The organism is Chitinophaga eiseniae (genome assembly GCF_900167135.1).
GTDB classification, from domain to species: Bacteria; Bacteroidota; Bacteroidia; order Chitinophagales; family Chitinophagaceae; genus Chitinophaga; species Chitinophaga eiseniae.
Genome location: NZ_FUWZ01000007.1, coordinates 115,344 through 230,686, shown reverse-complemented (window position 1 = coordinate 230,686; position 115,343 = coordinate 115,344). Strand labels below are relative to the sequence as shown.

Sequence of the window (115,343 nt, the reverse complement as noted above, 5' to 3'; positions counted from 1 at the left end):
TCTTGAAACCAAATTCACCGATATCTTTAAAGTGGAAAACGGCAGGCCGGCCATAGCATTTATTATTGCGCAACTGTTCAATGTATTCTTTACGCTGATTGTAGCATACCTCGTTTTCAGATAAATAACAAAGCAGGAATAACCAACCCGTTATTCCTGCTTTATTTTAATCCCGGCAGCTTTATCATTATGAAAATCTGTTTTCATCGTTTTCACGCCGACATATTTCTTTTCATAGAAATAACTGTCATGGAATCTTGAGCCTCCCTCTATTCCCCTTCCTATCGTATCGTCTTTCTTTAACTTGTTTTTGATGGCATTAAAAATCCGGGCGGTATTCTTATCAGGTGTCTTCGAAAGCACCCTTAATGCAATCCGTTCAATGCTATCCGCTGTTTCACGCCCTCCTTGTCCAACAATCACAAAAGGCGCTGTTTCATCATCGTACGGCCGGTGTTGGGTTAAGTTGTAAGCCGGGTCTGACAAAATGAAAAAGTCGAGGTTTTTGCCCCGGTTATCTTCCATGTCGATGCTCCCTGCCTGCACGGCCACTTTTTCTACGAGGATGGTCCCGCTGCCGTTCCGTTTTTCTATAAAGAAGTCACCCTCGTTTTTCTGCAGAATATCCGCCACATAGGGCAGGAATTCTTTGAGGGACATTACTACATTGATATAAGACATACAATTATTTTATTTAACGTATTGCGATGATAGCATACAAATAAAAGCCCGTTTGGCACAACTACCAAACGGGCGCTTATTTATTCATTTATCCAGGTCATCACTGTTTGTCCCACCAGACTTTATCCGTCAGCGTTACAGACGGCACGTTAGCGCCGTTGCGGCTTTTCTCCGAATCGGGATAAGCGACGCGGCGGATGAAGGTTGGCAGTTGCGCATTCACCGGCATATTAAAATCCTTGTATTGATAGTCATAGCGACGGGCGTCGTTCCAGGTGTCGGGGTGCAGGAACTGTGCCACGTATTTTTCTTTCAGGATAAGCGCCAGTGTGAGGCCGGCCTCTCCCACAGCCACGGCAGGATTGGTAAGGTAGGCGTCCCGCTTTGCGCCGTCTACGCCCAGTTTGTTCATGTTCACGGTGATGCCCTGAATATAGGCCTGATAAGCCAGGGGCTTGTTGCCACTGCGGAAAGCAGCTTCCGCCTGTATGAAGCGGGCTTCCGCATGGGTGGCCAGCAGCAGCGGAGCGCCGGGTTTGGAATAAAATCCTTTCTGCGACAGGTAACACTCTTCACGGTTGGTACCTGAGCCTACCCTGCCGGCGCCGTTAACGGTGCCGCGGTAGTCGCCGAAGCGGGTGGTATCAGTAATAAGTGGTAGCCGCGGATCGAAAACGCCGAAAGTTTTACCGTTGAGGGCCTCTACAAAATGAGCGCTCAGCCAGCCGTCGAGCAGGTTGTTGACGTTGTTCACTGCGGCCTGGTTCCACGGACTGAGGGACTGGAACCGTACCAGCTGCGCATCGTCCGCATTGTCCGTATAGCCGTTGGCGAGAGCAGCCAGCACGGCGGCCGCATCATAGTTGCCCTTGCGGGTGATATGGTTCAGCAACCGGGCTTTAACCGTATAGGCAGTCTTAATCCATGCAGCCGGTTTACCGCTGTGGACCAGGTCCTTGGTAGCATCCAGCTCATATTTGGAGCTGGTGCTTTTCAGGCGGGTGATGCCGTCGTCCAGCAGGGCGATGCATTGCAGGTATACGCTGTCGTCCGGTGTATAGGCAGGTTGCAGGAAGCTGGTATTAAACGCCTGTGTGTAGGGAACGGCGCCCCACATATCGTTCAGCATTTCCAGGTTGATGGCCATCATCACTTCGGCTGCCCCTACGTGGTAGTCGGCGCCGGCGGTGCGGGCCTGGGCGATCAGGTCGTGCAGGTCGGTCATATTATCGTACAGCGCTTTCCAGGTGGTGGTGTAATCCGTCACCTCGTAGGTGTCGCTGGCGCCGTTGGCGTTGGGCGACGCCAGGTACTGCACAAAGTAGGAGGTGATGTTACTCACACGGTATACATTATACGAAGTAAAATAAGTGGTGGACGCCAGCAACCCGTTCATAGGCGGTACTACCGCCTGGTTGGGGTTATCGTTGATATCCAGCTGCTTTTTACAACCGGCGATGAGTATGGCGAACAAGACAATATATAATATGGTGTGTATCCTTTTCATGATGGAAGCAATTTAGAAGGTGACGTTCAGGGAGGCCATGTAACTACGTGTAGTCGGGTACGTGAAGCCGGCAAAGGCGTCTATGTTGCTGCCCGCGTTCAGGGAGCTGGACTCCGGATCGAAGCCGGTGTATTTGGTGTGCAACCAGATGTTATTGCCGGTAAGCGTCAGGTTGGCCGCTGAGATCAGGTGGGTACGGGACAGGAATTTGGATGGCAACTGCCAGGAGAGGCTAACGTTGCGCAGCCGTATCCAGGACGCATTTTCCACGAAGTTCTCTGTCACCCCGCGGTATACATTACGATAGAAGCCGCCGCCATAGTTACGGCCGTCCGGCCCTTTGGCCTGTTGCAGGTATACGACCTGGCTGTTGGGCGTACCGTCCGGCAACACGCCTTCGAACACTTTGCTGGAAAAACGGTCTGCCGTGATCGCTGACTCACCGAAGGCCGACATGAAGTTGGCCAGCTGGTTGTATTTTTTGGCGCCCTGACGGGTGTCTATCAATACAGAGAGACTGAGTGGTCCGTAAGTGACGGTGTTGGTAATGGCTCCGATCCATTTGGGCTGTGAGTTGCCCAGGTATTTCTGACTGGCGTTGATCATCGGGAAACCGGCCTGGCTGCCACTGGCGGCTATCTGTACCGGACGGCTGTAGTCGATCAGGATGCTGTTGTCCGGCTGCCCGCCGGTATACCGCAGGTAACTGGTACCGAAGATGGCGCCTACCGGGTAACCGGGGAGGTACTTCATGGTAGCGGTGGAACCGGCATAGCCGAACTGGTTGCCCACCACTACTTCGGAGAGTCCTTTGCCGAGGCTCAGCACCTCGTTGCGGTTGGCGGAGAAGTTAATGCGCATGTCCCACCGGAACTTTGTTTTTTTGATGGGGGTGGCGTTAAATGCTATTTCTATGCCACGGTTGCGGATGGAGCCGGCGTTGGTATAGAAGTCTTCATAACCGGTAGCGCTGGACAGTTTTACCGGTATCAGCAGGTCAGTGCTTTTGGAGGTGTACCAGGCAAAGTCGATGCCTATACGGTCCTGCAGGAAACGCAGTTCGGCGCCCACCTCGAAGGTGTTGGTGAACTCCGGTTTCAGCTGTGCGTCTCCGTAGCGGTCGGCGCGGGTCCATCCGATGACGTTATTATCGATGGGTCCGTTGACGAGCGGGATATAACCGGAGCCGGTGTTATAAGGCAGCGCATCTTTACCTACCCTGGCCCAGGAGGTCCGCACTTTACCATAAGAGAGTACGCTCTCGGGGATTTTCAGGTGGTCGGTAAAGAGATAAGACAGGCTCACGGAGGGATAGAAGAACGCACGTTTGCCGACAGGCAGGGAGGAGCTGATATCCGTCCGGCCGGAGAGCGTGAGGTACAGCCAGCGGTCCCATGACAGGGTCCAGTCGCCGAATACGCCGATGAGATAGTAGTTCTCCATGTATTGGGAGGAGACGATTTTTTTGGCATTCTGCATGATCAGCAGGTCCGGGATGTCGAGGGTATCGCCTTCAGTAGAGAGGCGTTTGAGGCGCCGGTCAAACAGGTCATGTCCCAGTTTCAGGTCGGACGTCAGTTTGGAGGTGATATTGTTTTTGAAGTTCAGAATGAGGGTAGAGCTGAGGGAACGTTGATTCAGCGTGTATTCGTTCACGAAGCCGAAGCCGTTGTCGGTGCTGACCACCTCTCCGGCGATGCCTTTGGGACCGGGGCCGGTGTGGCGGCGGTTGTCCGTATAAAAGTCGGTACCCGCGCGATAGAGGACGTCCAGCCATTTGAACGGTGAATAGGTGAAATTGATGTTGCCGATCAGGCGGTTGACATTATCCCCGAAGCGGTTGCTGTACAGGGTGTACACCGGGTTGTCTGTTGTGCCGTAGGTCTGTTGGGTACCGTCCGGTTTCAGGTAGTCGCGCATGTTCCAGCGGGGCGACCAGTAGATGATCTGTTCGCCGTAGCGGTCTGCGTTGGCGCGGTTACCGCCGGAGTTGATATAGTTGAGGGCTACGCCCATTTTTACTTTTTCGCTGAAGCGGATATCGCCGTTGACGCGGGCGGAGTAGTTCTGGTAGTTGCTGAAAGGGATGATGCCGTTCTGGTTGAACTGGGATAACGATGCCGCATACACGACTTTTTCCGTGCCACCGCTGATCGCCAGTGTGTTGCGGTATTGGGAGCCGGTGTTATAGGCTTGTTTGTAGTTGTTGTACAGGGAAGCCGGGTGGTCGGGGTCCAGTTTACGGGCATCTTCCACAGAGGGGCCCCATGCCGGCCAGAAGCTCTGGTTGTCATATTGGCCATTATTACCCTGGGTGTATTGCATTTGCACATCGGGGGTTTTACCTACCTTATCGAATCCGGCGGTAGTGGTAAAGCTAACGCGGGTGCGGCCTGCCCTGCCGGACTTGGTGGTGATGATCACGGCGCCGCTGGCGGCACGAAGGCCGTACAATGCGGTAGCCGCGCCTCCTTTCAGGACGGAGATGCTTTCAATGTCATCGGGGTTGATGTCTGCCGCACGGTTACTCATGCCGCGGGTGTCTGCATTACCCGTCGTGTAGGTATTGTTGTCCATGGTGATGCCATCGATGACAAAAAGGGGCTGATTATCGCGGGTGGGGTCCAGTGAATTAATACCGCGGATAAGGATGCGGGAGCCCTGGCCGGGGGCGCCGCCGCCGCTGGAGATCTGTACGCCGGCCACTTTACCCTGCAGGGCATTGACCACATTGGACTGTTTGGACTGCATGAGGTCAGCGCCGGACACGTCCTGGATAGCGTAACCGATAGCCCGCTTTTCCTTTTTGATGCCCATGGCGGTAACCACTACCTGTTCCAGGCTGCGGGTGTCCGGCTGTAGCGTTACGTTCAGGGTGGACTGGCTGCCGATGGGAACTTCCTGAGTGAGGTACCCCACAAAGCTGAAAACGAGGATGCCCGCACCACCGGGCGCCTCAATACGAAAACTTCCGTCGGGATCGGTAGTAGTACCACGACTGGTACCTTTAACCTGGACCGTTACCCCTGGCAAGGGGGTGTTGGTACCGGCAGCGGCCACATGGCCTTTTATCATACGGGGTTGGGCGTGCAAATAAGAGATGGGAATAAACAGGAAAGCGCCCACCACCAGCATCAATGTACAGATTGATTTCATGGTGTTGTGATTTAGACTTTGGTTTTAAGAATATAAATAAAAGATACATCAAGGAAAGACGAAAGTCAAATGCGCTCTGCCCGCATTTGGGTATTTTCAAAACATAAAATTTAATGTTAATTGTAGTTTGTTGATAGTTAATATTCTAATAATTACACGGGTTGTTTGTAATTAAAAGAAAAGCATCGTTAAAGGCTATACGAAAATATAGCTACATTTATGGAACTTTTGAAGTTGGTATCATTTACTCAAAAAATACACAATAGAAAGACACCTCGCAGACAGCCTCATCGATCCCCAAAGAGTCGAATCCATGACCATTGAGAAAGAACCCAAGGCGTCTGCAATTTATGGATCCAGGGCAGCAAATGGTGTTGTAATTATCGTAATTAAAGATGTAATCGCCCGGAAGGAATATAAAAAGTTAAAACCATACTTATCTGGGTTATAAAAAGCTGGATGACCTGCCTGTAAGATCAATTAGTAACGATTACAGTTAACCTTGTTTCGACTGTTCTTCCCACAGCCCTCTCATTTCAGGCGTGATGCTGAAACTATCTTCGATTCTTTCACTATCGAAATCGCACCAGTAATACACGGTGTAAGCATGTAACAGAAAATTCTCCTTCAACAGGGAATAGACTTTGGGCCAAACCTGTCCCTTCCAATCGAAATAACGGTCTTCATTACTCGTTTCAATGATCATTTCCATGAGGGTAAAACGGATCTCATCGTCATCGGAGGTTTCATATGCAGTAAGGTACTTTTCGAGATCAGCGAACCTGGCGGCCTCATATTCCCAATCCTGCATGTGCTGATCATAAGGGTAATTGAATGCCCGGGCCAACGCCTGAATAGCATTATAGGTGGGGTATCTGGCTGCGGGTGCTTTTATCATGGCGGCCGGGATCGGTTATGTTTGGAAAATGGAAACAGCATAAATCTTATGGCCGGAAGCAATGCTCCCGGCCATAAGCTGTTTATTTGGCGTTGGCGGTATTGATAATACCGTTCATGGTCTTAACAAAATCTTCCGCGGCAGACGGGCTGATCACCCATTTCCGGGAGCGCGACTCTATCAGGACAAGACTTTCACGGTTAGTGCACCAACGCTGGTACTTGCCTATTTCGGCAGACCGGTACGTGCCCAGGTATCCGAAAATACCGCCGATGCCCAGCATACGGCTGCTGGTGCCCAGCTCTTCTTCGGTGATGCTGCGCAGCCGCACAATGTCGTCAAAGAGGATGGTGATGGGAAACAACGGTCTTTTGATCACTACGCCTTCTGCCGTTATCTTATAGTACCGGGGACTCAGACAGGCCGCCACCAGGATGGCAGGTATCAGCAGGAATAACAATACGCTCGTTTTCACCGCCTCCTGGTTAACATCGGTGATCTGCCGGCATAAGATGACCAACGTAATAATGATGGTCAGATTAGTAATGATTTTGGAGCTGCCATCCAATGTTGCGGCATACCTCATAAGTCCTGTCCTTTGGTTTGTCAAGAAAGATAATGAAATTTAATATATCAGGAATCGTACTTCCCTGTTTTTTCTTCGATGGTCACATCCTGATCTTTTTTTATCTGCATTTTTATATACACGAGCAGCTGAGACGCACCTGCTTTAAAACATACTTCCTGCGTCTTACGTACCACCTCCATCAACTCATCATAGGTTCCTTCCATCACTGTTTCAAAAGGACACACCCTGTACTTTACACCGGAATCACGGATTACCGCAATGGCTTCATCAACAACGGCGTATACCTGCTCGGAAGGCACGGAAGGCAGGATCTGGAGGGCTAAGTTAATCTTGTTATTCATCTTTTAGTCTTTCGTTTATATATTGATTATCAACTTTTTTAAATAAATTAACTAAGATATAGCTTGAAGAAAAACCGATACTAAACTAATCAATTATTTCCTGTAGTGCAGAAAAATATCCCTCGAACACTTAAACCATTACATCAAATCATAACGCTAAAATACTATATATTAATTAGTTATAAAAATCGATATAAAGTATTACTATAATTAAAATCCCTGTAAAGCAACTCCCTGCTCCCCTATTTCTTTACTACCTTATACAGATCATGTCGTATATCCCTCATCGTTTGTACGCTTCCGAAAGCATGCAGTTCCTTCAACAACACCAGGTCAACATCTGCCACCACCACCATCTCTGTATTGGGGGTTGACTCCGCCTTGATCCCCGTCACCGGGAAGTTAAAATCGGATGGCGTAAATACACAGGATTGTGCATACTGCAGGTCCATATTATTAACTTTCGGCAGATTACCCACGCACCCTGCAATGGCCACATAACATTCATTTTCGATAGCCCGCGCCTGCGCACAGAACCGCACGCGGTTATAGGCGTGTTGCGTATCGGTCATAAAAGGCACAAACAAAATCTGCATCCCCTGCTCCGCCAGTATCCGGGACGGTTCAGGAAACTCCACATCGTAACAGATCTGGATACCGATCTTTCCGCAATCGGTATCAAACACCTTGATCTCTGAACCACCCTTCATACCCCAGGCATATACTTCGCCCGGCGTAGGATGGATTTTGATGTACTGCTCCCAGGTACCATCCCGGCGGCACAGATAGGAAATGTTGTGCAGCACCTCGTCCATCACGATCGGCATACTGCCCGAAATAATATTGACATTATAAGATACAGCAAGTTCGAGGAACCGGTCGCGGATCGTTTCGGTATACTTGGCCATCCCGCGGATGGCGCCCGCGGGGTCCAGCTGGTTGAACTCCGCCATCAGCGGCGCATTAAACAGCTCCGGAAACACCACGAAGTCAGACCCGTAGTCACTCACCGCATCAATGAAAAATTCCACCTGCTGCATGAACGATTCCAGCCCGCCATAATCCCGCATCTGCCACTGTACCAGCCCAATTCTTACGGTGGACTTATTATACCGAATGGTATCACTGTCCTTTTCGTAATAAATATTGAACCACTGCAGTAACGTGGCAAAACCCTTGGACGCCTCGTCATTCGGCAGGTAGTTTTTTAATATCTTCTTGACGGTAAAATCATTGGAAAACTGGAAGGTCAACGTAGGATCATAAATCTCCTTGTCCTGCACCTTCTCAATATATTCCCTCGGCGACATCCTTTCTGCATATTTTTCATAATTGGGAATACGGCCCCCGGCCACGATCCCTTCCAGGTTCAGCTGCTCGCAAAGCGTCTTGCGGGCATCGTATAACCGGCGCGCCAGCCGCCGTCCCCGGAAATCGGGATGCACAAACACCTCTATGCCATAGAGGATGTCCCCCTTCGGATTATGCGTGTTAAAAGTGTAATAACCGGTAATCTGCTCATAGGTATGGTTGTCGCCGAACTTGTCGTAATCCACGATGATCGACAAAGCGATACCAACCACCTTTCCATTAACGGTAACGGCTATCTGTCCTTCGGGGAACAACCTGATCAACCGCTGGATGGTGGCTTCTCCCCAGTAGCTTCCCGCCATATCGGGATAAGCAGACACCATGGATTCCCGCAGGTCCAGGTAATCTGCGGCTGTAATATTCCTGATTTCAACTGTTTCTGACATATATATAAATGATTCTTGTCTTAATTTAACCTTTTAAGGCCGGATAAAGTTTATTTGTATGAACCGGCAGATTTCATTTACTTTGCATTCCATCTGATTTTACCCATCCCTCCTCTGGACAACCTCACTTTTTCATTACCCTACTGTTATTGTTATGATGTCTGTTTATAACCGGGATATTGTTATTGTGGGCCTCCAACCCTGGTACACCAAAATTGGCAGTAACTGCAAAAGCCTTGCGGCCGAGTTTTCCAAACATAACAGGGTGTTGTATGTCAACGCCCCCATTGACCGCCGTACCTCCTTCAATCGCCATGCCGGCGAGGAAATCGATCACCATAAGGCGGTCATCAGCGGGAAAGCGCCTTCGCTGGTGCAGATCAGTGACAATATGTGGAACCTTTATCCCACTTCGGTTATTGAGTCGATCAACTGGCTACCGTCTACCCCGTTGTTTTCTGTTTTCAACCGTATCAACAACCGCCGCTTTGCCCGTAACATCCGCAAGGCGCTCCGGCAGCTGGGTTTTAAAGATGTGATCCTCTTTAATGACAACGATATTTTCAGAAGCTTCTACCTGAAAGAACTGCTGCAACCATCTGTATATATTTACTATAGCCGGGACAATATCCTGGCGGTAGACTACTGGCGCAAACACGGGGAAAAGCTGGAGCCGGCGCATATCGCCAAGGCCGATATCGGCGTGGCCAACTCGCTGTACCTTGCCGAACGGCTGAAAAAATATAACCCGGAAAGCCACTATATCGGCCAGGGTTGTAACCTGGAACTGTTCAATCCCGATCGTCCTATGGACGTACCGGCAGATACCGCCCACCTGAAAGGGCCGGTGATCGGCTACGTAGGCGCGCTCACCAGCTTAAGGCTGGACATCCCTCTGCTGGTGAACCTCGCATCGGAACAAAAAGACTGGAATTTTGTGCTGGTGGGGCATGAAGATGAAGATTTCAAAAAGTCGCCCTTACACGAACTGCCCAACGTGCATTTTACCGGCGGCAAGCCGATGGCAGACCTTCCCGCCTATGTGAAATCATTCGATGTGTGTATTAATCCGCAGGTAGTCAACGACCTCACGATCGGTAACTACCCGCTCAAGGTAGATGAATACCTGGCAATGGGCAAACCGGTGGTGGCCACCCGTACCCCCACCATGAAGATGTTTGAGGATTATGTATACCTGGCCGACGACCTGACTTCCTATCTCTTACAGCTGAAAGCCGCCCTGGAAGGAAATCAGCCGGAACAGGCAGCAGCCCGCAGGGCTTTTGCCCTCACCCATACCTGGGAGAATTCCGCCGCTGCGTTATATGAGGCCATTCATGCTTATGAATCCCGCTTATAGTTTCATAAACCGCCCCACCCATTTATAGTCCGTACCTATTCCCCTGATTTCGATAAAATAGATACCGGCGCCCAGCGCACTGAAGTCAATACCGGTAGTGAATACAGTGTTCATCTGGAAGGTGAACTGTTTTACGGCCATGCCATTGCTCTTATAAATGGTGATCCTGCCGGACTGGAGTTCGTTATGTTTGATTTTCAGCACGGCGCTGCCACTTCCCACGATCCTGTTGGGATAAAGGCTTACGGTGCCGGAGTCATTATCGGGGATATCGGGATCTACCACCGTCACTGTTTTGATAGCGGCGGAAGTCAGTCCTTCGTTATCGGTTACCGTTAACCGGAACGTATATACGCCTTTGATCAGTCCTGTAGCGGTAGCTTTCGCGGCGCTGGCGCCGGCGATATTTGCCTCTGCAGGCCCGGTTACCTGCTCCCAGCTGTATTTTACGATAGTGCCGTCCGGATCATAGGACGCGGTGCCGTCGAGGATCACCAGCGATACTACTTTTTCATTCTGACCGGCATTGGCTACCGGCGGACGATTAACACCCGGCGGCGGCAGCACGGTCACGGTTACACGCGCGGTGGCGGTGGCGCCTTCGTTATCGGTTACCGTCAGCTGGAACACATAGGTGCCGGCCGCCAGGCTGGTAATGGTAGTAGCGGTGGTATTGGGGCTACCAATAGCACCAGCGTCGGGACCGCTCACCTTCTCCCATTTCCAGGAGGCGATGGACCCGTCAGGATCTTTGGAAGCGCTGCCGTTGAGCGTGACACTATTGACCGGCAGCGTGATCGTCTGGTTGGTGCCTGCGTTGGCAACTGGCGGCTGGTTGTTGTCCGGCGCCGGTAAAACGGTCACGGTTACCCGTGCGGTGGCGGTAGCGCCGGCATTATCGGTTACCGTCAGCTGGAACACGTAGGTTCCGGCCGCCAGGCTGCTCACCTTGGTAGAAGCAGTATTGGCGCTACCGATAGTGCCGCCGGCAGGGCCGCTCACCTTCTCCCATTTCCAGGAGGCGATGGACCCATCAGGATCTTTGGAAGCGCTGCCGTCGAGCGTGACACTGCTGACCGGCAGCGTGATCGTCTGGTCAGTACCGGCATTGGCGGCAGGCGGCTGATTGGTGCCGGGCGTGCCGTTCACCGTTACTGTTACATTCGTGGTGACTTTAGTCCCGGCGTTGTTCGTAATGGTTAACTGGAACGTATATACGCCCTGCTTCAGCGAACCGGCGGATGTGTTGCTCGATGTGTTATCGGCCAGCACGCTGGCAGACGGACCGCTGATTTGTTTCCAGTCATACCCTGTAATGATACCATCCGGGTCATAGGAACTACTGGCGTCCAGCTGTACGGAATTCACCGGCAGGGTGATTGTCATGCTGGTAGTGGTGATGATCACGGGCGGTCTGGCCGCTGCGGACCGCACCGTTACCGTTACCAGGTCGGAAGCACTAAGCCCCCTGTTGTCCGTTACCGTCAGCTGAAAAATATAGGTACCGGCAGCCAGTCCTGTTACATTTGTCATTACCTGGGCCGGGCTGGCGATCGTTCCCGCATTGGGGCCGCTGATTTTTTTCCAGCTATAGCCGGTGATGGTGCCATCTGCATCGGCGGATGCGGAACCGTCGAGCTGGACGGTGTTTACAGGCAGGGAAATAAACAGGTCTTTTCCCGCATTTGCTGCGGGAACAATATTATTGGTACCGGTCCTGAATTCGTAGGCGCCCACGTCGTACTTGCCATCCTGCGGCCGGGGGGTATTTTCCAGGTCAGTGGTCAATGCGAGGTCCGTCATATCGCGGCCCGCATTGATGGCTTTAGAGCCGGTCAACAGCCGGAAATTACCATTGGGCGCATCGCCAATACCTGCGTCAGCAGGCGTTTTGAAGTTCAGGTTATTGGAGAAATCAAATTTTATGGGATTGGCGCCTTTAATGTAAAAGCCCGTCTGCGGGTAGTCCCACTGCGTACCATTGGCAATGACGAGGTTATTGTACACCTTATGCCCGATGGTGGTTTTGTCGGCGTAGATCTTAATCCCATTTACGCCGGTGTTATAGACAGTATTGTTATAGATATAGGCCGTTGCCGGTTCAAATACGATTTTATCGATAGCGTTGATCCCCTCGAAAGCAATATTGGAAATCACGTTGTTGTAAACAGTATTGATCCCGGAGCCGAAAATCTGGATAGCGGGATTATAGCCTTTATCGATACGGTTATTGTAGATGTTCAGGGTGCTGCCGCCGCCGCTCATGATACCGTATCCGTGAGCGCTGTTGCGGGCTACCGCATAATTGACCACCCGGTTGTTATGTATTTTATTATTCCCCAGGTCGGCCATGGAAATCTGGATACCATCGCTGCCCATGTTCTCCAGGTCATTATTATATACTTCCAGGTTCCGGATGTGATGGGATTTCATATTCTGGCAGTTGCCGCTGGAGTACAGGTAATGGGTATTGCCAATATAGAAGCCCTCCCAGGTGGAGTTACGGCAAAGCAGGTCATGGATTTTGACGTCTTTCATCAGGAAGGACCCTTCCAGCCATTCGGGGTGATCGCAGCTTTGCAGCGATTTCGCCTGTACGAACATGCTGGCGTCATGTATATATAAATGATGTACGTCAAAGTCCGTGGAGCCGTCGCCGAGATAAAGGCCGAACATTTTTTCGCCGCGCTGGTTGGTGCCGTTGATATCGAAACCATATGACAGCGCGGGATCGCCGTTACCTTCCAGTTTAAAGTAACTGCAGGTAGAGAACACGAAAGAGGCTGCCGTTGCGGTGCTGTTGACCCCTACCCTTACCAGGCCGCCGCAATTGGTGATGACAATTGGTTTACTGGCAGTGCCGGTCAGTTTACTGAACTGTATATAGTCATAATCGCCGGCCGGAATACAAAGCGTGTCACCCGGAACGATATTCAGCTGGTTCATGGCATCCGTATAGTAAATGCCGCTGCCCCGGTTGGGCTTTACCACGATACGTTTGTTGGCCGGCGCCGGGGGCGTGATGTTGAGTGAATAAGACAACATCCATTCATATACGTTGAGCCCCGTGACCGGGTCTTTATAATTGGGGTTGTAGGCTTCGGTCCAGGCGTCGTGGCCGTTGGCGTCGAAGATGGTCATTTTAGCCGGTGGCACAGGTGCAGGCACGGAGCTGTTAATTTTATTAACCCAGTCGATGGTGAACTGCGGGTTGACCGTCGGATCTATTTTGTTGTGAAAAGCCCACACCGGCGTATGATTGGCAGCGATCACCGAAGGCAGCTCCGGACGGTCGTTGACGTTATAGGAGCCGCATACTACGGCTGCCGCTGCATATTGTTTGGCTTTGGTACTGTTTTCCGAGATCACGCCCCAGGTCACGCCGCCGCCCATGCTTAAGCCGGTCACGTATATTCTGTTGGGATCAATGCGGTATTTTGTCTGCAGGTAAGCCAGCAGTTTATGCACGTCATCTGAACCGGGCCATCTGATAAAAAAAGGAGAAATCACGATGAAGGAAAAACGCTGACCATTCACGCCAAAAGAAGCGGGAAATTTACCGTCTCTTATCAACCGGGGAATACCGTTAGCCGCCACTCCTGAAATAGAGCGGGGGGTATTGGGATTGTTGGCATCATATTGCAACTCTCCCACTCCATGACAAAAGATGATCAGCGGGTACTTATCGGTGTTAGTGTTATATCCTTGCGGCAGCGCCTCCAGATAGCCGGCAACGTTATTGACAGTTTGAGCAGGCAGCATTACCTCCGCCTGTTGAGCGGTGGCCGGTAACACAAGGGATAATAAGAGCAGGCACACAACAGCCTTGCTGATTAATGCGTAGCGTTTTTTCACCAGATCATGGCTTTTCGTAAAAAATGGTTAGCTATTGCTCAACGGGGCGACGATTCCATAGTTATCTCAAGCGGAGACATTGCAATAGTATGGGCGCAAGATAACAGAATTTGCACAACAAATATAAAAAATAATGTATATCTATTAATTTTAAAATTAAATTATTAATAAACAACGCTTGTACAAAATTGATTTTCAAAGAAAAAATTGTTTTTTAGGGAGATGGCTACCATTTTATTTAACAAAAAATGTATCTTGCAGACGAATTACACCATACCCTCGTCGGGCGTTCGCTCCTGACATCTTCACTTTATCTGTATCCTGTTAAGAACCAACATAAAATGATTTAATTGTTGATTCATGGGATTTAGTCTATTGTCCACTTTACGCAACCGGCATTTTCACTCTTTGCTTGGCAACCTCGTTACCGCATTCTTTAACGTATTGTCCTTTGCTATCCTGGTAAGGGTACTTTCCCTGAACGCCTTCGGCGAATGGGTACTGTTTATAGCTACTTACAACATCATGGACCAGGTACGTACGGGCTTACTGCAATCCGGTATCATCAAGTTCTACGCCGGCGTGGAGGAAAACACGGCGCGGGGCGTGGCGGGGGCAGCATGGTATATCTCGCTGGCGCTGACGCTGGGTTATGTATTGTTATCAGCGATCGTTTACGTAGTGGCCTATGACCGGTTTAATGATACCTGGCACCTGTTTATCGGCTGGATCGGCATCCTCACCTTACTTTCGCTCCCATGGAATTTTGCCTCCTGGATACTGCAGGCGGAGCACCGGTTTGACAAGATCGTGCAGATACGGCTCATACAGAACGGCTCTTTCCTTGTACTGTTGGGCATCCTCTTTGGCCTCCACCGCATTTCCCTTCCCAATGTATTGTACGCTTACGGCCTCAGCATGGCGCTGGCCAGCGCCTATTGTTTTGTCTTCAGATGGACTCGCGTCCGGACCATGGTATTCCGTACCCGTGAACACAAAGTAGCGTTGTTCCGCTTCGGCCGCATGGTGGTGGGCAGCATGGTATCCTCTTCCCTGATCAGCTATTCCGACAACCTCGTGATCCGCACCATGCTCAATCCGGCTGCGGTGGCCATTTACAGCATCCCGCAGAAGTTCATGGAGGTGATAGAGATCATCCTGCGCAGTTTTGTGGCTACCTCTCAACCTACGCTGTCAGCTGCCGCCAACCGGAAAGATTATGCCGGCGTAGCCCGCGCCTTCTGCCGGTATACCGGTACGGTCAGCATCCTGATCATTCCTTTTATCATTGTGCTGATCGTACTCACCCAACCACTCATTATCATTTTAGCCGATAAAGCCTATCTCGGGGCAACAGACATCGTGCGCATCTTCCTGTTGTCCGCCATCCTCTGGCCAATAGACCGTTTCATCGGGGTTACCCTTGACATGATCAATCTGCCGGACATCAATTTCTATAAGAACTTTCTGAAACTGCTGCTCAACATTATCTGTGACGTGGCGTTTGTATACTTCTTTGCCGACGTAAGGTCCGTAGCCCTCTCTTCGCTGCTCAACGTCGTATTTGCAGCTGCCTTCGGGTATTACTTCGTTAAAAAACACCTGGATGTCAGCCTCCGTGATATATGGACCTATGGCTGGCAGGAATGCATGGCCCTGCTGAATAAACTGCGGAACAAAAGCGCCGTCACCAAATAACTACTCATGAAAATTGCATTTATCATACAGGTACATAAACAACCGGCACAGCTGGAACGGCTGCTCAAAAGCCTGGCCCATCCGCAGGTGGACTGCTACGTGCACATCGACGCCAAATGCGCGCTGACCGAATGGGAACCCGTACTCGCACTGCCGCAGGTATACCTGGTAAAAGAACGCGCCAATGTGACCTGGGCCGGATGGGGCATCATACAGGCATCGCTCAACGGTATGAATGCCGTGCTGCGTTCCGGTACCAACTATGCCTGGGTGACACTGCTCAGCGGACAGGATTACCCGCTGCAGCCCATTGATGGCATCCTTCGCTTTTTAGCAAAACAAACGGGCAAACAGTTTATGAACGTCATCAGTGAAGAAGCCCTTCGGCCGATGATGACTAAAATGGAACACTATCATTTCGTGGAATACAACTTCCCCGGAAAATACAAACTGGCACAACTGCTCACCGCCCTGCTGCCCCGCCGCAAAGCGCCGCTGGGATTGAAGCTGTACTGCGGCTCCGCCTGGTGGACGCTGACGATGGACTGTGTACGGTTCTGTGTGGAGTATGAACAGCAGCACCCTGCGCTGCGCCGCTATTTCAGGCTCACCTGGGGCGCCGACGAATTTATTTTCCAGACCATCCTGATGAACAACGAGGTATACCGTTCACAGTTGACGGACTATCTGCATTATATCGATTGGTCTGCCGGAAAGGAACATCCGAAAGTGCTGGGGCTGGAAGATATGGAGGCGCTGATGCTGTCCGGGAAGTGTTTCGCCCGTAAATTTGATTATGGGGCGCCGGTATTGGACAGGATAGATGAGATCATAAAAAAACCTGTTGGCAGTCATGACTGACCAGCCAACAGGCAAATTCATTTTGAAATTTTGAAATTGGGGGATTTACCTACCGGTATTTTTCTTCCACAGCGTATTAAAGCCGCCGGTAAAGCCCACCGGCAATAACTCCGCGATACTACAATCCAGCGACTGCAATGCTTTCACCCGTTTAGTTACAATAGAGAACGGGAATACATCTTCCACAAAGTTGGTTTTGGCGAACCGGATGATATGAAAGTCATTGGCGGAAGCCAGTGCTGTCAGGTCTTTCCGGGTGAAGAACTGTACGTGGTCCAGGTTATCGGCCTGCGATTGCACGGTAGTTCCCTTAAAGCCCAGGCTGCTTTTCACTTTATTGATGAACGACCACAGGCCCGGGTTGTTGCGCGCTTTCAGCATCGGCTTGGTAACGCATACTTCACGGGGGCCCATACCATTGGGGACCGTCACCACCAGGATACCGTTGTCTTTCAGGGAAGCATAGATGGTTCGCAGCAACACTTCCGGGTGATGCAGATGTTCCAGTACTTCACTGCAGATCACCGCGTCGTACTGTTGCCCTTTGGCCGTCAGTTCTTCTGCGCTGATCGCTTCAAAAGCTACGTTTGGTAACTTGTTTTTACTGCGGGCCACGTCGATGGTTTTCTGGCTGATGTCGATACCCAGCACGTTGTAGCCAAACTGTCCGAGGTGCCGGCTGATAACGCCGTTACCGCAACCAACGTCGAGTACATGTGCGTTGGCGGGGATTTCCTTCTGCAGGCTCTCCGTAATAAAATTCAGACGTTTGATATCTGCAATCCGTTCGTATTCGTAGGTGATCACTGGCTGTGTCATGATGATTTTATGATTTAAAAAGCTGGTGATAAACCGCTTCAATTTTTTTGGTAACAGCCGCCACGTTGTACCGGGTACGTACAGCCGTAACAGCACTGAATTGTAAACGCTTCCGCAGCGTCGGGTCTTTCACCAGCCTGACAATGGCTGCTGCCAGGGCATCGGGATTGGACGCCGGTATCAGCAGGCCGTTTTCCTCATGGGTTAAAGCTTCGCGGGTACCGTCCACATCGGAGGCGATCACCGCTTTGCCCATCGCCATGGCTTCCAGTACGCCAATCGGGAACCCTTCCCACAGCGAAGGCAAACAATAAATGTCTGCTGCGTTCAGCACGGCGGGAACGTCCTGACGGAACCGGTCAAAGATTACATGCTCTGTAATGCCCAGTTCCCTGGCCGTGTCTTCGGCCGCCTGCTTCAGCTCTCCTTCTCCTACCATCAGCAGTGTGACCTTCGGCACCTGTGTCAGCACCTGCGCAAAGGCCTGCAGCATATTTACCGGATCTTTCTGTAAGGTCATGCGGGCGATGTAAACAATCACCACATGGTCCACCGGGATACCGTATGCCGTTTTCACATCCGGGTATATGCCGTCGGCATTGAATTTGTCCAGGTTTACACCGTTGCGTATCACCGTGGCCCTGAAAGCGCCAAAGGCTTTCTGGCCGGTGTTGCGGTTGGAGTCAGACACGCAGATATTATGCTGCACCATGCGGGTGATGAACTTCTCCGCAGCTACTCTGGCCCTTTTGGCCAGCGGATGCAGCCCTTCATGAAAAGACCATCCGTGGATGGTATATACTACCGGTATACCCAGGCTCCGGGCCGCCCACAAGATGTTTGTGTTGGCCCTTGTGCCATGGGCATGTACGATGTCGATTTGATGTGACCGGATGAATTTTTTCACCTTCTTCCAGACAGACAGGTCAAAGGCTTTGTGGCTGTTGATCACCGTCACCGGGATATCCATGGCCTGCAGCGCAGCTACCATCGGTCCGTCGGTGAAAGAAAGCACCACTACTTCAAACTGCGTTTTATCCAGCGATGCTACCAGGTCCAGCACATGGCTCTCCCCTCCTCCAATCTTACCCTGGCGGATCGTTTCCAATACCCTTATCTTTCTTTGTTGCGCCATTGATGCTTCGTTTGTTCCTTACAGTTTTGCTATCCACCGGTTGTACCAAAGCTGGAAAACCAGGATGTTCCATAATTTCTGATGGCTCACTTTACCACCCGACAGATACTGCTGCAGCAGCCGCTGTATCTGTGCTGCGTCGAACAGCCCGGTCCTGTTCAGTCTTTCCGGTGACAGATAATACTGCATCTGCTCTTTCAGATCATCGCGGAACCATTCCTGCAATGGCGCGATGAAAGGACGTTTGGGCCTGTCCATCAATGCCGGCGGAATGTATTTGTGCACGATCTGTTTGAGGATGTATTTATTGGTATTGTTTTTTACTTTCAGCGATGCCGGCACCCGGGCAAGGAATTCCACCAGGCGGTGGTCCAGCATGGGCTCACGGCCTTCGATACTCACGGACATGGTAGCGCGGTCTACCTTTACCAGGTTGTTGTCTGCCAGGAATGTTTTGTAATCCACAGCCAGCAGGCGGTTCAGCGGATCATTGACGGCTGACAGTTCTCCATTAAGGTCGAAGTTGGTTTTGTAGTTATCCAGCTGTTTACCGGTATAACGGGCCACTTCACTTTCGGTGAGGTACTGTGCGATGTATTTCATGGCCTCCTGCGGTTTGCCGGAAGCCCATATCAGCTTCATTTTCTCATACCGGGAGGCGAAGTTGTACTTTTTATTAAAATAAGGGATCACCTCCGGGTTTACCCATCCCATCATGGTGCTCAGCGCTGTCTGTACGCCCCTTGGAAGTTGGCTGGTATAGGAAAGAGACTGCCCAAATTTGTGATAGCCGGCGAAAATTTCGTCGCCCCCATCGGCAGACAGGGCCACTTTTACATGCTGGCTGGCCAGTTTGCTGACCAGCGTAGTAGGCACGGTGGAGTTATCTGCAAATGGCTCATCATAAATCTCCGGCAGGTGTTCCAGCACGCCCCTTGCATCTTCAGGGCCGATGATCCATTCGTGATGGTCCGTTCCCAGGTGTTCGGCGATCTTACGGGCCTCTGCTGACTCATCCCATTGTTTTTCTTTGTAGCCGATGGTAAAAGTCTTGATACGGCTGGAAGTACCGGATTGCAACATGGCCGCCACACTGGCGCTGTCATAACCGCCGCTGAGGAACACGCCCACCGGCACATCGGCCACCATGCGGTACTGATAGGCGCTGAGCATCAGCTCCTCCGTTTGTTGCAATACTTCTTGTTCGCTCAGTCCGGTCAACGGCTGACGGTAGGCGTTCAGCACGTTCCAGTATTCCCGTTCTTCCGGTACCGCCCTGTTGAGGGAAAGTTCCAGCAGATGACCGGGCCGCAGCTTGCGGGTATCGGTGTAGATGGTATAAGGTCCGGGGATATAACTGTACTGCAGGAAAAGCGACATGCTTTTCACATCGATCTGTTTCGGGAAAAACGGACATTCACAGAGACTTTTCAGTTCAGAGCCGAACAGCAGCGTACTGCCGTCCCAGTAGTAATACAAGGGTTTCACGCCGGCGCGGTCCCGGCAGAGGACCACTTTTTCTTCCTGACGGTCAAACAGCACAAAGGCAAACATCCCGATACAATGGTCCAGCACACGCTCTTTCCAGGCATGGTAACCTTTAATGAGCACTTCGGTGTCCGATGAAGACTGAAAAGTGTAACCGAGCTTTTCGAGGTCGGCCCTGATTTCTTTGAAGTTATATATCTCCCCGTTAAAGATCAGGGAAAGGTGGGCAAAGTGCATGGGCTGATGGCCCAGCGCGCTCAGGTCCTGGATGGATAAACGGCGCTGTCCCAGGCCAATGCTGGCTTGGGGATGCTCCAGCACCTCATATCCTTTATCGTTCGGTCCGCGATGTGCCAGTACGTCCGTCATCCGGCCCAGCATGTCCGCGTCCGCTCTTTTTTTGAAGTCTATAAATCCTGCTATGCCGCACATGGGTCAGTATTACGTTTTAGGTGTGTAAGGTTCCACATGATTCCTTTCCAGAAAGCTTTGAGATGGGCCGATTCCCTTTTCAGTACAAACTGCAGGGTATTTTTAGGTACCGTCATCAAAGTGAAATAAGCCATAAATACCAGTCTGGCCGGCAATTTCACGTTCCTTCTCATAAACAGCAACCGGTTACGGGTGATGTAATATGTTTTCAACGGACTGTTTTTGCCCGTTGTCATGGACTCTTTATGGTAGATCAGTGATTTGTACTGGTAATAGATTTTGTAGCCGTGGCGTTTGAACTGTTCGCACCAGTCGAACTCCTCGTAGTAGAGGAAATACAGCTCCGGCATCAGCCCTACTTTGTCGAGGGCGGCGCGGGAGATCATCATGGCGCCGCCGTGGGCGTAGTTGGTTTCAGCAACTGTATCGTACTGTCCGTTGTCCTCCTCTTTGCAGCCGATCATACTGTTGCGGCCTGTAAAGATGTCCACCGCACGGTAGCCCGCGTATTCGAGGGTCCCCTTGTGGAAGTAGTAGTGAAACTTAGGGCTCACCACACCGGCGTCGGGATATTGTGCGAATATTTCCAGCAGGCCTTCTATCAGGCCATCGGTAAACTCTGTATCGTTGTTGACCAGGAACAGGTACTGCCCCCGGGCGGCTTTTACGCCGAGGTTGTTGCCGCCGGCAAACCCTTTGTTCACAGGGCTGCAGATCACCTGTACGTCGGGGTAGGCCGCTTTCAGCGAATCCGTCGGGTCCTCTTTCGAAGCGTTGTCCACCACGATCACCTCTATATTGCGGTAGCTGTTTTTCACCAGCGAATGCAGCAGGTCGCAGGTCACGGCACTGTTGTTATAGTTGACCGTAACAATAGACACCAGCGGTGATGATATGTTATTTTCTGGCTGCATCTAACAAAGGATTATCGATTTCCGTTTTGGTATGTTTGGTATGAATAAAGGTATTGTTGGCCCCTTTCAACCGGAACATCAGCGAAACCATGATCCACACGGCCTTCGGCAGTCCGGCCAGCGCCGTGAGGAAATAACGGGTGAAAAATAACCGTGGCACCGGTAATAACAGGCTGAGGATATTAAGCAGGAAAACCACCGCCCATCCCCAGGCCGGTATCCACAGAAAACGTTGCAACAGGAAAGCCAGTGCCGTACAGCAGGTAATGCCCGCCAGCAGGATCATTCTCGGCAACAGGATATTCTGGCAGATGGCCAGGTTAAAATAATTGAGGTTGCCTTTGAAGAGTTGCTGCCATCCTTTGCCCCAGTAGGTACGCAGGTACACGAACTGGCTCGACACCCAGCGTTTCCGCTGGTTTTGAAAAGCTTCCGGGTTCTCTACCTTTTCATCGAAGATGCAGGCGTCTTCCAGGTAATGTATCGGGTAGCCTTTTTCTATCAGCAGTAACTGCAGGACTTTATCAAACCCGCCGGTAGCCTGAATTTCCTTCAGGATACTTTTAGCCAGCGGATAGTGGAAAGCCATGCCGGAGCCTATTACAGAAGAAGAAAGCCCCAGGGCGTTGGCGCCTTTGCGGTACAGGTGGTTGGCCACGATCTCGTTGACCGCGTCCAGCACCGCAAACGGGCTGTCCATGTTTTTAGCTACCCTGCGGCCCTGTATGGCGTAATAGCCCTGTTGATAAGCCTGATTGACTTTCAGCAGGAAGGACGCCTCCAGCACATTGTCCGCGTCGCAGATCAGCGCCAGGTCGTATTCCTCTTCCAGCTGTTCAAATGCTGCGTTGAGCGATTTGGCTTTTGTGCTTTTATCAAATGATACTTCCACCACCCTGACACCGTCCTGTCTCAACTGGCGGACAGTGGCCGGTTGCAGGGAGTCGGCCACCACGATTGTTTCAAAGCGGGTGGCCGGATATAACTGCTGCGCATAACTGCGGGCAGTAGACAATATGATCGTATCTTCTTTATATGCCGGCACCAGTATTGCGATACGTGCATGGGCGGTATCAGCAGTCAAAGGTGCCGGTTTCTTTTTCCGGGCCAGCCGGCCGGCCACAGACAGTACGAGGTTGTACAGTACGCAGGCGGCCAGGTAGGCAAACAGTACAATTTCTATCAGGTGTAACAACATTACACGTTATCTTTTTGTATCAGCGCTTTCGGTGTATTCATGATCAGCCACATATCATATGCGAATGAGTTGCGGTGAGCATAGTTGATATCCAGTTCTATTCTTTCTTCGGCAGACATTTCCTTTTTACCACGTTTGCTGATCTGCCACAGACCGGTGATACCGGCAGGTGCGATGAAGCGTTCAGCCCACTCGTCGGTGGTGAGCGTAGCTGCTTCATACAGCGGCAGCGGCCTGTTGCCTACCAGCGACATATCGCCTTTCAGCACGTTGAACAGCTGCGGGATCTCATCCAGGCTGGTGTTACGGAGGAAGTTGCCAAGGCGGGTGATGCGCGGGTCGTTGGACACTTTATAGAATACCGCTCCTTTTGCATTGTCGCCATACTGGTTCAGGTGTTTCAATTTGGCCAGCTGTTTGTCGGCATCCGCCACCATAGTGCGGAATTTATAGAACTTGAAAATTTTATAATTTTTGCCGGCCCGTGGGGAAGCGTAAAAAATGTTGCCTTTGGATTCCAGCTTAATGGCGATGGCAATCAGCAGCATCAGCGGGCTGGCGAGCACCAGGGCGGTGGAGGCAGCTGTAATATCGAACGTACGTTTGAGCACGTAACCCAGGCGTTGGCCTTTGCGGGCCGATACCGGCAGCGCCGCAGGCTCCGGTTCCGGCGGCAGTAGCTGCATATTTTTAAACTTGGTAACGAACTCAATTTTACCGGAGAGATCTTTTAAAGATTCGCGGGTGATGATATCGTCCACAAAAGGGAAATCTTTTTTCAGTGAACGGGCCCGATCGGTGACTTTTTCCGTCAGCAGAAAAAAGGGCACCGCCATCATAGCCGGCTGGAGGGCAAAAAACTCCTGCCACTGGGACAGCCCCGTTTCAAAGCCATTGCCTACCCGAAATACGATCGCAGCGGGTAAGCGGCGGTACAGCCGTTTCAGTTCAGCGATCACTTTCTCCGCCCCTGCCACATTGCTGACCAGCAGGCTTTTTAAATAAGGCATATCTTCCGGTAACCGGTGCTGGAACTGTCCGACCATCAGCACGATTTTTTCATTTACCAGATCGCGGACAACAGCGCCGGTATTCATTTCCACATTCGGTACATTCTCACAGACAACGGGTTGCAAAGTAGGTGTAGTAATTTTATCCATGTTTTCGGGATTATATAACAGCAACATGATTTGGTAATCAGGCGATGGCCACCAGCTGGCGGTTAATAGCCTGTCCCACTGTTTCCATCAACCGCATAGGGTCGAATGGTTTCTGTACAAAAGCATGTACATTATGATATTTATGTCCTGCCTCCTCATTATGCACTTCCACATCCGGCTGGCTGGACAACACCACTACCGGAATATTCTGATACAAGCCGCTGCCGGAAAGGTATTCGAGCAATTCCCATCCATTAATGTTGGGCATCTGCAGATCGGTAACAATGCAGTCCACCGAATTTCCTTTGGCAAGCCAGGTAAGTGCTACAAATCCATCAGAAGCTGATACCACATTATATTCTTTACTCAGCATTGCCTCCAGCAGAAATCTGATTGGTGCGCTATCGTCGATTATCAATACTGTCTTTTTCATGACCTTATATTAAGAGACTACTTATCAAATTTTACACTGCACATGTGCAGCATGTTAAATAAAAACACGATGGTTTTAAATGGGACAAGGTCAGGTGTCAGGTTAATCAGGTTAATCGGTTTCTCTGGAGGACAATAGTGTGAATTATTACTGCGAGTCTGGTCGCTGGCTATGGTTTACGTCGATAACGATGTTCGACGGGTGTAAAATTAGAATAATCCTTTTATCTCTAATCTATAATTTGGTAAACGGTAGTTTTTTCCCTGTAAAAGACAGAAATTTCGCTGTAAACGAAATTGCCCTGTGAACAAAACCACTTTATGCCGAAGCAACGGAACTACACTCCATTATTACTGCAACTGATTGTTATATGGGATATCCACAATTTAAGGATCGCCGGCAACCTTAAGTGATTCAGTTTCTCCACACTATGAAATATTTTCAACCGGGATTTTTAATCGTTCACCAACAAAAAACTGCATTTCGCCCAAAAAAAAGACTTCTTAAAAAATTGCCCCGTAATTTAGCGCCGTAAACCGGATATGCCACAGGCCATTTATTACATGTCGGAACATATACCCCGTAATGTTTCCGGTTTCTTACCTACACCTCCACAGACCACATCCTTCGACAAAACCAACTAGACGCTGGTTGGATTAATTTCTTACCCGTTTTATTAAAAAACAAAAACGCTGAAAAAATGCCAACGCATTTTCGCAGCTGCCGGATACGGTTATTGTGCCCTCACACGGCGTGGTAATTAAACTGGTATCACTGACATGACTAAATGGTTAAATGATAAAATTTCATAATTAATATGGATGTAATATATTTTATAAAGGCATTATTGAAAAAGAAATGGTGGATCATCCTCAGTACCCTCGCTGCGGTCGTACTTGCCTTTGTGTTTACCATGGGACGGCAACGCCTGTACGTGTCCAACGCACAGATGTCCACGGGCTTCACCATTAAAGACCAGATCACCCTCCGGGAAGAGAACACCAATTTATATGAAGCAGACGTGAAGTTCGAAAACGTGATTCAGACCATCAATTCTCCACTGGTGATCGGCCTGCTGCAATACCAGCTGCTGATCCACGACCTCACCAGCAACAAACCCTTTGTACAGCTTACTGAAAAGGATATTAACTCCCCCGAGTACAAAGCGTTCAACAAAACAGAAGCACTGCAGCTCTGCCGCAACCATCTGGACTCTCTCCAGATGCTCACCTCCTACCACCCGGATGAACGTCGTATCCTGGAATACATGAAGCTCTGCAAATACGACTACGAGTCCATCCGCAAAATGCTGAACGTAGGCCGCCTGTCCAGGACAGACTACATCGATATCTCTTTCCGTTCCGCTAACCCGGAACAGTCAGCCTTCGTGGTAAACACGCTGTACAGCGAATTTATCCGCTACTACCGCAGCCTGCGCTCTGAGCGCACCGTGGAAAACGTGTCCACCTTTGAGGAACTGGTCAACAAAAAGAAACAGGAACTCGACGCCAAGGTGGAAGCCCTGCGTATGTATAAATCCTCCGCTGGCCTGTTGAACGTGGAAGCCGCCAGCACCAACGAACTGTCACTCATCAGCCAGCTTGAAAAGGGACTGCTCGACGAACAGGCGACCAATAATACCTTACAAGCCTCCCTGCAAAATGTAACTGCACAGATAACCGCCGCCAGCCAGGGCAAAACCGCCTATAGCAACAACAACGACATCGTATCGCTGCGCCGCCAGATCAATGACCTGAACGACGAATACCTGCGCACCGGCAGCAACAACGATGCACTCGCCGAAAGGATCAAAGCCCTGCGTAAACAACTGCAGAATGCATCTTCCATCGGCGCCACTCCTACCGGCACGACTGTCAGCAAAGAGGAACTGATACAGAAAAAAGCCGGCCTGGAATCAGACCTGAAAGCCTCCTCCCAGAATATTGCCAACCTCCAGGCCAAAATCAGGATGCTGAAAGGCTCCGTAGGCTCCTATGCCAACAAGGAGGCCACAGTGAGCACCCTGCAGCAGGAAGTGACCCTGGCACAGGATGAATACAATAAACTGAAAGAAAAACTCAACTCCGCTATCGATAACCGTACTGCACCGATGGACAACTTCCGCCAGACACTGAAAGGACAACCGGCCTTTAAACCGGAATCCTCCAAGCGGATTATTATCATGGGCGTGTCCGGACTGGCCATCCTGATGCTGACCACCATCAGTATCCTTTTTCGTGAGTTCTTTGACTCCTCCATCAAATCACCTTCTATTTTTGAGAAGAACGTAGACCTCAAACTGATCAGCACGATCAACCACGCCGATCTGAAAAAATACAGCATACTGGAAGTTCTCCAACAGAAAGAAGAAAACTACGACGCTGTACGCAAGCGCCAGAACAGCTTCCGCGAATTCCTGCGTAAGCTGCGCTTTGAAATAGAAAACAGCGGCAAGTCCATCTTCCTTTTCACCAGTACCGAGCCGCAACAAGGCAAAACCACGCTGGTACAGGCGGTATCCTACAGCCTCAGCCTCAGCAATAAAAAAGTACTGATCATCGACACCAACTTCTGTAACAACGACCTTACCCTGCAACTGCAGGCCAGGCCTACGCTGGAAACGTTCTCCGTTGCGCCTGAAGATTTCAGCATTGAAAAGGTAAAGGAAATTGTCACCACCTACTCTGTCGAAAATATTGAAGTGATCGGTTGTAAAGGAGGGGACTATACGCCCACTGAAATCCTGCCCAAAAATCACCTGCTCAACTACTTGCCGCAGCTGAAACAATACTATGATTTCATCATCATGGAAGGCGCTCCGCTGAATGATTACACAGACAGTAAAGAACTGGAACATTACGCAGAAGGGGTTGTAGCTGTATTTTCATCCAAAATTTCCCTCAAACAGAATGACAGGGAATCGATTCAGTTCCTCGAAGGACTTAATGGCAAACTACTGGGTGCTGTGCTTAACAACATCAAAGAGGATTATCTCGACCTGTAACGTTCTGCCCAAAAAGACATCTAATGAAACTGACAGCAGCCATCAATTACATTTTTTCATTCCGCCCCCAAACTTCCCGGCGTTATGCCTGGGTTGACTACGCGAAAGGTATTGCCATTATTTTCGTACTGTATCGCCATGTAATTTATGGTTTGCTTTATACCGGTGCCAATATTAACCAGGTGATGATGGAAGCCAATGAAATGCTCTATGGCTTCCGTATGCCGCTGTTCTTCTTCCTGTCCGGACTGTTCTTCGCCTCCAGCGTAAAAAAGCGCGGACCGCTTAACTTCCTGATCTCGAAGATCAATACCCTGCTGTATCCGTACCTGTTGTGGTGCGTGATCCAGGTCACCCTTCAGATTTTATTTACGGACTACACCAATCATAAGCTGACCGTCGACAACTACGTTGATATCCTCATTCATCCGAGGAGCATGCTCCAGCTCTGGTACCTGGCCGCACTGTTCAACGTATCGGTCCTGTATCTCTTCACCTCCACAGTATTAAAACTGCATCCGGCGATACAAGTGGCGCTGGGCCTGGTGATGTTGGGCATGAAATCCTACGCCGGCGATATCAGCACCATCTCCGACGTAATGATTTACTACATCTACTTTGTTTTGGGGCATCTGTCGGCGCCTTATTTCTTCTCGGAGAAAGTGCAACAACAGCTCTCGTCCCCGTGGAAAGCGCTGGCGCTGGTACCGGCATTCCTGCTGGTGCAATACTACTGCATGTCGCATGAAGATATGAGCATCTACCTGTTTTCCCTGCTGGCCATGCTGGGCGGAATACTGGTGATCATGCTCTCTTTCATTCTCGCCAAATACGAGAAGCTGAAAATACTGCAGACCATCGGGCATTATTCTTTATACATCTACCTGTTGCATCTGGGCATCATCTTCCTGTTACGGGTAGCCATCCTGAAAACAGGTATGCTGACCAACATCCCGGTGATCACTGTTTTCCTTATAATAGCAGGCCTCTTCGGTTCCATCATCCTGTACCGTTTTTGCCTGCTGATGCGTTTGAATTTTCTGTTTACAGGTCCCTTTAAAGAAAGAAACGTAACGAAAAATGCCGTAGGTATATCATGAAAAAAGAAAAAAGATTCATCAGCGAAGGACTGCATCAATCATTGATCATCCTCTTTGCAGGCGTGATTATCCTCCTGTTGCTGATCAAAACAATATTCCTGTAATAATCCGTCAGACCGAATGTTTGCGATTAAAAGAAATATCATCCGCCTGTTGACGATCGTACTCTGGGTAATGCTGGTACCGATACTCACCTACGTGGCTTCGCTGGACCTGAAAATCGGCATAGCGATGGTAGTGGGTATTATCGGTATGGCCATCTGCCTCGTATGTGTCGTCAACTACAAGCTCGGATACTACATTTTTATCACCATCACCCTGATACTGCCCTTACTGGAGAGGATTTCCGGCTCCAGCCAGAGTGTGGGCGTAGTGATGGACGGCTTGCTGATCAGTACTTTACTGGGCTGTATTCTCCGCCGGGGCGACAAGAGCGTCAAAAAAGTGCAGTTCATGAAAGACGCGCTGCTCATCTCTTTTTATCTCTATACCCTTCTCCTCATTATCCAGATTGCTAACCCTGCGGGGCACCGCATCCTTGCCTGGTTCATCTTCTTCCGTGTTTTTGCGCGGAATATGATTTTCCTTGGCATAGGCCTGCATGTGTTCAACAGCATGAAAGACGTACGTACGTTCTTTAAGTTCTGGATCGCTATTTGTACGGCGGCAGCCATTTATGCCTGTCTGCAGCAGTGGTTCGGACTGATGCCCTACGAAAAGGCGTTTATCGCCAAATACCCCAAGATGTTCAATACCACGATCATCATTTCCGGTATCCGCATCTTTTCCTTTATGTCGGACGCGGCGTCCTTCGGTATTATCATGGCCTGCAACATTATCATCTGCCTGATACTGCTAACGGCCAAACTGTCAGCGCTGAACCTGAAAAAGAAGCTCCTGCTGATCATCTCCATCATACTACAGGGGCTCGCGCTGGCTTACTCCGGCACCCGCACCGGTTACGTGATGCTGCCGGTAGGATTGCTGCTGTTTTTGCTCACCACCCTGCGCAACCGCAATACGATCCTGATCGCCATCGCCTTCGGGTTTACCGGCCTGGTCATCCTCTTTGGTCCTTTCCATAGCAATGGTACGGTGATCCGCATACGGACCGCTTTCCTCGGAAAGCAGGACGCCTCTATGGACGTACGGGATGAAAACCGTCACCGCATACAACCTTATATTTACGACCATCCGCTGGGCGGCGGCGTGATGACCACCGGCGGCAACGGGCTGCTGTTCTACCCCGGGCACCCGGTAGCCAACCTGCAAACGGACAACGGCTACCTGCGCGCCGTACTGGAAACCGGCTGGCTGGGCGTGCTTCTGGTAGCCGCCAACTTCTTCCTGTTGATCTGTATTGCTGTCCGGAACTATTTCCGGATAGAAGGAGAAGTCAACAAACTGCTGATGTTAGGCATCGCCGCCTCTATGCTGGAGATGGCGCTGGCCCAATACGCACAGGACGCTTCCACGCTCGTGGAATCATCGATTATGCTGAACGCACTTACTGCTATCGCTATAAAAGTTAAATATCTATACGCCTTAAATACTCAATCATGAAAAAAATGCTATCTACCGTTCTGGTAATGTGTATGAGCATCTTCGCCTTCGCGCAGCTGCAGAAAAAAGATACTGCTGTGTTATTAAAAATGCCGGCGGACCCCGTGACGGTAGCCCGTTTTAAAGAAAAGCTGGTGGAACTGGCACTGCAAAACCCCGACATCAGTCAGTATGCTATCAAAAAGGAAATCAACAAATACGAAAAGAACATCGCGGGATCTGCCTGGCTGAACCACTTCACCGCTGCGGGCAACCTCAACGAGTTTACCATCAAGGGCAACAGTAACAACAATGTCAACGCCAACTACTACCCTCGTTACAACTTCGGGGTGATGTTGCCACTCGGCAATCTCATTAAAATCCCCAACGATGTCAAAAGGGTAAAAGCAGAAGGCCGTTTGCTGGAGAAACAGCGCGAAGCGGAATCCAATGCCCTGAAAGGCAAAGTGCTGGAGGCTTACGAAGAATATGCCGCCAACAAAAAACTGTTTGAGCTGCACATGCCGCTGATGGAAGACGCGCTGCAGAACTTCAACCAGACAGAAGAAAAATTCCGTGCAGGCGACCCTGCAGTTCCCCTGGAAATTTACAAACAGAATTACAGCGCTTACAACGGTGAAATGGTGAAACACATCCAGCTGGAAAAGGTTCTCCGTCAGTCTAAACTGATACTGGAGGCGCTGGTAGGCACTACGCTGGAAAATGTAATGGCGCAGTTGTAATTGTTGTTTTCATCTAAAAGGAACTGTTATGTATCGGAGAATGATGACCCTGCTAGGCTGTTTGCTGACAGGGATCATAGCAGCGGGTCAGCAGCAATATAGCCCGATGCGCAATATAGAAGTCAGGATCGGCCCCTGGCAGAAAAGACAGGCGCTGATCTACACTCCCGAAGAGAACGTGCCCGGTAAAAAATATCCGCTGCTGGTTTGTTTCCACGGGCGCAGCATTGCGGGTAAAGACCTCAGCAAGATCTTCCGGGAGGGTGTTACCCGCCAGCTGAAAGAAGGGAAAAAGATAGAGGCTGTCAACAAAAAAGACGGGCAACTGTACAAATTCATCGTAGTGGCGCCACTGGCAGAGAGCTGGTCCATGGCCCCACAGGACGTCAGCAATATGCTGGATGACGTCATCAAAAACTATCCGGTAGACACCACCAGGATGTACCTTACCGGCTACAGCGCCGGCGGATGGTCCGTGGAATCTGCCAAAACACACGAAAGGGAATTGTCTAACCGCATCGCCGGCTGCATCACCATGTCGGCCGCAAGGATAGACCCTCCCTATCTCAAACGGTATAAACTGGCGGCAGACGCAGATATCCACACCTGGTACTTTGCGGGCAACAAGGATGATTATTTCCTGAACAACGCCAAAGAGGCCATCGACAGCATCGGCAAATATAAACCCAGGCTCAACAAGCTGACGGTTTACCAGGGCGCCCACTGTTGCTGGCATTCATTTTACGATCCGCGTTACCGCGAAAACGGGATGAACATTTACGAATGGCTCCTGCAATACCAGAGCTATAACGCCATCAAGCGAAAAAAATAAGGACCCGATGAACAGACGGAAAGCCATTGCCAGAATACTGTTGTTTGGAGGCGCAGGAGCCGCCATCGCCGGCGGCGCCAGCTACTACCATTTCAACAAAAAGCCCGACCTCCTGGACCTCGACCAGTACGTGCCGCTTATCGCTGAACTGGCGGAGGTGATCATCCCGGAGACCGATACGCCCGGCGCCAAAAGCGCCGGGGTACACGACTTCATCGTGACGATGATACGCGACTGTTCATCCCGGAAGGTGCAGAACCGCTTTTTATACGGACTGGAAGACGTAGCCTCCTATGCCCGGACACAGTACAACAAGTCGTTCGTGCATTGCAGCAAGGAAGATAAAGCCGCTATCGTAGCGCATTTTGAGAAAAAAAGCCGCCCCTGGGAAGGCCTGATGGGTAAAATATCCTCCAGGCTGTTCGGAGACTCGTTTTTTATGACCCTGAAGAAGTATACCGTCATGGGCTACTGCACTTCTATGCAGGGCGCCACCAGGGCGATGGCATACGAATACATTCCGGGCCGCTATCAGGGCTGCATTCCCCTGCAACCCGGGCAACGGTGCTGGGCAACTGAATAGGCATCTATTAGCGAACGATCATGATCACTATATACCTCATATTCTTTACCGCGTTTTTTATCCTGTTTTATAACTACATAGGATACGGCATCCTGTTGTACGGCCTGATTAAAATCAAACGCCTGTTCAGCCGCCCAAAGGCGCCCGCCGCGCCGTTTGAGCCCCCGGTGACCCTGGTGGTGGCCGCCTACAACGAGGCCGATTTTATAGAGCAGAAAATCCTCAACACCCTCCAGTTGAACTACCCGTCTGAAAAACTGGAGATCATTTTCGTGACTGACGGGTCCTCCGATCAAACGCCGGCCATCGTTGCCCGCTACCCTTCCGTTAAACTGCTGCACCAGCCGCAACGGCACGGTAAAACGGCAGCCATCAACCGGGCCATGAAACAGGTAAAGCATCCCTTTGTAATCTTTTGCGATGCCAACACCCTGCTCAACGCCGACGCCGTAAAACATATCGTGAAGCATTACGCCGAAGGACACACCGGTGGCGTAGCCGGCGAGAAAAAGGTGATCGCCTCCGACGCCGCCGGGGCCGCCGCCACAGAAGGGATTTACTGGAAGTACGAGTCCTTCCTGAAAAAAATGGATGCGGAACTGTACAGCGTGGTAGGCGCCGCCGGGGAATTGTTCTCCATCAGGACCTCCCTGTACACTCCTGTGGAGGAAGAAGTAATCCTGGATGACTTTATCATCTCCCTGCGTATTAATATGGCCGGCTACCGGATCGCCTATGCTCCCGACGCCTATGCCATGGAAACGCCCTCTTCCTCCATGGAAGAGGAACATAAACGAAAAGTCAGGATCAGCGCCGGCGGCTTCCAGTCCATCGTGATGCTCCGCCCGCTGCTCAATATATTCCGTTACCCGGTATTGTCGTTTCAATATATCTCTCACCGGGTATTACGCTGGACGCTCAGTCCCCTGAGCCTCCCGCTGTTGTTGATCAGCAACATCATACTGGTATGGACAGGCGCCGGCCTGTTTTATCAAATGATGCTGGCCGGACAGGTATGCTTTTATCTGGCGGCGCTCACCGGCTATCAGCAAGCCAAAGCACATCGTAAATCAACACTGTTTTATGTCCCGTTTTATTTTCTGTTTATGAACATCGCAGTATACCAGGGCTTTCTCCGGTATCTCGCTAAAAAGCAGTCGGCCGTATGGGACAAGGCCCAAAGAAGTACACAAACACGCTAAATACCTGGAAAGATATATGGAAACACCCGCCATCGGCCATACGATTACACCCGACAAAACACCCGCGAAATTTATCGGCTATGTCCATAATTTCAGAGGGATTGCCATGATGTACATAGTAGCGGCGCATGTGTTGGTGCAATGGCCGGAAAACTCGATAGTACATAAAATCCTGGTCCTCCTTTTCCAGAATTCCACGATCTTCTTCATGTTCATCTCGGGTTTTCTTTTTCAGTATCTCGGGCATAAGTTTGAATACCGGGACTACCTCAAACGGAAATTCCAGTATGTGATATGCCCCTATCTTGTTCTGTCCGTTCCACTGATATTATACCGGGTATATGGTGGCGATGTACCGGGCTTTACGACCGATGAGCATCCGGATTTTCTCTCCTGGCCCCGATGGGAACAGGCCGGTTATTACCTCGTGCATGGCGCGCACCTGCAACAGCTATGGTTTATACCTGTCATCACGCTCTATTACCTGATCTCTCCCCTGTTACTGCAGATTGATAAACATCCGCGATTATATTACCTGCTGATACCGTTGCTGGCCATATCGCTGATATGGCAAAGAAGTGTGCTCAGCGACACGCTGGTGATGGCCGTTCATTTTCTTTCGGTATACGTGGCCGGTATGTTCACAGGCCGCTACCGTAACCAGGTGCTGGCGTTCGCCGACAGGCACCGGCTACTGATTACCCTGCTGCCGCTTGTATTGATGGGTATCACATACTTCTCCCCTGCATGGTTATACGACCGGGTAGACTTTCTTCAAAAAATACTCTTCTGCATCTTTTTCCTCTATTGGCTGTATCGTCTTGATACCAGAGTCCCGCAATGGATCGGGACCATTGCCGTATTAAGCTTCGGCATCTATTACATTCACTACTTTTTTGTGTTGTTCCTCCGGGGCGTAAGCCTCAAACTCTATCACCGGGAGATTCCCGGCAACCTGCTGACCTGGACGCTGAGCTATGTTTTTATTATGGCTGGATCTGTTGTTGCACTCAAGATCATCAAAAGAATATTAGGCAAGTATAGCAGGTATATAGTAGGTTATTAGTTAAATTATTTAATTATAAAATATTTTAGGGTTTTTCCGGTGTTTTCATTCAAGGCCGATTTTCTGCTTTTCACCGATTCTTTTATGGTATTCACGAATTTATTCACCAGCAAATGCGCATTATTTTCTATTTTGCGTCGGAATGAAACATCTACTGGGATAAGCTACTCGTCTCTTATGTCAATGTGTGAATGCCCAGGCTTTTATTTTTAATTTGCCATCTCCTCTGCAGAAACCGTAAGGGTTTATTTACTGTCGCAACACTTAAACCAAAAGTTGCCTTGTAATTACTCCGTTAATTTTTTTGACCATCCCCTGCGACCAACCAACATTATGCATATCCGTTTCCGGATGCGCATAACCGATCAACGTTCCTAATACTTAATGGGTATATATGAGAAAAATCTACTCTCTGGTCACACTGTTCATGCTGATAAGCACGCAGTTCCTGATGGCGCAAACCGGCGTCCTCGACCCCAATGATCCCGTGGTGGACTATAATCCGTCCGCCCCGCCCACACAGCCAGCCTGGAACCAGGTAGGCAAATGGGTGAGAACCAAACGGGTGAGTTTCAATACCACGTCCTACAAGGCGTACATTTACAACGGGATGCAGTTTCGCCTGAAATGGCCGAAAAACTATGATTCCACCAAAACTTATCCCATCATCATCTTCTTCCACGGACTTGGTGAAAAGGGTACCATCTATGACAACGAATATTCTTTGTATCATGGTGGAGAGCTCTTCATGAATGCAGTAGACAACGGTACCACCAATGCTTTCCTGCTTTATCCACAAAACCTTTCGGGTTACTTTGGCCCCAGCTACTACGATTACATCGTGGACCTGCTGAACAAATATTTCATCCCCCAACTGCACGTTGACCCATACCGTATTTTCGTACATGGTCTTTCCGGTGGCGGTACCGCCACCTGGGACTTTATTCAGCGTAATCCCAAACTGGTAGCCGGCTCTACACCGATCAGCGCCGCCACCAGCGACCTCGCCAACACCATCAACAGCTGGAAATATACTCCCATCTGGTGGTTCCAGGGAGGCGTCGATAACAATCCGCCACCATCCGTAACACAGTCTGTTTATAATCAGGCCATCGCCGCCGGCGCGAACGTGAAACTGAAGATCTTTGAAGGTCAGGGCCACGGCGTGTGGTACAATGCATGGCAGTCACCGGGCTATTTTGACTTCATCAACGCACTGTATAAGTCCAATCCCTGGCCGCTTTTTGGCAGGACGGAGTTTTGTGTGAATGATCCCATTAACGTAACGCTGGGCCTCACCGCCGGCTTTAACAACTACGAATGGCGCAAGGATGGCGCTGTTATCCCCGGTGCTACCTCCAACACCCTGAATGTTACTACCATCGGTACTTATGACGCCAGGGTATACAACGGCACCAGCTGGTCCGACTGGTCGCACACGCCCGTAGTCATTAAAATCAAAACGGCCACTGTAAGCCCCGATATACAAACCGCGGGCCTGATGAGCAACGTAATTCCCACACCCGAAGGTAAAGACAGCGTGGTGCTGCAGGTACCTACCGGTTATGCCAGCTACCTCTGGAAAAAATCAACCGACAATACCACCCTCGGCACCAACAATACCCTTGCCGTAAGACAAGCAGGTGACTATGTGGTGAAAGTAACAGAACAATACGGCTGTTCCAGTGATTTCTCCGATCCTTTCCGCGTGGTAGCGGCCAACGGCGCCAACGGCCCCGACGCCATTTTTGCTTTCCAGGCATCCGCAGTTTCCAGAACACAGATCGCCCTGAACTGGAGCAATAAGACAAACCCCGCATACAACGAAACGGCTTTTGAAGTATACCGCACCATTACCCCGGGTACCGGTTACGCGCTGGTTGCCAAAGTCGATGCCGACGTGCTGACCTATACCGATAATAACTTAGTGCCAAACACGAAGTACTATTATATCATCAGGCCTGTTAACAACAACGGCGCTGCCCCGGTGAGCAGCGAGGTGAACGCTACTACTATGGTAGACAGCCAGCCTCCTACCGCTCCTACCAATCTTACCGTTACCGGTACAACCCGTAGCTCTGTGGCATTGTCCTGGACACAGTCTACAGATGATGTAGGTGTTGACAAATACGATATCTATATCAACGGCGCCAAGTCCTATACCGTTAACAGCGATCAGAACACCTTCCTCGTAGGCGGGCTGACTGCCAGAACAGTATATGCTTTCACTGTAAAAGCCCGTGACATCACCGGCAACGTGTCTAATGCCAGCAACCAGGTAAGTGCAGCCACCCTTTCCAAAGGACTGAACTACCAGTATTATACCGGCACCTTCAATACACTGCCTAACTTCAACACGCTGACACCGGTTAAGACAGGCAATTCCGCTACCGTGGACCTTTCCGTAAGGACACAGGATGTCAACTACGCGATCCTCTGGCAGGGCTACATCAATATCCCGGCTACCGGCAGCTATAAATTCGAGACTAACTCCGATGACGGCAGCAAGCTGTATATCGGCACCTATAGCCCGACCGCTACAGCGCTCGTCAACAACGACGGTCTCCATGGTTCCCAGTATGCCAGCGGTACTATTAACCTGACCAAAGGCTCCTACCCCATTACCATCAGCTACTTCCAGCAGGGTGGCGGCGCCAGCATGCAGATATACTGGACCAGTACCGCAGCCAATATCAACAGCAGAACGGTCATCCCTGCATCTGCCTTTGTTGATACCATGACTATCGGCAGCACACCGGCACCGACTACGAATGTCAAGGCAACCGCCTTATCTTTCAATAAGATCAAAGTTACCTGGACCGACAACAGCACGAATGAAACCGGGTTTGAAATATACCGCTCCGAAAGCCAGGTAGGTCCGTTCGACATCGTAGCTACTACCGCCGCTAACGCTACCGCCTACACCGATAGCCTGCTTGCGCCGGAAACAACCTACTACTACCAGGTGCAGGCGATCAATCGTAATGGTAGCGCCGGCTCCAGCCTGTCCGACATCAGCGGTCTGAAATATGACTACTACGAAGCGGCCAGCTACACAACGCTGCCGGCTTTTACTGAAACACCGGTGAAATCAGGCCTTACTTCAGCAGTAACGCTGGACATGCGCAACCGTGATGCTAACTACGCCATCAAATATTCCGGCTACATCAATATCCCCACCGCCGGACAGTATACCTTCTATACTGCCTCCGACGACGGCAGCCGCCTCTATATTGATGGTTTTGGCACCAGCTACATGCTCGTCAACAATAACTATGTACAAGGCACTACCGAGCGCGCCTCCAGCAAGAAAACACTTTCGGCCGGCAAACACCTGTTCTACGTCACCTACTTCCAGGGCTCCGGCGGACAGGAACTGCACGCCCGCTGGGCCGGACCCGGCATTGCTAAACAGGACATTCCTGCCAGCGCGTTTGAAGACAATGATATCAAAGCTACCACACTGGCATTGCCACCGGTGCCCACCGCGCCGTCCGGCCTGAACGCCACTGCCGTATCGCCCAATGTCATCAACCTGAAGTGGAACGATAACTCCTCCGCTGAAACCGGCTTCGATATCTACCGCTCTGTCAATAACAACAGCAACTACGTATTGCTGACCACGATCGGCAGCAGCGACAGCGCCTACGCAGTTTACAGGGATACCGCGCTCACGGCCAACACCCCGTTCTATTACAAGATAAAAGCGAAAAACGAAGGCGGCATTAGTGGATTCTCTAATGAGGCCACTGCTACCACCCTCAACTCAGTACCTGTCTTCGCAGCGCTGACCGACAAGAAAATGCGCTTCGACGGTCAGCTGAACGTGCCCATTAACGCAACCGATGCCGATGGCGATGCACTCACCATCACCACCGCCAACCTGCCGGCCTTCGGTGCCCTGGCGGTTGCCGGCAACGGTGTAGGTAATATCACCTTCACTCCTTCCATCAGCGACGTAGGCACGTATAACAACATACAGGTAACGGTGGCCGACGGACATGGCGGCAACGTTACCCGGTCATTCAACCTGGTGGTGGACAATAACTACCCACCGGTGCTGAGCAGCATCTCCAATGTGGCCCTCGCGGAAAAAGGCACCAACATGGTTACCATTACCGCCACCGATGCCAATACTGCAGATGCGCTCACCTGGGATGTGACCAATCTGCCTTCTTTTGCCACCCTCACTACCAACGGCGGCAGCGCCACCATCGCACTGGCCCCGGGCTATGGCGACAATGGCAACTACCCTGTTACAGTGACTATATCTGACGGCAACGGCGGGTCAGACACCAAAACCTTCACTATCAGCGTGACTGCTGTAAATCCGAACTACAGCGTATACGTCAACTTCAACGATGGCACCTACAAAGCGCCTGCTCCATGGAACAACACCAATAAAGCGCAACCTGCGCTGAACGACGTGTTCGCCAACCTGCTGGACCAGACCGGGCGTAATACCGGTATCTCCATGAAGGTGATGACGAACTGGCAAACCGTCAATGGCGGCGCCAATACCAACAACTTCGGCTATACCACCAATAACAACTCCGGTATCTATCCTGATGCCGCGATGGTCAGCGCATGGTTTACCATGGCAGATAAACAAACCCTCAAGCTGAGCGGAATGGATACTGCCTATACTTACTCCTTCACGTTCTTCGGAAGCCGTGCCGGCGTAACAGACCCACGTGTGGCTGGTTATACCGTAAATGGTACCACCGTAAGCCTCAATGCCTCCAGCAATACCAGCACTACAGTTACCGCCAGCGGTATCAGGGCCAACAGCGACAGTACCATCACCGTAGACCTTACTGCCCTCAATGGTGCCGCCTATGCGTATCTCAATACCATGGTGATACAAGCCAACTACGACAACGGTAAACCGCCGGCCAAACCCGGCAACCTGACCGCCCGCAGCCTGACCGCCGGTGTGAGACTGAACTGGACAGACAGAGCGTATAACGAAACAGGTTACGAAGTATACCGCGCCAACGCCCAAAGCGGTCCGTACCAGTTGCTGAGCCCTGTGGCCAATGTGAACGACACCGCCTATACCGACCCGAATGTATCCGGTAATCATACCTACTACTACGTGGTACGCGCTATCAATGCCAATGGCGGCAATCCTTCCGACACTGTCAGCATCAACCTGCCCAATATGCCGCCGGTTATCGACAGCATCAGCAACGTAGCCATGAAAACAGATGCCATCGTGAACGTGAACATCCACGCTACCGACGATCCGGCTGATGTGATCACCCTCTCCGCTACCGGACTGCCTTCCTTTGCTACCCTGCAGAATACAGGCAACGGTACCGCTACGCTGCGGCTGGCCCCAGGCAGCACCAATATCGGCACCTTCAACATCGTGATCAACGCCCAGGATGACAAAGGCGCTCAAAGCAGCCGCACCTTCAAGGTACAGGTCACCGATAAAAACATGACGTCCGTATATGTGAACTATAACCGTGTAGAACCCGCACCGGCGCCATGGAATAACTTCAACAGCCCGGCAAATGCGAACACTACCATCTCCAACATCCTCGATGAAACCGGTACTGCCAGCGGTATCAGCGTCACCCTGCTGGATGCCCTCACCGGCGATAATAATATCGGTGCGGTGACCGGCAACAACACCGGCGTGTACCCGGATGTGGTGATGCATACGCTCTATTACGACCAGACCGGTCAGGCAAAACGCATCAGGATCAGCGGCCTGTCTGCAACGCTTAAATATAACCTGGTGTTCTTCGCCAGCCGCGAGGCAGTAAGCGATAACCGCAATACCATCTATAGCGCCGGCGGACAGTCAGTCACCCTGAATGCTGCCAGCAATACACAAAATACCGTACAGATCAACGGCCTCAGCGCAGACGCCAGCGGCAACATTGACTTCACCCTGCAACAGGCTTCCGGCTCCTTCGCCGGCTACATCGGCGCCATGGTGATACAGTCTTATGTTGACAACGGTATACCACTGGCTCCGGCCAACCTGGTGACCAGCAACCAAACCGCCAGCAGCATCCAGCTCAACTGGGCCGACAAATCCAGCAATGAAACCGGATTCGAGGTATGGCGTTCCACTGAGCGCGAGGGTACTTACACCAAGCTCACCACCACCGCTGCCAATGTAACGACCTACACCAACACCGGTCTGGCGGCCAGCACCCTCTACTTCTATAAAGTACGGGCCATCACCGCCACCAAACAGTCTGATTACAGCAATATCGCTGCCGGCGGTACACTCGCCTACGGTGTCAACATCAACTTCAACACCGTCAATCCGGCACCGTCACCGTGGAATAACACCAACGCGCTGCCATACCTGAACCAGACAATGGCCAACCCGAAAGACGGCAACGGTAACGCTACCAGCTTCAGCTGGACCATCACCGACAACTTTACCGGTACCAACCCGGCAGGGTTCCAAACCGGCAACAACAGCGGCGTATATCCCGACCTGGTGATCGCAGAATCCTACTACGTTGAACCTGGCGACACTGCCAAAATGCAGTTCGACAACCTCGATCAGTCCAAGGAATACTCCTTCACCTTCTTCGGAAGCCGCGCCAGTGGTGGCACAAGAATCACCGCATACAGCATGAACGGCAGAACGGTAACACTGGATGCTTATGACAACAGCACCAATACCGTTACACTCGACCACCTGTCACCCGATCAGAACGGTCAGATGCAGCTGGTGATTTATACCGCCAATAACACTTACGGCTATCTCAATGCCCTCGTGATCAAAGCGTATCCGAAAGAGGTAACGTCACTGGCGAAAATCGGTGGTACCGGCACCATGACTACGGCGCCGAAAACCGGCACAACGACCGGCGCTACTACCACCGGCAACGCAGCAACCGACGTAACACTGTCTCAGGTATATCCAAGCCCCTTCACCAGCTTCGTGAACGTAGCGCTCACCCAGCACGGTAAAGGCAACATGCGGATGGCACTGAAACTGCTGGACCTCAACGGCCGCATCATCAATGTAAAAGACCTCGGCCTGGTAGCCCCCGGCTCCTACCAGTTCAGAATGGATATCACCGGACGTGAACTGCCACAGGGCGTCTACCTCCTGCAGGTCCTGGCGGACAATCAAATGGTGAAAACAGTCAAACTAGTGAAACAATAGCGCATCCGCCGACAATAACTTTGAAAAAAATCCGGCGTAAAAAGCCGGATTTTTTTCAATATGACTGATCAAAAAAAATCATACTTTATAGGACTTTTACATACCTGGTTCATTTTTTTGTTAACACATAGCAGATCACCGTGGCAAACCTGAATATTAAAGCAACTGACAGCAATACTTACGACGCGATCGTTATCGGCTCCGGCATCAGCGGAGGCTGGGCGGCGAAGGAATTATGCGAGAAAGGACTGAAAACACTGCTGCTGGAAAGAGGCAGAAACGTAGAACACGTAAAGGATTATACCACCGCCACGCTGCACCCATGGGAGTTTAAACACCGCCTCAACAACCCGGAACAGGACAAACTGGAAGATCCCATTCAAAGCGGCGCGTACGACGAAAGCAGCAAACACTTTTTTGTGCGCGACAAGGAACACCCCTACATCCAGGAAAAACCCTTCAGCTGGATCAGGGGATACCAGGTGGGCGGACGCTCCCTCACCTGGGGAAGACAATGTTACCGCCTCAGCGACCTCGATTTCGAGGCCAATGCAAAAGACGGTCACGGGCCGGACTGGCCTATCCGCTACCAGGACATCGCGCCGTGGTATGATTATGTGGAGCAATTTGCCGGCATCAGCGGCCAGGCTGAAGGACTGCCCCATCTGCCCGACGGACAGTTTCTTCCGCCCATGGAGCTCAACTGCCTCGAACAACATATACGCGAACAGCTGAAACAAAAATACGACGACCGCCTGCTGACGATCGCCCGTGTGGCCAACCTGTCCAAAGGCCACAACAACCGCGGCCCCTGTCAATACCGCAACCTCTGTCACCGTGGCTGCCCCTTCGGCGGCTACTTCAGCAGCAACGGCGCCACGTTACCCGCCGCCATGGCCACCGGTAACCTGACACTCCGCCCTTTCAGCATCGTTACTGAAATCCTCTACGATAAAAATACCCGTAAAGCCAGCGGTGTGAGGATCATGGACACCGAGACGAAAGCCGTTATGGAATACCATGCCCGTATCATCTTCCTCAACGCGTCTACCGTGGCTTCGGCCGCCATACTGCTGAAATCCACGTCAGACGCCTTCCCTAACGGGTTGGGCAACAACAACGACCTGGTAGGCCGCCACCTGATGGACCATCACTTTAAAGTGGGTGCCATGGGAGAATATAACGGGTTCAAAGACCGATACTACGCCGGCCGCAGACCTGCCGGTATCTATATCCCCCGCTTCCGCAACCTCAACGGAGCCACACAGCGAACAGACTATGTGCGCGGCTTCGGCTACCAGGGTTATGCGGAAAGGGAAGCCTGGATGGACCATTACAAGATACCAGGCTATGGAGAACAGTTTAAAAAAGACATCACCAATCCCGGTAAATGGGTCATGTGGCTGGGCGCCTGGGGCGAAATGCTGCCCTATGCCGACAACCGCATCACCCTCGATCCCTCCGCCACCGATCAATGGGACCAGCCGCTGGTACGCATCAGCTTTGAAATCAAAGACAATGAAAAAGCCATGCGGAAAGATATGCGCGGAAGCGCGGAAGAGATGCTGGAAAAAAGTGGACTCACCAATATCGCCGGGTTTGACTACAACTACGTAGGCGGCGAATGCGTTCACGAAATGGGCACCGCCCGCATGGGACACGATCCCAAAACGTCCGTGCTGAATAAATGGAACCAGTTGCATGAAGTGCCCAACGTGTTTATCACCGACGGCAGCTGTATGACTTCTTCCGCTACCCAGAACCCTTCCCTGACGTACATGGCGCTGACGGCGAGGGCCTGCGACCATGCCGCGCAGCTCCTGAAGAAGAATGAACTGTAATGATTTTCTCCGGGTAAAAAAAGGCCAAAGCGGTTGTCCGCTTTGGCCTTTTTTATGAATACTGAAATGATTTATTTCCGGTAACCGGTGACGCCCATCGCAGAACCTGCCTTCGGCGTAAAGTAATTGCTGATGTCCACGTTTGCCGCGTCCAGTGTGGGGAAACGGGTATTGGCTTTGTCTCCCGTGCCTTCCACAGCGCCACCGCCATTTTCCGTATATACGTATGCGTTATAGCTGATACTACCGCCGCTCATACGGGGCTGGATAAACGCATTATCGTTAACGATCAGGGCGACCGTCATACCCTTTTCACCGTTGATGCGCAGGGAAACGCCACCGGTAAGGGCGATGGTATTGTTATTGATCGTTACCGGCGCCCGGTCGGTGCCCCTGAAACTGATGCCGTCATTGGCGCCCTGGCTGTTGTTTACAAAAAGGTTATTGCTGATGACGTGTTTGGAGCCGTTTTCGCCGGAGCCATAGAACTGCAGCAGTTCTCCCCAGCCGTCGTGCACGTAGTTGTCGTGCACGTAGGTATTGGTGGTACGGCCGCCGATCAGGATACCGCCGTTGTGGGAACTGTTATGTTTCATGCCCCAGTTGGTAACGGTATTGTTGTATACTTCCAGCTTGTCGATCGCCGCTGTCTGAATACCATCGGCACCGCCATCCTGCACGGAGTTGTTATAGATTTTTACATTGTGCCATTTAATGGGCTGTACGTACTGGCTGCCGGGATTAAAGCCGGATGAACTGCCGTAGTAGGAAGTATTGGCAGTCAGGTCCCAGTAGGTAGCTGTATGGCCGATGTACATGGCTTCATTGTTGGTGCCGCTGATAGCCACATCATGAATCAGCAGGTTCTCCATCTGTGAGTTGGGATAATAGGTGGAGGGATCGCCTTTCACCGGGTCTGTTTTGGCCCATATGCCTGTACCGCCGTTACGGATGGTCAGGTTTCTGATTTCGATATTGTCAGTGTGTTTGCTCAATACCAGGTTAAAGTAAGCGTCTCTGGCGGGGTGGACCGAGCCGTCGATGACGAAGTTGGCCCGGGAAGACTCGCTTCCTACTTTCAGATAGTGGCAGTTGATCAGGCTCAGTGCCTCAGCCCAGGACCCGCCGTTCCAGTCGGGGTTCCCTATTTTTACGACAGTGCCGTCAAAATTACGGATAACGATCGGGTTACCTGAAGTGCCACTCAGATTAAGGATATTAATAGATAAAAAACGGCCTTTCAGGTTCAGCGCATCACCGCCTTTATACGGACTTTTGGCGCCGTCAATCACGAGGCGGCCATTGGCGTCCGGTACCAGTACATACTCCTTCCCTTTTACAGGCGGATTGGGTTTGGAGGGCTGTTCCGGCGTTTCCTCCGCAGGGGGCTTCTCCGGCGTAACAACCGTTTTGTTACAACTTCCGAAATAGATGATCACAATAAATGCAAGCTTCAACATAAGCAGTTTGGAAGTAAGGTGGTGCTTCTTCATGGTTCTTCAAAAAAATAATGGTATAAAATATCCCCGCTAACGCGGTTGGTTTGCCGGATACGGATGGTCATGCAATGGAGAAAGAAGCCAGTGTGGCTGTGTTCAGGCAATATGGAACCTGATGGTTTTAATTTTTCAGCCGTGAAGATCAAAAATTTTTTGATAGAAAAACACTTGCCAGACTGCAACAGATATGCGGCCGAACGATTAGACAATTTTTTAGGGATAAACACACCCGCAAAACGGTATGCTAAAAAATACATACCGCTTCCCGAGATCCTTTCCTGCGCTGAAACGCAGGCCCACAAAGCATATTAGGGTATTTTATATATATTTATAGTATAAATATATAATTTTTTTTGAAGATTTTGAAGATTTTTTTTGCACCCCGGTCAAAGAACTGTTTTACCATTAAAGGAAACCGGGACATCAGTGCAAGCCATTGGCTAAATCAATCAACTCCAGGCCCCGGATTAAAAGCAGAAGGCGATTGATAATCATTTATCAATCGCCTTCCCGTTATGTTATACTGAAAGTAGAAAGCCGGCGGTTTTTTACAGACCGAAAGCAGCTTTTACTTTGTCAACGTAGTCGAGTTTCTCCCAGGTAAACAGCTCTACCTGTACGGATTTCTCATTTTTCTTGCCTTTGTTGAACACTTTGGTGATCACCTGCGGATCGCGGCCCATGTGACCATAAGCGGCAGTTTCGCTATAGATCGGGTTACGCAGTTTCAGGCGTTGTTCGATGGCGTAAGGACGCAGGTCGAAGATTTCTTCCACTTTCTTCGCGATAGCACCATCAGTCAGGCCCACTTTGGAAGTACCGTAAGTATTAACGTATACGCCACAAGGTTTGGCCACGCCGATAGCATAAGACACCTGTACCAGTACTTCGTCGCAAACACCGGCAGCTACCAGGTTTTTAGCGATATGACGGGTAGCATAAGCGGCGGAACGGTCTACTTTGGAAGGATCTTTACCGGAGAAAGCGCCACCACCGTGTGCACCTTTACCACCGTAGGTGTCTACGATGATCTTACGGCCTGTCAGGCCGGTATCGCCGTGCGGGCCACCGATCACGAATTTACCGGTCGGATTGATGTGGTGCTGGATATCGAAACCATCGAACAGCTGTTGCAGTTCGGGTTTCAGTTTAGCTTTTACGCGCGGGATCAGGATCTTGATCATATCTTCCTTGATCTTGGCCAGCATCTCGGTGTCGTTTGCAAAATCATCGTGCTGCGTGGAGATCACGATGGTATCGATACGAACCGGTTTGTTGTCATCGGAATATTCGATGGTTACCTGGGATTTGGCATCCGGGCGCAGATAAGTGATGTCTTTGTTTTCGCGGCGCAGCGCGGCCAGTTCCAGCAGCAGTTTGTGGGCCAGGTCGAGTGCCAGCGGCATGTAATTTTCTGTTTCGCGGGTAGCGTAACCGAACATCATACCCTGGTCGCCGGCTCCCTGTTCTTCCGGGGAAGAACGGTCCACGCCCTGGTTGATATCAGGAGACTGCTCATGGATAGCGGAAAAGATGCCACAGGAATTGGCTTCAAACATATATTCACTCTTGGTGTATCCGATTTTACGGATTACTTCGCGGGCAATATCCTGCACGTCCAGGTAAGCTTCTGACTTCACCTCTCCTGCGAGTACTACCTGCCCGGTAGTCACCAATGTTTCACAAGCTACTTTGGAAGACGCATCATATGCCAGAAAATGATCTATCAGCGCATCAGAAATCTGATCTGCTACTTTGTCAGGATGTCCTTCTGAAACTGATTCAGATGTAAATAAATAAGGCATAAAAGTATGGATTAGCGATTTTAAGGTTTTGTATAAATGATTCGCAATTTAATGTTGTACTGGGACAATTTGCTGCCTCCGGCTTTCAGGCGGTCAATATCCGGATAACCAGTGCGTACAACCTGCAGTCTGAAACCAGTATTGGTTTCCTGCTTTTTAATCAGCATCTGGAGGAATCGTCCGAGGTTGAAAGTATACTGAGCCACCTGCACACCGCCGAAGTTGGTGATGACCTGTTTGGCGCCACCGAAATAGGTATCACCGCCGGTGGTAAAGTCAATCACGTTTTTGAGGGAGTCGTTGACGCCGGTATATTGTGTGAGGCTCAGTTTTGCCGGTTCCGTAAAGATATTGTTCATATCGCCGGGGCCGACCGTGATCTGGGTGATCACCAGTTCAGCTTTGTTGATCACGGCATTGGGGAAACTTTCCAGGTTGGGGATCAGCAGGTTGGTATACAGCCCAGGGGTGCTTTGCAGGAACAGGATACTGTCTCCGTTGGCATTGCCGGTGTTGATATATTTGCTGACCTCTGCCCCGTTATAGTTACGGGCCAGGAAGTTAGCATGTCCGCTGCTGCTGCTGTTAAACGCAAAGGTGGCACGAAGCGAATCATCCGTGGAGTTCTTATAAAAAACAGTCAGCTTGGTGTTGGCGTTGTCCATATCGAAGAACATCATGTTGCGGTTGGTACCGGAAGTCGTGTCGGGTACCAGCGCAAACCCTTTCAGGTAAGCCCGGAAAGTGGAGTCGTTTTTGAAATTGACATCTGATTTCTGCTGCAGCAGGTCGTTACCGAAGGCACTGGACAGCTTAATACGCAGCTGGGCGGTTTCCTTGGTGCCGTAAATGCTGACAGAATCACGGACCGTCCGCGGCGTAACGGTCGCAGTACCCAGCAGTTCACCGGGATTGTACTGTAACGGTTTGTTATAAGCGTAATTGGAATCTATTTTAAACCCTGTTTCCGCCATTCTGTATACACGGAAAGTCTGCGGAGTGGTGGAATCTCCTTTGTAGCCCAGGTAAGCCAGGGACAATACTACAGAATCGAGGGTTTGTCCGGAACCGGCGAAGGTAAAAGCGCTAGTGGGGAGGCCTACCTGCATGAACACAAAAGCATGGCTTTTGCCAAAAACAGGATCGGTGGTAATGGAGCCAAGCGCCTTTTCATAGCGGCCGTAACCGTTTATAAAGGCCGAGTCGTATTTGTATATGTTGTTGGCGATAACGCCGTTGATCGTAGTGTCCTGTCCATTCACAAAGTCGCCCGGCGGAATAAGCCCCTTTCCGAGAATAGTGGACTCGTTGCAACCGGAAACACCGTACAACAACGCAAAAGAAGCGGCTACAAAGCTAAGGTTCCTGAAATTAATCTTCACGCGTTAAGATTGTTAGTTTAAATGAAGTTGGCGAAAATTCTCCAAAAATAGATGATTTACCAAGAGATTATTTACCCAGCAATTGATTGTAAAGCGCCAGGTAATCAGCAAGATCATCATTGTCTTTTTTATAGGGTACGATGATTTTGCCTTTTTCAGCCTTCAGTTCATCCACTACTTTTTTCTCCACCTTCTCTCCGGCCAGTATCACTGCGTCGGCATACTTGCCGGCCCCTTTGTTCAACGCGCTGTTGGTGCCCTCTTTAAAGAGCTCCAGATCTTTTTCCTTGATCTGGTTGCTGATCGTCGCCTTCTTGATAAAGGAAGCGCCCAGCTTTTCCTTGAAGCTATTGGGGGACAAAGAATAAACAATTTTGGAATGGGCGAATACCGGTTCCTTCTTGTACGCTGTTTTCAGGTACATGGGAATCAGGGAAGTCATCCATCCGCTGCAATGAATAATGTCCGGAGGCCATCCGAACTTCTTCACGGTTTCCAGGGCTCCTTTACAGAAGAATACAGCCCTGGCCGCATTGTCATCGAAAAACTCCTCGTTTTCGTCAGCAAATACGGTTTTCCGCTTGAAATAATCCTCGTTATCCAGGAAATACACCTGCAAACGGGCATTCGGCAGGGAGGCCACCTTGATGATAAGCGGGTAATCATCCCCGTCTATCACAATGTTGATTCCAGACAATCTGACCACCTCATGCAAGCGGTGTCTTCTCTCATTAATAATTCCAAATCTTGGCATGATCACTCTCACTTCCAGGCCAGCCTCATTGGACTTAATTGCCATTTTATTGACCATCGCCGCATAATCACTCAGTTCCAGGTATGGCGACATCTCTTGGGCAATAAAAAGAATTCTTTTCTTTGTGGACATTTAACGCTGATTATTAATGCAGTAATTTTTAATTTGGCTTGCAAAATTACGGATTTTTTACGGAATATTGGCCAATCTGTCAGTTTTAACATCCTTTTAAGCAATGTTTTATGTATCTATTTAAGCGCAGCAATGACCTGAAGAAGCACCTGGACCTGGTAAGAAAAAGCAACAAAAGCATTGGTTTTGTGCCTACTATGGGAGCCCTCCATAACGGACACCTGTCACTTATTCAGGCGGCCAAAAATGAAAACGACGTGGTCATCTGCAGCATTTTTGTCAACCCGACACAGTTCAATGATCCGAAAGATTTTGAAAAATATCCCGTAACAATAGAAGAGGATATTAAGAAGTTAAGTAATGCATCTACAGATATACTTTTTCTGCCATCTGTTGAGGAAATGTACCCGGAAGGATTGGCAGGTGGTGAACACTATGACTTCGGCGACCTGGAAACCATTCTCGAAGGCAAATTCCGTCCCGGCCACTTCCAGGGGGTAGGTCGTATCGTACACAAATTACTGGATATTGTGCAGCCTCACAAGCTTTTTATGGGACAAAAAGATCTGCAACAATGTTTAATAATACGTAAACTGTTACAGCTCACCAACTCAACCGTAGAATTGGTGGTTTGTCCTACCTTACGCGAACCTTCCGGCCTTGCCATGAGCAGCCGCAATGAACGCCTCTCCCCCGCCGCACGCAAAAAAGCCGCCGCCATCTACCAGGCGCTGACCAAACTGCGCGACGAATTCGGCAAAGGCCTCTTTCTCCTCGAAGCCGCCCGCGAAGCCTTCGATGAACTGAAAAAACAAGGCTTCGAACCGGAATATGTAGACATCCTCCTGCTCAAAGACGGTCACCTCAGCCATATGGACGAGCCACCAGGCGACCATACTGTCATCGCCGCCCTAGCCGCCTGGATAGACGATGTCCGCCTGATAGACAATATGGTCCTGCAGGGCGCGCTTTAGTCACGCAAAGGCGCTAAGCAGCAAAGACGCTAAGAAATTAACAAGAAAACAAAGAAAGCAAAGGAGGGGAGATGCTGTTTTAATCTCCCCTCCTTTGCTTTCTTATTTAGATCTTAAAAATCTTTGCGCTCTTTGCTGCTTGGCGCCTTTGCGTGCCCCCCTCTTTGCCGGAATACTTTTTTTTCCTAGCTTTGCGGACTGCTGATTTAGCAATTATAGTTCAGAATAATCATGCAAATAGAAATATTAAAGTGTAAGATCCACCGCGCGGTTGTCACAGAAGCGAACCTGCAGTATGTTGGAAGCATTACAATAGATGAAGACCTGATGGATGCCGCCGGCCTGATCGAATACGAAAAAGTACAGGTCCTGAACGTTAACAACGGTGAGAGACTGGAAACGTATGTGATCAAAGGCAAAAGAGGCTCCGGCGTAATCTGCATGAATGGCCCCGCCGCCCGTCTCGTAGCTCCCGGCGATGTCGTGATTATTATTTCCTATGCCACCATGGACTTTGAAGAAGCGAAGAAATATACGCCTATTGCCATCTTCCCGAAAGAAGGGAACAAATTGTAAACCCTTCGCCTCAACATATCGCTAACACCCTAAAACCACTTTGGATGATGCCCAAAACGCTTAAGAACGTCATTAAGTTTATATGCTTTTTTGGCATCGGGGTGCTCCTGATATGGCTGGTCACCAAAGACCTCACTCCGGAACAATGGGACCAGATCAGCGCTGCCCTGCGAAAGGCCAATTACTGGCTGGCCATCCCAGCCGTCATCATGGGCCTCGTCAGCCACTGGCTGCGCGCCACCCGCTGGAAGCTGCTCATGAAACCACTGGGGCACCAACCCTCCACCCTTAACACTTTCTTTGCCGTAATGGTCGGATACCTCGCCAACCTGGCCGTTCCCCGGCTCGGAGAAGTAACCCGCTGCGGCATCCTCGCACAATACGAAAAAATACCGGCCGACAAACTCGTGGGCACCATGATCGCGGAAAGAGCTGTGGACATGCTGTGCCTGCTGCTGCTCATCGCCGTCACCATCCTCACACAGATCGATGTACTGGGCGCCTACGTTCATCATGACATTTACCTGCCCATCGCCCGCAAGATTGCCAACGCCAACGGCACACAGCTGCTGCTGCTGACAGCCGCACTGATAGTGGCCATCCTCGCCCTGCTCTGGCTCCTGCGCCGGTTTGCCCGCTCCAAAGCGGCCATCACCATCAAGGCGCTGGCCAAAGGCGTAATGGAAGGCATCTTATCCATCGGTAAAATGGAGAATAAATGGTCGTTTATCCTCCAGAGCGTCCTGATATGGGGCTGCTACCTCTCACAGGTATACATCGGCTTCTACTGCCTGCAGGAAACATCCCATCTGGGCATCAGCGCCGCCCTCGCCGTACTCATGATCGGCAGCATCGGCATGATCGTCACCCCCGGCGGCATCGGCGCCTACCAGGCACTGGTACAGAAAGCCCTTGAGCTTTATGGCATCGCCTACGTGATCGGTTACGCCTTCGGCTGGATCATATGGGTGGTACAAACACTGCTCGTGGTACTGGTGGGATTCCTCAGCCTCGTGGCCCTGCCTATCCTCAACAAAAAACAATCCGCCGCACCGGCCCGGTCCTGATCCGCACTTTTAGCAATACTTTAACACCTGTGCGTGTAAGCATGGGCGTTATCCCATTGCCCGGCTCCCGGAGCTGAAGCCCCGGGCTATCGCCTGATGCCACCTTGCCCGCGGAAGATTAACTTTTGCCCCGCCGCGCGCCGGATTGCCGGCTTTTTCTTAACTTTAATTTAATGGCATCAGATCCGCGAAAGCTGTATTATCGTGGATTAAACAACGTGAATTTTTTGAATGTAAACTTGTTTGTATGACGATGCCACATACGGAGAATCTGGAAATTATGACACCAACTATAGTATCAAAAAAAAATACCGCCAAAAAAACTACGGCCAAAAAAGCACCTGCTAAAAAGACCCCGGCCCCCAAAACAACGGCGCTCCCCGCCAAAAAACTGATTCCCCGGGATATCAGCTGGCTCGCCTTCAATGCAAGAGTACTGCAGGAAGCAGCAGATACCAGCGTTCCCCTGAGAGAACGTATCCGCTTCCTGGGCATCTTCTCCAATAACCTCGACGAATTTTTCCGCGTCAGGGTAGCCACGCTCAAACGCATGATGTCTATCAACAAAGTCCATAAAATGCACCTGGAAGAAAACCCGGGCAAAATACTGGACGATATCCAGGCTATCGTAATAGACCAGCAACGGGAGTTTGACCGCATCTGGAAAGACATCGCCAATGAACTGGAAACGATGCATATTTTCCTGCGGACAGAAAAACATCTCAACCGGGAACAACAGAAATTTGTGCTCAACTACTTCAATGAACAGGTGCGCACCAATATCATCCCGCTGATGATTGAAAGCATCCAGCAGTTTCCCATCCTGCGGGACAAGTCTATCTACCTGGGCGTAGTACTGGCCCGGCAGGACAACTCCGTCAGACAGAAATTTGCACTGATAGAAATACCTTCCAACGTGCTGCCCCGCTTTATCATTCTCCCCTCCAAACAGGGCGAACATGATATCATCCTGCTGGAAGACCTGATCCGCTTCTGTCTTCCGCACATCTTCTCCTACTTCGGTTACGATAAGTTCTCTTCCCATATCATCAAGGTCACCCGCGATGCGGAACTGGACATCGACAACGATATATCAGACAGCCTGATCCACCAGATCGAAAAAGGCCTGAAAGACCGCCGCAAAGGCAAACCCGTACGTTTCGTATACGACAAGGACATCGATCCCCTGCTGCTCGAATACCTGATCCGCAGAATGGGCCTGTCCGGTAAAGACAACCTCATTCCCGGCGCCCGTATCCATAATTTCAAGGACTTTATGGATTTCCCGGAATCTATCTTCCCGCCGCATACGCACCGCAAAACCTTTATCCACCCGCTGTTTGCCGATGCTCCCAGCGTGATGCACGTCATACAGCGGCAGGATGTGATGCTGCACTTCCCCTACCACTCCTTCGATACTATTATCGACCTGCTACGGGAAGCGGCCATCGATCCGAATGTGTCTTCCATCAAGATCACTGCGTACAGGCTTGCCCGTAATTCCAAAATCGTGAACGCCCTGGTGAACGCCGCCCGCAACGGAAAACATGTGACCGTGGTACTGGAACTGCGCGCCCGCTTCGACGAAGCGGCCAACCTCGACTGGAAAACACGCCTGGAAGATGAAGGTGTAAAAGTATTCCTCGGCATTCCGGACATGAAAGTACACGCCAAACTATGCGTGATCAAAAAACGGATCGGCACCAAAACGGTACAGTGCGGCTTCGTCAGCACCGGCAACCTCAACGAAAGGACCGCACAGGTATATGGCGACCATTGCCTGCTGACGGCCAACCGCTCCGTGATCGCAGACATTAACCGGGTATTCTCCTACCTGGAGAGCCCCCGTCTCGATATCAAAATCCTGGAAGGCTGTAAAACACTGCCGGTAAGTCCGCTGAATATGCGCGACACCTACCTGCGCCTGATCGACCGGGAGATCAAGAACGCCAAAAACAAAAAGAAAGCCGGCATCGTCCTGAAGATGAACTCTCTCTCCGATTCCATCCTCATCGGCAAACTCTACGAAGCAGCCAAAGCCGGCGTAGACATCAAGATGGTGATACGGGGCATCTGCTGCGCCTATACAGAAAGTAAAAAATGGAAAAAAGATATGACCGCCGTCAGCATCGTCGATGAATATCTTGAACACGCCCGCGTGTTTATCTTCCATCACGGCGGCAGCGAGAAAGTATACATCGCCTCCTGTGACTGGATGGTGCGCAATCTCGATCACCGCGTGGAAGCAGCAGTGCCTATAACGGACCCGGATATACGTAAAGAACTGGCGGACATCATGGACATCCAGCTCAGCGGCAATGTAAAAGCCCGTATACTCGACAACGGCCAAACCAATCAGTATAAAAAAGAAGGCGATAAAAAAATCCGCACCCAGATAGAAATCTATAAATACCTGCACGACAAGCAGTACAAATAAAATTTAGTTATTTGGTTATTTAATTATTTAATTATTAAAGAGCTGTACCACAGCATGGTCCTTTAAATAATTAAATAACCAAATATTCAAATAGCCAAATGAAGTGTTATTTTTGTGTCTTAAAACAGAGGTATAATTAATGAAGTTAGCTGCGATTGATATTGGTTCCAATGCCGCCCGGTTGCTGATCTCCGAAGCATCGCCCAACAGTGCGGGAACGATGGATTTTACCAAAGTGAACCTGGTAAGAGTACCACTGCGGCTCGGTTTCGATGTCTTCGACCATGGCTCCATTTCAGAAAAAAGGACGTCTCACCTGATAGACACCATCAAAGCCTACAAGCTGTTGCTCGATGTTTACGAAGTAAAATACCTGAAAGCATGCGCGACCTCCGCCATGCGCGATGCCGCCAACGGCGCCGTGATTCTGCAGGAGGTGAGAACGCAGACCGGTATTGACATCCAGATCATCTCCGGGCAGGAAGAGGCCTCTTATATTTACGAGAACCATATCGCCGAACATCTCGATAAAACAAAATCGTACCTCTACATCGATGTAGGTGGGGGCAGCACCGAGCTCACGCTCTTCAGCGGTACCCGCCTCGTTTTCAAGGAATCATTTAATATCGGCACCATCCGCCTGTTACACCAGCAGGTACCGGACAGCGCCTGGCAACAGCTGAAAGACTTCCTCAAACAACAGCTCAGGACCATCGGGGCAGTGACTGCTATCGGGTCCGGCGGTAACATCAATAAAATATTCTCACTCTCCAAACGCAAAGAGGGCAAACCACTTTCGCTCGACACCCTGAAAGACTATTACAAAGAATTCAGCGCTTTCTCCGTAGAGGAACGTATCCACCTGTATAACCTGCGGGAAGACCGTGCCGACGTGATTGTGCCGGCGCTTCAGATATACATCAACGTGATGCGCTGGGCTGGCTCCGAAGAGATCTATGTCCCGAAGATCGGGCTGGCCGACGGGCTGATACAGGCCCTCTACCGGGAGATCGCCATTCCGGCGAACGGTTTTCAGTGACCACACATAAAATAATTTTCCTTTTTTCTTTTTATATCATAACCTTTGAGGAATTTTTGGTATAAAACAACACTGCTATGTCTGTGCATAAGGAAGCAAAGCGTATCACCACGCATGTTTTACAGAAGATGAAAGTAGACGGAGAGAAGATCTCCATGCTCACAGCCTATGATTTCTCCATGGCCAAAATATTTGACGATGCCGGAATAGACATCATACTGGTAGGCGACTCCGCCTCCAACGTTATGGCTGGCCATGAAACAACGCTGCCTATTACGCTCGATCAGATGATCTATCACGCCTCTTCCGTGATACGCGCCATCAAACGCTGCTTTGTAGTGGTAGACCTGCCTTTTGGCTCCTACCAGGGCAACTCCAAGGAAGCCCTTAGCTCCGCTATCCGCATCATGAAGGAAACCGGCGCTCATGGCATCAAAATAGAAGGCGGCGAAGAGATCATCGAGTCCGTAAAAAGAATTATTTCCGCCGGCGTGCCGGTGATGGGCCACCTCGGCCTCACCCCACAGTCCATCTATAAATTCGGTACCTACGCCGTGCGTGCCACCGAAGAAGCTGAAGCGAAGAAACTCATTGCCGACGCCAAACTCCTGCAGGAAGCCGGTTGCTTTGCTATCGTACTGGAAAAGATCCCCGCTACCCTCGCCAAGGAAGTGGCTGAAGCGGTACACATTCCGATTATCGGCATCGGCGCCGGTAAATATGTAGACGGCCAGGTGCTGGTCATGCACGATATGCTGGGCATCAACAAAGAATTCAAGCCCCGTTTCCTCCGCCGCTACCTCGATCTCTATACCGAGATCTATGGCGCTACGCAGGCCTACATCAAAGATGTAAAAACAAAAGATTTTCCGAACGACAACGAACAATATTAGCGCTCGCAGAGGGGTTCTCGCAAAGGCGCAGAGGAGCAAAGAACGCAAAGATTTTTTAAGTTTAAATAAGAAAGCAAAGGAGCGAAGATCAATTCGAATTGATCTCCGCTCCTTTGCTTTCTCTGCTCGCTTATATTTTATTCTTTGCGCTCTTTGCTCCTCTGCGCCTTTGCGAGAACCCTTTTTGCGGGAAACCTTTTTGCGGGAAAGAAAATTTTCCCTAAATTAGCTCCTTCATTATCGTCAATGAATTACCTGTTAAACATACAACTCTCTCTTCTCTCCTATCTGCGGAGCACCTGCTCCCATGTGCCATGAGTTGGAAAGGCAGGTAATATTTTTTCCCTGAACATATTTTTTTAGGCATCTCCCTGCCGGGAGTTCCTGTTGTGCTGTAACGGCCGCACCGGTAATTATTTTATATAATGCCGAATTATGCCCTGCAAACTTGGTAAATTTTACCAGGTGCTGTCCTCTTGTATAAGAGCGGGCATACTGTGCTTACGTTTCAGCCAGTATCTGCGTACAATTAATAATTCCAATAGATTATGAAACGTGTAATGATCATCGGCGCCGGCAAGATCGGCGAAACAGCAGCATTCCTGTTACAACAGTCAGGCGATTACCAGGTAACACTGGCCGACGCCAACCAGGCATTGCTGGACAAATGCACTGACGGCAACATCCGCAAGGCGAAGCTGGACGTTAACGACGCCGCAGCCCTGGAGAACGCCCTCGAGGCGCAGGACATGGTGCTGAGCGCCTGCCCTTTCTTTTTGAACGTAAAAATCGCTGCAGCTGCTGCCAAAGCGAAAACGCACTACTTCGACCTGACGGAAGATGTGGCCACTACCAACGCTATCCGTGAAATTGCACAGAACGCGGAAGTGAGCTTTATGCCGCAATGCGGGCTGGCGCCGGGTTTCATCAGCATCGCCGCTTATGATATCGCCAAACAGTTTGATACGCTGGATTCTGTAAAGCTGCGCGTAGGCGCCCTGCCACAATTCCCGACCAACAGTCTCATGTATAACCTTACCTGGAGCACCGATGGCCTGATCAACGAATACTGCAACCCCTGCGACGCCATCTATGAAGGCGAACGAAAGGAAGTAATGCCGCTTGAAGGCTACGAACGTTTTGCGCTCGACGGCATCGAATACGAAGCATTCAACACTTCCGGCGGCCTCTCTGCCCTCGCGGAAATACTGGATGGCAAAGTATACAACCTCGACTACAAAACGGTGCGGTACCCGGGCCACTGCCAGCTCATGAAAATATTGCTCAATGAGCTGAAACTCAATAAAAAGCGCGACATGCTGAAGGAAATTATGGAAGATAGCATACCTTTCACTCCGCAGGACGTGGTACTCGTATTTGTATCCGTGTCCGGTACGGTCAACGGCCGATCGGTACAACGCTCCTACTCCCGTAAGATCTACAACCAGGAAGTAGGCGGCAAAGATTTCACAGCCATCCAGCTGACCACCGCCGGTGCAGCCTGCGCCGTGATAGACCTCCACGCTAAAGGCCTGCTGCCCGGCAATGGATTTGTTAAACAGGAAGACGTAATTTTCAAAGATCTGATCAGCAACAGGTTTGCTCAGTATTATAATTAGCAGTCAGCCACAGGCTGGCCGCAGGAAGCTCAAACAAAAGCCATGTTACAAGAAGTATTAAACGGCCTGATGAGCCGTTACCAGGAGCGGGTCCCGGACGTATCAGCAGTCATCGCTGCGATGGTCCGTAAAGGATTAATCGGGAAAGCGGAAGATATCGAAAACGACCATATCGCCTTCCGTACCATGGGTGTGCCGCAACTCGGCGTACAGTCATTGGAGAAGATCTTTCTCCACTACGGCTATACGAAAATGGACCATTACTATTTCGCGTCCAAGAAGCTGGACGCATGGTGGTATGCTCCGCCATTGCCGAAATATCCGCGCATCTTTATCAGTGAGCTGCGGGTGAAAGACCTGAGCCGGCAGGCACAGGACATCATCACCAGTTACACCGATGAAGTAAAGGCAGACCCGGTAAACCTCCTCGACCTGGACGACAGCAAGGCCGTAGACACCTTCCTGCACAGTGGACTCTGGCGTACGCCGACCCTGGCTGATTTCCAGGCACTGGCCGCTGAAAGCGAATACGCTGCCTGGGTGATTTACAACCGCTATTACCTGAACCATTTTACGGTGAGCGTGCACAACCTGCCAGCAGGATACAATACCATCGCGGAGTTCAACCAGTTCCTCGAGCAAAACGGTTTTATCCTCAACGACGCCGGCGGCAAAATCAAAACCAGCCCGGACGGCAACCTGCTGCAAAGCGCCACCGTGGCGGGCATGATACCGGCATCTTTCGCCGGTGGCGACACCATTAAAATCGCCGGCTCCTATGTGGAATTTGCAGAAAGGAAAGTACTGCCGCCGTTTGCAGGGCTTCCGGCCGCAGAAATCCGTCGCGAGCACCGCCGGGAAGGCTTCGAAGCAGGTAATGCCGACAAGATCTTCGAAAGCACGTACTCCACCCAAACGAAAAAAAGTTCCTAATTTTAGTTGATCAATATATCCACCATGGCAGATGATATTTTAAAAGCTTTTGGCATCAGCGCGCGGCAGAGCGGCGTCAGTACCGGTAAACACTGGCTGGAAGCCGGCGGAGAAGACATTGTGTCCGTATCACCGGTAGACAATAAGACGATTGCCACCGTCAGGAGTGCTGACCGTAGTAACTATGACGCAGTGATCGCCGTAGCACAGGAAGCCTTCAAAGAGTGGCGCCAGTGGCCTGCTCCCAGAAGAGGAGACATCGTGCGCCAGATCGGCGAAGCACTGCGCGCCCATAAAGAACAGCTGGGCCGCCTCGTTTCCTATGAAATGGGCAAAAGCCTGCAGGAAGGTTATGGAGAAGTACAGGAGATGATCGATATCTGCGATTTCGCAGTGGGCCTCTCCCGCCAGCTCTATGGCCTGAGCATGCACTCAGAACGCCCCGGCCACCGCATGTATGAACAATGGCATCCGCTGGGCATTACCGCTATTATTTCCGCCTTTAACTTCCCCGTGGCTGTATGGAGCTGGAATTCCATGCTGGCATGGGTTTGCGGTAACGTGTGTATCTGGAAGCCTTCCGAAAAAACACCCGTGACCGCCCTGGCGTGCCAACGTATAGTCGAGACCGTATTCGCAGCCAACAATGTACCGGAAGGCGTTTGCTGCCTGGTGACCGGCGGCCGCGAAACAGGCGAATGGATGGCTAACGACCATCGTGTTCCGCTGGTATCCGCTACCGGTTCCACCCGCATGGGCAAAAGCGTAGGCGCCGCTGTAGGAGCACGTCTGGGCCGCTCTCTGCTGGAACTGGGCGGTAATAACGCCATTATCGTATCCAAAGATGCCGACCTCGACATGACCCTCATCGGCGCCGTGTTTGGCGCGGTAGGTACCGCCGGCCAACGCTGCACCTCCACCCGCCGCCTGATCATCCACGAAAGCGTGTATGACGCCTTTACCGCTAAACTGGTAAAAGCCTATGCACAGCTCCGCATCGGTAATCCGCTGGATGAGAAGAACCACGTAGGACCGCTGATCGATAAAGACGCTGTCAACGCCTACCTGAACACCATCGCACAGGTGAAAGAACAGGGCGGCTCCTTCCTCGTGGAAGGCGGCGTGCTCGAAGGCGCAGGATACGAATCAGGTTGCTACGTGAAACCCTGTATCGCTGCCGTAGAAAACACCTACGCCATCGTACAGCACGAAACCTTCGCCCCCATCCTCTACGTGATGAAATACCAAACCCTCACCGAAGCCATCGCCATGCAGAACGACGTGCCCCAGGGCCTCTCCTCTGCCATCATGACGCTGAACCTCCGCGAAGCAGAACAGTTCCTGTCTGCCGCCGGTTCAGACTGCGGCATCGCCAATGTCAACATCGGTACCTCCGGTGCAGAAATAGGCGGCGCCTTCGGCGGTGAAAAAGAAACCGGTGGCGGCAGGGAAAGCGGCTCCGATTCCTGGAAAGCATACATGCGCCGCCAGACCAATACCATCAACTACTCCGACAAACTGCCGCTGGCACAGGGCATTAAATTTGACCTGTAAACGGCAGCCACCAATAACAAAAAGGGCGTATCCACAGCTGGATACGCCCTTTTTGTTTGTGTATTTCCGGGGTTCAACCCCGGGATAGACCGCCAGCCCCGGGATACGCCACTATGGTCCCGGGTTAGCGCCTCCGGCCCGGAAAACAAAAGAGACGCCTGTTACGGCGCCTCAGCTATCATAAGTTTGTTTACTTGCAAATTGGTGGTTAATCCTTCGCCTTTTCCAGCTCCGAGGCAGTGCCCCGGAGCTTTTAAGTTTCATGTCAGGATGTGCTCCTCCCTGATCAGATTTTAAAAGCGGTTGATAAAATACAGCCTGTCTTACAGGTCCTTCCTCTACATACATCGACGTTTACAGTTTCCGGTTTCAAAGTTTTAAAAATAGTAGCGAGGTTAGAGAACCCCGCTTTTCGTTAAACGGAAACCATGCTTATGAGAAAAATATCCGATAGCGGGAAGCCATCAAATATTCTTCCGACTATAAATATTAGACTTTTTTTTGAATATTCATATTCAACTTTTGTGCTACGGCATTATTATTTCCGTGGACCTCGACAATCAAAAACTGACCAGATCCTTTATCATAAAGCGTTCTGATCGATTTTGCCTTCACCCCAAGGCTTCTGGCCATAGCCGGAATATTTTCCGGATTGCCACAAATAACAATGGTTTTACCCTTGTTTTTCTTTACAATGCAGTCCAGCACACAATCGCGGGTCTCTTCATCCCTCGTTACCCAGTAGTAAACCGGGTGTAGCTGCCGCAGCTCCGACAACGGGGCAACCGTCTGCACAGCCTTGTTCACGTAAATGGTATAGATGGCCGCCACATCAATATGCCGGAGCGCTTCGGTAAACAACCGGGTCTGGTCCCGCCCCTCTTCACTCAGGCCGGCCGATGGTGTGGCCTCTTCCTCCGCAGCATTCACAAAAATAACGGTGGTCACTTTTTCAGGGCCGGTAGCATACACCGCCGTACCGGCAGCCAGCAAGGTGGCTAGAATAGCAGTTTTCAACATAACAATCGGTTTTAAGGATGAGGTAATACAAAACAAAAACAGTACAGGGAATCTCCCTGAAAAGCACGTCTGTTGGGGAAGAGAACGTTATAGAGGAAAAGAAAGGAACCAGCGTAAAGATATGTTTTCCCCGCGATATAACAGCAGTATTATGATGGGTGGATAACAGGGCTGTTCAGCTCCCAAAACCAGATAAGAATGGCTATCCATATGATTTTCTCCCAGTTAACCACCAAATGGTGCGTTTATCATTAAAATCCGCTCGTTCTTAGTCATTTTCCATACCTTTATTGCCATCATGACATTTTAATTATTAATCATAGAACATGAAATTGTTTAGTCGAGAGGTTGCAGTCCTGGCATGTGTTGCATTGACGACGGCTGCTTTTACAACGAAATCCAGTGCCCAGAGTAAAACCCCGGTGCCCAAAAACTGGCAGTTGCTGAACTACGAGACCGACAGTGTATACGGCACCAATACCGAAAAAGCCTACAAAGAAATCCTGAAAGGGAAAAAAAGCACCCCGGTGATCGTAGCAGTAATTGACTCCGGTATTGATACCCTCCATGAAGACCTGAAAGGCATCCTGTGGACCAACCCGCGCGAAATTCCAGGCAACGGCAAAGATGACGACGGGAATGGCTATATCGATGATATTCACGGCTGGAACTTCCTCGGCGCTAAAGATGGCGGCAGTCTGAAAGAAGACTCTGATGAAGCCACCCGCGAATATTACCGCTACAAAAACAAATACGGCGACCCGGACTCCACACTGGGTAAAGATTCCAAAGAATACACCACCTGGCAGAACCTGAAACAGAAAATAGAAAAGCCCAGCTCCCAGACCAAGCTTCAGTATAAAACCATGGCCAAACTGCAGGAGAACGTCAGCAAATGTGAAAACATCCTGAAGACGTACCTGAACAAGGACGATTTTACCGTTGCCCAGCTCGACAGTATCCAGACTACCAACCAGGACGTACTGCTGGCACGTAATTTCATGACCCGCCTGCTGAAAAGCACCGGTGATGAACCCCTGCCCTTCGGTGAATTCAAAATGGAATTCGAAGGTTATATGGGCGAACTGAAAAGGAAAGCGGAGTCTACCGAAGTGCCGCCCAATCAGAACCGCGAACAGATCGTAGGCGATAAATACGACGACATCACCGATACCAACTACGGTAACAACGACGTGATGGGCAAATTCGGCTTCCACGGCACGCACGTAAGCGGTATTATCGGCGCTATGCGCAACAATGGCGTGGGCATCGACGGTGTGGCCGACAACGTTCGCATCATGGCCGTAAAAGCCGTACCTGACGGCGATGAAAGAGATAAAGACGTGGCCCTCGCGATCCGCTATGCGGTAGACAACGGCGCCCAGATCATCAATATGAGCTTCGGAAAACCTTATTCTCCGCACAAAGAATGGGTAGATGAAGCCGTTAAATACGCACAGAAGAAAGGCGTACTACTGGTACATGCTGCCGGTAACGATGGCGCCAACAACGATTCTGTGCCTAACTACCCGAACCCGGACTTCGCTGACGGCAGCCCCCGCGCTGACAACTACATCACCGTAGGCGCCTCCAGCCACGGACTGGCAGCCGATAAAGTGGCCAGCTTCTCCAACTATGGCAAAAAGAACGTGGATCTCTTCGCCCCAGGCGTACAGATCTATTCTACCATCCCCGGCGGCAACAAATACGGCAGCGCCAGCGGCACCAGCATGGCGGCACCGGTAGTAACCGGCGTAGCTGCGCTTGTACTCTCCTATTACCCGGAACTGAGCGCGCGCCAGCTGAAATACATCCTCGAAAAGAGCGCTACCCCACTCCCGGATGGCAGCAAAGAAGTCAACAAACCCGGCTCCCAGGACGAAAAAATTGACTTCACCGACCTCTCCATCAACGGCGGTATCGTGAATACTTACGAAGCCTTAAAACTGGCAGCTACCATCAAAGGAGAAAACGTGAAGAAAAAACAACACAAAGCGAAAATGAGACCGGTAAAGAAAAACTAGTCTCGCCAAGCCGTCACGCAAAGACGCAAAGCCGTCACGCAAAGACGCAAAGCAGCAAAGCACGCAAAGAAAATAAATAAGAAGACAAAGGGGCGAAGATCAGCATTTGATCTTCGCCCCTTTGTTTTCTTAATTCGCTCAATAAATTTCTTTATTTTCTTAGCTCGCTTAAATAATTCTTTGCGTGCTTTGCTGCTTGGCTGCTTTGCGTGATCATTTCACCAGTCTCAGTGACAGCGGGTATTTGTAGGAAACCCCTTCATTGGCTTTTACAGCAGCAATAATGCTGAAGATCAGGTTTACCACCCATAACAGGCCATGCAGCCCGCCCCAGCTCCAGTTCCACCCACCGTAGAACATGTTGCCGCCGGCTACCCAGTTGCCAAATGACCACAGGCCATTAAAAATGCCACCCAGCATGGATATCAGCACACTGACAAGACTGATGGTGATCTGGAAATTAATGGCTTCCTTGCCCTGGTCATCCACAAAACGGGATTCATTGCGTTTGATCAGCCATAATACCAGCACCAGAATGATATTGCCGGCAGGCCTGAAAATCGCAGAGCCCACGATGCCGCCGAGGTGAATAAAAGTGCCCCAGTTACGTTCGTCTCTTAAAGTCATAAAACAGGATTAAATAAGGGTGAGAAGATAGGAGGTTTTATCGTAATATCAAAATGGGGAAAAAAGAAAAAGAAAAAAAACTACAAACCTGTAAGCCGGATTCTGTCCCCTGGCAAGCCAGGGTTGCTATCATTTATCTGCGGTGACGCTCGCACGCCCCCTGTATCTGCCTACCCTCGGACAATCGGACGAGCAGCCCTCAAGCGTCCGTATACATGGCATTTCAGCACACAAGGTTTACCCCCACAAACAGTTACCTGCCTGCGCCGTGGGCTCTTACCCCACATTTTCACCCTTACCCCGCCGAAGCCGGGCGGTCATTTTCTGTGGCACTCTCTGTCTCCGGCAAGCCGGAGCCCACCCATTAGGTGGTGTGTTGCTCTATGCTGTCCGGACTTTCCTTCCCTTCAGACAAGCCAAAGGAACGATAGCACGGTTTGTAGTTGGAGCGCAAAGGTAGACTATTTACCTATAAATATTTTTGTCTATAAAAATATTTGCCTGTAAACATTTTTACAGGCAAATAACGATTAGCTGTTTCAACCGCGGACTATTACCGGAAAGTAATTTCTGTAGCCCCGTAGCCGTATTTGGCGTGGTACTGGTTCACGAAATTGGCAACCTCCGGCGTTTGGCGCAGGATCTGGTGAATCTCGTCTTTCAGTTTGCCCTTGCCTACTCCGTGAATTACGACCAGGCTGTGCTGATGATGACTGATGGCCAGGTCCAGGTAACGCTGAAAAGCATTGAGCTGCACCGCCAGTATAGCAATATTGCTCATTCCTTTCCAGTTTTTCTCCAGTGCCTCAATGTGCAGGTCCACCTCATGTTTAGGCTCCAGCGTGGTTTCCGGTTGCAGCTGAATTTTACTCAGCAGGCTGGCAAAGTTGCCCGAACCAATGGCTGTCACCGGTTTGGCCTTCTTTGGATTAGCCGATTCCGCCGGTGCCGGCGGTTCCGGTTCTTTATCCGGGAACCTGTCAAACAGCGGATAGGTCAGCGTGGCCTCTGCTTTGGTACGCAACTCTTCCAGCTGGGTAAACATCTGTTTGGGCTTGATCTTCCACGTCTTTTTTACAGAAGTGGCCAGCTTGGGCTGCGGCTCCTTCAGGAAAAAAGTAAACTCAAAACGGGGATTGTCATTCAGCGATTCAAAGATCAGGTCAGCCAGGTAAAAATGGTTGTATGGCTGTATCTCGTTCTTTATCTCCAGGTCCATCTGGTTGTTGAGCCATATCTGAAAATAAAAGCGCATGGCATGCGGCGTATCGTTGAACAGATGAAACTTCATCAGCTTCACCGTTTCATCATAACCGTCAAATTGATATACAGGCAGTATAGACAGGAACATGCCTTTGTCTGTCTTAAATACTTCGTATTTTTTTCTGTCTACCCTGATCTCATCTCCCGGGATCTGTTTGGGCTTCTCTTTCACCAGTTTCTGCTGGGTAAAACGATGGAAATAGGGAAAGTCTATCTGATCAAGGTATACCGGGAAAGTAGTGCCTTTCACATCTATCATCACCATATTGTCATTGACAATGTCTACTACCGTGCCTTCTTCTTTAGAGCTCAACAGTAATATCTTGTCTCCTGTTTGATATTTCATATTTGCATTCTTCTGGGCACAAAAATAGAATTTTGGCGGGGAAAAAGTGAGGAAGAAGCGGGAAGATTTGATTTTGGAAGGGGCCGTAGCTCTCCTGCGCCATTAAAATGGTGGTACTCACAGGTACGCCTATATTCAGCAGCTGGCTCAGAAATCGATGTAGGTATGCTTACGCTTCCTTTCAGGATGCCTGCGCATAAACTCATCTACCGAGATGCGTCCGCTGCCGGTTATCGCAAAAATGATCAGCAGCACCAGCACCAGGGCAGACAGGCTCAGCACCGGATACACCTGGAACAATCCTGTCCGTGATTGCACGAACAACATCGCTCCCAGCAGAATCGGGATGTTGAGCAGCGCAGCAAACCTGGTTTCCAGGCCCATGGCTATGAACAATCCGCCTACAATATGCACAAATACAATGTAGTGTGCAATGAAGAAAGCGGCAGCGACCAGCGCGGGGCTCTCGTTGATCATGGTGTCCAATGCGTCCCTGTTCATTACAAACAGTACGCCTACCGACATCAGGAAAAGGCCCAGCGCTATCCGTACAACGCTCAACCATACCGGGTGATGTGCATCACCCCATCGTACAACTCTTTGTAGCGTGTTCATAAAATGAAATTTTAAAGAACTCACTATTAAGTTACGAAAAATAACCCGGATTAGGCCTGACGGAGCTTACTGTGGCGATAGCTGTAAAGGAAATAGATAGTGAGACCAATGACCAGCCAGATGCTGAACACGATCCAGTTTTTCAGCGCGATCTCAGTCATCAGGTAAAAACAGCTGAGCAGCCCCAGTACAGGAATCAGCGACAGTTTACGCGTCGCCGAGAAAAAGGAGATCACCACCGTTACGATGACAAAGAAAAAGAAGGGAATATTGTGTTTCCATATCTCCCAGCCGCCTTCAAAAGACAGCCTGTGGCCAATTTCACCACGGAAAAGTACCAACAGCAGTATCACCAGGGCCGGCACAATGAACTGCCCGTTGATATAGGGCAACCGGAAACGTTTATCACTGGTTTTTTCCTGCGGTGGCAGCATCAGCACCCCGCCACACACCAGGATAAAGGCAAACAGCGTCCCGATGCTGGTGAGGTCCGTTACGATGGTCAGGTTCAGGAACAATGCCGGTACGCCTACAATAATACCCGTAATGATGGTGGCAAAGGAAGGCGTTTTGAACCGGGGATGGATTTTGGCAAATTTTTTAGGCAGCAGGCCGTCGCGGCTCATGCTCATCCAGATACGGGGCTGGCCGATCTGGAATACCAGCAGCACGCTGGTAGTGGCTACCACGGCGCTCACAGAAATGATATAACTGATCCCCGGCAGGTTCACTTCGTTGAACACAAAGGCCAGCGGGTCGTCTACTTTCAGCTTGTAAAAAGGCACCATACCGGTCAGCACGAACGAAATCAGCACATACAGCACGGTACAGATGATAAGTGAATAAATCATGCCCTTCGGCAGGTCGCGCTGCGGATTGGCACATTCCTCCGCCGTGGTACTCACCGCATCAAAACCGATATAGGCGAAAAACACGGCAGACACGCCTTTTAACACACCGGAGAAACCATTCGGCATGAACGGATTCCAGTTGGACGGGTTCACGTAAAAGAAGCCCAGGGCAATTACAAACAGGATCACCAGTATCTTCAGTCCTACCATGAAGTTGGCGCTGCGTTTACTTTCCCGGATACCCACATAGGCCAGGTAAGTGATCAGCACCACAATAATGAAAGCGGGCAGGTTCACGATAAAAGGGATACCAAAAATATGCGGCGCCGCTGCTACGGTAGCCTGCGAAGCGCTGTCGTAATTACTCGAAAGCCAGTCCGGCAGTGAAATGCCAAGTCCGCTCAACAGGTTATTGAAATACCCGCTCCACGAAATAGCCACGGCGATGTTACCGATGGCATACTCCAGGATCAGCGCCCAGCCGATTACCCAGGCTGCGAGTTCACCGAAAGTCACATAGGAATACGTATAAGCGCTACCGGATACCGGCACGCGGGAAGCAAATTCTGCATAACAAAGGGCCGAAAAACCGCAGGTAATAGCGGTGATGACAAACAGCAGGGACACGCCCGGACCGCCGTGAAAAGAGGCCTCACCAATCGTGGAAAAGATACCTGCGCCAATAACTGCTGCAATCCCCATCGCTGTCAGGTCTTTCACCTTCAGCACTTTATGCATGCCCACTCCTGTTTCAAGGCCGTCAGTCATTCCTTCATTGGCATCTTTCATAATAGTGGATAGGGACTTCTTTCTAAACAGCGAGTTAGACATTGGCGACGGAATTACGTTTTAAGGTAGTCTTTTAATAAAAAAATCTTGCCCAGGACCGGTGGCCGGGAAAATGAATATAGGATTATTATATTAAAAAATAATCATCTACTCATTTTTTCTCCCTCCGGTCCTGAGAAAGACGCGAATATAATGCGATTTTGGATACAAAAATTATTGCTGGCGGTTTAACAGGAAGTCCGCCAGCTCCATCAGCGGTTTTTTACGGGCAGACAGCACCGCGATGTCTTCGAGGTGTGCAAAAGCCTGTTGCTGAAAACGTTCTTTTTCTTTTTCCGCCCATGCATCTACTTTACAGCTGCGGAACAGATCGAGCACCCTGGCCACCTTATCGTCCGGATGGGTGTCCATCAGTTTTTTCAGTTCTGCTTTCTGCGCTGCATTGCAAAGCTCAAAAGCTTTCAGCAGGAGGAATGTCTTTTTGTTGACCAGGATGTCGCCACCCTGTTGTTTGCCGAATTTGTCCGGGTCTCCGAAAGCATCCAGGAAATCGTCCTGTATCTGGAAAGCGATACCGATATTTTTCCCGAAAGCGTACATATGTTCCTGGTTACCTTCGCTGCCGCCACCGATGATAGCGCCCAGCTGCAGGCTGGCTGCCAGCAATACGGAAGTCTTCAGGCCGATCATCCGCACATAGTCGTCATACTGCACCTGCTCAGGCTCCATCTGCTCAAAGTCCATGTCTATCTGCTGCCCTTCGCATACTTCGATAGCCGCCTTATTAAACACCGTGATAATGCGCTGCTTGTATTTAGACTGTACTTTGTTGAGCATCTCGTATACGTTGATCAGCATCACGTCGCCGGCCAGGATGGCGGCCGGATCGCCGTAAATAGTATGTACTGTCTGGTGTCCGCGCCGGATGGGCGCTTTATCCATGATATCGTCATGGATGAGTGTAAAGTTATGGAACAATTCTACCGCATTGCCTACCTGAAAGGCATCCTGATGCAGCTCGTCAAACAGTTCGTTGCCCATCAGGCACAGCACAGGGCGGATACGTTTTCCACCGATCTGCAGGATATGGGACGCTGCATTGTACAAACGTTTGGGTTCTTCCGGAAAATGCCATTGATCAAACTGCTGGCTGAACTGCGCTATTAACTCTTTAAATGAATGCATGTCAAATAGACCGTGATTTTATTATTTATTTCTTTGTTTTCTTTTTAGCGGCGGCGGCTTTTTTCGGCGTTGCCTTTTTCGCCGGTGCTTTAGCGCTGGTAGCGGCCTTCTTTGCAGGGGCTTTGGCTACTGCGGCTTTTTTAGCCGGTGCTTTGACCGCTGCTTTTTTAGCAGGCGCTTTCACGGCAGCTTTCTTTGCGGGGGCTACTGCAGCTTTTTTAGCCGCCGCTTTTTTGGCTGGCACTGCAGCCTTTTTAGCTGCAGCTTTAGGAGCAACCGCTTTTTTGGCTGCCGGCGCTTTAGATACCGCAGCCTTTTTAGCGGTGGCTTTGGCAGTTGCCGTTTTCACTGCTTTTTTAGCGGCGGCTTTCGGCGCCACTGTTTTGACAGCTTTTTTCTTTTCAGCCGGTGCTGCTTTGGCAGCAGGCTTTTTAGTGGCAGCTTTAGCAGCAGGCTTAACGGCAACGGATGTTGCAGGGGTTGTTTTCTTTCCCGCTTTTTCGGCTGCCGGCGCAGTTTGTGCTGCGGGCTGTACGGGCGCTTTTTTACCCTTGTTTGTTTTTATTTTTTCGGGAGACGCAGGAGCTGTTTCCGGAGCAGCGGCCACTGGTGCCGGCACTGGCGTTGCAGCAGCCGGAGCGGCCTTTTCAGCTGTCTCTTTTTTCGCTGTTTTCTTTTTCTTCACAGGCGCTTCTGTTGTCGCTGGTGAAGCGGAAGTTACGGAAGTTGACGGCGGTGGGGTGACATCGACCACATGTGTTTCCGGGATTACCTGGTCCACCACCGGCTCCGGCGGTATTTCAAGGGAAACGACCGGAGCTGCGGCGGCAGGCTGGGGTTTGAACGGTTGTTTTTCCCGTGGCTGCCATGGCTGCTGGCCGTGTTTTTGTTTTTTCTTTTTGCGGTCGCGGTGGCCTTCCCTGCGCTCGTCGCGCCGTTCCGGCCTGAATTCGCGGCCGGCCTCGGTAGCCAGTTCGCTGTCCAGCTCATAATCCAGCTGCCGTTTGGCGAGGTTGGCTGCCACCACACGGATGCTTACCTTCTCACCGATACGGAAACGGCGGCCGCTGGCCTGTCCTACCAGTGCATATTCCGCTTCGTTGAACACAAACTCTTCCTTACGGTTGAGGTTGTGGATGCTTACCAGGCCTTCGCATTTGGTATCCACGGTTTCCACCCAGAACCCAAAATGCGCCACGCCGCTGATCACACCATCGAAAGTGTGACCGATATACTGCTGCATGTATTCTACCTGCTTGTATTTGTTGGCCGCTCTTTCCGCTTCCATGGCTTTACGTTCCATTTCGGAATCGTGCTTGCACTTCTTCTCCATCTGCTTGTCCGGATGGATATCACCGGCCAGGCATTCGGCGACTACACGATGTACGAGTACGTCCGGGTAACGGCGGATCGGGGAGGTAAAGTGGCAGTAGTCTTCAAAGCCGAGGCCGTAGTGGCCTACGTTTTCTATGGTATAGATGGCTTTGGCCATGGTACGGATGCCCAGCGTTTCCAGCACATGCTGTTCAGGCTTGCCCTGTACCAGTTGCAACATCCTGTTAAACGAACGGGCGATGCTTTCCGGGTTGCTGACATCGAACTTATAGCCGAATTTACCGGCAAAAGCCGCGAACACTTTGAGTTTATCAGGGTCCGGCGTATCGTGTACCCGGTAAGGGAAAGGCACGGACTGTTTGTTGACTTTTATCTTGGACACATAGGTGGCCACCGTCCTGTTGGCCAGCAGCATAAACTCTTCAATCAGCTGGTGCGCTTCCTTGCTTTCCTTGATCACAATGCCGATAGGCTTGCCTTTTTCATCCAGCCTGAAGCGGACCTCCTGGGAGGAGAAGTTAATAGCGCCATGCGCAAACCTTTCCTGGCGCAGCGTCTGGGCGATTTTATTGAGCAGGAGGATTTCCTGCTGGTAAGGTCCTTCTTTGGTCTCGATCACCTCCTGGGCGTCTTCATAGGTGAAACGGTGATTGGAGTGGATGATGGTCCGTCCGATCCAGTGGTGTTTCACCTCCCCTTTCTCGTTCATCTGGAAGATGGCGGAGAAGGTCAGTTTATCTTCATGCGGGCGCAGGGAGCACAGTTCGTTGGAGATTTTCTCCGGGAGCATGGGCAGTACGCGGTCGGGCAGGTACACGGAGGTGGCGCGCCTGTCAGCTTCCTTGTCCAGTTCGGTGCCCGGCACCACGTAGTGGCTCACATCAGCGATGTGTACGCCGATCTCATAGAGGCCGTTTTTCAGCGGCCGGATGGAGATGGCATCGTCAAAGTCTTTGGCGTCGACGGGGTCTATGGTGAAGGTAAGGATGTTACGGCAGTCTTTACGTTTCCGTACTTCCGTTTCCGTTATTTCCTCTTTCATAGCGGCCAGCTCGGTCATCACCTCTGCGGGGAAGCTAAGCGGGAAGCCGGCTTCGATGAGGATCTCCTTCATGGCCAGATCGTTGGTATCGCTGGCGTCGAGTATTTCGATGACTTCTCCCACCGGCTTGCGGGTTTTCTCCCCCCAGGCCACGACTTTCACCACGGCCTTATCGCCGGATTTACCGCCGTTCAGGGAGTTGGCGGGGATATAGATATCCGGCATGAACATGCCCTTTTCGGTGATCAGGAAGCCGAAGCTTTTGCTGACCTGCAGGGTGCCGGTAAATTCGGTTTTATTTCGTTTAAGGATATCCGTGATAATGCCTTCCTGGCGGCCGTCGCCTCTGGCATGTTTGATCACGTCTACCAGGACTTCATCCTTATCCAGGGCGGTATGCAGGTTTTTCTGTTTTACCATGATGTCTCTGGCGAGGCCCGGTACGATCACGAAGGCCATTCCTGACCTTGTCAATTCCACGACACCTCTGAAGGTTTTCTTCTGGCCGGGGTGTTTCTTATCTTTCTTTTTCTTACTCATGTTTGGTTGTCTTATTGACCAAAGGCGGGCAATTGCCGGGCCACGTAGTCAAAAATAAAGTTATTAAATGATTCCGCTTCTCCGAAGAGGAACGAAATTTCCACTGGCATAACAGCTATTTGCAGGTTTTGTTCTGCCAGTTCTTTTTGCAGGAGATGCAGCCTTACGGCGTCTTTCTCCGTGGTGATGACCATCTTTTGGGTTCCTGGCAGGTCATCTCTTTCCTTTTTGATTTTTGCGATATCTTTTTCCGAATAATAATAATGATCAGGAAACGCCAGCAGGTACACCTGCTGAAACTGTTGCTGCAGCTTCTCCAGCAAAGGTTCCGGGCGGGCAATGCCACAGGCGAGCAATACCGATGCCGATGCAGGAACATTCACGGGCTGACGCGTTGTCATATCAAATAATGCGCCGTATTGCAAGGTAGTAAAAAACAATCGCTGGCCGGGCAGCGGGTTGATTTCTTTTTCCAGCGCGGCCTTTTCCGCCAGGCTCATATCCGGCGGACATTTGGACACGATGATACAGTTGGCGCGCTGATAACCGCTTCTGCCTTCCCGGAGGCGGCCGAAGGGGACTACGTGATCGCGGGTGAACAGCCGGTTGTATTCTGTGATCAGGATGTTCATGCCGGGTTTGACAGACCGGTGCTGGAAAGCGTCGTCCAGCAGGATCACCTGCGTGTCCGGTTCTTCCCCCAGCAACTGCGGGATGGCCAGCATCCGCTCTTCCCCCACGCACACTTTGATGTCCGGGTATTTCGTGTGGAACTGCATGGGTTCATCGCCGATGTCGGCGGCGGTGCTGTATTCGTCCGCCAGCAGGTAGCCGCTGGTACGGCGGTTGTAGCCCCGGCTCAGCGTGGCGGTCCGGAAGGTATCTTTCAGCAGGCGGATAAGATATTCCACATGCGGTGTTTTACCCGTACCCCCTACCGACAGGTTGCCGCAGGCTATCACCGGCAGATCGAACTCCACGGCGGTGAGGACGCCCTTATCGTAGAAGCGGTTGCGGACCCACATCACAAGACCATAAAGCAGGGAGAAGGGATATAGGAGTATTTTCAGGTAACTCAGTAGTTTCAGCACTGTCAGGGTTGTTTAAAATTAAACTGATAAATAGCGTCGGGCGTTACCACCGTCTGCAGGGGCACGTCCCAGCTGTCTGCGTCGCTGATGCCGTCGATCGGGCCAAAAAGCGATAGGCCTACCGTACGCACGTCCGGGCGGCATTGCTGCAGAAAGCGGTCGTACATCCCTTTGCCGTACCCAACCCGCTGGCCCTGCCGGTCGAAGGCCAATAGCGGCACCAGCACCAGGTCAATGGTTTCCGGCGGTACAGCTTCACCGTTCTCCGGCTCCGGGATGCCGAAACGGTTCTTCACCAGTACCGTATGGGCATGCCAGGCGTAGTGGTACATGTCGCCGGTTTTCATGTCGGCCTTTGACAACACCAGTTGAATGTCCGGATGTTGTAGCCGCAGCCATTGGGCCAATGGCCAGGTATCGACTTCTTTTTTTTCCGAGATGGGAAGGAAAAGATGCAGATAGCGCACTCCCTGCAAATCGAGCTGGCGGGCGTTGGCCAGCAGCCGTTCGTTCAGGTCTGCCGCCGTAGCATCCGGGAGGTTCAGGCGCTGTTCGAGGAAGTGTTTTCGTATATCCTTTTTGGTGATCATGCCAGTAACGCCTTTAGAGGAGCTGACAAAAGTTGTGCCTGTTGCTGCACAAATGCCATATTGACCTCTGTTGCCTGCGGGATACGGCCAATGCGGGGGTAGCCGCTCAGTCGCACCACATCGTCTTCATTGGTATGGTAATCGCCTCCGAAGATCCAGCCAATAACGGGAACGCCTGCATGTTGCAGTACCCTGGCAGTGAGCAGGCTGTGGTTGATGCTGCCGAGATAGTTCTGCGCTGCGATGATCACCCCGGCGCCCAGGTCGCGGACCAGGTCAAGCGTGAGGATATCGTCTGTCAGCGGTACCAGCAGTCCGCCGGCGCCCTCTATCACCAGTGGCCGGCGAGCCGGCTGCAGCCCTGCGGCCAGCCGTACAATCTCAGCAGTGTTGATGGTAACCTGTTCCATACGAGCGGCCAGGTGAGGCGAGGCCGGCTCCTTCAATACATACGCTTCCGGATGGCAGACTGAAACGCCTTCCGGCACCAGGGCCCTGACAGTTTGCGTGTCAGTCCCCTCTTCAGACCCTGATTGTACAGGCTTCCAGTAGTCAGCCTCCAGGGCCGTGGTCACACAGGCAGATACGATGGTTTTCCCTACACCGGTACCAATACCGGTAATAAATATTCGATTCATCTACGGCAAATATAACGGAGGAATTACGATTTACGAATTACCAGTTGCGAATGGCAGCTGTTTCTGATGGTATCGCCATAATTGTAACCACTCAGCATGATGACGTTTTCCGGCGACCAACCGGCGGGAACCGGCCGATTTTAACATTTTCTAAATCTTGGACATTTTCCATCATTTTACAGTTATTATTAAATAAAATTCATCTACCTAAATCATTATCAGGAAAACAATAAGAAATCCGGGCGTTCTGCCCTCCGCCGGTCAACCCCGGTTACGGCAATTTAATAGCGGTAACCTGTTTGTTTGGGCTTAATTCGTAATTTACAACTGTACACAACCTCATTTTTTTTATGAAATATGCAGCAAACATTCTCGAAACGATAGGACATACCCCGCTGGTAAAACTGAACCGTGTAACCGCTTCCCTCCCTTGTCCCGTATTCGCCAAAGTGGAATTTTTTAATCCCGGCAACTCCATTAAAGACCGCATGGCCATCAAAATGGTGGAAGTGGCAGAACAGAAAGGCCTGCTCAAACCCGGCGGCACCATCATTGAAGGTACCTCCGGCAATACCGGTATGGGTCTTGCCCTCGCAGCCGTTATCAAAGGCTACAAATGTATTTTCACCACCACCGATAAACAGTCCAAGGAAAAAGTAGATATCCTCAAAGCAGTAGGCGCAGAAGTGATCGTATGCCCGACGAATGTGGAACCTGAAGATCCGCGCTCCTACTACTCTGTGTCCAAAAGACTGGCCACCGAAATACCGAACTCGTTTTACGTCAATCAATATGACAACCTCGCCAACCGCGACGCCCACTACGAGCAGACCGGCCCTGAAATATGGGAGCAGACGGACGGCAAGGTGACCCACCTCATCGTGGCCACCGGTACCGGCGGCACCATTACCGGCACCGGCAAGTTCCTGAAAGAGAAAAATCCCAACATCAAAGTATGGGCGATCGACAGCTACGGTTCCCTGCTCAAAAAATATTTCGAGACCGGCGAAATTGATATGAGTGAAGTATATCCTTATATCACTGAAGGTATCGGCGAAGACTTTGTGCCGCAGAACTATGATATGGGCGTGATCGACGCCTTCACCAAAGTGACCGACAAAGACGGCGCGGTGATGGCCCGCCGCATCACCAAGGAAGAAGGCATTTTCGTAGGCTACTCCGCGGGATCGGCCGTAGCCGGACTGATGCAGCTCAAAGACACCCTCAAACCGGACGACGTAGTAGTGGTGATTTTCCACGACCATGGCAGCCGCTATGTAGGTAAGGTATATAACGACCAATGGATGATGGAACGCGGTTTCCTCGATGTAAAAACCGTTAAGGACATCGTGGGCGCACGCCGCAACATGCCGCTGGTCACCATTGACGCCGATGAGAAAGTGAGCGAAGCTATTGCCAAAATGCGCAAGTTCGACATCGAACATATCCCGGTCACCAAAGGCAGCGACATCATCGGGGCCGTTTCAGAAAGTGGCCTGTTCAACAAACTGATTGACAACCCGCACCTGAAAGACGCCACTGTACAGGAAGTTATGCACGCTCCCTTCCCGATGGTAAGCCAGGAAACGCCGATAGAGAAGCTGTCTGTTTACATCAACCGTGAAAACGGCGCTGTTATGACGAAAGACGAAAGCGGCGATCACCATATTGTAACCAAATACGACATTATTCAGGCATTAGGCCGCTAGTATTATGTTCCGGGACCAATTGAACCGTACCATTCATCTGCCGGAGGCGCCCAAGCGGATTGTTTCGCTCGTGCCTTCGCAGACAGAACTTTTATATACCCTCGGTCTTCACGAGGAAGTGGTGGGCATCACCAAATTCTGTATACATCCTGAATCGTGGTTCCGCAGCAAAACGCGTGTTGGCGGCACCAAAAACGTACGCATGGACGTGATCCGGGAGCTGGCGCCCGACCTGATCATCGCCAATAAAGAAGAAAATACTGCGGAAGATGTGAAAGCGCTGATGGAACATTATCCTGTATGGGTGAGTAACATTCAGACGCTGGAAGATGCCTGTGAAATGATCACCGGCGTTGGCGCCATTACGCGGAAAACGGCGGAGGCAGCGCAACTGGCGGATACGATCCGGCAACGTTTTGCAGCCTTGCAGCCCCTGCCCTCCCCTGTCCCCACCGCTTATTTTATCTGGCGGGACCCGTGGATGGCAGCAGGCGGCGATACGTTTATTCACCAGATGCTGCTGCGTTGTGGTTTACAGAACGTGTTTGCAGACATCCCGCGTTATCCGGCGATTGACGAAACGCAGCTGGCAGCCTGCGGTTGCAGGCTGGTGATGTTGTCCTCCGAGCCCTATCCTTTTAAGGAAAAACATATTCATGAGATACAGGCGATTCTTCCGGAAGCCCAGGTATTGCTGGTAGACGGCGAATTGTTTTCGTGGTATGGCAGCCGGTTGCTGGATTCTCCGGCGTATTTTGAGGAGTTACTGTCCCACCTCCCTGAGGGCTGACGCCCCGTGGCAGGTGATTGTCCCGCATCTTTCCGATGCAATGGCCACCAAAGAAAAATAAGTTTGTTTTTGCCGGGAAAAGTCGCCGTATGGCGGCTTTTTTTGTTTGTCTTCTTTACCGGAGCAACCCTTTCCGTTTCCTTTCCGTAACAGGAGTATCTGTCACTTTATTCACAAAACACTTTTTATGGAAAGAAGGGATTTTGTATCCAACATCGGGATGACGCTGGCGCTGGCCTGTGTAGGCGGACTGGCGGCCTGCAGCAAGGGCGGCGGTTATGGCTCCTCACCGGACCCTGCGCCGGGCGGTCCGAATGCGAAGCTGTCACTCAATCTGAGCACTGATTTGCCGAACCCCGGCGACTTTAAAATCGCCAACGGGATTATTCTTATCCGTACCGGCGCCGGCAAGACGGCAGCGGATTTTGCGGCGTTGTCCAGCACCTGCACCCATCAGGGGTGTACTGTCGCTACTTTTAACAATACGACGAAGCTGATTGAATGCAACGCGCCCTGCGGCCATGGCAGCCGGTTTGCTACCAGCGGCGCGGTGAACGCCGGTCCGGCTGCCACGCCGCTGACAGCCTATACCATCACGGTGAGCGGTAATACGCTCACCGTTACGTGAATGACGGATTATGAATTATGAATTACGGATTACGAATTACGAATGAAGGGCTTTCTTTATAGGAAGGTTATTAACTAACCATCCTATAAAGGCACCACTTCCTTCATAATCCGTAATCCGTCATTGCGTTAGTGTTTTACGAGGAAATCCAGTACCCATCCGATGTGAAGCGGGGTGAGCATACCACGCTGTTATGATCGCCGGTGTTAGTGTTTTACGAGGAAATCCAGCACCCATCCGGCGAAGTGAGGGGAGCGTACTACGCTGTTATGATCGCCGGTGACAGTGCCATGCATTCCGCGGGGCATCATGGCGGCGAGGGAGCCGCCTGTATCGTTGTCTTCGTCTTTATCACCTCCGATCACCAGTACCGGCTGTTGCACTGCTGCCAATTCCGCGGGTGTGGTGGCCGGCTGGCCCCACTGCATCAGTGCCAGCGCCCGCTGGTCTAACCCTTTCGCCTGTACGTTTTTCACCATGGCAGCCAGTTCCGGTACATCTTTACCGGAGAGGGCATCATAAAATTTCAGTCGCCGGGGCCATGCCGGATCGGTGAACCCGGTGCCAATGCCGCCGAGCACGGCGCAGCTTACCTTGGGGTCCAGTACCAGCAGCCTTGCGGTGATGATCGATCCGCGGGAGTAGCCCACTACCCTGTAGGACGGCAGCTGCAGATGCGCGGCCAGGCCAATGATATCGCGGGCTTCCGCATCCTCCATGTAGGCGAGGCTGTCGTGCGGATGATCAGAAATACCGTTGCCGCGCAGATCGAGGGTGATAACGCGGAATCCGTGTTGCAGCAGGGAGTCGTACAATGGCGTGGAGGGCCATGAATCGCCACTGCCCATAAAGCCGTGCACCAGGACCACCGGCTGACCGGTGCCTTTAACCGTGTAGTGGATACGGGTACCATCGAAAGACGAAAAGTAATTGGCGGAATCGTTTGCACTCCGATCAAACGGGCTGGCGCAAAGTGTTTTAAGGGAAAGCAGCAGTAATGCGGTGCTGAATATTTTACGCATGGCGATAAGTAATAAGTGGTTAAAATACGTTTTTCCGCCTGTATTTTTCAGCGGAGATAAAAATACATTTCGCTATAAAACTTATTTTTTACTGTGTATATTTGCTTTCCTAAAAAAACAAATACATTTTAAAGTATGGGAAAATACAGAGCTGGCGTATTATTCGGCGAAGAGCTGGATGCGCTGTATAACGATGCCAAAGACAACGGATTTGCTATGCCTGCCGTGAACGTAGTGGGAACCAACTCGGTTAATGCGGTACTGGAAACAGCTGCCAAAGTAAATTCACCGGTCATTATACAGTTTTCCAATGGCGGCGCACAGTTTTACGCTGGTAAAGGTATGCCGAACGACAAGCTGCAGGCCAACATCGCCGGTGGTATCTCCGGTGCCAAACACGTACATGAAGTAGCGAAATACTACGGTGTTCCGGTGGTGCTTCATACCGACCATGCCGCTAAAAAATGGCTGCCCTGGATTGACGGCCTGCTGGACGCTGGTGAAGCGTTTTTCAAACAGACCGGTCAACCGCTGTACAGCTCTCACATGCTGGACCTCTCCGAAGAACCCATCCAGGAAAACATCGAGATCTCCCATAAATACTTTGAGCGCATGAATAAACTGGGCATGTCCATCGAAATCGAGCTGGGCGTGACTGGTGGCGAAGAAGACGGTGTTGACAACTCCGGCGTAGACAACTCCAAACTCTACACCCAACCGGAAGACGTGGCTTACGCTTACGAAGTACTGTCCAAAGTAGGCAGCCGCTTCACTGTTGCCGCTGCATTCGGTAACGTACACGGCGTCTATAGCCCCGGCAACGTGGAACTGCGCCCTGTTATCCTGCAGAACAGCCAGGAATTTATCCAACAGAAATTCGGCACCAAAGCTAAACCGGTATACTACGTATTCCACGGCGGCAGCGGCTCCCCGAAACACCAGATCGCGGAAGCACTGGGCTACGGCGTTATCAAAATGAACATTGACACCGACATGCAGTGGGCATTCTGGGAAGGCGTTCACGACTACTACGAAGCGAAAAAAGACTATCTGCAGGGCCAGCTGGGCAACCCCGAAGGCGCAGACAAGCCTAACAAAAAATACTATGATCCGCGTGTATGGCTGCGCAAAGGCGAAGACACCTTTGTAAAACGTCTGGAAGAGGCGTTCCGCGACCTGAACTGCATCAACAGAAACTAATACCGGTCCCCGACGGACACTGCCCCCGCAACGTCCCGACGGACTGACAACGTAGTAGAATATAACCGCCCGAAGCGGAAACAAAGCGACTTATATTAAAATAATCGCTTTTGTTTCCGCTTCATTATTAGTGGTTAAAATAGAATAATTGACCCTGTTTCCGGGGGAAGATTCGGAACAACTGTTTGGTTTTATGCTTTAATTCGTATCTTGCACCACTATTTTCTAATCTAATAGTAAAATATGTCAAGCTGGTTTAAGCGAATTAAACAAGGCATCTCCACCTCCACCAGTGAGAAGAAGGAAGCACCGGACGGGTTGTGGCACAAGTGTCCTAACTGTAAGAAAACCACCACTGTTAAGGATCTGAAGGAGCATTATTACGTGTGTGACAAATGCAACTATCACAACCGTATCAACTCCGGGGAGTATTTTGAGATTATTTTTGACGACAATCAGTTCGAGGAACTGTTTTCCAATATTTACCCGACCGATTTCCTGGGCTTTAAAGATCTCAAGCCTTATTCCGACAGGCTGAAAGACGCACAAAAGAAATCCGGCCTGAAAGATGCCATGACAGTTGGCACCGGTAAGGTAAACGGGTTAGACCTCGTAGTGGCCTGTATGGACTTCAACTTCATCGGTGGCTCCATGGGCTCCGTGGTAGGTGAAAAAATCGCCCGTTCCATCGACTACTGCATCGTGCACAAAATGCCGTTGATGATCATTTCCAAATCCGGCGGCGCCCGTATGATGGAAAGTGCTTTCTCCCTGATGCAGATGGCCAAAACATCGGCCAAACTGACCCAGCTCGCTAACGCCAGACTGCCCTTTATCTCCCTGATGACAGATCCCACCACGGGTGGTGTGACCGCCTCCTTCGCCATGCTGGGTGACGTAAACATTGCTGAACCCGGTGCGCTGATTGGCTTTGCCGGTCCGAGGATCATCAAGGAAACCATCAAAAAAGACCTCCCTGCTGGCTTCCAGAGCGCTGAGTTCCTGTTGGACCACGGCTTCCTGGACTTCATCATGGACCGAAAAGAATTAAAAACAAGACTGACCAACCTCCTCAGTCTCTTTAAAAACTAGCTATTCATTTTGGGATTTTGGCATTTTTTGATTTTGTGATTTAAACGGACCGGATGGTCTCCTGAAATTCAAAAATCAAAAAATACTGAAATCCCAAAATTTTCACCCCATGGCCGAATTAAAGAACAGATCAGCATATTTTGAGTACGCAATAGAAGAAAAATTTATTGCGGGAATGGTATTGACAGGAACAGAGATTAAGTCTATCCGTGCCAGCCGGGTCAGCTTTAATGACTCCTTTTGTTATTTTTCAAAGGGAGAATTGTTTGTTAAAAGCCTGCACATCGCCGAATATTCTCACGGTACCAGCGCCAATCACGATCCCCTGCGCGAAAGAAAATTGCTGTTGACAAAACGGGAATTAAAAAAAATAGAGAACAAAATAAAGGAACGTGGTTACACCATCGTCCCGCTTCGTATATTCATTACGGATAAAAGTCTTGCCAAAATGGAAATAGGTGTGGGCAAGGGTAAAAAACTGTACGACAAACGCGAGTCTATCAAACAACGGGAGTCTGACAGGGAGTTACGCCGCCAGATCAAATAACCACCACCGCAAGCCACTTCACTGCTTAAATCCTGTCCCTTGAACACGATCAGTTTACCTATCCGTTCTGCCGGCATAAGGGGAATGTTGTGCCTGTTGGCCTGCATCCTGCTATGGGGCTGCCGTTCGGGCGAAAAGCTCTACAACAAAGGCAAATACGATAACGCCGTCACCGCTTTCGTCAAAAAACTCCAGCGCAAACCCCAGGACGCCACCGCCCTTCAACTGCTGCCCGAAGCTTACCGCCAGGCCCAAAAGATGCATGAAGACCGCGTCAACAACCTGCTCCGCTCCAACAATCAGCTTAAATGGGAACCGATACGCAACGAATACCGTACGATGCAACGGCTATACGATGCCATTCACAGCTCCCCCGCCGCCCTGAAGATAGTCACCCCTAAAGATTACAGCAATGCCATCACCGGCGCGCTGGAAAATGCCGCCGAAACACGCTACGACCGGGGCACCGCCCTTATGCAACGCGGAGATAAAGCCAGTGCCCGCAAAGCATATGACGAATTCGGCGCAGCACTCAAACTCATTCCCAACTACCGCGATGCACAGGCACGCAAAGACGACGCTTTCCAGGCCGGCGTAGTATATGTGGTGGTGAGCGAAGTGGACGTCCGCTCCCCTTACTTCCAGTTCAGTGCCGACCAGTTCCGGGATTACCTCGTCCGTTCCCTGCAGCAACGTAACGTCAACCGCTTTGTCGTTTTCTATGACGAACGTACCGCCAGGAACGAAAACCTGCGGCCCGATCAGTACATCGCGCTGCGCTTCCAGGATTTTGTGGTGGGCCAAACATATGTGGACCGCGCCCGGCGCGAGGTGTCCAAAGAGATCGTCACCAGCACTACCAAAGACACTACCGGCAAGACTATCAATACATACACCACCGTACGCGCCACTATCGTCACCACAAAAACAACGGTAGAATCCAGAGGATTGCTGGACTACCAGATAGCCGACATCAGCAACGGAAAAATACTGCGCTCAGACCGCATCCCCGGCAGCTATACCTGGTTCAACCAGTTTGCTACTTATACCGGCGACTCCCGCGCCCTGAGCGAGGCTGACATGGCGTCCATCGGAGGACGCGACCTGCCGCCGCCGCCGCCACAGGAGCTTTTCATGGAGTTCACCCGGCCGATTTATAACCAGCTGGAGAAAGATTTGCGGGATTATTATGCTTATATAGACTAATCCTTCCCAGGGCTGAAGCCCTGGGCGACAGTTTGAGGAAAATGCCGATGACCACCATTATAACAATACAAAAGATCGCCCTTTGATATGACATCAAAGGGCGATCGCTTTTTTAATCCCGTATTGTTGTGCGGCACTTCCGTTCCTGGATTACAGCATCGGTGTCAATACCGGTATCAATTGATGGGCCGGCACTACCCCACTCTGCCGCCATGCCAGCTGCCCGTTTTTAAACAACAGCATGGTGGGCACGCTGCTGATCTGCCATTGGGCCGCCAGCTGCTGGTTTTTATCGATATCGATCTTAATGATCCGGATCTTGTCTCCAAACTTGTCTTTTATCTCTTTCAGAATGGGCGGCATCATCTTACAGGGGCCGCACCAGGTAGCAAAACAGTCTATCAGCACCGGGGTGTCTGACTGGAGGATGGTCTGCAGATTTTCCATAGCGCACAGATTTAATCTCTTTGCAAAATAATCTTTTTTAAAGACTTGATAATGGACGAGTTGGGAATCAGCCGGTAAGAAACACGGAACAAAGTTGAAAACATTTCATACATTAGGTATATCTGTAATTTCAATCCCAACGCCCGATGAATATGTTATCCACCATCATTTACATGGCATGGTTCCTCTCAGAAATACTACTACACCGGATATTGCGTGGCGGAGCGCCGGACGACAAAAAGAAGAAAGACAAGGGCAGCCTGGCTTATATCTGGATCGTGATCCTGATCTGCGTGAATGTGGCCGTGTACCTGTCGTACCGCACGCAGCTCCCCATACTGCAGCGGGGCAGCCTCATGAATTACACCGGCTTATCGGTGATCCTCGCCGGCATGATCTTCCGGTTTTATGCCATCGCCTCGCTGGGCCGGTTGTTTACCGTGGTAGTCACCATCCGTAAAGATCATCATCTTAAAAAAGATGGCATCTACGGTGTTCTTCGTCATCCGGCGTATGCGGGGTCGCTGCTGTCTTTCCTGGGCTTTGGCTTGTCACTCAATAACTGGCTGGCATTGATCATTGCGTTTGTCCCCGTGCTGGCCGCGTTCATTCACCGCATGGACATTGAAGAAAAAGTACTGACCGAACAATTCGGCAGCGAATACACCGACTATATACGACACACCCAACGTATCCTTCCGTTTATCTACTGACAGGCATAAAAAAGGCCTTCGGAAAAAGTTCCAAAGGCCTTGATTGATGAAGGATAAAAACTAGTTGTTGAGATTAGGGTTGTTCTGCAACTCGCTGAGCGGAATAGCAAACAGGTAGTAAGGGCTGTTCTTCACAAAGGCAGAACCGTCCGGCAGTTTAACGGTACGATGCCCTACCCCGCGAACGTTGACAAAAGAACCATCCGGCTGTGGCACCTTGATGATACTATCTGTGCCGTTAACGGTCTTAAACGGCTTCCTTACTACGGTACCGCCTGTACGAATAATATCTACCAGCGAGAAACCTTCGCCCCATAGCTCTTTTCTTCTTTCCAGCAGGATGGTATCCGTTACGGAACTGCCTGCGGCAGCGTTATAGAGATGGGAGTTACGCGCACTTCTGAGCACATTCAGCACTTCGGCGGCTTTTGTGGTATTATTGGTACGGGCGTATGCTTCGGCTTCAATCAGGTACATTTCTGCAGCGCGCATCAGCACTACATCGGACACCATTCCACCCGGATCACGGAAGCGGAATTTTTTGTACAGCAAAGCGCCGGGGCCGCTGGTGCTCCACTGGAACAAACGGAAACGGACGTCGGTGCTGTCAAAATAGCCCTGGAACCAGGGGTCGGCCTTAAAACTCTTATAGTAGGACACCGGTGTAGACACATCGAGGAAAGTAAAAGTGGAAGCCGCCACGTTCTGCGTGGGCGTCTGTGGCTGGGCCCAAATCCACTCTACGTTACCTGCATCGTTGAAGCCCTTGTTATAGTCGTCGCCGGACATCAGCGGGTAACCGTTACGCGCAGCCACCGCAGCATCAATCGCTTTGGCCGGCTGGTTGCTGTAGAGGTAAGCCCTTGCCAGCAGCCCGTTGGTCACTTTGCTATCGATCTTGAATTTCCGGGTATCGTCACGTTCATAGTCCGCCAGTAACGGCAGGGCAGCCTGCAGATCGGCGATCGCCTGCTGATATACCTGTGTTACGGTAGATCTGGCCTTACCCGGAGTAGAAGGATTAGCGGGCTCCGTGTAGACAGGTACTGATTTTCCGTTTGGGTTAGTGGTAACACCGAAGGAATAGAATTCTGCCAGCGTCAGATAACAGAAGCCTCTTAAAGCGGACGCCTGACCTTTCAGCAGCTTACGTTTTGCATCGTCGCCGGGCACATTATCTATTTTAGACAGGAAGTTATTGCAGTTATCGATGGTCTTGTACAGGATGGTCCAGTAAGCGCTCACCCTGTTTTTGGTGTTGTCCACCATTTCGATAAAGGTATAAGAATCCCTGAACCCATATGAAGTGGTGAGGGCCACGTCGCTGCCCATGGCGTCGCTGGTAAGGTCCAGCGATTTGAGCCCCGGCACGGCAAAGGTAAAATAGGTCTCGTACATGTAGGCCCAGATCCCTGTCAGTGCCGTTTCGGCGTTGTCCACGGAGTTAAACACCTGGTCGTCGGGCACAGCGTTGGTAGGCCGCGTGTCCAGGAAGTCCTTGTTGCAGGCTGCGAAGGCAACTGCGGCGAATATAGCGATGAATAATAGTCTGTTCTTTTTCATGACACAGTTTTTAGAAGCTCAGATTAATACCGGCGGATACGGATTTCACGGCCGGGTAACGATAGTAAGTGGTACCGCCAACGGTCTGTTCAGGGTCCATGCCTTTGTGATTGTACAAAGTGAACAGATTTTCTCCGGTCACATACACCGTGATGTTATTCAGGTGCGCCCTTTCCATCAGCGATTTCGGCAAAGAGTAGCTGAGGTTCAGGCTTTTCAGTCTGGCATAGGTGGCGTCATAGAGGAAGCGCGTGGAAGCGGCTGTCCAGCTGGGCGCTACAGTACTTACCTGCGGCACGTCTGTGTTACGGTTGGTGGGTGTCCAGGCGTCCAGCACTTCGGTAGACCATGCACGGCCGGCAGCACCACCCAGTCCCATCAGGAAGGTATAATCGTTGTCAAGTATTTTACCGCCGATGCTGTACACGATCAGGAACGACAGCGAGAAATTTTTATAGGTGAACGTGTTGGTCAGACCACCATACAGGTCAGGCAGCGATGAACCGGAATAATACAGGGAGGCCTTGCTGTAGTTGGTGGTATCCTTGATGCTGCCATCCGGATTGGTGTATTTCCATTGCGCTTCGCCGGTATTGGGATTCACGCCCGCCCATTCACGCAGGTAGAAATCATAAATGGATTTGCCCACCATGAGTTTTTTGGTACCGCTGATGATTTCCTGCTGTGGCAGGCTGGTGATCTTGTTACGGTAGTGCGTCATATTGAGATCGATGGTCCAGCTGAAGTCTTTTGTTCGTATAGGCGTACCATGCAGGTTGAGGTCAATACCTGTATTTTTCAGGGCGCCTACGTTCTCATCTACAGAAGCGTAACCGGTGGAAGGTGCTTTAGGCCTGGAATACAGCAGGTCCTGTGATTTGCGGACAAAAAATTCCGCGCTGCCGCCGAAGCGGTTGTCAAACATGGACCAGTCCACCCCGATGTTGAGGTTGAGGTTTGTTTCCCATTTCAGCCTGTCGTTGAACAGGTATTCGCGGAAAGTACCGCCCAGTCCGAGGTTGCTGTTAACAGAATACAGCGGCAGGTAGTTATAGTAACGATCGGTACCGAGGTTGTCATTACCTTGTCCGCCGTAGCTGGCGCGCAGCGTCAGCAGGTTGAGCCAGGAGGTATTTTTCAGGAAGTTTTCTTCTGTCAGTTTCCAGGAAGCGCCTACTGACCAGAAAGTACCCCAGCGGCGGTCTGGTGCGAAGCGGGAAGATCCGTCACGACGCAGGGACGTGGAGAAGAAGTATTTATTAGCGTAGTCGTACTCTGCTCTTCCGAGGAAGGAACTCTGCCTGTAGTTGTCGGAGTAACCGTCGAAGCTGCCGATCAGCGCGGCGTCAGCGGGTTCATCTACACCAGGTACAGAGAAACCGGATTTAGATCCTGAGAGGAAAGTGTATTTGAATTTATAGGCTTCCTGACCGAGCAGCACATTCAGGTGATGTTTTTCATTGAAGGTGTTTTCGTAGGTCAGGAGGTTATTGAACGTCCAGCTGAAAGTGCGGTAATTGGCTTTTGATACGGTACCGCCTACTTCGGCGTCGAAGCCGAGGGTGGGATTCGTATAGTCGTGGCCTACGCGGTTGGAGTAGTCCGCATTGTAGCTGGTTTTGAACTTCAGTCCTTTGTAGAGGGTAGCTTCCGCATAGAAGCGGCCGGACACGTCATCTCGAAGCACGTTGTGTTTGTCGATGCCGGAGGTCTGCACCAGGTTGGTACGGGGGTTGGCCGGGTCCGGGCGGTAGTCGCCGTAGTCGAATATCTTACCGCCTTTTGCATCCAGGAGGTAAGCGCCGGTGTTCAGGTCGCGCTGATATACGGGATACATGGGGCCCATGAGGCGGCCGTATTGGATATAGTTATCGCTGCGGCTGTCTTCTGAGGGAGGCGCCTGCTGATCGGAGTGGGCGGCGCTGAGGTTCAGGCCTACTTTCAGCCATTTGCGGGCGTCTATATCGACGTTGGAGCGAACGGTGTAGCGTTTAAAGCCGGAGCCGAGGTAGATACCCTGGTCATCGAGATAGCCGCCGGAGATCAGGTAGCGGGTTTTATCGGTGGCACCGCTGATGGCCACATTGGCTTCTGTACGGTGACCGGTACGCTGCATCGCTTTGTTCCAGTCGTCGCTCCACAGCGGTTTAGCGCCTGCCACCAGTTTACCGTCGGCACCTACCGGCTCGGGGAACGCGCTGCCGTAGGGATTGATGCCCAGCTCTCCTACCAGGTCGCGGCTCGCGTTCCTGGCGGCAGAGAGGGAGTCCTGGCTGTTCAGGTTCTCGTTGAACAACGCGCGCCAGAACATCGGAAAATATTGATCGGTAGACATCCTGTCATAATCTTTCACGGCTCTTTTAGAGAAGCCCTGACTAACGCGAACGTCTATATTACTTCCTTTGACTTTTCCTTTTTTGGTGGTGATGATGATCACGCCGTTGGCGCCGCGGGAGCCGTATAAAGCTGCGGAGGCCGCGTCTTTCAGCACGCTGATGGATTCGATGTCGTAGGGATTGATAGCGCTGAGATTACCGCCGTAAGGCACTCCGTCCACCACATAGAGGGGATCAGCGGAGGCGTTGATGGACCCCACGCCACGGATGCGGATCGTAGCGTCTGAACCGGGCTGTCCGCTCTGGGAGGCGCTTTGTACGCCGGAAGCGAGGCCCTGCAGGGCTTTTGTAACACTGGACACCTGGCGGTTTTCCAGTTCAGCGCCCTTTATCTGTGATACCGAACCGGTATAGGAACTCTTTTTGGTCGTACCATAAGCGATCACCACGATCTCATCGATATCTTTACCGGCGGATTGCAGGGTGACGGTGATGGGGGCTGTACTGACAGGCACTTCCTGAGAAGTCATGCCTACATAACTAATGACCAGCGTGGTGGCGGCAGGATCGGCAACTTCCAGCCGGAAAGAACCGTCAGGCCCTGTCAGCACCCCTTTCGTCGTTCCTTTAATGACGATGGTGGCGCCGGGCAGCGGCTCTTTGTCTTTGGCCGACAGCACGGTACCTGTAACGGTACGTACCTGTGAAAACGCTGCCAGTGGGCCCAGCAGCAGTAGAAGAATCAGCAATCGTTGTAACATAGATCTATGTTGATTGGTTTAGAGAACGAATAAAGACAATAACAGGCCCTTACCTGCTTTAAGCAGATAACACCAGCTTAGCCTCCTTTGTATTTGTGTGTACTGTGACAGCTGCCTTCCCGAAACAGGTATGTTGCTGTAATTGTGTTTCGGAAGACCTGCGTGCAGATAGTGATTGGTTTTAACTACAGCAACAACAACTTTGGTTGATGCATTGCTCCGGTTGGTTCTTCATTTCCATTATCGGTTTCCTTTTTCTCATAATTAACCTTTCAATATTCTACTAATTCTATAGACTAGTGGGACGCAAAACTATGGTGTTTGTACGTAAACAACAAAAGAAATGTTAAAAAAGTTGAACTATGATCGTTATGATTATTACTGATTCCCTGATTGCAGGGATGAACGGCGACTCGCAATGGTGATTCTGCTGCATTTGAAGGAAACCAACCCTGCTTTTTATTTATGAGGGGCAACTTATCCTGTTTTCATTTATGGAAGAAAACTTATCCTGTATTTTATTTATGAGAAAAAATCATTCTCCTGTTTTGGGAAGATGACCGTTTGCCGTTGTTTATGTCGATGAAGGGACCCATATATTGATCTTACCCTTTGTGCATTAACAGTACAATGATGACACCGGACGTGGTGAGTGTAATATTCGCGACGGCATAAGCAACCGTGTAACCCAGCGCGGGCACCTTGCTGTTCAGCGCATCCTGCACCGCCAGCAGCGGCGCGGACTCGTCATGTGCGCCGGCGCAGGCCCCCAAACCAATGGCAGGATGGAATTTGAAAACATATTTGGAGAGGAACAGCGCTACTACCATGGGCAACAGGCTCAATACAAGACCGGCGAGGAACAGCGTCAGGCCTTCCTGCTTCAGTCCCTGTAAAAACCCATCGCTGGCGGTAAGTCCCACGATGGCAATGAACACATGAAGCCCCAGTTTGGTGAGCACCCACTGCGACGCAGGCGGGATGTATCCGAAGCGCGGATTGATGCTGCGCAGCCAGCCAAAGAAAAGACCGGCCAGCAATGCGCCGCCGCTGGTGCTCAGCTCTACCGGCACATTACCGAACCGCACGCTCATAGCGCCCACCAGGGTGCCCAGGGCAATACCGCCCGCCAGGTAGGGAATATCCGTTTCCACACCGGCCCGCTCCTTAAATCCCAGGATAGGCACGGCAAGGTCCAGTTCTTCCTGTATGCCCACCAGTTCGGCTACATCGCCTTTTTGTACGATGGTATTGGCTTCCAGCGGTATCTCAATACCGGCGCGCGTAATTTTCCGGACACTGATACCATGCAGCTGCGGCTGCCGTACCAGCAACTTAATGGGTCTATTGATGGCGGTATTTTTACTGATCACAACATTGATAGCCTGTACCGGGAATGTCAGCAGGTCGGCATCGGCGACTTCCTTGCCCAGCATAGTGCCTGAAGCGATGGCAGCGGACCGTTGCCCGCCGACAGCTATAATATCTCCCTGACGGACCACAAAATCCTGCGGCGTCTCCATCATCTCCCCTTCCCTCCTGACGCGCAGCACATACAACACTCTTTTCTTACGCCGGAAAAATGCTTCCAGTTCCGCCACCGATTTTCCTTCTTCTCCTACCAGTTCATTGTTGACGAGGTATGCGCGGAAAGCCACACGGTCATACGCATTTTTAATATCTCCATCGTCTTCCGCATTGGTGTCGGTGAGGGTCGCTTCCAGTTTACGGGTTTCTTCTATCAGTTTTTCCCTGCTCCCGGACATGAACCAGGGGCCGATGACCGACAGAAACCAGCTGGTGCCGGCGGTCCCGAAGATGTAGGTCACGGCATAGGCCACCGGGATCTGGTTGACCAGCCGCTCCTTGTCCGCCATGCTGATGTCCAGTTCATTGATGGTATTGGAAGCAACGCCGATAATCGCGGAGCAGGTATTGGCGCCGGACATCAGCCCGGCGGTTGTGCCTGTATCAAACCGCAGGATGGAAGCGAGGACCCAGCAAAAAAAGAGGCTGCTGCAGCAAACGATAAAAGAGAAGGCTGCTATCGGCAGCCCATCTTTTTTGAGTCCCTGAAAAAACTGGGGCCCGATGCTGTAGCCGGTACAAAACAGGAACAGCAGGAAAAAAATGGATTTGGCCGCACCCGGTATCTGGATGTGTATGCCACCGATGACGATCCCCATCAGCAATACGCCGGTTACGGTACCGAGTGTAAAACCTTTGATACGTATTTTGCCCAGGAGGAAGCCAATGAGCAGGGTTAACATGACAGCGATTTCCGGGTATTTCTGAAGGGTTTCTATCAGCCAGGTAAGCATAAACGAAGTTTTTCCGTTTATATTACAATCCGGGCCGCCAGTTGGTTCGGCGATGGTTAATTTCCGCTTTCGAAGCCCTGGTCTATCAGCCAGTTGCCACTGTCGGCAGCCTGCGTGGCCAGTTCATCGCAGCGATTGTTCAGCGGATTGCTGGCATGGCCTTTCACCCACTGCATTTTCACTTTGTGTTTTCTGTAGAGCGGAATAAAACGCATCCACAGGTCTTTGTTCTTTTTATCTTTAAAACCGGTCTTTACCCAGCCCCATATCCATCCTTTCTCAATACTGTCCACCACATATTTACTGTCGGTAAAGATGGTCATTGCCAGTCCGTCTTTCTTCAGTGCTTCCAGTGCGGTGATCACCGCCAGCAGCTCCATCCGGTTGTTGGTGGTTTTACGGTAACCCTGCGACAATTCCTTGCGCATGCTGCCCCATAATAATACCACGCCGTAACCTCCGGGTCCGGGATTGCCGCGGGAAGCGCCATCCGTATATATCTGCAATTCTGCCATAGCGCGCAAATATAACGTTCATTTGGTTATTTTGATATTTGGTTATTTTGATATTTTATTGAATCCGTTATTACGCAGGGGGCCAACAAAATATCAAAATAACCAAATATCAAAATAACCAAATATCAAAATGACTATACCTGGAACACCCCTACGTTGAACGCTTGTTCAACCGGCGCATTGTTAGCGGCTTTGATGCTTTCAGAGATATGCCGGCGGGTATCGGCAGGGTCGATGATATCATCTACCCAGAGGCGGGCAGCGGCATAGTAAGGGGTGGTCTGGCTGTTGTATTTATCTGTGATTTCTTTCAGCAGGCGTGCTTCTTCCTCCGGCGTGATTTCCTGGCCTTTTGCCTTGAGGGAGGCCACCTGTATCTGCAGCAGTGTTTTAGCCGCCTGTTCGCCGCCCATCACTGCTATTTTAGCGGAAGGCCATGCGTAGATAAAGCGGGGATCATAGGCCTTGCCACACATGGCGTAGTTGCCTGCGCCATAGGAGTTACCGATGATGATGGTGATTTTGGGCACAACGGAGTTGGACACCGCGTTGACCAGTTTGGCGCCGTCTTTAATGATGCCGGCGTGTTCGCTGCGGCTGCCCACCATAAAGCCTGTCACGTCCTGCAAAAATACCAGCGGAATTTTTTTCTGGTTGCAGTTCATAATGAAGCGGGCTGCTTTATCGGCGCTGTCGTTATAAATAACGCCGCCCATCTGCATTTCCCCTTTGCGGCTTTTCACGATTTTACGCTGATTGGCCACGATGCCCACGGCCCAGCCATCGATGCGGGCGTAGCCGCAAAGGATGCTTTTGCCGTAATCCTGTTTATACTGGTCGAACGCGGAATTGTCTACCAGGCGGTGGATAACATCGAGCATATCGTAGGGGCGGGAGCTATCTGCCGGCAGTACGCTGTGCAGCTCTGTCTCCGGCAGTTCGGGCGCTGCCGGTTCAACGCGGTCAAAGCCGGCAGTGGGGCCCTGTCCTATTTTGCTGACGATCCGTTTTATCTGATCGAGGCACTCTTCATCTGTTTTGAATTTATAGTCGGCTATACCTGAAATTTCGGTGTGGGTAACGGCGCCGCCTAACGTTTCCGCATCTACGTCTTCGCCGATAGCGGCTTTAACGAGGTAGGGACCGGCGAGGAAGATAGAGCCGTTGCCTTCCACCATCAGCACTTCATCGCTCATGATGGGGAGATAGGCGCCGCCAGCCACGCAGCTGCCCATCACGGCGGCGATCTGGGTAATGCCCATGGCGCTCATACGGGCGTTGTTGCGGAAGATGCGGCCAAAGTGTTCCTTATCGGGAAATATTTCATCCTGCATAGGCAGGAATACCCCGGCGCTGTCTACCAGGTAGATGACCGGAAGATGATTTTCCATGGCTATTTCCTGCAGGCGCAGGTTCTTTTTGCCGGTCATGGGAAACCAGGCGCCGGCTTTTACCGTCATGTCGTTGGCCACGATCATACACTGGCGACCGCTTACATAGCCTATACCGCCAACGGTACCGGCAGCGGGGCAACCACCATATTCGGCGTACATGTCATAAGCAGCAAAGGCGCCGATTTCAGTAAAAGGGGTGTCTTTGTCTATCAGATATTGAATACGTTCCCTGGCCGTCAGTTTGCCCCGCTGGCGTACCTTTTCCAGGCTTTTTTTTCCGCCGCCCTGCTCAATAACACCGAGGCGCTGTTTCATGGTGCTGATGGCCAGTCTCATGGCATCTTCGTTCTTGTTCGTTTCCAGATCCACTTGGTTCATAACGTTTGGGTTTTACTTTAAAAATACCGACAAATAAGTTAAATTACGAATTATGCAGCTTACAGAACACCTCGCTTCTTCCATTGAAGCGTTATATAATGGGAAACCCTGGCTGGATGTAACTTTCAGGGAACATCTTTCCCGCATCGACGCGCGTCAGGCGGTAAAAACCCTGAACGGCTCCAATAACATCTGGCAGATCGTGAACCATGTTATCTTCTGGCACCAGCGGGTAGAACGGTACATGCATAACGAACCACCTGAAAAAGACGGAGACCTCCCCGATTTTTACATGCCGGAAAACCACGGGGAAGAAAACTGGCAGGCCACCATCCACCGACTGGAACATTCTTTTGACCAGATGGCAGCCACTATCCGCAAGTTCCCGGAAGCGGAACTGTTCGACACCTTCCCCGGGACGGACAAAAAAGCGATTTATTACTTGCAGGGCCTCGCAGAACACGACGCCTATCATCTGGGGCAGATTGTATTATTACGTAGATATCTTTGATTTACGGATTTTGGAATTTGTGACTTCCGGATTTCGGGGGATAAAACCAGCCTTCGATTATAGCATTTCAGGACAAGTTCATTCCTGAAATTCCAAAATCCAAAATCCATACATCCAGAAATCTCAAAATTACTGTGTCAGGTCCATATCATAACGCTGTTCATACTGCTGCTGCCCCCATAGCTGCAGAAACTTCTCCCCTGTTTTGCGGAAGCCCGCCTTTTTGTAAATATCGATGGCGGTTGATTGCAGGCTGGTCGTCATCAGGTATACGTTCTGGTAATTTTTTTCCCGGCAAAAGGCGATAGCATCGGCGAACAGGCGTTTGCCCACTCCCCGGCCCCTGTAGTCGGGATGCACGATGAACCAGCGCAGCTGGGCGAGGTAACGGGAAGAACCCAGTATCGCTACCGCCCCCACGATCTTATTATCCGCAATCGCCAGGAACACCCGGTCTTTGTTGGCATTGTAGGTGGACAGGAAGTCCAGGAAGGTTTTACATACATAGGATTCAAACTCAAAATTATAGCCACATTCTTTGGCATACAGTTCTCCGTGCAGGTATATCAGGTAACCGATATCGCCCGGCTGCAGGTCATAACGGAAATGGATATCCGAAGTTGCCGCAGGGGCGGTGCCCGACAATACCGTTTCGATCGTTTTCATGGCACCGGTCACCCGGAGGCGCTGCGGTTCTTCCAGTGGCTCCAGTAGCTGCCGGATATGGTCGGAAGACCTTTCATTAAGGCCGGTCATCAGCTTACGGCCTTTGGCAGTCAGCTGCAGCAAGAAGGTCCGGCCGTCGGCAGGTGACTGGTGCCGGGTGATCAACCCCGCCGTTTCAAACTTCTTAAGGATGCGGCTCAGATATCCCCCGTCTATCTTCATGACGTTGATCAACTGACCGGCGGTACACTTTTCCTGGTCCCCGATCTCATACAACACCCTTACTTCAGAAAGGGAAAATTTGCTTTCGAGGATATGCTGGTCCAGCAGGCCCACTACCCCGGTATAAAAGCGGTTAAAATGACGAACATCCGCTATCAGCGCATCGTTAGACGACATATAAATCTGTATTTCAGTCAAAAATACGAAAATACTTGACATTGTCAACTATTTTATTTGACTAAGGCAAATAGTTATTCCGGGGGGACCATCGTGTAAAAATCACCCTTATCGTCCACATACACTCAATAGGGTAAGATGTTATATTTGTGATTTAGCACTTTATATTGCGGTGCGGTCTTGATTAAAATACAGTTATGTCACCAGGATTATTATTTTCGTTCGTCATTGCTTACTTTGTTATCTTATTGATTGTCGCCTGGTACACCGGCCGTGGATCTAACAACGACTCCTTTTTCATCGGCAACAGGAACAGTAACTGGATGCTGGTAGCATTCGGGATGATTGGCACTTCACTGAGCGGTGTTACTTTCGTCAGTGTTCCCGGAGCCGTCGGCAAAGACGCCTTTACCTATTTCCAGATCACGCTGGGTTACTTTATCGGGTACATCACCATTGCCTATGTGCTGATACCGCTTTATTACCGGCTGCAGCTGACCTCTATCTACAACTATCTCAACACGCGCTTTGGCGTACTGTCGTACAAAACGGGCGCTTCTTTCTTCATCCTGTCACGCACCCTGGGGGCTACGGCCAGGTTATACCTGGTGGTACGCATCCTGCAGGACGCCATCCTCTCCAGCTTTGGCGTGCCCTTCTGGCTCACGACGTTGATCATTCTCTTTATGATCCTGGTGTATACCTACGAGGGCGGGGTAAAAACCATCGTATACACGGATACGCTGCAAACTACCTGTATGCTGGCAGGCCTTATCATCTGCGTGTTCTACATTCTGCATGCCATGGACATGAACATGGGCCAGAGTATTGCGGCCATGCAGGAAAAAGGACTTACCCGGATCTTCGAATTTGATCCCAACAGTAAACTGTTTTTCGTCAAGCAGATACTGGCCGGGGCGTTTATTACCATTACCATGACCGGCCTTGACCAGGAGATGATGCAAAAAAACATTTCCGTGAAAACACTGCGTGACTCCAAGAAAAACATGGTATCGCTCGCCTTCATCATGCTGATCGTAATTGGCCTGTTCCTGTTCCTCGGCGGCCTGTTGCACCTCTACGGTGCCCGGCAACAGGTAAGCGCCACCGGCGACGCCTTGTTCCCGGAACTGGCCCTGCACCATATGCCGCCGGTGATCTCCGTGATCTTCATCATTGCGTTGATATCCGCGCTGTTCCCCAGTGCCGACGGCGCCATGACGGCCCTTACCTCCTCCATCTGTATCGACATCCTGGATTTGCAACGCCGCACCGACTGGGACGAAGCGCGGAAAAAACAAGTCCGCCAGCGTATCCACCTGCTGATGGCTTTCATCTTCCTGTTGTTTGTTATGGTGTTTGAATGGGTCAACAACCCCAGCATGATCGGCGTGATCCTGAAAGTGGCCACCTACACCTACGGACCGCTGCTGGGCCTTTTCGCCTTCGGCATTCTGAGCAAACGCACCGTCAACGACCGCCTCGTACCGATCGTTTGCGTGGTAGCGCCCATCCTCTGTTATGTGGTAGACACCTGTCAGTCCCTGCTGTTCAACCAGTTCCAGATCGGGCTGGAGCTGCTGATCATCAACGGCGCCTTTACCTATATTGGCCTGCTGATGATCTCAACCAAAAAAGAATTTGTTAAATAATATCTCTCCTTAAAAAAAGGGGCTGTCTCAAAAGTAATTGGAAGGCGTTGAGAATTGCGTAAACGAAAACTCCCGCCATCAGGTACCCGGATAAAATCGGGGAAAAATTACTATTGAGACAGCCTCTTTTTTTCTTCCTGGACCAATCAGTTAATTTCCCTCGACTTATTAAGCAGGTGTAATTCAAGAATGGTGGTCCTGCCATTTTCACTTTCCCGGTACATGGGAATAAACTTCCGGTTGAACTGTATTTCCTCGTAGGTGTAGGAAGTACGTTGCAATACCGTATTGGCGTATACATCGTTAAAACCTTTTACCAGGACATAGATCTCTACGTCGGCATTCCGCATATCCTCGGCTGTAAAGCCCAGCAGCGGGCTGTTGTCATCGATGGGATGTACGACTGTCCAGTTCATGGACAGACTTTCAATCTTTCCTCTTTCCAGGGGCAATGAATAGAACTTATACACAGGTGTGCCGTCTTCCACTATCTGCAGCCCTATGGTCACTGTCACGTCCACATTGGTGAGCGTGTGATTGTCTTTATAGGAAGCAAAGCGGAACATCAGGCCGGTCATATCCTTATAGGGAGCAATGAGGGCATGATCACTGAACACGAGGTGCGCCCGCGGCCGGGAAAAACGGCCATACATCAGACCGGTGGCCACCGCAAAGGACAGGAAGCCCGTCATGGCTTCGATGGCTGCCACCATATTGGCGCCATCGCCGACGGGGTTTACCCGGCCATAACCAACAGTGGTAAAGGTTTCCGTGCTGAAGAAAAAAATCTCTTTCAGGCGCGCCCAGGCGGTTTGCCCGATAATGCCCTGAAACTGCTCAGTCCCCAGCAGCCAGTAAATGCCGGTGTACAGGAGATTGATGGAGAAATAAAACAGGAGAATGACGCAGGTAAATTTCCACGCCGACAGGTTGAGCAGCGAATGATACACGCTGAACCGGTCCCAGAACGGACGGCCTTCACGGCGGATGTTAAAGCTGCCATCGCGGTTGATAAACCGGCCTCCGTAGCCATTGGGATTGGTACCGAAGCCGGTTTCGTCGTTTTGTTTGGAGAAAGGGTTGATCCTTTTAAGGAGCGACATAAAACAGATAGTTTGAACAACAAAGCTAACAGAATAATGTCATCTCCATCCGATCTTAATCGCAGGTCCCGTCTACCGAACAGGAAGCGCCATCCGTAATGTCCAGCGTGGTCAGGGGTTGTGTTTTACGCCATTCTCCGTAAGCCTGGGTAAGGGCTTGTGTAAAGGCTTCGGACGGTTGTGCGCCGGCCACCCCGTATTTACGGTCCAGCACAAAAAACGGAACTCCGCGGGCGCCCAGCTGCTCTGCCTCACGGACATCCAGGTTGACCGCGCCGGCAAATTCACCGGAGGCCAGCGTATCTGCCACCAGCTTGCGGTCCAGCCCAATGGCTTCTCCAATATTGACCAGCGTCTCATGATCTGAAATATCTTTTCCTTCTGTGAAATAGGCAATAAAGAGTTTTTCTTCGGCCACAGCGCCCAGTTTGTGCACTTTCGCCAATTGTATCAACCGGTGAGCGTCAAAAGAATTGGCCACTACCGCCTGATCAAAGTTGTAGGTCAGTCCCACTTCGCTGGCCGATTGTGTCACCTGCTGATGCATTTGTACAGACTGCTCCCGGGAGATGCCTTTGTGCTTCGCCAGGTATTCATATACATCTGTGCCGGGCATGGATTTCAGGTCGGGGTTGAGCTGAAAGCTCTTCCACTCCACTTCTATTTTGTCTTTCTCCGGGAATTTTTCCAGTGCCGCTTCAAATTTGCGTTTGCCGATGTAACAAAACGGGCACATGATGTCTGACCATATTTCTACTTTCATCTTATTCATGCTTTATGATAAAAAACTACTGCAAAGTTATTATTTTTGCTTTCCAAAAGTTACCAGTAACCAAAAGGATAGCACTATACAAAAAGTAACCAAATCATCGGGAATATTTTACGGTTGGACGATGGAGCCACCGGGGGCACTTGAAAGAATGATAATTAAATAATTTAATTATTTAATAATTTAATTATTTAATTATTTGACTATTATATTATAATACATTTATAATTAAATTAATTTAAATAACAAAATATCTAAATACAAAAATTTATATGGGGGCAGACATAATAGCAGAACAGGAACCCGTTTTAACGGCGAAGGAAAAATGTATGGAGACGGGCGACCATAAAGATTGCCTGGGTGTGATCATGCCGGTAAGGGACGCGCTGGACGTCATCAACGGCAAGTGGAAGCTGCCGATCATTATCGCTATCTCCCGCGGCCACAAACGGTTCCGCGATATTGAAAGAAATATACCCAGGATCACCTCCAAAGTATTGTCCAAGGAGCTGAAAGACCTGGAGGCACATAAGCTGATCAAACGCAGCGTATTTGACAGTCAGCCGGTAAGCGTGGAATATACCCTGACACCGTACGCCGCCACGCTGAACCCGGTGATTGACGCGTTGTATGCCTGGGGCACACAACACCGGAAAACGATATTCGGATCATCAGAAGCCCAGGGCTAAAGCCCCGGGCCACGATGTGTTTTATTTGAAGCAAGCTAAGGGATTTGTTATTGCTGCTGTCGCTCGTTTCCCAGGCTTTGCCTTCACTCACTACGCTTCTATTTTTAGCACGATCTTACCTCTTCCGGGCCCGCCCAACTGGCTGTAGTCCTGTGCTGCCGCGGCAGCGGACAAGGGTGTGAACACTTTCCGGACGGCAGGGCGGACCAGGTCTTTTTCCAGCAATTTAGCGACTTCCTGCATGGCATGCAGCGTTTTGGTGCCGGCCCATACCGCGCGGATGCCGGCGGATGCGGCCTTTTCCGGCGACGGCTGCTGCACAAGGCATAACAGGACACCTCCCGGTTTCACCAGTTGATACGAACGGTCGAGCGTATCGCCGCCAACAGTGTCCAGCACCACATCTACGGGGCCGGTTTGCGTTTCAAAGGGAGCTGCGGTATAGTCAATCACTTCCGAAGCGCCGAGAGACTTCACGAAGTCCGTGTTTTCAGCCGAACTGGTAGCGATCACATAGGCGCCGGCATTGTACGCCAGTTGCACGGCGAAATGCCCTACCCCTCCGGCGCCGGCATGAATAAGCACCCGTTGCCCTTTGGCCAGTTTACCAACGTCGAAGAGTGCGCCCCAGGCGGTTTTGGCGCCACCGCAGGCTGCCGCTTCCTCAAATGACAGATGGGTAGGTTTAGGGAACAACAATTCAGCAGGCGCTACTGCACAGGCGGCATAGGAGCCGTCAACCGCGCCATACACCGCCTGTCCTACTTTTTTGTCCGTCACCCCTTCACCAAGGGCCACCACCACGCCGGAAGCCTCTACTCCCGGAATGTAGGGCAACGGTTTCTGCATCATACCTTCCCTGATTTTCCAGTCGATAGGATTGACCCCGCTGGCCACGATATTGATTAACACCTCCCCTGGTCCGGGCGCCGGCACCGGCACCTCTTCCAGGCGCAACTGATCTGATCCGCCGTAGGCGTGCACGCGTATTGCCTGTACATGTATATCCTTCATACCATTATTTTTACTGGCTTAAATGTAACGAAAAGCCGTCAGGATTCATGCGGAATGGGCCTTTACAGCCACAGGCCAAAAATATTGTTTACCTTCGCCGTTCATATTTTGTAGAAACATGACATTTGGGGATTTAAATCTGAACACACCATTACGCAACGCCCTCGACGAACTGGGCTTTACAAAGCCAACCACCATACAGCAACGGGCTTTCTCCGTGATTATGTCCGGACAGGATGTATGCGGCATTGCCCAGACCGGTACGGGTAAAACCTTCGCATACCTGCTTCCTACCTTGCGGCAGTTTAAGTTTACCAAGGAGAAACATCCGCAGGTGCTCATTATGGTGCCTACGCGCGAGCTGGTGGTACAGGTAGTGGAATCGATAAAAAAGCTGACCACTTACATGAGTGTGGAGGTAATGGGCGTTTACGGCGGGGTGAATATGAACCCGCAGATGGCCGCGGTGCAAAACAAGGTAGACATCCTGGTGGCCACACCCGGACGCCTATACGATATTATCCTCAGTGGCGCGCTCAAAGTAAAGTCCATCAAAAAACTGATCATCGATGAGGTGGACGAGATGCTGAACCTCGGCTTCCGGATGCAGCTGACCAATATCATGGACCTGCTGCCTCCGCGCCGTCAAAACCTGATGTTCTCCGCTACCATCACCGAAGAGGTGGAGGCGATGATAAAAACGCACTTCAACAATCCTATTATGATAGAAGCGGCGCCCACGGGCACACCGCTGGAAAACATCGACCAGGTGCTGTACCGGGTGCCCAATTTCAATACCAAGGTAAACCTGCTGGAATTGCTGATCACCCGCGACGAGAGCATGGTCAAGACCCTCATCTTCGCCGGCACCAAAAAACTGGCCGACGATCTGTATGAGCAGCTGCAGGCCAAGTTTCCCGATAAAGTGGGCATCATCCATTCCAATAAAGAACAAAATCATCGTTTTAATACGGTCAACCAGTTCCAGGCCGGCCATTACCGTTTCCTGATTGCGACCGATATTATTGCCCGCGGGCTGGACATCGCGGAGGTGAGCCATGTGATCAACTTTGACACGCCGGAAGTACCGGAAAATTATATCCACCGCATCGGGCGTACCGGCCGCGCCGATAAAAAGGGGATCGCTATTCTGCTCACCAAAGACCAGGAGACAGAAGAGCTGGCAGCTATTGAAGCATTGATGAACTACCGCATTCCGGAGGCGCCCTTACCGGAGGACCTGGAAATCTCCGATGTGCTGACGGAAGACGAAAAGCCGAAGGTATTTATGCGCAATACGCTGGTGAAGGCGCCCAAACGGGAAGATGCCGGCCCCGCTTTCCACCAGAAGCTCGCCAAGAACATGAAGACCAATCAAAAGGTCAGTCACAAGGAGAAAATGATGCTGAAGTACGGCAAGCCGAAAAAACGCAAACCCAGGAAAAAATAACTCATACGGTTGAAACCGCTTATCCCTGCCTTTTGAAGGGCAGGGATTTCTTTTTGTTCATTTTGGTATTTTTTTCCACCCGCCGCTGGGGCATTTACGTCAACAACTTTATCCTATCTTATTAAAAATCAATTTTTTGCAGAATCTGTTAACACCCGGTTAGTATTTCACGTTGCCTAAGAACGATTAACAATTGATTAACAAAATTCAGTATCTTCCGAAAAATCCGGCAGACCATTACGAATCGAATATACCAGAAAATTTATGCTTGGCAACAGCAGAAGCCCGATCAATCATTACACTGTATGACGAAAACCAGCGTAGAACAGCTGTTTCCGGGGCTAATACCCTCCCCCGGCAGACTAACTACATACAACGCATGAATGCCCATAATAACGATATTGAATTACTGGCCGCGCTGAAGACCGGTAGTGTGGAGGCTTTTGACCACTTCTACCATCTTTACCGCGAGTGGCTGTTAATTACCGCCATGACCATACTTCAGGACGAGGAAGAGTCCCGGGAGCTGGTACAGGAATTCTTTATTGATTTCTGGCAGCATGCGTTATATAAGCGGATAGACCTGAGTACGATCACCACGTTGAAGAACTTCCTTTTCGTGAGCATCAAGAACCGATGCCTGAACAGGATTTCAAAAGACGAGACCCGGAAAAAGCGGTTGGCCTGGCTGCAGCATCCGCCTTATGTGACGCCGGACAGCAAGCTCGAAAAAAGTGAGCTGCGGGCGCAGCTGGAAGGCGCCATCAACCTGTTGCCCCAGAAACAATCGCAGGTATTCCGGCTGGCCTACCAGGAACATAAAACCCGCAAGGAGATAGCCGCTGTTATGGACATCAGCGAAGAAACCGTCAAAAAACATGTGGCCTCTGCCCTGAAGACCCTCCGTCAGTTATTGGAAAAAATCCGCTTCTGAGATACCCCGTCCGGATATTATTTCTGTTATTATGATTGATGAAAAATCTCACGTCCATATTTCAGTTGATGACAGAAAAGAAAGCCGGTATTATTTCCGCCGCCGATGAAGCATTGCTGGATGCTTACCTGGAGGAGGTACCGGAGGCCCGTGAGATGTGGAAGGCCATTGAGAGCGGCAAACAGCTGCAGGAAAAAGCGCGCTGGCGCAATACCTACAGCATTACCGAAGGGTCAGCCTATCCTCCCTTTTTCAAATGGGGCGCCGCTGTCAGCATATTCCTGGCGGCATTTTTAGTATACTGGTATTTTTATAGCTCCCACGGCGTTCGTGCGGCTGCAGACGTAACGCCGCCACCCGCAACGACCGTTGCCAACCTAGCCCTGGCCGACGGGACCGTTCACCCGCTGACCAACGCCCCTGCAACGCTGTCTATCCGCCAAAAGCCGTTGCCCGTGCAAGCCGGCAGTCTTTCCCTGCTAACAGCCGTTGGCCTTCCGGCCGGCGTCAACACGCTCACCGTTCCGGATCGCAGCCACTATAAAATCACCCTTGCCGACGGCACGGAAATCTGGCTCAATGCAGGCTCGCAACTGAAATTTCCCTTCAGCTTCGACAAAACGGTCCGGGAAACGTCCCTGAACGGCGAAGCTTATTTCAAAATCGCAGCCAACCCCCATCAGCCCTTTGTACTGCAACTGCCCAACAGCACTGTGCAGGTGCTGGGCACCAGTTTCCATGTGAATACGCATACCCCTCATCATATTCGTATATCCCTTACAGAAGGCTCCCTCCGTTTGACCGCCGGCAGCCGGCAAGTCCTGCTGCGGCCCGGTCAGCAACTGATTTACAATGACAGCGCCCGCACATTTGACATCCGGCACTTCACAGAACAGGAGGCAGACGCCTGGCGCAAAAAGCAGTTTTATTTTTCCAGCGTAACCCTTGCCGGACTCAAAACACTTGCTTTACGCCATTACGGCCTCCATGGTGTGATAGACACCTCCCGGACCATCCACAAGTTATTCATTGCAAGCCCCGGCGGCGAACCACTTCCTGCCGGCGTCCTGCTGCCCGCCCAGGCACCGCCGGCGGACGACAGTATGCACCCGCTTCAATAGGTCCTGACCATAAACCATTTCCCATGAAATCAACTACCAAAATCCTGTACATCGAAAGAGATGACACGACGTTCACGCCGCACCAGGACATTCCAGCTGCTTTCCAGGGACAGCTGATTCCATATGCGCGGTTTTACTATCACGAAGACAAAGACGGTTCCATCCTCGACCAGAACATCAGGGCCGGAGAATTTTCCATCTGGGTACACAGCATCCACATGCGGCCGGGCGTGGAAGTGCGCCACTGCTCCCAATACCAGGTGATCACCCTGCATGCCTACGACGACGTCGACAACCTGCGGGGTGCCATCAACAACCGTCAACAGCTGGAGAAAGAAGTCAGCCTTTTCAATGTAATGGCCTCCGAAGAGCCTACCCTCCCCGGCACTTCGCAGCCGCTCAGCTTCCACATCAACATTGAGCCTTACGCTTTGAAAGAGCTGGCGCGGGAATTTCCATTGCTTAGTTCACTGGCGGCCATTCCCATTTCCAACGTCACAGAACCGCTGCATAAAGCGCCCTTCCTGCTCAATCCTGTGAGCCGCCTGATACGAGACCGTATCCTGCGGGCAAAATATATCGGCAACAGCGCCTACAGCTTTTTCCGCCGCAATGCAGCCGACTTCTATGGCAACTATACCCGGCGGCTGATCGCCCCGCCACCCATTATGATGAATGACGCCAAACGGCAACAGCTGCACGAAATTTTCAGCTACATCCTCCATCACCTGGATGAACCGCTGACTTATAAAACACTGCAACAGAAATTTGATGTGGAAGAAGCGTTGTTACGCCGCCCGTTTGAACAGGAGTTCCACCTGACCATACCGGAGCTGGTATTGCAGGAGAAAATGGCCGTGGCTTTTGAGATGCTGAGCACCCGCAATACGCCGGTAACTGCTATTATGGACCGGCTGGGATTCACCAGTCTCAATACTTTCCTGACTACTTTTGATAAATACTTTAAATACGGAGCTTTGCAGGTAATGGACGCGCAGTAATCACGGCTGCTTCTGCTTTTCAATGCCTTTCAGCAACTCTTTCACAAAGAGGTCCGCCGCTTTTTTACGGTAAGTACCTTTCTGCCAGAGGATATAAGCCTTTCGCAGCAAGGCCTTGCCGGCGATGGGCACCGCCACCAGGTTCCTCCAGCCGTTGAGCGCCCGCTCATTGAGCAACGTTACCCAATGCCCGCCCTCCAGCATCGACAGCAGCGCATGCACGTCATTGAGCTCAATTTTCACAGCGGGGTACACTTTGTGTTTTTCCAGCACCTCACTGAGAAAATCGCGGGAACTAAAACCTTTGGAGGCCAGGATCAGCTCCATGCCGTCCAGGTTTTTCAGGTTGATTTCTTTCAGCTGCGCCATGGGATGTTTCTTCGATACCGCCATCACTATCTTGGAGGTAAACAGTTCCTGGCTTTCAAACTCCTTGCCCGGCGTGAGCTGATGAAAGGCCAGAATAAAATCCAGTTGAGACGAACGTAATTTTCTTTCCAGTTCTTCTGTATTGCCATAGTCCACAAAAATGCGGAGGCCCGGGTATTTACCCGAAAAGGCCGACAGCGCCGGCAGCAGCAGCGATGTAAAGGCATACGTGGCGCCGATGCGCAGATCGCCGGTGAGCAGGTTCTGTAAATCTTCAATAGCCTGTTTGCCTTTCTCCACGTCCAGCAGTATTTGCCGGGCATGCAGCAGAAACACGCTGCCTGCCTCCGTGAGCTGCACATGCTTACCTACCCTGTCAAACAGCGGCATGCCCAGTTCCGTTTCCAGCCCCTTGATCTGTTGCGACAAGGTGGATTGCGTAATATACATCGCGGCAGCCGCCCCGGTAAAATGTGAGGTTTCCGCGGCTTTCACAAAATAAGCCAGTTGACGAAGTTCCATGAATCAATCGGTTTTACTAATGAATATCATTAAAACAATCTATTTTACAAATATATCGAACTGACCGAAATTTGCACCATCGATTATTAAAAGGAATGTCAGCATTCCCGCTTGTATAAATAAATTTTTGATGGATGTATTTCGCTCTTTAAAATCCCGGAACTTCCGGCTCTTCTTTTACGGACAATCTATTTCCCTGATAGGTACATGGATGCAGAAAACGGCCGTTTGCTGGCTGGTGTACCGGTTAACCAATTCCGCCCTGCTGCTGGGTGTAGTCAGTTTTGTAAGCCTCATCCCTTCCCTTTTCCTGTCGCCCTACGCCGGCAGTTACATAGATCGTCATAACCGCTACCGCCTGATGATCATCACACAGCTGATTTCCATGGTGCAGGCCGGGGCGCTGGCGCTCATGATCCTGTTGCGGTACTACAACATCCCCGGTATCATTTTCCTGTCGCTTGTACAGGGCGTTATCAATGCGTTTGATGTCACCTGCCGGCAGTCGCTGATGATGGAAATGGTAGAACAGAAAGAAGATCTTCCCAACGCGATAGCGCTCAATTCCACGGTGGCCAATTTCGCCCGTATCGCAGGACCGGCGCTGGCAGGCATTGTGCTGAGCACCTTCGGGGAAGACATCTGTTTTGCCGGTAACTTCCTGAGTTACGTGCCCGTACTCATTTCGCTGTTTATGATGAAGATGGACCTGCCGGTGATCGTGAAGTCGGAACGCAGCATCTGGGCGGAGCTGCGGGAAGGATGGCAGTATATTTCGCACGACAGGGACCTCTCCTCCCTGCTGCTGATGCTCACCGCCAGCAGCCTGCTGGTGATGCCATTCAATACGTTGATGCCTGTTTTCGCAAAAGATATTTTTAATGGCAGCGCGCGCACCTTCAGTTGGTTTGAAAGCGCCGCCGGTGTTGGCTCCATCGCCGCCGCCATCTATATGGCGCAGTTAAAGGCCGGTAAAGACCTGGTCAAAATACTCATTACTTCCAGCCTGATATTTGGCCTGAGCCTTGTACTCCTGGCTTATGCCGGCTGGCTGCCGCTGGCCCTGCTGTTCATGATGCTCTCCGGCGTAGGTATGATGGCGCAGACATCAGCCATCAACACCTATATCCAGACGCATGCTATTCCAACCATGCGCGCAAGAGCGATCAGTTATTACATCATGGCGTACCAGGGCATGATCCCTATTGGCAGCCTGCTGACAGGCGTACTGGCCCAGTGGATAGGTCCGCGGGCCACTGTCTGCATCGCCGGGCTGACCGGCATCGTTGCCACAATCGTGTTTGTACAGCATCGCAGAAAAACACAGACAGGGACGATATTTCCGCCTGCCGGCAAAATAATGGCCGACGAGCGCAACAGCGCCCGCGCATAACGGCAACCGCCTACAGCTGAAGCCGCCGCACACCTTCTTTGGTCATCACCACCGGGCGTATGGTGCCGTCTTCATTAAATTCCATCCGGTCAATACAGGTTTCCCTTTCGTTCGCTCCCTTTTTACCCAGCGGACGGCGGTGATAGACCATGAGCCACTGATCGTGTTTTGCATTGTATATCACAGAATGATGTCCCGCTCCGGTGGCAATCGCCGGGTCCTGCTGCAGGATTTTACCGATGCGCTTAAAGGGTCCAGCCGGACTGTCCGCGATAGCGTAAGCCACACAATAATCCGGGCCGCCCCAGCCACCTTCCGACCACATAAAATAATATTTCCCGTTCCTGATAAACATGGTCGGTCCTTCCACATATTTCTCCGGCGTGATCTCCCGTAAAACGGTCCCGTCTGCAAAAGGAATGAAGCCGGTGAAATCGTCTTTCAACCGGGCGATATTACAGTGTCCCCAGCCGCCGTAGATCAGGTAGTAGGCCCCGTCTTTGTCATGAAACACGTACTGATCGATCGGTTGAGCGCCATGAACGATGCTGTCCACCAGCGGTTTGCCGAGATAATCGCGGTACGGTCCTTCGGGTTTGTCGGCCACGGCCACGCCGATGCCACCGGGCTCGCCATTACGCTGGATATCATTGGCGCCGAAGAAAAAAAAGTACTGTTTCCCTTTTTTGATCACCGAAGGCGCCCACATAGCGCGTTTCGCCCATTTCACGGCAGCGGAATCCAGGACATGCGGATGTTTTTTCCAGTGAACAAGGTCGTCGGAGGAATATGCATCGAAGAACACCTGTTGCTCGTAGGGTGCCGAAAATGTGGGAAAGATCCAGTATTTTTTTCCGAACACCAGTCCTTCCGGGTCGGCATACCATCCGGGGAATACCGGGTTGCCGGCGTGGCCCGGCTTTTTCACTTCCTGGGCATGCACTGTCAACGCCCATGTTGCAGCGGCCAGCAGTGCAGAACATTTTTTCATTATGCGATCAGCTTTCATAGTCGTTAAAAATAATAAAGCCCCCTTACTTATCCAGTAAAACTTTAACACATCCCCAACACCCGCCGGCGCCTACGCCCGCCATTTTTTGATATTTTTACACATTAGAACGGCCTTTAACATGAAAGCAGGAAAAAAAATCATCCGTGTGGCGCTGATATCGCTGGCTGCCTTGTTGCTGTTGACCGGCATCGCAGGCGGTATTCTCTACAGTCAGCAACAGCACCTGACCCAACTGGCAGTGGATGAACTGAATAAACAATTTGCCGGTGAACTGGTACTGGAGAAAAGCAGCATCTCCCCTTTCAGTAATTTTCCCTATGTATCCATTGCCTTGCACCATGTTCGTTTTTATGCCAACAAACGCATGGACGGGAAGCCGTTGTATGAAGTGGAGAAGCTATACGCCGGTTTTAGTCTCCCTGATATCCTGCGGGGACGTTACCAGGTGCGTATTGTCGTAGTGGCTAACGGTAAAGTGGACATTGCCCGGGCCGCCAATGGCGACGTAGACCTGATCAAGGCCCATACTTTTAAAAGCGACAGCACCGCTGCCGCTGTTGCCGACAGCGCGGAAGCGCTGAGCCTCGATCTGAAAAAAGTGATCCTGAAAAATATCGACGTCACCTACCGGGACGCCGCTTCCGGCTGGAAAATCGTGTCCCATATCGATAAGGTTAAAACCTCCTTTAAAATGGAAGGCGACAGCATGGCGCTGGAGCTGGACAGTAAAATGCTGTTCGACTTCACCAGTCGCACCGACAGTACCTTATTCCGCAACCGGAAGGTGTCGCTGGACGTGAAAGGCAACTACGACGTCAGCAAAAAGCAACTGGCCCTCTCTCCCAGCACCATCCGGCTGGAAAACGCCAGCCTCTCGCTGGCCGGCAGTGCCACGCTGGGCAAGGAAACGATGCTGGACCTGCAGGTAAAAGGCGACCGGCCGGACCTCAACCTGCTATTTGCACTGGTACCCAATGATATTGCCACCATGATGGAAAAATATCGCCGCGATGGCCGCATCTTCTTCGACGGCACGGTAAAGGGAAAGCTGTCCAAAAATGAAATGCCCGCCATCCGCGTGAATTTTGGCTGCGAAAACGTGTGGTTCCAGAATAAAAACATTGACCGTAAAGTAGATTCACTGGGCTTCAAAGGATATTATACCAACGGCGACGCTCATACGCTGAAAACATCAGAGCTTCACCTGCTGGATATCAACGCCAAACCGGGACAGGGTATATTCAGGGGTAATTTCGTGATGAAAGACTTCACCGATCCGCATATTGTGACGCAGGTGTACTCGGAGCTGGACCTGAAGTTTGTGGGCGAATTCCTCGGTATCAAAGACCTGGAACAATTACAGGGACAGATCGCCCTGAAAATGAATTTCAAAGAGCTGGTAGACATCCATCTGCCCGAACAACAGCTTGCTAAACTGAAAGAGGGCATACAGAGCGAGCTGACCGTCACCAACCTCGAGTTCCGTATCCCCAACTATCCCCTGCCGGTGCGTAAAATGAACTTACATGCGCAGGTCCGCAATGGTAGCCTGTTGCTGGACTCTATCGCTTTTCGTATAGGCAATTCCGATATTAAGGCGGGTGGCTCCATCAGCGACCTCCCCGCTATTTTTCACGCACAGCAGAAACCCATCGCCGTAACATTCCGGGCTTCCAGCAACGCTATCCATCCCGGAGAACTGATGCTGGCAGATACCACGCATAAAATACTCCGGCAGGAAGTGATGACCGGTTTTCACGTAGGCCTTGCCTTTGAAACGTCTGTACAAGAGTTGCTGCATCCCAACCCTTTGCCGAAAGGCACTTTCCGGCTGACCAATCTCCGTGCGGCCTTCAAACAATATCCCCATGCGCTGCATGATTTTGGCGCAGATATCGCTATTAACGACACCAGCCTGCTGGTACGCAATTTCAGCGGTCATATCGACAGCAGCGGTTTTGCCTTCAAAGGCCGGTTGAATAACTACCCGCTATGGTTCGATAAGATCAAAAAAGGACGTACCGAGCTGGCATTCGACCTGAAGTCAGACCGTATAGCCGTCAACGATCTGATTGGCCCCCGCGGCCGCAAATTCATCCCGCAGGGATACTGGTATGAAGAAGCCGGCAAACTCTGGCTGCGGGCCAAACTCAACATGCGTTATGATACCGTATTCAAACGCGTGGACGCCCGCATTGCCAATATATCCGGCACGCTCAAACAACATCCTATTCAGCTGGAAAATATCAAAGGCCGGATACGGTACGGCACCAACCGTTACCTGGTGGTAGACACGCTCACCGGTAAAATCGGCACCACTGATTTTGACATGAACCTGAAGCTCTATGCCGGTCCTGACCGCAAAGGCAAAGAGCGCAATAATTTCTTCAGCTTCAAATCACAATACCTGAACATCGACGAGCTGATGAACTACGACTTCACGGACCACACAGCCCAGGCCCAGGCCCCGGTCAAACGGACTACCGCCCGGGAAAATGACAGTCTCCACGCGGCCGGTTTCAATATCTTCAAAATTCCGTTCAGCAATTTTGACGCCCAGGTCAATATTGGTAAAATACGCTACCACCGCCTCTGGATGAAGGAAGTGCTGGCCAATGTGCATATGCAGAAAGACCAGCGCATCAAAGTGGACACTATTTCCCTCCGGATGGCCGGCGGCCATATCGGGATGCGCGGCATCCTCAACGCTTCCGATCCTGCCAAACTCTACTTCCGCAGCGGCATCCGGCTCGACAGCGTGGACATGACCAAGATGCTGCTGAAGTTCGACAACTTTGGCCAGGACATGGTGCTCAACAACAACCTGAAAGGCAAACTCACCGGGCATATTAAAAGCCATGTGCGGCTGCATCCCGACCTGACGCCCGTGCTGAGCGAAACAACCGCGAAGATGGACGTGGAAATCCATAACGGCGTGTTGCTCGACTTTGGCCCCATGCAGGCCATGTCGTCCTATTTTAAGGATAAAAACCTGCGGATGGTGCGTTTTGACACCCTGCGCAACAAACTGACCTTTAAAAACGGAACACTGGAAATTCCCAAAATGAATATCAATTCATCGCTCGGTTATATAGAGGTATCCGGCAATCAATCGCTGGACCTTCAGATGAACTACTATCTGCGTGTACCCATGAAGATGGTGACGCAGGTAGGTTTCCAGGCCCTGTTTGGCCGCAAGCGGGAAGAAGTGGACCCTGACCAGGTAGACGCCATTGAGAATGCAGATAAAGGCAAGAAGGGGCGTTTTATGCATATACGCATTTCAGGCACGCCGGATAAGTACAAGGTGGGGTTAGGGAAAGCGAAGAGTATTTAGGGATTTTTTGATGTACGATTTTGGAATTTTGGGACTGGATAGCGAGATAAATAAAAAGCGGATGTATCAGAAGTTTTGATACATCCGCTTTTTTAGTTCCCAAAATTCCAAAATCGTACATCAAAAAATCCCTAAATATTAATACCCGGGGTTGCGGGTCAGCTTGGGATTCAGCGCCAGTTCTATTTCCGGGATCGGGAAAATACGGCGGAACACATCGTTATCTTTTGGTTTAAAGCCCCATTTGCCTTCAAACTTACCGAAGCGGATCAGGTCATTTCTTCTCCACCCTTCCCAGGCAAATTCACGGGCGCGTTCCACCAGCATTTCATCGAGGTTAATGCCCGCGGCAAGTGCAGCACCTGCGCGGGTGCGTATTTTAGACACCAGTACATCCGGCGTTTGCAGCTCTCCTTTCACGGCGGTGGGCGCTGCGCCCCGGAGGATGGCTTCCGCTTTCATCAACAGCACGTCTGCCAGGCGGAATACCGGCATATCGTTGTTCTGGAAGCGGGTGGACGTGTTGATGTTTTTGTCGGGATAAAATTTGATGGAGCGCGCGCCTTTCAGTTGACCGAGGAGGTCGTTGCCCACGTCCAGTTTGCCTTCGCCGCCGGGTTTGAGTTTCATTTCAGGCGTGATGGTCACCCACCAGTCAATTGGCTGATCGGGGCCTTGCGAAGACGCGTCCAGCGTTTTAGTGCTGGTGCGGACGATATTTTTGGAGCCGTCTTTGTTGTATTGACCGCCAGCCAGCCAGGTATTGTTGCGCACGTCGTTGGGCAGGTTAAAGAAAGCGTAGAAGTCGGCGACGGTGCTGAGCGCCACACTGGGACCGAAAGCGGCCGGCAGGTCGAACTTCTCTTTCAGGAAGGAATGCAGTCCGAAGCGGGTAAAGTGCATCCCGGGGATCAGGTTGGCGTCGTACGGGATGGCGAAGATCGTTTCTTTGATCTGCGGGCCGTTATCTGGTTTGAAGATCGCGGTGTAGTCGGACTCCAGTGTGTATGGCGCGTTGGTCAGGATGCTGTCGGCCATGGCCACGGCGTCGGTGTAACGGGGCGTGCCGGTATAGTATTCCGCGTTGAGGTACATTTTCTCCAGCAGGGCGTAAGCCATCCATTTGGTGGCACGGCCGTAGGTGGAACCGTCTACTTTCGACGGCAGGTCCGGCAGGGCGGATTTCAGCGAGCTTTCGATAAAGGCGAAGACTTCCTTGCGTGGCTTCGTTTCCGGCAGTGTAGGCACCGGATAGGCGTCCAGGATGGGAATATTGCCGAAGGAGTCCATCATAAAAAAGTAGAACAGGGAGCGCATCGCTTTCAGTTCAGCCACCGCAGTGTTCCGCTGTGCGCCTTCGGGCAGGCCTTTAGCGAGGTTCATGGCGTTATTGGCGATATTGATACCACCGAAGCCCCACTGCCACGAGCTGATCACGAAAGGCAGGTTACCGCTCCAGGTGTGGAGATGCAGGAAGCGGTATTTGCCGCCGTCGTCGTAGTTACCGTCGCGGGCCGGGATGATGGCTTCATCCGTGCTCAGTTCCTGCAGCATCCAGTAGTCTACTCCGTAGCTGAAGCCGGTACCGTTCATAAAATAGGTAGCGTCGCCGGATTTGGAGTTGGCCAGCTGGGCGTATACCGCGCCGATAGCGGCTGCGTAGGAGGCGTTGTTGGTCGGGAAGTTACCGGTCGTGTAACGGGATTCCACGTCCACATCCAGCTTACGGCATCCGGACAGGGCGATGGCCGCTGCCAGGGTTATATTCAGTAATTTATGCAGTTTCATAGTCATCAGTAGCTTAACGTTCATGATTAAAAAGTAGCGTTCACACCGAAAATGAAGGAGCGTGTTTTCGGGTAGTAGTTACGGACGTCGATGCCCGGCGTAAGGCCGCCCAGATCTATTTCCGGATCTATACCGCGGTAGCTGGTAATGGTGAACACGTTATTAACGTTGCCGTATACACGAATGGACTGGATATACTGGCTTTTTGTTTTAAAGGTGTACCCCAGCGTGAGGTTGTCCATCCGCAGGTAAGAACCATTTTCCAGGAAGCGGTCAGAGATGAGGAATGAGTTTTTATCGTTGTAAGACTCTCCCAGCGTGAATTTGGCGATATTGGTCATTTTGGCGTCAGTAGGCGTATTGATGGCGGCCAGGGTGGCGTTCAGAATTTTGTTGCCAGCCACGCCACGGATGAAGACTGTCAGATCGAAGCCTTTATACAGGAACGTGTTGCTCCAGCCGTAGTTGATTTTCGGTTGTGCGGAGCCGGCCACCATCAGGTCGGCAGTGCTGGGCGAAGTAGTAACGGAGCCATCTGCTTTCTGGTAGGTGGAGATACCGTCTTTGTCTTTCCCGAGATAGTGGAACAGGGTGAAAGTACCGATAGGTTGCCCTTCCAGTATCTTCTGGCTCCAGTTGCCTGACTGACCTTTACCGCCGAGGATCGCGGTAGGGATATCTTTCAGCGTAAACTGATCGTTGGCCAGCGAGCTGATTTTGTTGGTATTATGAGAAGCGTTGATGGTGGTCCTCCAGGTGAAGTTTGTCCCCCTGATCACGTCTGCATTCAGCACCACCTCAATCCCTTTGTTACTCACTTTACCCACGTTGGCCAGTAAGGTGGTGGCGATGTATTGCGTGGTGGACACCGGGTAGTTCCAGATCAGGTCGGAGGTCTGTTTGTCATAATAATCGATGGCGCCGCTGAGTCTTCCTTTCAGCAGGGTGAAGTCGACTCCGGCGTTGAACATGGCGGTACGTTCCCATTTCAGGTCGGGGTTGGCGTTTTGCACGGGTGCGATAGCGTTGATGAGCTGACCGTTATCATAGTAGCGGCCTACGGTGCTGTATTGCAATTGTGCAGTGAGCGGATCGAAGCCGAGGGAATTACCGGAGATACCGTAGCTCACGCGGAGTTTCAGGTCATCCAGCGCGCGTACCGTTTTGAGAAACGATTCCTGGCTGATACGCCATCCCACGGAGGCAGCGGGGAAATAACCCCAGCGGTTGTTTTTACCAAAAGCAGAAGAGCCGTCGTTACGCAGGGAGGCCTGTACGTAGTATTTATCCGCGTACTGGTAGTTGATCCTGCCGTAGTAGGAAATGAGGCGCAGCGTGGTAAGGGTGGTCTGGGCGGAGTTATCGAACACGATGGTACCTGCGGGCGGATTGCTGAGCGCGAGGTTGTTCCAGGAGAGCGCGTCGCTGCCGAAGCCTTGTGTAGTAACACCAAATCCGTCACCACTGCGGTCTTCCTGCCAGGAGTATCCTGCCAGTACTTTAAAGTTGTGTTTACCGAAGGTTTTATCGTAGTTAAAATAAGACTCGATGATATTACGTGTATTCGCCCACGATATACGGTTGGCTTTTCCGCCGTTGCCTTTGGCGAGGACGGAGAGGCTGTTGTAATAGACGTTGCGGTTGAACTGTTCCCGCTGGGTGGTGAGGCTGGCCGTATAGGTAAGACCGGATAGGATCTTCACTTCCGCGAGGCCGGTGGCCAGGAAGCGGGAAGATTTGGTCTGGTCTTTATTGTTGGCGATAAGCGCTACCGGGTTGTTACTGCCGCGGATATTGCCGGCGTAGTCTTCCGTAAAGCTGCCGTCGGGGCGTGTAACCGATACCGTAGGCAGGTAGTTGAGCATGTTGTACAATACCGCATCCGGCACATTGTCCTGCCTGGTGGAAGAATTGAACACGGAGAAGTCGAGGCGCAGGCGGTCGTTAAAAGCGCGCTGACCAACGTTGGCGCGTACACTCAGCCGGTTGAGCGAAGAGCCCCTGATAATACCGGGATTATTGAGGTAGTTTACACTGAAGCCGTAGGTGGTGGCTTTGGAGCCGCCCATAATGGAAAGGTTATGGTTTTGAGATACGCCGGTACGTTGTACTTCGTCCTGCCAGTTGGTGTTCACCAGCTGTTGCGTCCCGGGGATCGTATCGTTGTTGATAGGCGCCAGCACCTGTCCGTTGTCTGCGAGGTATTTGCGGAGTTCGTCACCGGTGAGCACTTCGAGGCGTTTGGCCACTTTCTCCACGCCTACATATGCGTTGTAGGCGATGCGGAGCTGGTCTGTTTTAGGGCGGCGGGTGGTGATCATGATCACGCCGTTAGCCGCTCTGGCGCCATAGATAGCGGTAGACGCACCATCTTTCAGTACGTCAATGGTGGCGATATCATCCGGCGCCACCAGGTCGATGGGAGCACCCGGTACGCCATCAATAACATAAAAAGGCTCCTGCGCACCGGAGCGTAAGGTAGAGGGACCTCTCAGGATGACTGTTGGCGACTGGTTAGGATTCCCGCTTTTGGTGACCGTGAGGCCGGGCACCTTTCCCTGCAGCAGCATGGATGGGTTGGCGATAACGCCCTGGGTGAATTCACCGGCGCTGACAGAGGAGATGGAGCCCACCACGTTTTTTTTGCTGGTTTTACCGTAACCGGTGATCACCACATCATTGAGTTGGCGGAGTTGTGGCGTAAGTGATATATTCACGGTGTGTTGTCCGCCGACCGTTACATCTTTGCTGTCGTACCCGAGGAAAGCGATGTGCAGCGTGGCATCAGGGCTGCTCACTTCCAGTTTGTACAGGCCATCGATGTCCGTTACAACACCTGTTTTAGTACCGACTTCGGAGACGCTGACACCGGGAAGCGGTTGTTTTTTTTCGTCTGTGATCTTACCCTGGATATTGAATTTTCCCTGGGCTTGCGCATCGTGTGACAAGAGGCAGATGCATATGACCATGCACGTAAAAGCACAGAAAACCTTTACGTAAAAATTCAGCAGCTGGCTACTGAAATAAAG

85 protein-coding genes and 1 other RNA gene (2 of these 86 cut by a window edge) are annotated in these 115,343 nt (G+C 51.1%); 41 read left to right on the top strand and 45 right to left on the bottom strand.

The window, feature by feature from the left end:
* Positions 1–124, top strand: the 3' portion of a protein-coding gene (locus B5D63_RS32265; protein WP_078673011.1) for a YeiH family protein. Its footprint begins 1,121 nt before the window's first position; 124 of the gene's 1,245 nt are visible here — the last part of the coding sequence; its start codon lies beyond the left edge, outside the window; its stop codon occupies positions 122–124.
* Between the two features lie 26 nt (positions 125–150).
* On the opposite strand, the gene B5D63_RS32260 is transcribed toward B5D63_RS32265, so the two are convergent.
* From B5D63_RS32260 to B5D63_RS32230, 7 genes are all read right to left on the bottom strand, one after another.
* On the bottom strand, positions 151–681 hold the full coding sequence (locus B5D63_RS32260; protein ID WP_078673010.1) for a hypothetical protein: 531 nt from the start codon (positions 679–681) through the stop codon (positions 151–153).
* Positions 682–781: 100 nt separating this feature from the next.
* Positions 782–2,188, bottom strand: coding sequence for a SusD/RagB family nutrient-binding outer membrane lipoprotein (locus B5D63_RS32255; protein WP_078673009.1), 1,407 nt, complete (start codon positions 2,186–2,188; stop codon positions 782–784).
* A 12-nt stretch (positions 2,189–2,200) separates the two neighbouring features.
* Positions 2,201–5,344 carry a SusC/RagA family TonB-linked outer membrane protein gene (locus B5D63_RS32250; protein ID WP_078673008.1) on the bottom strand — a complete coding sequence of 1,048 codons (3,144 nt, stop codon included), beginning with the start codon at positions 5,342–5,344 and terminating at the stop codon, positions 2,201–2,203.
* Between the two features lie 496 nt (positions 5,345–5,840).
* Positions 5,841–6,242, bottom strand: a complete 402-nt coding sequence (locus B5D63_RS32245) for a hypothetical protein (RefSeq protein WP_078673007.1) — start codon at positions 6,240–6,242, stop codon at positions 5,841–5,843.
* Positions 6,243–6,324: 82 nt separating this feature from the next.
* Positions 6,325–6,828, bottom strand: a complete 504-nt coding sequence (locus B5D63_RS32240) for a PH domain-containing protein (protein WP_078673006.1) — start codon at positions 6,826–6,828, stop codon at positions 6,325–6,327.
* Positions 6,829–6,875: 47 nt separating this feature from the next.
* Positions 6,876–7,172 carry a thiamine-binding protein gene (locus B5D63_RS32235; RefSeq protein ID WP_078673005.1) on the bottom strand — a complete coding sequence of 99 codons (297 nt, stop codon included), beginning with the start codon at positions 7,170–7,172 and terminating at the stop codon, positions 6,876–6,878.
* A 242-nt stretch (positions 7,173–7,414) separates the two neighbouring features.
* Entirely contained in the window at positions 7,415–8,929 is a 1,515-nt protein-coding gene (locus tag B5D63_RS32230) for a bifunctional GNAT family N-acetyltransferase/carbon-nitrogen hydrolase family protein (RefSeq protein ID WP_078673004.1), read from the bottom strand.
* 154 nt (positions 8,930–9,083) lie between these two features.
* On the opposite strand from B5D63_RS32230, the gene B5D63_RS32225 reads away from it, so the two are divergent.
* On the top strand, positions 9,084–10,289 hold the full coding sequence (locus B5D63_RS32225; protein ID WP_078673003.1) for a glycosyltransferase: 1,206 nt from the start codon (positions 9,084–9,086) through the stop codon (positions 10,287–10,289).
* Here B5D63_RS32225 and B5D63_RS32220 read toward each other — a convergent pair.
* On the bottom strand, positions 10,284–14,144 hold the full coding sequence (locus B5D63_RS32220) for a PKD domain-containing protein (RefSeq protein ID WP_143313260.1): 3,861 nt from the start codon (positions 14,142–14,144) through the stop codon (positions 10,284–10,286). The genes B5D63_RS32225 and B5D63_RS32220 overlap by 6 nt on opposite strands.
* 360 nt (positions 14,145–14,504) lie before the next feature.
* Between B5D63_RS32220 and B5D63_RS32215 the strand changes: the two genes are divergently transcribed.
* Both B5D63_RS32215 and B5D63_RS32210 read left to right on the top strand, forming a co-directional pair.
* Positions 14,505–15,842, top strand: coding sequence for a lipopolysaccharide biosynthesis protein (locus B5D63_RS32215; protein WP_078673001.1), 1,338 nt, complete (start codon positions 14,505–14,507; stop codon positions 15,840–15,842).
* Positions 15,843–15,848: 6 nt separating this feature from the next.
* Positions 15,849–16,703 (top strand): beta-1,6-N-acetylglucosaminyltransferase, encoded by an 855-nt coding sequence (locus B5D63_RS32210; protein ID WP_078673000.1) that lies wholly within the window; start codon positions 15,849–15,851, stop codon positions 16,701–16,703.
* A gap of 45 nt (positions 16,704–16,748) precedes the next feature.
* On the opposite strand, the gene B5D63_RS32205 is transcribed toward B5D63_RS32210, so the two are convergent.
* From B5D63_RS32205 to B5D63_RS32175, 7 genes are read right to left on the bottom strand one after another with little or no spacing between them, the layout of a single operon-like run.
* Positions 16,749–17,522 carry a class I SAM-dependent methyltransferase gene (locus B5D63_RS32205; RefSeq protein ID WP_143313258.1) on the bottom strand — a complete coding sequence of 258 codons (774 nt, stop codon included), beginning with the start codon at positions 17,520–17,522 and terminating at the stop codon, positions 16,749–16,751.
* A gap of 7 nt (positions 17,523–17,529) precedes the next feature.
* Entirely contained in the window at positions 17,530–18,657 is a 1,128-nt protein-coding gene (locus tag B5D63_RS32200) for a glycosyltransferase family 4 protein (RefSeq protein WP_078672998.1), read from the bottom strand.
* 18 nt (positions 18,658–18,675) lie between these two features.
* On the bottom strand, positions 18,676–20,577 hold the full coding sequence (gene asnB / locus B5D63_RS32195; RefSeq protein ID WP_078672997.1) for an asparagine synthase (glutamine-hydrolyzing): 1,902 nt from the start codon (positions 20,575–20,577) through the stop codon (positions 18,676–18,678).
* A complete protein-coding gene (locus tag B5D63_RS32190; protein ID WP_078672996.1) occupies positions 20,565–21,491 on the bottom strand; it encodes a glycosyltransferase family 2 protein in 927 nt (308 codons plus the stop codon). The genes asnB and B5D63_RS32190 overlap by 13 nt, the downstream gene beginning before the upstream one ends.
* Positions 21,475–22,689, bottom strand: coding sequence for a glycosyltransferase family 2 protein (locus B5D63_RS32185; RefSeq protein WP_078672995.1), 1,215 nt, complete (start codon positions 22,687–22,689; stop codon positions 21,475–21,477). The genes B5D63_RS32190 and B5D63_RS32185 overlap by 17 nt, the downstream gene beginning before the upstream one ends.
* Entirely contained in the window at positions 22,689–23,849 is a 1,161-nt protein-coding gene (locus tag B5D63_RS32180) for a sugar transferase (RefSeq protein WP_235021685.1), read from the bottom strand. The genes B5D63_RS32185 and B5D63_RS32180 overlap by 1 nt, the downstream gene beginning before the upstream one ends.
* A 37-nt stretch (positions 23,850–23,886) precedes the next feature.
* Positions 23,887–24,282, bottom strand: coding sequence for a response regulator (locus tag B5D63_RS32175; protein WP_078672994.1), 396 nt, complete (start codon positions 24,280–24,282; stop codon positions 23,887–23,889).
* Between the two features lie 817 nt (positions 24,283–25,099).
* On the opposite strand from B5D63_RS32175, the gene B5D63_RS32170 reads away from it, so the two are divergent.
* From B5D63_RS32170 to B5D63_RS32125, 10 genes are all read left to right on the top strand, one after another.
* The gene (locus B5D63_RS32170) at positions 25,100–27,286 is read left to right on the top strand and encodes an exopolysaccharide transport family protein (protein WP_078672993.1); all 2,187 of its coding nucleotides are present in this window, start codon (positions 25,100–25,102) and stop codon (positions 27,284–27,286) included.
* A 23-nt stretch (positions 27,287–27,309) separates the two neighbouring features.
* Complete coding sequence (locus B5D63_RS32165; RefSeq protein ID WP_078672992.1) at positions 27,310–28,386, top strand: acyltransferase family protein; 1,077 nt, start codon at positions 27,310–27,312, stop codon at positions 28,384–28,386.
* A gap of 120 nt (positions 28,387–28,506) precedes the next feature.
* Positions 28,507–29,949, top strand: coding sequence for an O-antigen ligase family protein (locus B5D63_RS32160; protein ID WP_078672991.1), 1,443 nt, complete (start codon positions 28,507–28,509; stop codon positions 29,947–29,949).
* The gene (locus B5D63_RS32155) at positions 29,946–30,671 is read left to right on the top strand and encodes a TolC family protein (RefSeq protein WP_078672990.1); all 726 of its coding nucleotides are present in this window, start codon (positions 29,946–29,948) and stop codon (positions 30,669–30,671) included. The genes B5D63_RS32160 and B5D63_RS32155 overlap by 4 nt, the downstream gene beginning before the upstream one ends.
* A 28-nt stretch (positions 30,672–30,699) precedes the next feature.
* A complete protein-coding gene (locus tag B5D63_RS32150; protein WP_143313256.1) occupies positions 30,700–31,503 on the top strand; it encodes a carboxylesterase family protein in 804 nt (267 codons plus the stop codon).
* A gap of 7 nt (positions 31,504–31,510) precedes the next feature.
* A complete protein-coding gene (locus B5D63_RS32145) occupies positions 31,511–32,086 on the top strand; it encodes a gluconate 2-dehydrogenase subunit 3 family protein (RefSeq protein WP_078672988.1) in 576 nt (191 codons plus the stop codon).
* 20 nt (positions 32,087–32,106) lie between these two features.
* On the top strand, positions 32,107–33,288 hold the full coding sequence (locus B5D63_RS32140) for a glycosyltransferase family 2 protein (RefSeq protein WP_078672987.1): 1,182 nt from the start codon (positions 32,107–32,109) through the stop codon (positions 33,286–33,288).
* A gap of 16 nt (positions 33,289–33,304) precedes the next feature.
* Positions 33,305–34,354, top strand: coding sequence for an acyltransferase family protein (locus tag B5D63_RS32135; protein WP_078672986.1), 1,050 nt, complete (start codon positions 33,305–33,307; stop codon positions 34,352–34,354).
* 394 nt (positions 34,355–34,748) lie between these two features.
* The gene (locus tag B5D63_RS32130) at positions 34,749–41,501 is read left to right on the top strand and encodes a fibronectin type III domain-containing protein (protein ID WP_078672985.1); all 6,753 of its coding nucleotides are present in this window, start codon (positions 34,749–34,751) and stop codon (positions 41,499–41,501) included.
* Between the two features lie 140 nt (positions 41,502–41,641).
* A complete protein-coding gene (locus B5D63_RS32125; protein ID WP_078672984.1) occupies positions 41,642–43,342 on the top strand; it encodes a GMC oxidoreductase in 1,701 nt (566 codons plus the stop codon).
* Positions 43,343–43,413: 71 nt separating this feature from the next.
* Here the strand turns inward: B5D63_RS32125 and B5D63_RS32120 are convergent, their stop codons facing one another.
* The 4 genes from B5D63_RS32120 to B5D63_RS32100 form a co-directional block, all read right to left on the bottom strand.
* On the bottom strand, positions 43,414–44,802 hold the full coding sequence (locus B5D63_RS32120) for a right-handed parallel beta-helix repeat-containing protein (protein WP_078673065.1): 1,389 nt from the start codon (positions 44,800–44,802) through the stop codon (positions 43,414–43,416).
* Between the two features lie 587 nt (positions 44,803–45,389).
* On the bottom strand, positions 45,390–46,646 hold the full coding sequence (gene metK, locus B5D63_RS32110) for a methionine adenosyltransferase (RefSeq protein WP_078672982.1): 1,257 nt from the start codon (positions 46,644–46,646) through the stop codon (positions 45,390–45,392).
* A 20-nt stretch (positions 46,647–46,666) separates the two neighbouring features.
* Complete coding sequence (locus B5D63_RS32105; protein ID WP_078672981.1) at positions 46,667–48,028, bottom strand: DUF4270 family protein; 1,362 nt, start codon at positions 48,026–48,028, stop codon at positions 46,667–46,669.
* A 67-nt stretch (positions 48,029–48,095) separates the two neighbouring features.
* Positions 48,096–48,914 (bottom strand): glycogen/starch synthase, encoded by an 819-nt coding sequence (locus B5D63_RS32100; protein ID WP_078672980.1) that lies wholly within the window; start codon positions 48,912–48,914, stop codon positions 48,096–48,098.
* Between the two features lie 110 nt (positions 48,915–49,024).
* On the opposite strand from B5D63_RS32100, the gene panC reads away from it, so the two are divergent.
* The 9 genes from panC (at position 49,025) to amaB (ending at position 60,006) form a co-directional block, all read left to right on the top strand.
* Positions 49,025–49,888 (top strand): pantoate--beta-alanine ligase, encoded by an 864-nt coding sequence (gene panC, locus B5D63_RS32095; protein ID WP_078672979.1) that lies wholly within the window; start codon positions 49,025–49,027, stop codon positions 49,886–49,888.
* A gap of 231 nt (positions 49,889–50,119) precedes the next feature.
* Positions 50,120–50,464 (top strand): aspartate 1-decarboxylase, encoded by a 345-nt coding sequence (gene panD, locus B5D63_RS32090; RefSeq protein ID WP_078672978.1) that lies wholly within the window; start codon positions 50,120–50,122, stop codon positions 50,462–50,464.
* Between the two features lie 44 nt (positions 50,465–50,508).
* Positions 50,509–51,531 (top strand): lysylphosphatidylglycerol synthase transmembrane domain-containing protein, encoded by a 1,023-nt coding sequence (locus B5D63_RS32085; protein WP_078672977.1) that lies wholly within the window; start codon positions 50,509–50,511, stop codon positions 51,529–51,531.
* Between the two features lie 280 nt (positions 51,532–51,811).
* A complete protein-coding gene (ppk1, locus tag B5D63_RS32080; protein WP_143313254.1) occupies positions 51,812–53,968 on the top strand; it encodes a polyphosphate kinase 1 in 2,157 nt (718 codons plus the stop codon).
* A gap of 139 nt (positions 53,969–54,107) precedes the next feature.
* Entirely contained in the window at positions 54,108–55,007 is a 900-nt protein-coding gene (locus B5D63_RS32075; protein ID WP_078672975.1) for a Ppx/GppA phosphatase family protein, read from the top strand.
* Between the two features lie 77 nt (positions 55,008–55,084).
* Positions 55,085–55,900, top strand: coding sequence for a 3-methyl-2-oxobutanoate hydroxymethyltransferase (gene panB / locus B5D63_RS32070; protein ID WP_078672974.1), 816 nt, complete (start codon positions 55,085–55,087; stop codon positions 55,898–55,900).
* 548 nt (positions 55,901–56,448) lie between these two features.
* Positions 56,449–57,519, top strand: a complete 1,071-nt coding sequence (locus B5D63_RS32065; RefSeq protein WP_078672973.1) for a saccharopine dehydrogenase family protein — start codon at positions 56,449–56,451, stop codon at positions 57,517–57,519.
* 42 nt (positions 57,520–57,561) lie between these two features.
* Positions 57,562–58,452: a DUF1338 domain-containing protein gene (locus B5D63_RS32060; protein WP_078672972.1), complete on the top strand. Its 891-nt coding sequence runs from the start codon at positions 57,562–57,564 to the stop codon at positions 58,450–58,452.
* A gap of 24 nt (positions 58,453–58,476) precedes the next feature.
* A complete protein-coding gene (amaB, locus tag B5D63_RS32055) occupies positions 58,477–60,006 on the top strand; it encodes an L-piperidine-6-carboxylate dehydrogenase (protein ID WP_078673064.1) in 1,530 nt (509 codons plus the stop codon).
* 489 nt (positions 60,007–60,495) lie between these two features.
* Here the strand turns inward: amaB and B5D63_RS32050 are convergent, their stop codons facing one another.
* On the bottom strand, positions 60,496–61,026 hold the full coding sequence (locus B5D63_RS32050) for a histidine phosphatase family protein (protein ID WP_078672971.1): 531 nt from the start codon (positions 61,024–61,026) through the stop codon (positions 60,496–60,498).
* Between the two features lie 326 nt (positions 61,027–61,352).
* Here B5D63_RS32050 and B5D63_RS32045 point away from each other — a divergent pair, with 326 nt between their 5' ends.
* Complete coding sequence (locus tag B5D63_RS32045; protein WP_078672970.1) at positions 61,353–63,050, top strand: S8 family peptidase; 1,698 nt, start codon at positions 61,353–61,355, stop codon at positions 63,048–63,050.
* Between the two features lie 213 nt (positions 63,051–63,263).
* Here B5D63_RS32045 and B5D63_RS32040 read toward each other — a convergent pair whose 3' ends face one another.
* From B5D63_RS32040 to bioD, 10 genes are all read right to left on the bottom strand, one after another.
* The gene (locus B5D63_RS32040; protein ID WP_078672969.1) at positions 63,264–63,677 is read right to left on the bottom strand and encodes a DUF4870 domain-containing protein; all 414 of its coding nucleotides are present in this window, start codon (positions 63,675–63,677) and stop codon (positions 63,264–63,266) included.
* 75 nt (positions 63,678–63,752) lie between these two features.
* Positions 63,753–64,121: RNase P RNA component class A (gene rnpB / locus B5D63_RS32035), an RNA gene on the bottom strand.
* Positions 64,122–64,230: 109 nt separating this feature from the next.
* Complete coding sequence (locus B5D63_RS32030; protein WP_078672968.1) at positions 64,231–65,286, bottom strand: Smr/MutS family protein; 1,056 nt, start codon at positions 65,284–65,286, stop codon at positions 64,231–64,233.
* 147 nt (positions 65,287–65,433) lie between these two features.
* Entirely contained in the window at positions 65,434–65,901 is a 468-nt protein-coding gene (locus B5D63_RS32025) for a DoxX family protein (RefSeq protein ID WP_078672967.1), read from the bottom strand.
* Between the two features lie 50 nt (positions 65,902–65,951).
* Entirely contained in the window at positions 65,952–67,583 is a 1,632-nt protein-coding gene (locus tag B5D63_RS32020; RefSeq protein ID WP_078672966.1) for an amino acid permease, read from the bottom strand.
* A 171-nt stretch (positions 67,584–67,754) separates the two neighbouring features.
* Complete coding sequence (locus tag B5D63_RS32015; RefSeq protein ID WP_078672965.1) at positions 67,755–68,726, bottom strand: polyprenyl synthetase family protein; 972 nt, start codon at positions 68,724–68,726, stop codon at positions 67,755–67,757.
* A 25-nt stretch (positions 68,727–68,751) separates the two neighbouring features.
* The gene (rnr, locus tag B5D63_RS32005) at positions 68,752–71,643 is read right to left on the bottom strand and encodes a ribonuclease R (protein WP_200817146.1); all 2,892 of its coding nucleotides are present in this window, start codon (positions 71,641–71,643) and stop codon (positions 68,752–68,754) included.
* Positions 71,644–71,654: 11 nt separating this feature from the next.
* Positions 71,655–72,734 (bottom strand): tetraacyldisaccharide 4'-kinase, encoded by a 1,080-nt coding sequence (lpxK, locus tag B5D63_RS32000; protein ID WP_235021684.1) that lies wholly within the window; start codon positions 72,732–72,734, stop codon positions 71,655–71,657.
* Positions 72,735–72,736: 2 nt separating this feature from the next.
* Positions 72,737–73,324 (bottom strand): 5-formyltetrahydrofolate cyclo-ligase, encoded by a 588-nt coding sequence (locus tag B5D63_RS31995; RefSeq protein ID WP_078672964.1) that lies wholly within the window; start codon positions 73,322–73,324, stop codon positions 72,737–72,739.
* Positions 73,321–73,962, bottom strand: coding sequence for a dethiobiotin synthase (gene bioD, locus B5D63_RS31990; RefSeq protein WP_078672963.1), 642 nt, complete (start codon positions 73,960–73,962; stop codon positions 73,321–73,323). The genes B5D63_RS31995 and bioD overlap by 4 nt, the downstream gene beginning before the upstream one ends.
* 350 nt (positions 73,963–74,312) lie before the next feature.
* Here bioD and B5D63_RS31985 point away from each other — a divergent pair, with 350 nt between their 5' ends.
* The 3 genes from B5D63_RS31985 (at position 74,313) to B5D63_RS31975 (ending at position 77,089) form a co-directional block, all read left to right on the top strand.
* A complete protein-coding gene (locus tag B5D63_RS31985) occupies positions 74,313–75,671 on the top strand; it encodes a pyridoxal-phosphate dependent enzyme (RefSeq protein ID WP_078672962.1) in 1,359 nt (452 codons plus the stop codon).
* A 19-nt stretch (positions 75,672–75,690) separates the two neighbouring features.
* Positions 75,691–76,461 carry a helical backbone metal receptor gene (locus B5D63_RS31980; RefSeq protein ID WP_235021683.1) on the top strand — a complete coding sequence of 257 codons (771 nt, stop codon included), beginning with the start codon at positions 75,691–75,693 and terminating at the stop codon, positions 76,459–76,461.
* Positions 76,462–76,648: 187 nt separating this feature from the next.
* A complete protein-coding gene (locus B5D63_RS31975) occupies positions 76,649–77,089 on the top strand; it encodes a QcrA and Rieske domain-containing protein (RefSeq protein ID WP_078672960.1) in 441 nt (146 codons plus the stop codon).
* A 206-nt stretch (positions 77,090–77,295) separates the two neighbouring features.
* On the opposite strand, the gene B5D63_RS31970 is transcribed toward B5D63_RS31975, so the two are convergent.
* Positions 77,296–78,111 (bottom strand): alpha/beta fold hydrolase, encoded by an 816-nt coding sequence (locus B5D63_RS31970; RefSeq protein WP_078672959.1) that lies wholly within the window; start codon positions 78,109–78,111, stop codon positions 77,296–77,298.
* Between the two features lie 135 nt (positions 78,112–78,246).
* Between B5D63_RS31970 and fbaA the strand changes: the two genes are divergently transcribed.
* The 4 genes from fbaA (at position 78,247) to B5D63_RS31950 (ending at position 82,156) form a co-directional block, all read left to right on the top strand.
* Positions 78,247–79,311, top strand: coding sequence for a class II fructose-bisphosphate aldolase (fbaA, locus tag B5D63_RS31965; RefSeq protein ID WP_078672958.1), 1,065 nt, complete (start codon positions 78,247–78,249; stop codon positions 79,309–79,311).
* Between the two features lie 243 nt (positions 79,312–79,554).
* Positions 79,555–80,403 (top strand): acetyl-CoA carboxylase, carboxyltransferase subunit beta, encoded by an 849-nt coding sequence (accD, locus tag B5D63_RS31960; protein ID WP_078672957.1) that lies wholly within the window; start codon positions 79,555–79,557, stop codon positions 80,401–80,403.
* 109 nt (positions 80,404–80,512) lie between these two features.
* Positions 80,513–80,950, top strand: coding sequence for an SsrA-binding protein SmpB (gene smpB, locus B5D63_RS31955; RefSeq protein WP_078672956.1), 438 nt, complete (start codon positions 80,513–80,515; stop codon positions 80,948–80,950).
* Positions 80,951–80,989: 39 nt separating this feature from the next.
* On the top strand, positions 80,990–82,156 hold the full coding sequence (locus B5D63_RS31950; protein WP_078672955.1) for a tetratricopeptide repeat protein: 1,167 nt from the start codon (positions 80,990–80,992) through the stop codon (positions 82,154–82,156).
* A 150-nt stretch (positions 82,157–82,306) separates the two neighbouring features.
* On the opposite strand, the gene trxA is transcribed toward B5D63_RS31950, so the two are convergent.
* Positions 82,307–82,603 carry a thioredoxin gene (trxA, locus tag B5D63_RS31945; RefSeq protein WP_078672954.1) on the bottom strand — a complete coding sequence of 99 codons (297 nt, stop codon included), beginning with the start codon at positions 82,601–82,603 and terminating at the stop codon, positions 82,307–82,309.
* Positions 82,604–82,749: 146 nt separating this feature from the next.
* Between trxA and B5D63_RS31940 the strand changes: the two genes are divergently transcribed.
* The gene (locus B5D63_RS31940) at positions 82,750–83,316 is read left to right on the top strand and encodes a methyltransferase family protein (RefSeq protein WP_078672953.1); all 567 of its coding nucleotides are present in this window, start codon (positions 82,750–82,752) and stop codon (positions 83,314–83,316) included.
* 60 nt (positions 83,317–83,376) lie between these two features.
* Here B5D63_RS31940 and B5D63_RS31935 read toward each other — a convergent pair whose 3' ends face one another.
* From B5D63_RS31935 to B5D63_RS31915, 5 genes are all read right to left on the bottom strand, one after another.
* Positions 83,377–84,879: a RagB/SusD family nutrient uptake outer membrane protein gene (locus tag B5D63_RS31935; RefSeq protein ID WP_078672952.1), complete on the bottom strand. Its 1,503-nt coding sequence runs from the start codon at positions 84,877–84,879 to the stop codon at positions 83,377–83,379.
* Positions 84,880–84,889: 10 nt separating this feature from the next.
* Positions 84,890–87,976, bottom strand: a complete 3,087-nt coding sequence (locus tag B5D63_RS31930) for a SusC/RagA family TonB-linked outer membrane protein (protein WP_078672951.1) — start codon at positions 87,974–87,976, stop codon at positions 84,890–84,892.
* A 605-nt stretch (positions 87,977–88,581) separates the two neighbouring features.
* Positions 88,582–90,297: an aspartate-alanine antiporter gene (aspT, locus tag B5D63_RS31925; protein ID WP_078672950.1), complete on the bottom strand. Its 1,716-nt coding sequence runs from the start codon at positions 90,295–90,297 to the stop codon at positions 88,582–88,584.
* A 56-nt stretch (positions 90,298–90,353) separates the two neighbouring features.
* Complete coding sequence (gene rnhA, locus B5D63_RS31920; RefSeq protein ID WP_078672949.1) at positions 90,354–90,812, bottom strand: ribonuclease HI; 459 nt, start codon at positions 90,810–90,812, stop codon at positions 90,354–90,356.
* 134 nt (positions 90,813–90,946) lie between these two features.
* Complete coding sequence (locus tag B5D63_RS31915) at positions 90,947–92,584, bottom strand: acyl-CoA carboxylase subunit beta (RefSeq protein WP_200817145.1); 1,638 nt, start codon at positions 92,582–92,584, stop codon at positions 90,947–90,949.
* A 52-nt stretch (positions 92,585–92,636) separates the two neighbouring features.
* Here B5D63_RS31915 and B5D63_RS31910 point away from each other — a divergent pair, with 52 nt between their 5' ends.
* The gene (locus tag B5D63_RS31910) at positions 92,637–93,095 is read left to right on the top strand and encodes a DinB family protein (protein WP_078672948.1); all 459 of its coding nucleotides are present in this window, start codon (positions 92,637–92,639) and stop codon (positions 93,093–93,095) included.
* Positions 93,096–93,224: 129 nt separating this feature from the next.
* Here B5D63_RS31910 and B5D63_RS31905 read toward each other — a convergent pair whose 3' ends face one another.
* Positions 93,225–94,160 carry a bifunctional helix-turn-helix transcriptional regulator/GNAT family N-acetyltransferase gene (locus B5D63_RS31905; protein ID WP_078673061.1) on the bottom strand — a complete coding sequence of 312 codons (936 nt, stop codon included), beginning with the start codon at positions 94,158–94,160 and terminating at the stop codon, positions 93,225–93,227.
* A gap of 197 nt (positions 94,161–94,357) precedes the next feature.
* On the opposite strand from B5D63_RS31905, the gene B5D63_RS31900 reads away from it, so the two are divergent.
* The gene (locus B5D63_RS31900) at positions 94,358–95,812 is read left to right on the top strand and encodes a sodium:solute symporter (protein ID WP_078672947.1); all 1,455 of its coding nucleotides are present in this window, start codon (positions 94,358–94,360) and stop codon (positions 95,810–95,812) included.
* A 146-nt stretch (positions 95,813–95,958) separates the two neighbouring features.
* Here B5D63_RS31900 and B5D63_RS31895 read toward each other — a convergent pair whose 3' ends face one another.
* Both B5D63_RS31895 and B5D63_RS31890 read right to left on the bottom strand, forming a co-directional pair.
* Positions 95,959–96,915 (bottom strand): ion channel, encoded by a 957-nt coding sequence (locus B5D63_RS31895; RefSeq protein ID WP_078672946.1) that lies wholly within the window; start codon positions 96,913–96,915, stop codon positions 95,959–95,961.
* Between the two features lie 55 nt (positions 96,916–96,970).
* Positions 96,971–97,678 (bottom strand): DsbA family oxidoreductase, encoded by a 708-nt coding sequence (locus tag B5D63_RS31890; protein ID WP_078673060.1) that lies wholly within the window; start codon positions 97,676–97,678, stop codon positions 96,971–96,973.
* A 278-nt stretch (positions 97,679–97,956) separates the two neighbouring features.
* Here B5D63_RS31890 and B5D63_RS31885 point away from each other — a divergent pair, with 278 nt between their 5' ends.
* Positions 97,957–98,373, top strand: coding sequence for a winged helix-turn-helix transcriptional regulator (locus B5D63_RS31885; RefSeq protein WP_235021682.1), 417 nt, complete (start codon positions 97,957–97,959; stop codon positions 98,371–98,373).
* A gap of 90 nt (positions 98,374–98,463) precedes the next feature.
* On the opposite strand, the gene B5D63_RS31880 is transcribed toward B5D63_RS31885, so the two are convergent.
* The gene (locus B5D63_RS31880) at positions 98,464–99,387 is read right to left on the bottom strand and encodes an NADP-dependent oxidoreductase (RefSeq protein ID WP_078672945.1); all 924 of its coding nucleotides are present in this window, start codon (positions 99,385–99,387) and stop codon (positions 98,464–98,466) included.
* A gap of 118 nt (positions 99,388–99,505) precedes the next feature.
* Here B5D63_RS31880 and B5D63_RS31875 point away from each other — a divergent pair, with 118 nt between their 5' ends.
* The 4 genes from B5D63_RS31875 to B5D63_RS31860 all read left to right on the top strand — a co-directional run bounded on the left by B5D63_RS31875 (position 99,506) and on the right by B5D63_RS31860 (position 103,893).
* Complete coding sequence (locus B5D63_RS31875; RefSeq protein WP_078672944.1) at positions 99,506–100,837, top strand: DEAD/DEAH box helicase; 1,332 nt, start codon at positions 99,506–99,508, stop codon at positions 100,835–100,837.
* Between the two features lie 268 nt (positions 100,838–101,105).
* Positions 101,106–101,771 (top strand): sigma-70 family RNA polymerase sigma factor, encoded by a 666-nt coding sequence (locus tag B5D63_RS31870; protein WP_143313252.1) that lies wholly within the window; start codon positions 101,106–101,108, stop codon positions 101,769–101,771.
* Between the two features lie 68 nt (positions 101,772–101,839).
* Entirely contained in the window at positions 101,840–102,892 is a 1,053-nt protein-coding gene (locus B5D63_RS31865) for a FecR family protein (protein WP_159456249.1), read from the top strand.
* A gap of 23 nt (positions 102,893–102,915) precedes the next feature.
* Entirely contained in the window at positions 102,916–103,893 is a 978-nt protein-coding gene (locus B5D63_RS31860; RefSeq protein WP_078672941.1) for a helix-turn-helix transcriptional regulator, read from the top strand.
* Here B5D63_RS31860 and B5D63_RS31855 read toward each other — a convergent pair whose 3' ends face one another.
* Complete coding sequence (locus B5D63_RS31855; protein WP_078672940.1) at positions 103,894–104,784, bottom strand: LysR substrate-binding domain-containing protein; 891 nt, start codon at positions 104,782–104,784, stop codon at positions 103,894–103,896.
* 130 nt (positions 104,785–104,914) lie between these two features.
* Here B5D63_RS31855 and B5D63_RS31850 point away from each other — a divergent pair, with 130 nt between their 5' ends.
* Positions 104,915–106,177 (top strand): MFS transporter, encoded by a 1,263-nt coding sequence (locus B5D63_RS31850; RefSeq protein ID WP_078672939.1) that lies wholly within the window; start codon positions 104,915–104,917, stop codon positions 106,175–106,177.
* A gap of 10 nt (positions 106,178–106,187) precedes the next feature.
* Here the strand turns inward: B5D63_RS31850 and B5D63_RS31845 are convergent, their stop codons facing one another.
* Positions 106,188–107,168: a glycoside hydrolase family 43 protein gene (locus tag B5D63_RS31845; protein ID WP_078672938.1), complete on the bottom strand. Its 981-nt coding sequence runs from the start codon at positions 107,166–107,168 to the stop codon at positions 106,188–106,190.
* A gap of 139 nt (positions 107,169–107,307) precedes the next feature.
* On the opposite strand from B5D63_RS31845, the gene B5D63_RS31840 reads away from it, so the two are divergent.
* The gene (locus B5D63_RS31840; protein ID WP_078672937.1) at positions 107,308–110,526 is read left to right on the top strand and encodes an AsmA family protein; all 3,219 of its coding nucleotides are present in this window, start codon (positions 107,308–107,310) and stop codon (positions 110,524–110,526) included.
* Positions 110,527–110,664: 138 nt separating this feature from the next.
* Here the strand turns inward: B5D63_RS31840 and B5D63_RS31835 are convergent, their stop codons facing one another.
* On the bottom strand, positions 110,665–112,338 hold the full coding sequence (locus B5D63_RS31835; RefSeq protein WP_235021681.1) for a RagB/SusD family nutrient uptake outer membrane protein: 1,674 nt from the start codon (positions 112,336–112,338) through the stop codon (positions 110,665–110,667).
* Between the two features lie 2 nt (positions 112,339–112,340).
* Positions 112,341–115,343 carry the 3' portion of a SusC/RagA family TonB-linked outer membrane protein gene (locus B5D63_RS31830; RefSeq protein WP_143313249.1) on the bottom strand. The gene runs 9 nt beyond the window's last position, so only the last 3,003 of its 3,012 coding nucleotides appear in the window; its start codon lies beyond the right edge, outside the window; it ends in the stop codon at positions 112,341–112,343.

Bases quoted from the DNA above. Each gene is read 5' to 3' on its own strand.
- B5D63_RS31845 (WP_078672938.1), bottom strand. From the start codon at position 107,168: ATGAAAAAATGTTCTGCACTGCTGGCCGCTGCAACATGGGCGTTGACA.
- B5D63_RS32075 (WP_078672975.1), top strand. From the start codon at position 54,108: ATGAAGTTAGCTGCGATTGATATTGGTTCCAATGCCGCCCGGTTGCTG.
- panB (WP_078672974.1), top strand. From the start codon at position 55,085: ATGTCTGTGCATAAGGAAGCAAAGCGTATCACCACGCATGTTTTACAG.
- B5D63_RS31885 (WP_235021682.1), top strand. From the start codon at position 97,957: ATGGGGGCAGACATAATAGCAGAACAGGAACCCGTTTTAACGGCGAAG.
- aspT (WP_078672950.1), bottom strand. From the start codon at position 90,297: ATGCTTACCTGGCTGATAGAAACCCTTCAGAAATACCCGGAAATCGCT.
- B5D63_RS32025 (WP_078672967.1), bottom strand. From the start codon at position 65,901: ATGAACACGCTACAAAGAGTTGTACGATGGGGTGATGCACATCACCCG.
- B5D63_RS32180 (WP_235021685.1), bottom strand. From the start codon at position 23,849: ATGGATAAAATTACTACACCTACTTTGCAACCCGTTGTCTGTGAGAAT.
- B5D63_RS32250 (WP_078673008.1), bottom strand. From the start codon at position 5,344: ATGAAATCAATCTGTACATTGATGCTGGTGGTGGGCGCTTTCCTGTTT.
- B5D63_RS32120 (WP_078673065.1), bottom strand. From the start codon at position 44,802: ATGTTGAAGCTTGCATTTATTGTGATCATCTATTTCGGAAGTTGTAAC.
- B5D63_RS32045 (WP_078672970.1), top strand. From the start codon at position 61,353: ATGAAATTGTTTAGTCGAGAGGTTGCAGTCCTGGCATGTGTTGCATTG.
- B5D63_RS32015 (WP_078672965.1), bottom strand. From the start codon at position 68,726: ATGCATTCATTTAAAGAGTTAATAGCGCAGTTCAGCCAGCAGTTTGAT.
- B5D63_RS32190 (WP_078672996.1), bottom strand. From the start codon at position 21,491: ATGCAGCCAGAAAATAACATATCATCACCGCTGGTGTCTATTGTTACG.
- B5D63_RS32155 (WP_078672990.1), top strand. From the start codon at position 29,946: ATGAAAAAAATGCTATCTACCGTTCTGGTAATGTGTATGAGCATCTTC.
- B5D63_RS31875 (WP_078672944.1), top strand. From the start codon at position 99,506: ATGACATTTGGGGATTTAAATCTGAACACACCATTACGCAACGCCCTC.
- B5D63_RS31880 (WP_078672945.1), bottom strand. From the start codon at position 99,387: ATGAAGGATATACATGTACAGGCAATACGCGTGCACGCCTACGGCGGA.
- B5D63_RS32235 (WP_078673005.1), bottom strand. From the start codon at position 7,172: ATGAATAACAAGATTAACTTAGCCCTCCAGATCCTGCCTTCCGTGCCT.
- B5D63_RS32170 (WP_078672993.1), top strand. From the start codon at position 25,100: ATGGATGTAATATATTTTATAAAGGCATTATTGAAAAAGAAATGGTGG.
- B5D63_RS31910 (WP_078672948.1), top strand. From the start codon at position 92,637: ATGCAGCTTACAGAACACCTCGCTTCTTCCATTGAAGCGTTATATAAT.
- B5D63_RS32210 (WP_078673000.1), top strand. From the start codon at position 15,849: ATGAAAATTGCATTTATCATACAGGTACATAAACAACCGGCACAGCTG.
- B5D63_RS32165 (WP_078672992.1), top strand. From the start codon at position 27,310: ATGAAACTGACAGCAGCCATCAATTACATTTTTTCATTCCGCCCCCAA.
- B5D63_RS32100 (WP_078672980.1), bottom strand. From the start codon at position 48,914: ATGTCCACAAAGAAAAGAATTCTTTTTATTGCCCAAGAGATGTCGCCA.
- B5D63_RS31940 (WP_078672953.1), top strand. From the start codon at position 82,750: ATGAATATGTTATCCACCATCATTTACATGGCATGGTTCCTCTCAGAA.
- B5D63_RS31975 (WP_078672960.1), top strand. From the start codon at position 76,649: ATGGAAAGAAGGGATTTTGTATCCAACATCGGGATGACGCTGGCGCTG.
- fbaA (WP_078672958.1), top strand. From the start codon at position 78,247: ATGGGAAAATACAGAGCTGGCGTATTATTCGGCGAAGAGCTGGATGCG.
- B5D63_RS32140 (WP_078672987.1), top strand. From the start codon at position 32,107: ATGATCACTATATACCTCATATTCTTTACCGCGTTTTTTATCCTGTTT.
- metK (WP_078672982.1), bottom strand. From the start codon at position 46,646: ATGCCTTATTTATTTACATCTGAATCAGTTTCAGAAGGACATCCTGAC.
- B5D63_RS32050 (WP_078672971.1), bottom strand. From the start codon at position 61,026: ATGTTGAAAACTGCTATTCTAGCCACCTTGCTGGCTGCCGGTACGGCG.
- B5D63_RS31935 (WP_078672952.1), bottom strand. From the start codon at position 84,879: ATGAAAAAGAACAGACTATTATTCATCGCTATATTCGCCGCAGTTGCC.
- B5D63_RS31890 (WP_078673060.1), bottom strand. From the start codon at position 97,678: ATGAAAGTAGAAATATGGTCAGACATCATGTGCCCGTTTTGTTACATC.
- B5D63_RS31835 (WP_235021681.1), bottom strand. From the start codon at position 112,338: ATGAACGTTAAGCTACTGATGACTATGAAACTGCATAAATTACTGAAT.
- rnr (WP_200817146.1), bottom strand. From the start codon at position 71,643: ATGAGTAAGAAAAAGAAAGATAAGAAACACCCCGGCCAGAAGAAAACC.
- B5D63_RS31900 (WP_078672947.1), top strand. From the start codon at position 94,358: ATGTCACCAGGATTATTATTTTCGTTCGTCATTGCTTACTTTGTTATC.
- B5D63_RS32085 (WP_078672977.1), top strand. From the start codon at position 50,509: ATGATGCCCAAAACGCTTAAGAACGTCATTAAGTTTATATGCTTTTTT.
- B5D63_RS31985 (WP_078672962.1), top strand. From the start codon at position 74,313: ATGAAATATGCAGCAAACATTCTCGAAACGATAGGACATACCCCGCTG.
- B5D63_RS32215 (WP_078673001.1), top strand. From the start codon at position 14,505: ATGGGATTTAGTCTATTGTCCACTTTACGCAACCGGCATTTTCACTCT.
- amaB (WP_078673064.1), top strand. From the start codon at position 58,477: ATGGCAGATGATATTTTAAAAGCTTTTGGCATCAGCGCGCGGCAGAGC.
- B5D63_RS32065 (WP_078672973.1), top strand. From the start codon at position 56,449: ATGAAACGTGTAATGATCATCGGCGCCGGCAAGATCGGCGAAACAGCA.
- B5D63_RS31905 (WP_078673061.1), bottom strand. From the start codon at position 94,160: ATGTCGTCTAACGATGCGCTGATAGCGGATGTTCGTCATTTTAACCGC.
- ppk1 (WP_143313254.1), top strand. From the start codon at position 51,812: ATGACACCAACTATAGTATCAAAAAAAAATACCGCCAAAAAAACTACG.
- B5D63_RS32260 (WP_078673010.1), bottom strand. From the start codon at position 681: ATGTCTTATATCAATGTAGTAATGTCCCTCAAAGAATTCCTGCCCTAT.
- B5D63_RS32040 (WP_078672969.1), bottom strand. From the start codon at position 63,677: ATGACTTTAAGAGACGAACGTAACTGGGGCACTTTTATTCACCTCGGC.
- B5D63_RS31865 (WP_159456249.1), top strand. From the start codon at position 101,840: ATGACAGAAAAGAAAGCCGGTATTATTTCCGCCGCCGATGAAGCATTG.
- B5D63_RS32020 (WP_078672966.1), bottom strand. From the start codon at position 67,583: ATGTCTAACTCGCTGTTTAGAAAGAAGTCCCTATCCACTATTATGAAA.
- B5D63_RS32060 (WP_078672972.1), top strand. From the start codon at position 57,562: ATGTTACAAGAAGTATTAAACGGCCTGATGAGCCGTTACCAGGAGCGG.
- B5D63_RS31995 (WP_078672964.1), bottom strand. From the start codon at position 73,324: ATGATCACCAAAAAGGATATACGAAAACACTTCCTCGAACAGCGCCTG.
- B5D63_RS32245 (WP_078673007.1), bottom strand. From the start codon at position 6,242: ATGATAAAAGCACCCGCAGCCAGATACCCCACCTATAATGCTATTCAG.
- smpB (WP_078672956.1), top strand. From the start codon at position 80,513: ATGGCCGAATTAAAGAACAGATCAGCATATTTTGAGTACGCAATAGAA.
- B5D63_RS31850 (WP_078672939.1), top strand. From the start codon at position 104,915: ATGGATGTATTTCGCTCTTTAAAATCCCGGAACTTCCGGCTCTTCTTT.
- B5D63_RS31930 (WP_078672951.1), bottom strand. From the start codon at position 87,976: ATGTTACAACGATTGCTGATTCTTCTACTGCTGCTGGGCCCACTGGCA.
- B5D63_RS32225 (WP_078673003.1), top strand. From the start codon at position 9,084: ATGATGTCTGTTTATAACCGGGATATTGTTATTGTGGGCCTCCAACCC.
- trxA (WP_078672954.1), bottom strand. From the start codon at position 82,603: ATGGAAAATCTGCAGACCATCCTCCAGTCAGACACCCCGGTGCTGATA.
- B5D63_RS32145 (WP_078672988.1), top strand. From the start codon at position 31,511: ATGAACAGACGGAAAGCCATTGCCAGAATACTGTTGTTTGGAGGCGCA.
- B5D63_RS31915 (WP_200817145.1), bottom strand. From the start codon at position 92,584: ATGAACCAAGTGGATCTGGAAACGAACAAGAACGAAGATGCCATGAGA.
- rnhA (WP_078672949.1), bottom strand. From the start codon at position 90,812: ATGGCAGAATTGCAGATATATACGGATGGCGCTTCCCGCGGCAATCCC.
- B5D63_RS32030 (WP_078672968.1), bottom strand. From the start codon at position 65,286: ATGAAATATCAAACAGGAGACAAGATATTACTGTTGAGCTCTAAAGAA.
- B5D63_RS32200 (WP_078672998.1), bottom strand. From the start codon at position 18,657: ATGGCGCAACAAAGAAAGATAAGGGTATTGGAAACGATCCGCCAGGGT.
- B5D63_RS32175 (WP_078672994.1), bottom strand. From the start codon at position 24,282: ATGAAAAAGACAGTATTGATAATCGACGATAGCGCACCAATCAGATTT.
- B5D63_RS32255 (WP_078673009.1), bottom strand. From the start codon at position 2,188: ATGAAAAGGATACACACCATATTATATATTGTCTTGTTCGCCATACTC.
- B5D63_RS31855 (WP_078672940.1), bottom strand. From the start codon at position 104,784: ATGGAACTTCGTCAACTGGCTTATTTTGTGAAAGCCGCGGAAACCTCA.
- panD (WP_078672978.1), top strand. From the start codon at position 50,120: ATGCAAATAGAAATATTAAAGTGTAAGATCCACCGCGCGGTTGTCACA.
- B5D63_RS32130 (WP_078672985.1), top strand. From the start codon at position 34,749: ATGAGAAAAATCTACTCTCTGGTCACACTGTTCATGCTGATAAGCACG.
- B5D63_RS31860 (WP_078672941.1), top strand. From the start codon at position 102,916: ATGAAATCAACTACCAAAATCCTGTACATCGAAAGAGATGACACGACG.
- B5D63_RS31840 (WP_078672937.1), top strand. From the start codon at position 107,308: ATGAAAGCAGGAAAAAAAATCATCCGTGTGGCGCTGATATCGCTGGCT.
- B5D63_RS32185 (WP_078672995.1), bottom strand. From the start codon at position 22,689: ATGTTGTTACACCTGATAGAAATTGTACTGTTTGCCTACCTGGCCGCC.
- B5D63_RS32150 (WP_143313256.1), top strand. From the start codon at position 30,700: ATGTATCGGAGAATGATGACCCTGCTAGGCTGTTTGCTGACAGGGATC.
- B5D63_RS31970 (WP_078672959.1), bottom strand. From the start codon at position 78,111: ATGCGTAAAATATTCAGCACCGCATTACTGCTGCTTTCCCTTAAAACA.
- B5D63_RS32230 (WP_078673004.1), bottom strand. From the start codon at position 8,929: ATGTCAGAAACAGTTGAAATCAGGAATATTACAGCCGCAGATTACCTG.
- asnB (WP_078672997.1), bottom strand. From the start codon at position 20,577: ATGTGCGGCATAGCAGGATTTATAGACTTCAAAAAAAGAGCGGACGCG.
- panC (WP_078672979.1), top strand. From the start codon at position 49,025: ATGTATCTATTTAAGCGCAGCAATGACCTGAAGAAGCACCTGGACCTG.
- B5D63_RS32205 (WP_143313258.1), bottom strand. From the start codon at position 17,522: ATGACACAGCCAGTGATCACCTACGAATACGAACGGATTGCAGATATC.
- bioD (WP_078672963.1), bottom strand. From the start codon at position 73,962: ATGAATCGAATATTTATTACCGGTATTGGTACCGGTGTAGGGAAAACC.
- B5D63_RS32135 (WP_078672986.1), top strand. From the start codon at position 33,305: ATGGAAACACCCGCCATCGGCCATACGATTACACCCGACAAAACACCC.
- B5D63_RS32240 (WP_078673006.1), bottom strand. From the start codon at position 6,828: ATGAGGTATGCCGCAACATTGGATGGCAGCTCCAAAATCATTACTAAT.
- B5D63_RS32160 (WP_078672991.1), top strand. From the start codon at position 28,507: ATGTTTGCGATTAAAAGAAATATCATCCGCCTGTTGACGATCGTACTC.
- accD (WP_078672957.1), top strand. From the start codon at position 79,555: ATGTCAAGCTGGTTTAAGCGAATTAAACAAGGCATCTCCACCTCCACC.
- B5D63_RS31895 (WP_078672946.1), bottom strand. From the start codon at position 96,915: ATGTCGCTCCTTAAAAGGATCAACCCTTTCTCCAAACAAAACGACGAA.